Annotated in this window: 109 protein-coding genes (2 of these 109 only partly in view); 53 read left to right on the top strand and 56 right to left on the bottom strand. The window is 67.0% G+C overall.

Annotation, left to right across the window (positions count from 1 at the left end):
• A protein-coding gene (locus tag AT699_RS29370) for an AMP-dependent synthetase/ligase (protein ID WP_024070676.1) crosses the window boundary here: on the bottom strand, positions 1 to 347 show its 5' portion. It extends 1,630 nt beyond the left edge of the window; 347 of the gene's 1,977 nt are visible here — the first part of the coding sequence; its start codon is at positions 345 to 347; its stop codon lies beyond the left edge, outside the window.
• Positions 348 to 516: 169 nt separating this feature from the next.
• Here AT699_RS29370 and AT699_RS29365 point away from each other — a divergent pair, with 169 nt between their 5' ends.
• From AT699_RS29365 to AT699_RS29355, 3 genes are all read left to right on the top strand, one after another.
• Positions 517 to 1,224: a Crp/Fnr family transcriptional regulator gene (locus tag AT699_RS29365; protein ID WP_006389836.1), complete on the top strand. Its 708-nt coding sequence runs from the start codon at positions 517 to 519 to the stop codon at positions 1,222 to 1,224.
• A gap of 79 nt (positions 1,225 to 1,303) precedes the next feature.
• On the top strand, positions 1,304 to 1,765 hold the full coding sequence (locus tag AT699_RS29360) for a MarR family winged helix-turn-helix transcriptional regulator (RefSeq protein ID WP_006389837.1): 462 nt from the start codon (positions 1,304 to 1,306) through the stop codon (positions 1,763 to 1,765).
• A gap of 152 nt (positions 1,766 to 1,917) precedes the next feature.
• A complete protein-coding gene (locus AT699_RS29355; RefSeq protein WP_024070675.1) occupies positions 1,918 to 2,346 on the top strand; it encodes an organic hydroperoxide resistance protein in 429 nt (142 codons plus the stop codon).
• 477 nt (positions 2,347 to 2,823) lie between these two features.
• On the opposite strand, the gene AT699_RS29350 is transcribed toward AT699_RS29355, so the two are convergent.
• From AT699_RS29350 to AT699_RS29325, 6 genes are all read right to left on the bottom strand, one after another.
• On the bottom strand, positions 2,824 to 3,546 hold the full coding sequence (locus tag AT699_RS29350; protein ID WP_006389839.1) for an ABC transporter ATP-binding protein: 723 nt from the start codon (positions 3,544 to 3,546) through the stop codon (positions 2,824 to 2,826).
• 16 nt (positions 3,547 to 3,562) lie between these two features.
• A complete protein-coding gene (locus AT699_RS29345; protein ID WP_006389840.1) occupies positions 3,563 to 5,485 on the bottom strand; it encodes a branched-chain amino acid ABC transporter ATP-binding protein/permease in 1,923 nt (640 codons plus the stop codon).
• Positions 5,486 to 5,488: 3 nt separating this feature from the next.
• A complete protein-coding gene (locus AT699_RS29340) occupies positions 5,489 to 6,361 on the bottom strand; it encodes a branched-chain amino acid ABC transporter permease (protein WP_006389841.1) in 873 nt (290 codons plus the stop codon).
• A 142-nt stretch (positions 6,362 to 6,503) separates the two neighbouring features.
• The gene (locus AT699_RS29335) at positions 6,504 to 7,667 is read right to left on the bottom strand and encodes an ABC transporter substrate-binding protein (protein ID WP_006389842.1); all 1,164 of its coding nucleotides are present in this window, start codon (positions 7,665 to 7,667) and stop codon (positions 6,504 to 6,506) included.
• A 330-nt stretch (positions 7,668 to 7,997) separates the two neighbouring features.
• Entirely contained in the window at positions 7,998 to 8,939 is a 942-nt protein-coding gene (locus AT699_RS29330) for a LysR substrate-binding domain-containing protein (protein ID WP_035184243.1), read from the bottom strand.
• A 150-nt stretch (positions 8,940 to 9,089) separates the two neighbouring features.
• Positions 9,090 to 9,722 carry a LysE/ArgO family amino acid transporter gene (locus AT699_RS29325; protein WP_006389844.1) on the bottom strand — a complete coding sequence of 211 codons (633 nt, stop codon included), beginning with the start codon at positions 9,720 to 9,722 and terminating at the stop codon, positions 9,090 to 9,092.
• Between the two features lie 149 nt (positions 9,723 to 9,871).
• Between AT699_RS29325 and AT699_RS29320 the strand changes: the two genes are divergently transcribed.
• Together AT699_RS29320 and AT699_RS29315 are read left to right on the top strand one after the other, a co-directional pair.
• Entirely contained in the window at positions 9,872 to 10,771 is a 900-nt protein-coding gene (locus AT699_RS29320; RefSeq protein ID WP_006389845.1) for a LysR family transcriptional regulator ArgP, read from the top strand.
• 19 nt (positions 10,772 to 10,790) lie between these two features.
• Positions 10,791 to 11,282, top strand: coding sequence for a copper chaperone PCu(A)C (locus AT699_RS29315; RefSeq protein ID WP_006389846.1), 492 nt, complete (start codon positions 10,791 to 10,793; stop codon positions 11,280 to 11,282).
• A gap of 105 nt (positions 11,283 to 11,387) precedes the next feature.
• Here the strand turns inward: AT699_RS29315 and gdhA are convergent, their stop codons facing one another.
• The gene (gdhA, locus tag AT699_RS29310; protein WP_006389847.1) at positions 11,388 to 12,734 is read right to left on the bottom strand and encodes an NADP-specific glutamate dehydrogenase; all 1,347 of its coding nucleotides are present in this window, start codon (positions 12,732 to 12,734) and stop codon (positions 11,388 to 11,390) included.
• A gap of 451 nt (positions 12,735 to 13,185) precedes the next feature.
• Entirely contained in the window at positions 13,186 to 13,974 is a 789-nt protein-coding gene (locus tag AT699_RS29305) for an exodeoxyribonuclease III (protein ID WP_006389848.1), read from the bottom strand.
• A gap of 134 nt (positions 13,975 to 14,108) precedes the next feature.
• Between AT699_RS29305 and pyrE the strand changes: the two genes are divergently transcribed.
• On the top strand, positions 14,109 to 14,801 hold the full coding sequence (gene pyrE / locus AT699_RS29300; RefSeq protein WP_006389849.1) for an orotate phosphoribosyltransferase: 693 nt from the start codon (positions 14,109 to 14,111) through the stop codon (positions 14,799 to 14,801).
• Here pyrE and AT699_RS31340 read toward each other — a convergent pair.
• The 5 genes from AT699_RS31340 to gatC all read right to left on the bottom strand — a co-directional run bounded on the left by AT699_RS31340 (position 14,716) and on the right by gatC (position 18,982).
• On the bottom strand, positions 14,716 to 15,294 hold the full coding sequence (locus tag AT699_RS31340; RefSeq protein ID WP_006389850.1) for a type II toxin-antitoxin system VapC family toxin: 579 nt from the start codon (positions 15,292 to 15,294) through the stop codon (positions 14,716 to 14,718). The two genes, pyrE and AT699_RS31340, sit on opposite strands and share 86 nt — an antisense overlap.
• Positions 15,291 to 15,542, bottom strand: coding sequence for a hypothetical protein (locus AT699_RS29295; RefSeq protein WP_006389851.1), 252 nt, complete (start codon positions 15,540 to 15,542; stop codon positions 15,291 to 15,293). The genes AT699_RS31340 and AT699_RS29295 overlap by 4 nt, the downstream gene beginning before the upstream one ends.
• Positions 15,543 to 15,668: 126 nt before the next feature.
• Positions 15,669 to 17,126, bottom strand: a complete 1,458-nt coding sequence (gene gatB, locus AT699_RS29290; RefSeq protein ID WP_024070673.1) for an Asp-tRNA(Asn)/Glu-tRNA(Gln) amidotransferase subunit GatB — start codon at positions 17,124 to 17,126, stop codon at positions 15,669 to 15,671.
• 2 nt (positions 17,127 to 17,128) lie between these two features.
• Positions 17,129 to 18,670, bottom strand: coding sequence for an Asp-tRNA(Asn)/Glu-tRNA(Gln) amidotransferase subunit GatA (gatA, locus tag AT699_RS29285; protein ID WP_024070672.1), 1,542 nt, complete (start codon positions 18,668 to 18,670; stop codon positions 17,129 to 17,131).
• Positions 18,671 to 18,673: 3 nt separating this feature from the next.
• A complete protein-coding gene (gatC, locus tag AT699_RS29280) occupies positions 18,674 to 18,982 on the bottom strand; it encodes an Asp-tRNA(Asn)/Glu-tRNA(Gln) amidotransferase subunit GatC (protein WP_006389855.1) in 309 nt (102 codons plus the stop codon).
• Between the two features lie 228 nt (positions 18,983 to 19,210).
• Between gatC and AT699_RS29275 the strand changes: the two genes are divergently transcribed.
• From AT699_RS29275 to rodA, 5 genes are all read left to right on the top strand, one after another.
• Complete coding sequence (locus AT699_RS29275; RefSeq protein WP_006216320.1) at positions 19,211 to 20,254, top strand: rod shape-determining protein; 1,044 nt, start codon at positions 19,211 to 19,213, stop codon at positions 20,252 to 20,254.
• A gap of 84 nt (positions 20,255 to 20,338) precedes the next feature.
• A complete protein-coding gene (gene mreC / locus AT699_RS29270; RefSeq protein ID WP_006389856.1) occupies positions 20,339 to 21,223 on the top strand; it encodes a rod shape-determining protein MreC in 885 nt (294 codons plus the stop codon).
• Entirely contained in the window at positions 21,210 to 21,779 is a 570-nt protein-coding gene (gene mreD / locus AT699_RS29265; protein ID WP_020925967.1) for a rod shape-determining protein MreD, read from the top strand. The genes mreC and mreD overlap by 14 nt, the downstream gene beginning before the upstream one ends.
• 17 nt (positions 21,780 to 21,796) lie before the next feature.
• Positions 21,797 to 23,725, top strand: coding sequence for a penicillin-binding protein 2 (mrdA, locus tag AT699_RS29260; protein ID WP_006389858.1), 1,929 nt, complete (start codon positions 21,797 to 21,799; stop codon positions 23,723 to 23,725).
• Positions 23,722 to 24,858, top strand: a complete 1,137-nt coding sequence (rodA, locus tag AT699_RS29255; protein ID WP_006389859.1) for a rod shape-determining protein RodA — start codon at positions 23,722 to 23,724, stop codon at positions 24,856 to 24,858. Before mrdA ends, rodA begins: the two co-directional genes overlap by 4 nt.
• 176 nt (positions 24,859 to 25,034) lie before the next feature.
• Here rodA and AT699_RS29250 read toward each other — a convergent pair whose 3' ends face one another.
• The 5 genes from AT699_RS29250 to argB all read right to left on the bottom strand — a co-directional run bounded on the left by AT699_RS29250 (position 25,035) and on the right by argB (position 30,156).
• Positions 25,035 to 26,084 carry an Ldh family oxidoreductase gene (locus AT699_RS29250; protein ID WP_020925968.1) on the bottom strand — a complete coding sequence of 350 codons (1,050 nt, stop codon included), beginning with the start codon at positions 26,082 to 26,084 and terminating at the stop codon, positions 25,035 to 25,037.
• A gap of 12 nt (positions 26,085 to 26,096) precedes the next feature.
• Positions 26,097 to 27,590, bottom strand: a complete 1,494-nt coding sequence (locus AT699_RS29245) for a DASS family sodium-coupled anion symporter (RefSeq protein ID WP_006389861.1) — start codon at positions 27,588 to 27,590, stop codon at positions 26,097 to 26,099.
• Between the two features lie 286 nt (positions 27,591 to 27,876).
• A complete protein-coding gene (gene slmA / locus AT699_RS29240; protein WP_006389862.1) occupies positions 27,877 to 28,452 on the bottom strand; it encodes a nucleoid occlusion factor SlmA in 576 nt (191 codons plus the stop codon).
• Positions 28,453 to 28,507: 55 nt separating this feature from the next.
• Positions 28,508 to 29,254, bottom strand: a complete 747-nt coding sequence (locus AT699_RS29235) for a pyrimidine 5'-nucleotidase (RefSeq protein WP_006389863.1) — start codon at positions 29,252 to 29,254, stop codon at positions 28,508 to 28,510.
• Positions 29,254 to 30,156, bottom strand: coding sequence for an acetylglutamate kinase (argB, locus tag AT699_RS29230; RefSeq protein WP_026382124.1), 903 nt, complete (start codon positions 30,154 to 30,156; stop codon positions 29,254 to 29,256). The genes AT699_RS29235 and argB overlap by 1 nt, the downstream gene beginning before the upstream one ends.
• Before the next feature lie 335 nt (positions 30,157 to 30,491).
• On the opposite strand from argB, the gene AT699_RS29225 reads away from it, so the two are divergent.
• Positions 30,492 to 31,280, top strand: a complete 789-nt coding sequence (locus AT699_RS29225; RefSeq protein ID WP_006389865.1) for a MetQ/NlpA family ABC transporter substrate-binding protein — start codon at positions 30,492 to 30,494, stop codon at positions 31,278 to 31,280.
• A 201-nt stretch (positions 31,281 to 31,481) separates the two neighbouring features.
• Here the strand turns inward: AT699_RS29225 and AT699_RS29220 are convergent, their stop codons facing one another.
• Genes AT699_RS29220 through AT699_RS29205 form a run of 4 tightly spaced genes read right to left on the bottom strand, consistent with a single transcriptional unit; the run spans position 31,482 to position 33,819 of the window.
• A complete protein-coding gene (locus tag AT699_RS29220) occupies positions 31,482 to 31,976 on the bottom strand; it encodes a peroxiredoxin family protein (RefSeq protein WP_006389866.1) in 495 nt (164 codons plus the stop codon).
• Entirely contained in the window at positions 31,973 to 32,719 is a 747-nt protein-coding gene (locus AT699_RS29215) for a BON domain-containing protein (RefSeq protein ID WP_006389867.1), read from the bottom strand. Before AT699_RS29215 ends, AT699_RS29220 begins: the two co-directional genes overlap by 4 nt.
• Positions 32,716 to 33,309 carry a phosphoheptose isomerase gene (locus AT699_RS29210; protein ID WP_006389868.1) on the bottom strand — a complete coding sequence of 198 codons (594 nt, stop codon included), beginning with the start codon at positions 33,307 to 33,309 and terminating at the stop codon, positions 32,716 to 32,718. Before AT699_RS29210 ends, AT699_RS29215 begins: the two co-directional genes overlap by 4 nt.
• A 30-nt stretch (positions 33,310 to 33,339) precedes the next feature.
• On the bottom strand, positions 33,340 to 33,819 hold the full coding sequence (locus tag AT699_RS29205) for a YraN family protein (RefSeq protein ID WP_020925974.1): 480 nt from the start codon (positions 33,817 to 33,819) through the stop codon (positions 33,340 to 33,342).
• Positions 33,820 to 33,885: 66 nt separating this feature from the next.
• Here AT699_RS29205 and rsmI point away from each other — a divergent pair, with 66 nt between their 5' ends.
• Together rsmI and AT699_RS29195 are read left to right on the top strand one after the other, a co-directional pair.
• Positions 33,886 to 34,815 (top strand): 16S rRNA (cytidine(1402)-2'-O)-methyltransferase, encoded by a 930-nt coding sequence (rsmI, locus tag AT699_RS29200; protein ID WP_006389870.1) that lies wholly within the window; start codon positions 33,886 to 33,888, stop codon positions 34,813 to 34,815.
• A 3-nt stretch (positions 34,816 to 34,818) separates the two neighbouring features.
• Positions 34,819 to 35,436, top strand: coding sequence for a methylated-DNA--[protein]-cysteine S-methyltransferase (locus AT699_RS29195; RefSeq protein ID WP_006389871.1), 618 nt, complete (start codon positions 34,819 to 34,821; stop codon positions 35,434 to 35,436).
• 3 nt (positions 35,437 to 35,439) lie between these two features.
• Here the strand turns inward: AT699_RS29195 and AT699_RS29190 are convergent, their stop codons facing one another.
• Complete coding sequence (locus tag AT699_RS29190; RefSeq protein ID WP_024070668.1) at positions 35,440 to 36,396, bottom strand: septal ring lytic transglycosylase RlpA family protein; 957 nt, start codon at positions 36,394 to 36,396, stop codon at positions 35,440 to 35,442.
• Positions 36,393 to 37,265 carry an RNase adapter RapZ gene (gene rapZ, locus AT699_RS29185; protein WP_006389877.1) on the bottom strand — a complete coding sequence of 291 codons (873 nt, stop codon included), beginning with the start codon at positions 37,263 to 37,265 and terminating at the stop codon, positions 36,393 to 36,395. Before rapZ ends, AT699_RS29190 begins: the two co-directional genes overlap by 4 nt.
• Before the next feature lie 199 nt (positions 37,266 to 37,464).
• Between rapZ and AT699_RS29180 the strand changes: the two genes are divergently transcribed.
• Complete coding sequence (locus AT699_RS29180) at positions 37,465 to 38,220, top strand: c-type cytochrome (RefSeq protein ID WP_108914029.1); 756 nt, start codon at positions 37,465 to 37,467, stop codon at positions 38,218 to 38,220.
• 11 nt (positions 38,221 to 38,231) lie between these two features.
• Positions 38,232 to 39,515 carry a c-type cytochrome gene (locus AT699_RS29175; protein WP_024070666.1) on the top strand — a complete coding sequence of 428 codons (1,284 nt, stop codon included), beginning with the start codon at positions 38,232 to 38,234 and terminating at the stop codon, positions 39,513 to 39,515.
• Here AT699_RS29175 and AT699_RS29170 read toward each other — a convergent pair whose 3' ends face one another.
• From AT699_RS29170 to AT699_RS29130, 9 genes are all read right to left on the bottom strand, one after another.
• Entirely contained in the window at positions 39,516 to 40,949 is a 1,434-nt protein-coding gene (locus tag AT699_RS29170) for an aminotransferase-like domain-containing protein (protein ID WP_020925981.1), read from the bottom strand.
• 21 nt (positions 40,950 to 40,970) lie between these two features.
• A complete protein-coding gene (hprK, locus tag AT699_RS29165) occupies positions 40,971 to 41,897 on the bottom strand; it encodes an HPr(Ser) kinase/phosphatase (RefSeq protein WP_024070665.1) in 927 nt (308 codons plus the stop codon).
• A 19-nt stretch (positions 41,898 to 41,916) separates the two neighbouring features.
• Complete coding sequence (locus tag AT699_RS29160) at positions 41,917 to 42,372, bottom strand: PTS sugar transporter subunit IIA (protein WP_006389881.1); 456 nt, start codon at positions 42,370 to 42,372, stop codon at positions 41,917 to 41,919.
• A gap of 386 nt (positions 42,373 to 42,758) precedes the next feature.
• On the bottom strand, positions 42,759 to 43,094 hold the full coding sequence (gene hpf / locus AT699_RS29155; RefSeq protein ID WP_006389882.1) for a ribosome hibernation-promoting factor, HPF/YfiA family: 336 nt from the start codon (positions 43,092 to 43,094) through the stop codon (positions 42,759 to 42,761).
• A gap of 220 nt (positions 43,095 to 43,314) precedes the next feature.
• Positions 43,315 to 44,109, bottom strand: coding sequence for an LPS export ABC transporter ATP-binding protein (lptB, locus tag AT699_RS29150; RefSeq protein ID WP_035184247.1), 795 nt, complete (start codon positions 44,107 to 44,109; stop codon positions 43,315 to 43,317).
• 32 nt (positions 44,110 to 44,141) lie between these two features.
• A complete protein-coding gene (lptA, locus tag AT699_RS29145) occupies positions 44,142 to 44,783 on the bottom strand; it encodes a lipopolysaccharide transport periplasmic protein LptA (RefSeq protein ID WP_006389884.1) in 642 nt (213 codons plus the stop codon).
• Positions 44,780 to 45,412 carry an LPS export ABC transporter periplasmic protein LptC gene (gene lptC, locus AT699_RS29140; protein WP_006389885.1) on the bottom strand — a complete coding sequence of 211 codons (633 nt, stop codon included), beginning with the start codon at positions 45,410 to 45,412 and terminating at the stop codon, positions 44,780 to 44,782. Before lptC ends, lptA begins: the two co-directional genes overlap by 4 nt.
• A 30-nt stretch (positions 45,413 to 45,442) precedes the next feature.
• Complete coding sequence (locus AT699_RS29135) at positions 45,443 to 46,051, bottom strand: KdsC family phosphatase (protein WP_006389886.1); 609 nt, start codon at positions 46,049 to 46,051, stop codon at positions 45,443 to 45,445.
• Positions 46,048 to 47,037: a KpsF/GutQ family sugar-phosphate isomerase gene (locus AT699_RS29130; RefSeq protein ID WP_006389888.1), complete on the bottom strand. Its 990-nt coding sequence runs from the start codon at positions 47,035 to 47,037 to the stop codon at positions 46,048 to 46,050. Before AT699_RS29130 ends, AT699_RS29135 begins: the two co-directional genes overlap by 4 nt.
• Positions 47,038 to 47,142: 105 nt before the next feature.
• Between AT699_RS29130 and purT the strand changes: the two genes are divergently transcribed.
• The 8 genes from purT (at position 47,143) to AT699_RS29090 (ending at position 56,228) form a co-directional block, all read left to right on the top strand.
• Complete coding sequence (gene purT, locus AT699_RS29125; RefSeq protein ID WP_006389889.1) at positions 47,143 to 48,360, top strand: formate-dependent phosphoribosylglycinamide formyltransferase; 1,218 nt, start codon at positions 47,143 to 47,145, stop codon at positions 48,358 to 48,360.
• A 270-nt stretch (positions 48,361 to 48,630) separates the two neighbouring features.
• Complete coding sequence (locus AT699_RS29120; protein WP_020925982.1) at positions 48,631 to 49,176, top strand: GbsR/MarR family transcriptional regulator; 546 nt, start codon at positions 48,631 to 48,633, stop codon at positions 49,174 to 49,176.
• Positions 49,177 to 49,305: 129 nt separating this feature from the next.
• Entirely contained in the window at positions 49,306 to 50,880 is a 1,575-nt protein-coding gene (locus AT699_RS29115; RefSeq protein WP_006389891.1) for a cytochrome ubiquinol oxidase subunit I, read from the top strand.
• A gap of 13 nt (positions 50,881 to 50,893) precedes the next feature.
• Entirely contained in the window at positions 50,894 to 52,045 is a 1,152-nt protein-coding gene (gene cydB, locus AT699_RS29110) for a cytochrome d ubiquinol oxidase subunit II (RefSeq protein ID WP_006389892.1), read from the top strand.
• A 15-nt stretch (positions 52,046 to 52,060) separates the two neighbouring features.
• Positions 52,061 to 52,186: a cytochrome bd-I oxidase subunit CydX gene (cydX, locus tag AT699_RS29105; RefSeq protein WP_024070662.1), complete on the top strand. Its 126-nt coding sequence runs from the start codon at positions 52,061 to 52,063 to the stop codon at positions 52,184 to 52,186.
• Positions 52,183 to 53,928, top strand: a complete 1,746-nt coding sequence (cydD, locus tag AT699_RS29100; protein ID WP_024070661.1) for a thiol reductant ABC exporter subunit CydD — start codon at positions 52,183 to 52,185, stop codon at positions 53,926 to 53,928. Before cydX ends, cydD begins: the two co-directional genes overlap by 4 nt.
• Complete coding sequence (gene cydC, locus AT699_RS29095) at positions 53,925 to 55,622, top strand: thiol reductant ABC exporter subunit CydC (RefSeq protein WP_024070660.1); 1,698 nt, start codon at positions 53,925 to 53,927, stop codon at positions 55,620 to 55,622. The genes cydD and cydC overlap by 4 nt, the downstream gene beginning before the upstream one ends.
• Positions 55,623 to 55,676: 54 nt before the next feature.
• Entirely contained in the window at positions 55,677 to 56,228 is a 552-nt protein-coding gene (locus AT699_RS29090; protein ID WP_006389896.1) for an adenine phosphoribosyltransferase, read from the top strand.
• Positions 56,229 to 56,258: 30 nt separating this feature from the next.
• On the opposite strand, the gene AT699_RS29085 is transcribed toward AT699_RS29090, so the two are convergent.
• The gene (locus AT699_RS29085; protein WP_006389897.1) at positions 56,259 to 57,149 is read right to left on the bottom strand and encodes a LysR family transcriptional regulator; all 891 of its coding nucleotides are present in this window, start codon (positions 57,147 to 57,149) and stop codon (positions 56,259 to 56,261) included.
• A 376-nt stretch (positions 57,150 to 57,525) separates the two neighbouring features.
• On the opposite strand from AT699_RS29085, the gene AT699_RS29080 reads away from it, so the two are divergent.
• Together AT699_RS29080 and AT699_RS29075 are read left to right on the top strand one after the other, a co-directional pair.
• Positions 57,526 to 57,909 carry a DUF4148 domain-containing protein gene (locus AT699_RS29080; RefSeq protein ID WP_006389898.1) on the top strand — a complete coding sequence of 128 codons (384 nt, stop codon included), beginning with the start codon at positions 57,526 to 57,528 and terminating at the stop codon, positions 57,907 to 57,909.
• Positions 57,910 to 58,340: 431 nt separating this feature from the next.
• The gene (locus AT699_RS29075) at positions 58,341 to 59,465 is read left to right on the top strand and encodes a porin (protein WP_006389899.1); all 1,125 of its coding nucleotides are present in this window, start codon (positions 58,341 to 58,343) and stop codon (positions 59,463 to 59,465) included.
• A 160-nt stretch (positions 59,466 to 59,625) separates the two neighbouring features.
• Here the strand turns inward: AT699_RS29075 and ilvA are convergent, their stop codons facing one another.
• A complete protein-coding gene (gene ilvA, locus AT699_RS29070; RefSeq protein ID WP_006389900.1) occupies positions 59,626 to 61,134 on the bottom strand; it encodes a threonine ammonia-lyase, biosynthetic in 1,509 nt (502 codons plus the stop codon).
• A 165-nt stretch (positions 61,135 to 61,299) separates the two neighbouring features.
• Between ilvA and AT699_RS29065 the strand changes: the two genes are divergently transcribed.
• The 3 genes from AT699_RS29065 to AT699_RS29055 all read left to right on the top strand — a co-directional run bounded on the left by AT699_RS29065 (position 61,300) and on the right by AT699_RS29055 (position 67,954).
• The gene (locus AT699_RS29065; RefSeq protein WP_020925988.1) at positions 61,300 to 61,824 is read left to right on the top strand and encodes a YqaA family protein; all 525 of its coding nucleotides are present in this window, start codon (positions 61,300 to 61,302) and stop codon (positions 61,822 to 61,824) included.
• Between the two features lie 132 nt (positions 61,825 to 61,956).
• Complete coding sequence (locus AT699_RS29060) at positions 61,957 to 65,919, top strand: DUF3683 domain-containing protein (RefSeq protein ID WP_024070656.1); 3,963 nt, start codon at positions 61,957 to 61,959, stop codon at positions 65,917 to 65,919.
• 163 nt (positions 65,920 to 66,082) lie between these two features.
• Complete coding sequence (locus AT699_RS29055) at positions 66,083 to 67,954, top strand: DUF3857 domain-containing transglutaminase family protein (protein ID WP_024070655.1); 1,872 nt, start codon at positions 66,083 to 66,085, stop codon at positions 67,952 to 67,954.
• A gap of 83 nt (positions 67,955 to 68,037) precedes the next feature.
• Here the strand turns inward: AT699_RS29055 and AT699_RS29050 are convergent, their stop codons facing one another.
• Together AT699_RS29050 and AT699_RS29045 are read right to left on the bottom strand one after the other, a co-directional pair.
• Positions 68,038 to 69,006, bottom strand: a complete 969-nt coding sequence (locus AT699_RS29050) for a Bug family tripartite tricarboxylate transporter substrate binding protein (protein ID WP_024070654.1) — start codon at positions 69,004 to 69,006, stop codon at positions 68,038 to 68,040.
• An 85-nt stretch (positions 69,007 to 69,091) separates the two neighbouring features.
• Positions 69,092 to 69,811, bottom strand: coding sequence for a YggS family pyridoxal phosphate-dependent enzyme (locus AT699_RS29045; protein ID WP_006389905.1), 720 nt, complete (start codon positions 69,809 to 69,811; stop codon positions 69,092 to 69,094).
• A 213-nt stretch (positions 69,812 to 70,024) separates the two neighbouring features.
• Here AT699_RS29045 and AT699_RS29040 point away from each other — a divergent pair, with 213 nt between their 5' ends.
• Together AT699_RS29040 and AT699_RS29035 are read left to right on the top strand one after the other, a co-directional pair.
• The gene (locus tag AT699_RS29040) at positions 70,025 to 71,266 is read left to right on the top strand and encodes an aminotransferase-like domain-containing protein (RefSeq protein ID WP_006389906.1); all 1,242 of its coding nucleotides are present in this window, start codon (positions 70,025 to 70,027) and stop codon (positions 71,264 to 71,266) included.
• A gap of 101 nt (positions 71,267 to 71,367) precedes the next feature.
• On the top strand, positions 71,368 to 72,384 hold the full coding sequence (locus AT699_RS29035; protein ID WP_006389907.1) for an amino acid ABC transporter substrate-binding protein: 1,017 nt from the start codon (positions 71,368 to 71,370) through the stop codon (positions 72,382 to 72,384).
• Between the two features lie 120 nt (positions 72,385 to 72,504).
• Here the strand turns inward: AT699_RS29035 and AT699_RS29030 are convergent, their stop codons facing one another.
• The 3 genes from AT699_RS29030 to dprA all read right to left on the bottom strand — a co-directional run bounded on the left by AT699_RS29030 (position 72,505) and on the right by dprA (position 75,260).
• Entirely contained in the window at positions 72,505 to 72,978 is a 474-nt protein-coding gene (locus tag AT699_RS29030) for a hypothetical protein (RefSeq protein ID WP_006389908.1), read from the bottom strand.
• Between the two features lie 97 nt (positions 72,979 to 73,075).
• Positions 73,076 to 73,984, bottom strand: a complete 909-nt coding sequence (locus tag AT699_RS29025; protein WP_006389909.1) for a hydroxymethylglutaryl-CoA lyase — start codon at positions 73,982 to 73,984, stop codon at positions 73,076 to 73,078.
• Positions 73,985 to 74,132: 148 nt separating this feature from the next.
• Positions 74,133 to 75,260 carry a DNA-processing protein DprA gene (dprA, locus tag AT699_RS29020; protein ID WP_024070653.1) on the bottom strand — a complete coding sequence of 376 codons (1,128 nt, stop codon included), beginning with the start codon at positions 75,258 to 75,260 and terminating at the stop codon, positions 74,133 to 74,135.
• A gap of 252 nt (positions 75,261 to 75,512) precedes the next feature.
• Here dprA and def point away from each other — a divergent pair, with 252 nt between their 5' ends.
• Positions 75,513 to 76,025 carry a peptide deformylase gene (gene def, locus AT699_RS29015; protein WP_054515713.1) on the top strand — a complete coding sequence of 171 codons (513 nt, stop codon included), beginning with the start codon at positions 75,513 to 75,515 and terminating at the stop codon, positions 76,023 to 76,025.
• Between the two features lie 31 nt (positions 76,026 to 76,056).
• Complete coding sequence (fmt, locus tag AT699_RS29010; RefSeq protein WP_020925995.1) at positions 76,057 to 76,998, top strand: methionyl-tRNA formyltransferase; 942 nt, start codon at positions 76,057 to 76,059, stop codon at positions 76,996 to 76,998.
• A gap of 47 nt (positions 76,999 to 77,045) precedes the next feature.
• Here the strand turns inward: fmt and AT699_RS29005 are convergent, their stop codons facing one another.
• From AT699_RS29005 to AT699_RS28990, 4 genes are read right to left on the bottom strand one after another with little or no spacing between them, the layout of a single operon-like run.
• Positions 77,046 to 77,561 (bottom strand): class IV adenylate cyclase, encoded by a 516-nt coding sequence (locus tag AT699_RS29005; protein WP_024070651.1) that lies wholly within the window; start codon positions 77,559 to 77,561, stop codon positions 77,046 to 77,048.
• 25 nt (positions 77,562 to 77,586) lie between these two features.
• Positions 77,587 to 78,213: an HAD hydrolase-like protein gene (locus AT699_RS29000; protein ID WP_020925997.1), complete on the bottom strand. Its 627-nt coding sequence runs from the start codon at positions 78,211 to 78,213 to the stop codon at positions 77,587 to 77,589.
• Positions 78,214 to 78,233: 20 nt separating this feature from the next.
• On the bottom strand, positions 78,234 to 78,794 hold the full coding sequence (locus AT699_RS28995) for a hypothetical protein (protein ID WP_006389918.1): 561 nt from the start codon (positions 78,792 to 78,794) through the stop codon (positions 78,234 to 78,236).
• A 22-nt stretch (positions 78,795 to 78,816) separates the two neighbouring features.
• Positions 78,817 to 79,419, bottom strand: coding sequence for an LOG family protein (locus AT699_RS28990; RefSeq protein ID WP_024070650.1), 603 nt, complete (start codon positions 79,417 to 79,419; stop codon positions 78,817 to 78,819).
• A 227-nt stretch (positions 79,420 to 79,646) separates the two neighbouring features.
• Here AT699_RS28990 and AT699_RS28985 point away from each other — a divergent pair, with 227 nt between their 5' ends.
• Positions 79,647 to 80,207, top strand: a complete 561-nt coding sequence (locus AT699_RS28985) for a ferritin-like domain-containing protein (RefSeq protein WP_006389923.1) — start codon at positions 79,647 to 79,649, stop codon at positions 80,205 to 80,207.
• Between the two features lie 55 nt (positions 80,208 to 80,262).
• Here AT699_RS28985 and AT699_RS28980 read toward each other — a convergent pair whose 3' ends face one another.
• A complete protein-coding gene (locus tag AT699_RS28980) occupies positions 80,263 to 80,649 on the bottom strand; it encodes a winged helix-turn-helix transcriptional regulator (RefSeq protein ID WP_006389924.1) in 387 nt (128 codons plus the stop codon).
• A 95-nt stretch (positions 80,650 to 80,744) separates the two neighbouring features.
• Here AT699_RS28980 and AT699_RS28975 point away from each other — a divergent pair, with 95 nt between their 5' ends.
• On the top strand, positions 80,745 to 81,062 hold the full coding sequence (locus AT699_RS28975; RefSeq protein ID WP_006389925.1) for a DMT family transporter: 318 nt from the start codon (positions 80,745 to 80,747) through the stop codon (positions 81,060 to 81,062).
• A 55-nt stretch (positions 81,063 to 81,117) separates the two neighbouring features.
• On the opposite strand, the gene rimO is transcribed toward AT699_RS28975, so the two are convergent.
• On the bottom strand, positions 81,118 to 82,434 hold the full coding sequence (gene rimO / locus AT699_RS28970; protein ID WP_006389926.1) for a 30S ribosomal protein S12 methylthiotransferase RimO: 1,317 nt from the start codon (positions 82,432 to 82,434) through the stop codon (positions 81,118 to 81,120).
• Positions 82,435 to 82,585: 151 nt separating this feature from the next.
• Complete coding sequence (locus AT699_RS28965; protein ID WP_006389927.1) at positions 82,586 to 83,218, bottom strand: LysE family translocator; 633 nt, start codon at positions 83,216 to 83,218, stop codon at positions 82,586 to 82,588.
• A gap of 130 nt (positions 83,219 to 83,348) precedes the next feature.
• Between AT699_RS28965 and rsmB the strand changes: the two genes are divergently transcribed.
• The 7 genes from rsmB to AT699_RS28930 all read left to right on the top strand — a co-directional run bounded on the left by rsmB (position 83,349) and on the right by AT699_RS28930 (position 92,870).
• Positions 83,349 to 84,686 carry a 16S rRNA (cytosine(967)-C(5))-methyltransferase RsmB gene (gene rsmB, locus AT699_RS28960; protein WP_054443593.1) on the top strand — a complete coding sequence of 446 codons (1,338 nt, stop codon included), beginning with the start codon at positions 83,349 to 83,351 and terminating at the stop codon, positions 84,684 to 84,686.
• 41 nt (positions 84,687 to 84,727) lie between these two features.
• Entirely contained in the window at positions 84,728 to 85,318 is a 591-nt protein-coding gene (locus AT699_RS28955) for a DUF4390 domain-containing protein (RefSeq protein ID WP_006389929.1), read from the top strand.
• Complete coding sequence (locus AT699_RS28950; protein ID WP_024070648.1) at positions 85,315 to 87,636, top strand: sensor histidine kinase; 2,322 nt, start codon at positions 85,315 to 85,317, stop codon at positions 87,634 to 87,636. Before AT699_RS28955 ends, AT699_RS28950 begins: the two co-directional genes overlap by 4 nt.
• An 11-nt stretch (positions 87,637 to 87,647) precedes the next feature.
• Entirely contained in the window at positions 87,648 to 88,337 is a 690-nt protein-coding gene (locus AT699_RS28945) for a response regulator (protein WP_006389931.1), read from the top strand.
• A complete protein-coding gene (gene trkA / locus AT699_RS28940; RefSeq protein ID WP_020926002.1) occupies positions 88,334 to 89,713 on the top strand; it encodes a Trk system potassium transporter TrkA in 1,380 nt (459 codons plus the stop codon). The genes AT699_RS28945 and trkA overlap by 4 nt, the downstream gene beginning before the upstream one ends.
• Before the next feature lie 55 nt (positions 89,714 to 89,768).
• Positions 89,769 to 91,238, top strand: coding sequence for a TrkH family potassium uptake protein (locus AT699_RS28935; RefSeq protein WP_020926003.1), 1,470 nt, complete (start codon positions 89,769 to 89,771; stop codon positions 91,236 to 91,238).
• Positions 91,239 to 91,625: 387 nt separating this feature from the next.
• Entirely contained in the window at positions 91,626 to 92,870 is a 1,245-nt protein-coding gene (locus AT699_RS28930; RefSeq protein ID WP_006389935.1) for a YbdK family carboxylate-amine ligase, read from the top strand.
• A 69-nt stretch (positions 92,871 to 92,939) separates the two neighbouring features.
• Here the strand turns inward: AT699_RS28930 and AT699_RS28925 are convergent, their stop codons facing one another.
• On the bottom strand, positions 92,940 to 93,872 hold the full coding sequence (locus tag AT699_RS28925; protein ID WP_020926005.1) for a methyltransferase domain-containing protein: 933 nt from the start codon (positions 93,870 to 93,872) through the stop codon (positions 92,940 to 92,942).
• Between the two features lie 303 nt (positions 93,873 to 94,175).
• On the opposite strand from AT699_RS28925, the gene AT699_RS28920 reads away from it, so the two are divergent.
• A complete protein-coding gene (locus tag AT699_RS28920; RefSeq protein ID WP_373862784.1) occupies positions 94,176 to 94,673 on the top strand; it encodes a ComF family protein in 498 nt (165 codons plus the stop codon).
• Between the two features lie 131 nt (positions 94,674 to 94,804).
• Entirely contained in the window at positions 94,805 to 95,275 is a 471-nt protein-coding gene (locus AT699_RS28915) for a tRNA (cytidine(34)-2'-O)-methyltransferase (protein ID WP_006389938.1), read from the top strand.
• Between the two features lie 85 nt (positions 95,276 to 95,360).
• Here the strand turns inward: AT699_RS28915 and AT699_RS28910 are convergent, their stop codons facing one another.
• From AT699_RS28910 to AT699_RS28890, 5 genes are all read right to left on the bottom strand, one after another.
• Positions 95,361 to 96,356: a Bug family tripartite tricarboxylate transporter substrate binding protein gene (locus AT699_RS28910; RefSeq protein WP_024070646.1), complete on the bottom strand. Its 996-nt coding sequence runs from the start codon at positions 96,354 to 96,356 to the stop codon at positions 95,361 to 95,363.
• 72 nt (positions 96,357 to 96,428) lie between these two features.
• A complete protein-coding gene (locus AT699_RS28905) occupies positions 96,429 to 97,478 on the bottom strand; it encodes an NAD(P)H-dependent glycerol-3-phosphate dehydrogenase (protein ID WP_020926009.1) in 1,050 nt (349 codons plus the stop codon).
• A gap of 18 nt (positions 97,479 to 97,496) precedes the next feature.
• Complete coding sequence (gene secB, locus AT699_RS28900; protein ID WP_024070645.1) at positions 97,497 to 98,039, bottom strand: protein-export chaperone SecB; 543 nt, start codon at positions 98,037 to 98,039, stop codon at positions 97,497 to 97,499.
• Between the two features lie 49 nt (positions 98,040 to 98,088).
• Positions 98,089 to 98,358: a glutaredoxin 3 gene (grxC, locus tag AT699_RS28895; protein WP_006389942.1), complete on the bottom strand. Its 270-nt coding sequence runs from the start codon at positions 98,356 to 98,358 to the stop codon at positions 98,089 to 98,091.
• A gap of 50 nt (positions 98,359 to 98,408) precedes the next feature.
• On the bottom strand, positions 98,409 to 98,831 hold the full coding sequence (locus AT699_RS28890) for a rhodanese-like domain-containing protein (protein WP_006389943.1): 423 nt from the start codon (positions 98,829 to 98,831) through the stop codon (positions 98,409 to 98,411).
• Positions 98,832 to 98,992: 161 nt separating this feature from the next.
• Here AT699_RS28890 and gpmA point away from each other — a divergent pair, with 161 nt between their 5' ends.
• The 7 genes from gpmA (at position 98,993) to AT699_RS28855 (ending at position 107,145) form a co-directional block, all read left to right on the top strand.
• Complete coding sequence (gene gpmA / locus AT699_RS28885; RefSeq protein WP_058207536.1) at positions 98,993 to 99,745, top strand: 2,3-diphosphoglycerate-dependent phosphoglycerate mutase; 753 nt, start codon at positions 98,993 to 98,995, stop codon at positions 99,743 to 99,745.
• A 5-nt stretch (positions 99,746 to 99,750) separates the two neighbouring features.
• Complete coding sequence (locus AT699_RS28880; protein ID WP_024070642.1) at positions 99,751 to 101,340, top strand: murein hydrolase activator EnvC family protein; 1,590 nt, start codon at positions 99,751 to 99,753, stop codon at positions 101,338 to 101,340.
• Positions 101,341 to 101,401: 61 nt separating this feature from the next.
• On the top strand, positions 101,402 to 102,847 hold the full coding sequence (locus AT699_RS28875; RefSeq protein WP_024070641.1) for a S41 family peptidase: 1,446 nt from the start codon (positions 101,402 to 101,404) through the stop codon (positions 102,845 to 102,847).
• Complete coding sequence (locus AT699_RS28870) at positions 102,844 to 103,599, top strand: HesA/MoeB/ThiF family protein (protein WP_006389948.1); 756 nt, start codon at positions 102,844 to 102,846, stop codon at positions 103,597 to 103,599. Before AT699_RS28875 ends, AT699_RS28870 begins: the two co-directional genes overlap by 4 nt.
• A gap of 138 nt (positions 103,600 to 103,737) precedes the next feature.
• A complete protein-coding gene (locus AT699_RS28865; RefSeq protein WP_024070640.1) occupies positions 103,738 to 104,928 on the top strand; it encodes a GGDEF domain-containing protein in 1,191 nt (396 codons plus the stop codon).
• Positions 104,929 to 105,016: 88 nt separating this feature from the next.
• Complete coding sequence (locus tag AT699_RS28860) at positions 105,017 to 105,736, top strand: FadR/GntR family transcriptional regulator (protein ID WP_024070639.1); 720 nt, start codon at positions 105,017 to 105,019, stop codon at positions 105,734 to 105,736.
• Positions 105,733 to 107,145, top strand: a complete 1,413-nt coding sequence (locus AT699_RS28855) for an FAD-binding oxidoreductase (RefSeq protein WP_024070638.1) — start codon at positions 105,733 to 105,735, stop codon at positions 107,143 to 107,145. The genes AT699_RS28860 and AT699_RS28855 overlap by 4 nt, the downstream gene beginning before the upstream one ends.
• Before the next feature lie 198 nt (positions 107,146 to 107,343).
• On the opposite strand, the gene thiC is transcribed toward AT699_RS28855, so the two are convergent.
• The gene (thiC, locus tag AT699_RS28850; RefSeq protein WP_006389952.1) at positions 107,344 to 109,257 is read right to left on the bottom strand and encodes a phosphomethylpyrimidine synthase ThiC; all 1,914 of its coding nucleotides are present in this window, start codon (positions 109,255 to 109,257) and stop codon (positions 107,344 to 107,346) included.
• 359 nt (positions 109,258 to 109,616) lie between these two features.
• Here thiC and AT699_RS28845 point away from each other — a divergent pair, with 359 nt between their 5' ends.
• Complete coding sequence (locus AT699_RS28845; RefSeq protein WP_024070636.1) at positions 109,617 to 110,189, top strand: SecDF P1 head subdomain-containing protein; 573 nt, start codon at positions 109,617 to 109,619, stop codon at positions 110,187 to 110,189.
• 79 nt (positions 110,190 to 110,268) lie between these two features.
• On the opposite strand, the gene AT699_RS28840 is transcribed toward AT699_RS28845, so the two are convergent.
• Positions 110,269 to 110,718 carry a helix-turn-helix domain-containing protein gene (locus AT699_RS28840; protein ID WP_026382153.1) on the bottom strand — a complete coding sequence of 150 codons (450 nt, stop codon included), beginning with the start codon at positions 110,716 to 110,718 and terminating at the stop codon, positions 110,269 to 110,271.
• Positions 110,719 to 110,856: 138 nt separating this feature from the next.
• Here AT699_RS28840 and AT699_RS28835 point away from each other — a divergent pair, with 138 nt between their 5' ends.
• Positions 110,857 to 110,897, top strand: partial view of a response regulator transcription factor gene (locus AT699_RS28835; RefSeq protein WP_232254252.1) — the beginning only. 589 nt of this gene lie beyond the right edge of the window; only the first 41 of its 630 coding nucleotides appear in the window; it begins with the start codon at positions 110,857 to 110,859; the stop codon falls past the right edge of the window.

Raw genomic sequence — 110,897 nt, 5'->3', positions numbered from 1 at the left:
GCGTCCTGCAGCACGTAGACCATTTCCTGGGCCACGGCATCCTGGTAGAGCGGCACGGGGATGGCGCCGAGCGATTGCGCGGCCATCATGGCCATGTACAGGCGCGGGCGGTTCTCGCCGATCACGGCCACGTGCATGCCGGGCTGGATGCCCAGCGACGCGAGTCCGTGGGCGACCTGGCGCACGTGCTCCGCCACTTGCGACCAGGTAAGGGTTTGCCAGATACCCAGGTCTTTCTCACGTATGGCGGGCCGCGACCCGCGTACGTCGGCATGCGCGAACAGCAGCGCTGGAAAGGTGTCCAGCGCCGCCGGCATCTGTGCGGATGCGGGCGATGAATGTGCCACGTTGTCTCCTCCGGTTTGGGCGCATCGCGCCCGCTGCCGCGAGACGCGGCGCGCGAGAGGTTGCGCTTGACCAGTTGGTTTTAGATTTACGGCAGGAGTTAAGGTATAAGGTTGGGTTGCTACCAACTGTCACCATCGCGACATTCAAGGAACTTTTAGGGTATTCCCGATGCAGCTATCCGACTCCCTGCAACTGGCCGCGGCCTGGTTTCGCGTACTCGACGCCGAGCAGCAAGCGCGCGTCGAGCGAGACCTGTCCGTGCAGCAGGTTGCCGCCGGGTCGATCATAGAGCGCAAAGGCGAACTCGCCCAGGCTTGGATCGGCGTGCTGGCCGGCCTGGTGAAGGTGTCGGTGGGAAATGCCGAAGGCAAGGTTGCGTCGCTGACCGGCGTGCCCGCCGGCGGCTGGATCGGCGAAGGCTCGCTGCTCAAGCGTGAAGTCCGCAAGTACGACATCGTGGCGCTGCGCGATTCCGTCGTCGCCCGCCTGCCGGCCGCCACCTTCGACTGGCTGCTGGACACAAGCATCCCCTTCAACCGCTACCTGCTGCACCAGTTGAACGAGCGCGTCGCCCAGTTCATCGGCAAGGCCGAATACGATCGCCTGCTGGATCCGGACGCCCGGGTGGCGCGCTGCCTGGCGGAACTGTTCAATCCGCTGCTGTACCCGGGCATGGGCATGCGCCTGACCATCACGCAGGAAGAGGTCGGCTACCTGGCGCGGGTCTCGCGCCAGCGCGCCAACCAGGCGCTGCGCAAGCTGGAAGAGGCCGGGCTGCTGAACGTCGAGTATGGCGCCGTGCGGGTGCTGGACCTGGATGGCCTGAAGCTGTACGGCTCCGACCGCGGCGCGCTGGAAGGCGAACACGCCGCCTGAGTCGTGTGATTCGCTGCGGTTACAAAAGTCGGATGAAAAAGTGCTTGACGATAAATAGCGCGCTATTTAATATTGCGCAATGAAATCCAGATCCCAGCCCAAAAGCGCATTCAACCCGCTGCTGCTAGACAGCCAGCTGTGTTTCGCCCTGTACTCGACCTCGCTGGCGATGAACAAGGTGTACCGCAAGCTGCTGCGCGGCCTGGATCTGACGTACCCGCAGTACCTGGTCATGCTGGTGCTGTGGGAACGCGACGAAATCACGGTCACCGACATCGGCGAACGCCTGTTCCTGGACTCGGCCACCCTGACGCCGCTACTCAAGCGGCTGGAAGCGGCGGGCCTGGTTACCCGGACCCGCGCGCAGGACGATGAACGCCAGGTGATCGTCACCTTGACGAAACAAGGGCGCGACCTGCGCAACCAGGCCGAAGCGGTGCCTCACGCCGTCGCCGCCGCGGCCCAGTGCTCGCTGGAAGAGGCGCAGGGCACCATGCGCGCGTTGCACGAATTGCGGGAAAAGCTGGTCAGCAGTCTTTGATTGTTAGTGTTCGAGGCGGATGATGGCAGGTGCTGTCATCCCCGATTAAAAATAGTGCGCTATGAAATTGTGTGCTATTTAATTAGTAAAGGCCGAAGCGGGAAGGGTCCCGCCAGCCTGGCAGTCCAACCTTCATCCAAAAGGAACGCACCATGTCGATCGAAAAAGTCCTGTACCGCGCCCACGCCCACGTCACCGGCGGCCGTGAAGGCACCGGCGTCTCCAGCGACGGCAACCTGAACGTCAAGCTGACCACCCCGAAGGAACTGGGTGGCGCCGGCGCCGCGGGCACCAACCCCGAGCAACTGTTCGCCGTCGGCTATTCGGCCTGCTTCATGGGCGCCATGAAGTTCGTCGCCGGCCGCGACAAGATCGCCATGCCCGCCAACGCCACCATCGACGGCTCGGTCGGCATCGGCCCCATCCCCACCGGTTTCGGCATCGAAGCCGAGCTGAAGATCTCGCTGCCCGGCATGGACCGCGCCGAAGCCGAAAAACTCGTCGCCGCCGCCCACATCGTCTGCCCCTACTCGAACGCCACCCGCGGCAACATCGACGTCACCCTGACCATCACCGTCTAAGCCCAGCGCGCGTCCCGCGCGCCAAAAGCAAAGGCAGGATTGCACCAAGCGCAATCCTGCCTTTTTTCATCCACCCCACTCCAAGAGCAGGCGACCCGCCAAGCCGCTTCCCCCCAGCGCGCAGCGTCATCCGCCAACACACCAAGTCGCGTAAGCCCAAAAAGGCCGCCCGCGCGGCCGCCTTTGGGCGGGCCCTGCAAGATCTTCAGCGAGAACACCCACGGCAAAAGAACGCCAAGCACACGGCTCACCCCAGCAACGCCGGAACCAAAGCAATCGCGAGCACGGCGGGGCGGCGGGCGGTGGCGGGCGGGGCGTGTAGATGCGCCCGAGGGAAACCGTAGGGAGCCGAAGGCGTACGAGGTTGACAACGGGGCAGTCCGGAGCGAAGGCTCCGGACCGCAATCGTAGCCCCGCCCGCCACCGCCCGCCGCCCCGCCGTGCGGCTCAAGAACTCAACCCCATGTCAGCAAAAACTCAATGCGACCCCCCAAGATAAGCCGCCACCACAGCCGGATCATGCTTCAACTTCTCCGCACTCCCATGCACAGAAATCCGCCCGTTCTCCAACACATACCCATAATCCGCGACATTGAGCGCCGCCGCCGCAAACTGCTCGACCAGCAACATCGTCACCCCTTCATCCTTGAGCCGCGCAATGATCCGGAACACCTCCTCCACCAGGATCGGCGCCAACCCCATCGACGGCTCATCCAGCAGCACCAGCTCCGGATTCAGCATCACCGCCCGCGCCATCGCCAGCATCTGCTGTTCGCCGCCCGACAGCGTCCCCGCCAACTGCTCGCGCCGCTCCTTCAGGCGGGGGAACAGATCCATCGCCCGCCCCAGGTCCGCCTGCACGTCACCCTTGGGCCGGCTCCCCGTCAGGCGCGGAAACGCGCCCAGCAGCAGGTTGTCCGTGACGGACAGTGTCGGAAACACCCGCCGTCCTTCCGGCGAATGCGCCAGCCCCAGCCGCGCGATCCGATGCGATTCCAGTCCGTCGATGCGCTTGCCGCCCAGCGTGACCTCGCCCGCGGTCGGCCGGATCATCCCCGACAGCGCCCGCATCGTCGTCGTCTTGCCGGCCCCGTTCGAGCCGATCAACGTCACCACCTTGGCCTTCGGGACCTCCATGCTGATGCCGTGCAGCACCTTCACCTTCCCGTAGCCCGCTTCCAGATTCTTGATCGATAGCATGTTGTCGTCCTTGGCGTCAGGCGGGCGCGCCGCCCAGATACGCCTCGATAACCTTGGCGTTGCTCTGCACTTCATTGGGCAGCCCCTCGGCGATCTTCTGGCCGAAGTCCAGCACCGACACGGTGTCGCACACCCCCATCACCACATCCATGTGGTGCTCGATCAGGATCAGCGTAATGCCGTGGTCGCGCACCTTGCGGATGATCGTCAGCAGCTCGGCGATATCCGGCGCCGTCAGGCCGGCAGCCGGCTCGTCCAGCAGCAGCAATTGCGGGTCCAGCGCCAGCGCGCGGGCGATTTCCAGCAGGCGTTGCTTGCCATAGGGCAGGTTGCGGGCCTCTTCGCTGGCCAGGTCCTCCAACCCCACGAATTCCAGCAGCGCCAGGGCGCGGGCGCGCGCGCCTTGTTCCTCGCCCTTCCACTTCGGCGTGCGCAGCGCGATGCCCGCCAGTCCCGTCGTGAAGGTGTGGTGCAGGCCCACCAGCACGTTCTCCAGCGCCGTCATCTCGCCGAACAGCTGCACGTTCTGGAAGGTGCGGGCGATGCCCGTGGCGGCGATGTCGGCCGGCGCCAGGCCCACCAGTGACTTGCCGCCGAATTCCACCGCGCCCGCCGTGGGCACATAGATGCCCGTCAGCACATTCATCATGGTGCTCTTGCCCGAACCGTTCGGTCCGATCAGCCCATGGATGGTGCCGCGCTTGACCGTCAGGTCGACCTGGTTCAGCGCCTTCAGGCCGCCGAACTGCATCAGCACCTGCTTGGCCGCCAACAGCGTTTCGCCATGGCCCCGCGCCGCGTCGGGCACCGCTTCCTGTTCCTTGACCAGGTCCTTCTTGACCGACAGCGCCGCGCGGCGGGTCGAGAAGAACAGGTTGCGCACGAAGCCGACGATGCCGTCGGGCAGGTAGTACACGACGAACAGGATCATGGCGCCGAAGATCGTCAGGCGCCAGTCGGTCACCGCCTCCAGCCAATACGAGAACACCGCCAGCAGGATGGTGCCGACCACCGGCACCGCCACCCGGCGGGCCTCGGTGCGGCCCTTGGAGATGGCGATCGCGCTGCCCACCGTCACCAGGATCGCCACGCCCAGCGCGATCAGGCGGAAGGTGGCGATGTCGTCCAGCATCTTGGGCAGCAGCACGATGATCGATGCGCCCAGCAGCGCCCCGGTGCGGCTCTTGCGCCCGCCCATGATGATGGCCAGCAGGAACAGGATGGTGAGTTCGAAGTTGTAGGTGTTGGGCGAGATGTACTGCTCGGAGTACGAATACAGCGCGCCCGCCAGGCCGGCGAAGCCGGCGCTGATGACGAAGGCGAACACCTTGTGGCGATAGACCGACACGCCCATGCAGTCCGAGGCGATCGGGCTGTCGCGCAGGGCCTCGAACGAGCGGCCCAGGTGCGATTTGAGGATCCGGTGCACCACGATCAGCGACAGCACCAGCAACGCCGCCACCAGCCAGAAGTACTCGCTCTTGGTCAGGATGTGGCCGCCGATCGACGGCTTGGGGATCTTGATGCCGAGCGGGCCTTCGGTCAGGAAGGTCATCTCGTTGATCAGGATCTGGATGATGGTGCCGAAGGCCAGCGTCACCATCGCCAGGTAGGGTCCGGTGACCCGCAGCGCCGGCAACGCCAGCACCGCGCCGAAAGCCGCCGCGATCAGGATGGCGGCCGGCAGGATCACCCATATCGGCATCTGCAGATGGAAGAACAGCACGCCGGCGACATACGAGCCGATGCCGAACAGGCCGGCATGGCCCAGCGACACCTGGCCGGTGTAGCCCACCACGATATCGAGCCCGAACAGCAGGATCGAATAGATCATGATGGTTTCGATCAGGTGCAGGTAGTACGTGTTGGTCACGCCCAGGGGCACGGCGGCCAGGCAGGCCACCGCCACGATGGAAAGCAGCAGGTGCAGGGGTTTCATCGCTTACACCTTCTTGATCGCGGTCTTGCCGAACAGGCCGGCGGGTTTGAAGGTCAGTACGAGCAGCAGCAGGACCAGTCCCGGCACGTCTTTGTACCCCGTCGAAAGATAGAAACCGGTGGTGGTCTCGGCGATCCCCAGGATCAGGCCGCCCACCACCACGCCCATGCCGCTGGACAGGCCGCCGATGATGGCGACCGCGAAGGCCTTCAGGCCCAGCACCGCGCCCATGGTGGCGCCGGTCAGCGTCAGCGGCGCCACCAGCACGCCCGCGAAGGCGGCCGTCAGCGACGACAGGGCATACGAAAACGTGATTACCATGCCGGTGTTGATGCCCATCAGCCCGGCGGCGTCGCGGTCGTTGGACGTGGCGACGAAAGCCTTGCCGTAGATGGACTTGCGGTTGAACAGTTCCACCAGCAGCATCATGGCCAGCGCGCCGAACACCACCAGCAGTTCCATCGGCAGCACGTTCGCGCCCAGCACCTCGATCGGCGCCTCGGGCAGCGGCGAGGGGAATCGCAGGTCGTCGCGGCCCCAGATGTTCTCGGCCACGTTCTTGAAGATGATGCCCAGGGCGATGGTGGCCATGATCCAGCCGAATTCGGATCGCGTCTTGATGGCCGGCCGCACGCCGACCCGCTCGACCAGCGCGCCTTGCGCGAAGCCGAAGATGCAGACGATGGGGATCATGACCCAATAGTTCACGCCCAGGCCGACCAGCGTGAGCCCGACCAGCGCGCCCAGCATCAGGGCTTCGCCCTGGCCGAAGTTCAGGGTGCCGGATGTGGCGAAAGTGAGCTGGTACCCGAACGCGATGACGGCATAGATCATGCCCAGCGCGATACCGCTATAGATAAGCTGTAGAAGAATCATGGTGTGTGTCGTGAGGCGCTGTGTTCCGTCCCAACCCCCTTGGGCAGAACGCTGTTGTCAGGCGACTGCATGCCGGCGCCCCGCGCGCGGGAACGCCGGCGGCGGCGGCTGGGCAGCCGCCGCCGCACTGCTTCGGACGAACTTAGTTGGCCTTGACCACGCGGCCGCCCTTGACCTCGCCGATGACCACTTCCTTGGCGCCGATGGCGTCGTGGTTGTCGTGGGTGAAGGGCTTGTTGTAGGTCATCACCACGCCCTCGACCGGCGTCTGCAGGTTCTCGAGCGCTTCACGGATCTTCGGGCCTTCGGTGGAGTTGGCCTGCTTGATGGCGGCAGCCAGCAGGAAGATCGAGTCATAGCCCTGGGCCGCCGACACCGGCGAGTCGATGCGATTGTTCTTGGGCTTGAACTTGGCCAGGTAGGCATCGATGAAGGCCTTGCGCTTGGGCGTATCCGGATCCTGGATGAAGGTCTGCGGCATGCGCGCGCCTTCGCCGTTGGCGCCGGAGTTGTCGATGTAGTTGGCCATCGACAGCGTCCAGCTGCCGATGATCGGCACCTTCCAGCCCAGCTTGGCCATGCCGTTGGCGATCTGCGCCAGCTCGGGGCCGATGCCGTAGGTCAGCACGGCTTCGGCGCCCGCGGCCTTGGCCTTGAGCAGCTGGGCCGTCATGTCGACGTCCTTGATGTTGAACTTCTCGACGGCCACAGGCTTGATGCCCTTGGCGTCCAGGGCCTTTTCCAGGTCCTCGCGGCCGAGCTGGCCGTAGTTGGTGGAGTCGGCCAGGATCGCGACCTTCTTGAAGCCGCGGCGGGTGATGGCCTCTTCGACGATCATCGGCGCCTGGATGCTGTCGTGCGCCGCGTTGCGGAATACGTAGTTGTCCGGGTATTCGGGCGCCTTGAACTGGTGCGTGATGACGCTGCCGGTGGCCACGTTGTTGAACACCGGGATCTTGGCGTCCTGGTAGAAGCGTTGCGAGGCCAGCGCCACGCCGGTGTTGATGTAGCCGACCGTGGCGGTGACCTGTTCCTTGTTGATCAGTTCCTGGGCGATCTGCACGCCGCGCTCGTTCTTGGCTTCGTCGTCGCGTTCCACCGCGACCAGTTGCCGGCCGAGCACGCCGCCATTCTTGTTGATTTCCTCGATGGCCAGGCGCACGCCGTCGCGCATGCTCACCCCCATGGAGGAAGAGCCGCCCGTATAGGGGCCGGCCACGCCGATCTTGATGGGGTCGGCGGCGTAGCCCGCGGCCGATACGGCAAAAGCAAGGGTTCCTGCAAGCAGCTTCAAACGAAAATCCATGGATGTCTCCGTTGTAATTGGTAGAACTGCGTGGAAAACCGTGTGCCGGCGCCAGGCGGCGTGAAGAAGGTGGGTGGCGCACTCCTGTTGCGTGTTGTGACTGTCTGCTTAATCGCTTACGCGAATCTGACCCGGCGGGGTTTTTCCGCGTAAATACCTAGTACCGTCGCACCCGCCGACGGCCCGGCATTGCGATGCAGCATGGGACGGCCAAAGATCGGGGCAGGCCCGGCGCGCGGAGCCGGTTTGCGCGCGCAGGCCATGTTGGGCGCATGCTAGCCAGCGACGCGCGGCGGTGCGCGGAATTTCCTTCCGCCCGGGGCTGGAAATTTATTCCGGCTTGGCCGAAGAAGCCCGTGGCCATTGGGCCGCGCGTTCACAGACGGCGGCCAGCCATAGGGAAAACGCTTGGGCCGCGCCGCCCGGAGGGCGCGAGATTTCAGTACACAGGTAGTACTGGGATTCACCCGCCGTCTCGATGTCGAGCACCCGCAGCAATTTGCCCTCGTCCAGCCACTCGGCCGCCAGCGTGCGGCGGGTCAGCGCGATGCCCTGGCCGGCTCGGGCCGCCGCCAGCATCATGCCCAGGTCGACCAGCCAGACGCCGCGCGCGGGTTCGGGCCAGTCGAGCCCGGCCGCCGCCAGCCAGGGACGCCATGGCTCCATCGGGCAGCGCAGCAGGGCGGCGCGCGACAGGTCCTGCGGGCGTTCGAACGGCCCGTGCGCATCGCGGTAGGCGGGCGAGCAGACCGCAAACACCGGATCTGTGGTCAGCGGCCGCGCGTGCAGGCCGGGATATTTGCCGCTGCCGAAGCGGATCCAGACGTCCGCGTTCGGCGGCATGATGTCCAGGTAGGGAATGGACAGCATGATTTCCAGCTCGACGTCCGGGTGCGCGGCGGTGAAGCCAGGCAGGGCGGGGATCAGCACCTGGCGGGCAAAGGTCGGGGTGGACACCACCCGCAGGGGTTCGAGCTTGGGCTCGCCGCGCTTGTGCAGCGAGGCATCGGACAGCAGGTCCAGCGCGGTGCGCACTTGTTCCAGGTATTCGCGCCCGGCGGCGCTCAGGGTGGCGCCGCGGCTGCTACGGATGAACAGGGTGACGTCCAGCTGCGCCTCGAGCGCGGCGATGCGCTTGCCGATGGCGCTGGCGGTGACGAACAGTTCTTCGCTGGCGCGCTCGAACGAGCCGAGCCGGGCGGCGGCCTCGAAGGCCTGGATGGCGGCCAGCGGCGGCAGGCGCACGTCTTTGGAAGGGGAGGGTCCGCGCATGATCGTCTGGCGGGCCGGCCATGCGCCCGACGAAAGAGTGGCAACGCGGCGATTATAAAAGTGCCTGGCTGGCTAGCCCGTCCCCGTATTTCCGCCGCCTGCGCAACGACCCGTCCCGTAGCCGTCCAGCCAGCGCGACTGCGCCAACCCTCAGACGCCCTTGACCGCCAGGCTGATCGCCAGGCCCGCCATGACCACGGCGATGACGCCGTCGAGCACGCGCCAGGCCGAGGCGCTGGCGAAGAAGCGCGCGAACAGGCGCGAGCCGATGCCCAGCACGGCCAGCCACAGCAGGCTGGCGGTGAAGGCGCCGGCGGCGAACGCCATGCGGGCATCCTCGAAACCGTGGGCCAGCGAGCCCACCACCACCATGTCGAGCCAGAAATGCGGGTTCAGCAACGAAAAGCCCAGCGCGCCCAGCATCGCGGCGCGGCGCGAGGGCACCACGTCGCGCGCGGCGGCCAGCCCGCCGGTGGCGTTCCAGGCGCGGCGCGCCGATTGCAGCGCGTACCAGGACAGGAAGGCCACGCCGAACCACAGCACCGCCGTGGTCAGCCAGGGGAACCAGGCCGTCAAGGCCTGCAGGCCCGACACGCTGGCGAAGATGAAGACGGCGTCGATCAACGCGCAGATGGCAACCACCGACAGCAGGTGCGCGCGCATCAATCCCTGGCGCAGGATGAATGCGCTTTGCGCGCCGACGACGGCGAACAGGCCCAGCCCCGTGGCCGTGCCGCTGGCCCAGGCGGTGAGAAAGAGGGGAGATGACAACGTGGCGAACATGACGCGAACCTTTTGACTGCAACGCCTTGTGGCGGCGCTTGGAATACCGGGCCGGCAGCGTTGCGCATGCCGACAATGCATCATTTTCGCTTGTCACTGGTATGAAATACAGCTAATTTTCCTTCATTATCTTAAGCAAAACTAATTCTATGAAAATCGATCACGGCAACCTGCGCGCCCTGGCGGCGGTGGTGCGCGAAGGCAGTTTCGAACGCGCCGCGTTGGCGTTGAGCGTGACGCCGTCGGCGGTGTCGCAGCGGATCAAGGCGCTCGAAGACCGCATGGGAAGGCTGCTGGTCCAGCGCACCGTGCCCGCCGCGGCCACCGGCGATGGCCAGGTGCTGGTGCAGCTGGCCGAGCAGACCGCGCTGCTGGAACACGACGCGCTGAACCGGCTGGGCGTGGCGGACGACGACGTGCCGCACGCCAGCATCCCCATCGCGGTCAACCACGACAGCCTTGAGACCTGGTTCGTCGAGGCGGCGCTGCAGTTCTCCAGCCGTACCCGCGCCACGCTCGACATGCAGTCCGAGGACCAGGACCACACCGCCGCGCTGCTGCGCAACGGGTCGGTGCTGGGCGCGGTGACGACGCTGGCCGATCCGGTGCAAGGCTGCCGCATCCATGCGCTGGGCAGCATGCGCTATGTGGCGACGTGTACCCCGGCCTTCCACAAGCGCTATTTCGCGCAGGGCGTGAATGCGCAGACACTGGCGCAGGCGCCGGTGCTGGTGTTCAACCGCAAGGATGCGTTGCAGGCCCGTTTCGCCCACAAGATCTCGGACCCGGCGCCATGGCAACCGCCGGTCTGGTGGGTGCCGTCGACCCGCGCCTTCGTGCAGGCCACCCTGGGGGGCCTGGGCTGGACCATGAATCCGCTGCCACTGGTGCAGGAACACCTTGATGCAGGTCATCTGATGCTGCTGCGGGGCCGCGCCTGGGAGGACGTGCCGCTGTACTGGCAGCATTGGCGGGTAAACTCCGAAGCGATGGAAGCTTTGACCGACTCGGTTCTGTCAGCCGCCCGCAGCCTGGTCCGGCGGCGTTAACCCATAGGAGAACACCCCCATGAACATCCGCAAGTTCGCCGCTATTGCCGTCCTGGGCCTGTGCGCGGCCGGTTCGGCCTGGGCCAAGGACTACAAGGTCGGCCAGGTCGAGATCGACGATCTCTGGGTGCGCGCGTCCGCCCCGGGCCAGTCCAACGGCGCCGGCTACATGGACATCGACAACGATGCAAAGACCCCCGATCGCCTGCTGTCGATCTCGTCCGACGCCGCCGAGCGGGTCGAGCTGCACACGGTCGAGACCACCAACGGCGTGGCCAAGATGCGCCAGGTCGAGGGCGGCATCGCGCTGCCGGCCGACGGCGAGGTCAAGCTGGCCCCCGGGGGTTACCACGTCATGTTCATCAAGCTGAAGGCGCCGTTCGCCGAAGGCGCCACGGTGCCCGCCACGTTGAAGTTCGAGAAGGCGGGCGAGGTGGCGGTGCAGTTCAAGGTCAAACCGGCCTCGCACAACCCCGGCATGAGCCACGATCACGGCGCGATGAAGCACTGATCCCGCCGCGCGCGGCCCAGAACAAAAAAAGGCGGCAGGCTCGAACAGCCTGCCGCCTTTTTTGTCGCTGGCCGGTACCCCCACAATGGGGCGCCGGCCTGTCGATCAGTACAGCCCTTGCTGGCGCATCGCGTCGGCGACCTTGACGAAGCCGGCGATGTTGGCGCCGTCCAGGTAGTTCACGTATTCGCGCTCGCTGTGGCCGTGGCGCACGCAATTCTCGTGGATATCGCGCATGATGGCGTGCAGGCGCGCGTCCACTTCCTCGCGGGTCCATGCCAGGCGGGCCGAGTTCTGGGCCATTTCCAGGCCCGACACGGCCACGCCGCCGGCGTTGCTGGCCTTGCCCGGCGCGTACAGCACGCGGGCGGCGATGAAGGCCTTGGCGGCGTCCAGAGTGGCGGGCATGTTGGCGCCTTCGGCCACGCATTGCACGCCGTTCTTGATCAGCGTTTCGGCATCGGCCAGCTCCAGCTCGTTCTGGGTGGCGCAGGGCAGGGCCACGTCCACCGGCACGTGCCAGGGACGCTTGCCGGGCTCATAGACCAGACCGAACTGGCGGGCATAGGTGTCCAGGCGGCCGCGCAGGTCGTTCTTGACGTGCATCAGCGCCACCAGCTTTTCGTGGTTGAAGCCGGCTTCGTCGACCACCGTGCCGTTCGAGTCGGACACCGTCACCACCTTGGCCCCCAGCGCCATGGCCTTTTCGATGGCGTACTGGGCCACGTTGCCCGAACCCGAGACCGACACGCGCAGGCCGTCGAACGACTTGCCGACGCGCTTGAGCATTTCCTCGGCGAAGTAGACGGTGCCGTAGCCGGTGGCTTCGGGGCGGATCAGGCTGCCGCCGAAGGTCAGGCCCTTGCCGGTGAAGACGCTGGCGGTGGAGTTCGACAGTTTTTTCATCATGCCGGCCATGAAGCCGACTTCACGCGCGCCCACGCCGATATCGCCGGCCGGCACGTCGGTGTCCGGGCCCAGGTGGCGGTACAGCTCGATCATCAGGGCCTGGCAGAAGCGCATGACTTCGGCGTCGGACTTGCCCTTGGGGTCGAAGTCGGAGCCGCCCTTGCCGCCGCCCATGGGCAGCGTGGTCAGCGAGTTCTTCAGGGTCTGCTCGAACGCCAGGAACTTCAGGATCGACAGGTTCACCGAGGGGTGGAAACGCATGCCGCCCTTGAATGGTCCGATGGCCGAACTGTGCTGGATGCGGAAAGCGCGGTTGACCTGCGCCTGGCCCTTGTCGTCGGTCCAGCACACGCGGAACTGGATCACGCGTTCCGGTTCCACCAGGCGCTCGAGCAAAGCGTGCTCGGCGTAGTGGGGGTGCTTTTCGATGAAAGGCCACAGACTCAGCATCACCTCCTGGACGGCTTGCATGAATTCCGGTTGCTGCGGATCGCGCACGGCGACGCTACGCAGGAAGTCGTCCAGACGCTGCACTTTCAACATGATCTCCTTGGGGGGCGCTTCGAATGAGTGCGGAGATGCGCTGTTTCGGGGCGTCGAATCTCCGTTTTGGTGCGGATTGCACCGGCTTGGTGCGAGATTGTAGGGCTAATTTGTTGCCCTGCGCAAAACGGCGGGCTGCTCCATCACCTTGATATCAAAGCGCTTTTTTCTTTAATTATTGGGGTCGCATTGCGGTTTGGAGGGCGGGGAGATCACCCCGGGTTCCATAGAGAGAAGGGTGGGACATTGAATTCACAGGGAAAATTAATGCGTCCCCAATATAATGCCAAGTTCACGGCAGGAAAGGCATGGGCGCTTCATAGGGGAATGCACCCGGCAGCGGGGGCAGAGTCCTATATTTGCCGGGCGGATTTCTTATGATGTGTCCCTAATTATACTTTGCGCCAGATCATGCGCCAGGCGGTGGAACGGACGTCCCACCGCCTGGTTGCTACAGCGTGGCGTCGTAGTCGATCGTCAGCGGCGCGTGGTCGGAAAAGCGTTCGTCTTTATAGATCGCGACGCTGCGGGCGCGGGCGGCGATGCCGGGCGTGGCGATCTGGTAATCGATACGCCACCCGACGTTCTTGGCCCAGGCCTGGCCGCGGTTGCTCCACCAGGTGTACTGGTCCGGCCGCTCGTCGATGGTGCGGAACACGTCGACGAAGCCGCGCTTGTCGAACACGTCGGTCAGCCAGGCGCGTTCCTCGGGCAGGAAACCGGAATTCTTCAGGTTGCCCTTCCAGTTCTTCAGGTCGATTTCCTTGTGGGCGATGTTCCAGTCGCCGCAGATGACGAATTCGCGGCCGGTCTTCTTGTGCTCGTGCATCAGTTCGTCGATCCACGGACCGAAGCGGTCCAGGAAGCGGTACTTGGCCTGCTGGCGTTCGTCGCCGCTGGAGCCCGAGGGCAGGTAGGCGCTGATGACCGACAGGTTCTTCCAGTCGGCGCGGATGATGCGGCCCTCGGGATCGAATTCTTCGCAGCCCAGGCCGATGCTGACGCGCTCGGCCGCATCACGCAGATAGATGCCGACGCCGCTGTAGCCTTTCTTGACGGCATGGTGGAAGTGGCCGGTGTAGCCGGGCGGGTGGCGCAGATCCTCGGTCAGATCCTCGTCCGACACCTTGATTTCCTGCAGGCACAGCACGTCGGCGGCGTGCTTTTCCATCCAGGGTTGCAGGCCCTTGCGGAAGGCGGACCGGATGCCATTGAGGTTGATCGACGTGATGCGCAGCAAAGCGGGACTCCTGTAGAGCGGCCGGGAACGGCCGGAACAATGCCAGGAATTTAACCGACTGGGCGACGTTGCCCGGCAATAGCCCCGACAACGGATAAAATGCCGGGGTTTGCCACCTCTCGGACCCCGCTCGCATGTCTGCCGCCCATTCTGCCAACTCCGCCACCTCGCTTGATTTTGTCCGCTTCGCCCTGAACGAAGGCGTGCTGCGCTTCGGCAGCTTCAAGGTCAAGTCCGGCCGTATCAGTCCCTATTTCTTCAATGCGGGCCTGTTCAACAGTGGTGGTTCGGTCGGCAAGCTGGCAGGCTTCTATGCGCAGGCGCTGCTGGATTCGGGCGTGGCCTTCGATATGCTGTTCGGCCCGGCCTACAAGGGCATCCCGCTGGCCACGGCCACCGCCGTCGCGCTGGCCAACCACCCGGCGATGCAGGGCCGCGGCGACGTGCCGTTCGCCTACAACCGCAAGGAAGCCAAGGACCACGGCGAAGGCGGCACCCTGGTGGGCGCGCCGCTCAAGGGCAAGGTCGTCATCATCGACGACGTGATCACCGCGGGCACCTCGGTGCGCGAGTCGGTGGAGATCATCCGCAACGCCGGCGCCGAGCCGGCTGCCGTGCTGATCGCCATGGACCGCATGGAGCGGGCGGGTGCCGACGATGCGCTGTCGGCGCACTCGGCGGTGCAGGACGTGGCCAAGACCTATGGCATCCCGGTGGTGGCGATTGCATCGCTGGCGGACATCATGGCGCTGCTGCAGGACGACGCCGCGTTTGCCGAGCACCGCGATGCGGTGCAGGCGTACCGGACGAAGTACGGGGTGAAGTAAATCCGGGCCGGTGGGACTTGGCCTGCCGGCTGCCGTATCGGGTCGCCGGGGACTCCAGCCTGCTGGCCGGCGCTTCAGGGCCGATGACGACGACATCGCAGGCACATGCCGCTTGCGCCAGGCGCTTGTCGAAGGTGGCCAGTGCGGCATCGTGCCAAAGCGCAAGTTCCAGGTACGACGCGTCGTACACCGTGAGGGCGTGTTCCCGGGCAAGCGCGACACAGCGCGGCAGCCAGGTGGTGGCAGGGCGGTTCTCGTTGACCACCGGCGCCATCTTCAACCGCGTCGAAAATTTTTTCAGCATGTCTGGCGTGGCTTGCCGCAACCGTTCGATGCGTAACGCTCCCTGGGCGACTTCCAGCTTCCAGATCAATGGGACAAGCGCGGGCTTGTCAATCAGGCCTTCCAGTATCGTGAGCGCTTGCCCACTGTGGGTCTGGCTGGGCAATTGCAGCCAGCTCAGGGCAACCGACGCATCGAGCACGAGCTTCATTCGCGTATCCCCTTCACGGCGTACCACCAGGTGGCGTCGTCCACATACGGGATGCCCTTGAGTTGCTTGAGTTCCTCGATCGCGCGGTGCGCCTCTTCGGTCAGCAGCGGGTTGACCCGCCAGAACTGAGCATACGCCATGCCGTCCCGGGTGATGACGACGCGGGTCCCGGTATGGGCCGCTTCAATGAGTTCATTCAGTCGCTCGGCGACCTGTTCTTGCGGAACGGATAGATAGGGGGTGGTCATGGCCAAGTCTCCGGCGCGAAATCGACCGAACCATTCTTGGCCAAACAAAAAGCCGCGGCAAGATGCCGCGGCCTTAGGTTCGGTCTGATACTGCGCCGGCCCCCATGAAAGCGGGCCGGCCGGGGATCAGTTGTCCAGCTTCTGCTTGAGCAGGTCGTTGACCTGTTGCGGGTTGGCCTTGCCGCGCGCGGCCTTCATGATCTGGCCGACCAGCGAGTTGAACGCCTTCTGCTTGCCGGCGCGGTATTCCTCGACGATGGCCGGATTGGCCGCCAGCACCTCGTCGATCATGGCGCCGATGGCGCCGCTGTCGCTGATCTGCTTGAGGCCGCGGGCTTCGATGATGGCGTCGGGCTGGCCGCCGTTCTCGCCGGCCCACATGGCGCCGAACACTTCACGCGCGATCTTGTTGGAGATGGTGCCGTCGATGATGCGGTTGATCAGCGCGGCCAGGGCCGGCGCCTGCACCGGCGCGTCGGCGATGGCCTTTTCTTCCTTGTTCAGGGTGGCGGCCACTTCGCCCATGATCCAGTTGGCGGCCAGCTTGGCCTGGCCGGCCGGCAGCGCGTGCGCCACGGCCTCGAAGTAGGCGGCCAGGTCGCGGCTGACGGTCAGCTGCGCGGCGTCGTAGGCCGACAGGCCGTACTCGGATTCGAAGCGGGCGCGCTGGGCGGCCGGCAGCTCCGGCATGGCGGCGCGGACCTCGTCCACCCACTCGCGCGAGATCACGAGCGTGGGCAGGTCGGGATCGGGGAAGTAGCGGTAGTCGTGCGCGTCTTCCTTGCTGCGCATGCTGCGGGTTTCGTCGCGGTCGGCGTCGTACAGGCGGGTTTCCTGGACCACCGTGCCGCCGTCCTCGATCAGCTCGATCTGGCGCCGCGCTTCGTAGGTGATGGCGCGTTCCAGGAAGCGGAACGAGTTGACGTTCTTGATCTCGGTGCGGGTGCCGAATTCCTTCTGGCCCACCGGGCGCACGGACACGTTGGCATCGCAGCGGAACGAACCTTCCTGCATGTTGCCGTCGCAGATGCCCAACCAGACCACCAGGCTGTGCAGCGCGCGGGCGTAGGCCACGGCCTCGGCGGCCGAGCGCATTTCGGGTTCGGTCACGATTTCAAGCAGCGGCGTGCCGGCGCGGTTCAGGTCGATGCCGCTGGCCGGCGAGCCGTTTGCCAGCGTGAAGTTCTCGTGCGAGGACTTGCCCGCGTCTTCTTCGAGGTGGGCGCGCGTCAGGTTGACGGTTTTTTCTTCCTCGCCCACGAAGAACGACAGCGAACCGCCCACTACCACCGGCAGCTCATACTGGCTGATCTGGTAGCCCTTGGGCAGATCGGGGTAGAAGTAGTTCTTGCGCGCAAATACCGAGCGCGGCGCGATCTCGGCGCCCACGGCCAGGCCGAAGCGGATGGCGCGTTCGGCGGCGCCGCGGTTCATGACCGGCAGGCTGCCCGGCAAGGCCAGGTCGACTTCGTTGGCGTGGGTGTTGGGCGCGGCGCCGAATTCGGTGCTGCTGCCCGAAAAGATCTTGGAGTCGGTGGAAAGCTGGGTATGCGTTTCCAGGCCGATGACGATTTCCCAGTTCATGCTTAGGCGTCCTGCTGGGCCGGCGTGGCCTTGTGCCACGTCGTGACTTGTTGGTAGCGGTCGGCGATGGCCAGGAGGCGGCCTTCGTCGAAGTAGTTGCCGATGATCTGCAGGCCGACGGGGCGCTTGGCGCCGGCGCCGGTGCCGAAACCGCAAGGGATCGACATGGCCGGCAGGCCCGCCAGGCTGACGCCCAGCGTGTAGACGTCGGCCAGCCAGTCGGCGGTGGGGTCGTCGCGGTTGTCGCCGATGTTCTTGGCGACCGTGGGGGTCACCGGGCCCATGATGACGTCGCACTGGCCGGCGAAGGCGCGCTGGAAGTCCTGGGCGATCATGCGGCGCAGGCGCTGGGCCTGCAGGTAGTAGGCGTCGTAATAGCCGTGCGACAGCACGTAGGTGCCGATCAGGATGCGGCGCTTGACCTCGTCGCCGAAGCCTTCGGCGCGCGAGCGGCTGATCATCTCGTTCAGGTCGCCGTACTGTGCGGCGCGATGGCCGTAGCGCACGCCGTCGTAGCGCGCCAGGTTGCTCGACGCTTCGGCGGGGGCGATGACGTAGTAGGCGGGGATGGCCAGCTCGGTGCGCGGTAGCGACACCGGCACGCGCACCGCGCCCAGCGTTTCGAACTGGGCCAGCGCGGCCTGCACCGCGGCGGCCACGTCCGGCGCCAGGCCGGCGCCGAAGTATTCCTCGGGCACGCCGATGCGCAAGCCCTTCAGGGGCTGGCTGCCGGCCGCGTCGAACTTGCCTTGCGCGGCATCGAAATCGCGCCGCACGCGGCCCGGTTCGTTGGCGGCGGCATCGCATTTTTCCAGGCTGGTGGCGTCGCGCGGGTCGAAGCCGCTGATGACGTCCAGCAGTTCGAGCAGGTCGCGGCTGCTGGGGGCCAGCGGGCCGGCCTGGTCCAGGCTGGAGCCGAAGGCCACCATCCCGTAGCGCGAGACGGTGCCGTAGGTCGGCTTGATGCCGCTGACGCCGCACAGCGCGGCGGGCTGGCGCACCGAACCGCCGGTGTCGGTGCCGGTGGTGGCGGCCACCAGGCGGGCGGCGACGGCCGCGGCCGAACCGCCCGACGAACCGCCGGGCACGGCGGCCGGGTCCCACGGATTGCGGACCACGCCGTAGGCCGAATTCTCGTTGCCCGAGCCCATGGCGAACTCGTCGCAGTTGAGCTTGCCCAGCGACACGGCGCCGGCGGCCTGCAGGCGCTCGACCACGGTGGCGTCGAACGGACTGACGTAGCCGTCCAGCATCTTGCTGCCGGCGGTGGTGCGCCAGCCGCGGGTGACGAAGGCGTCCTTGTGGGCGATGGGCACGCCGGCCAGGGGGCCGGCGTTGCCGGCGGCCAGCGCGGCGTCGGCGGCGCGGGCCTGGGCCAGCGTCAATTCGGCGTCAATATGTAAGAAGGCGTTCAGGCCGCTGGCCGCGTCGGCGGCCGCCAGCGAGCTTTGCGCCAGCTCGACGGCGCTGACCTGGCGTTGGGCGAGGGCCGCGCGCAGGGCGGCGATCCCCTCGAATTGGGTGTGCAGGGCGGGTTGGGTCATGGCTTAGTCGAGAACCTTGGGGACCAGGAAAAGGCCGTCCTGGGCATCGGGGGCGTTGGCCAGCAGTTCGGCGCGGCGGGCCTCCGAGGCGGTTTCGGTGACCGCGTCCTGGCGCAGGCGCAGCACGATGTCCTCGTGGGCGGACAGCGGGTGGGCCAGGGGTTCGACGCCTTGGGTGTCGACGGCCTGCAGCCGTTCGATCAGGTGGAGGATGCCATTGAGCTCGGCTTGCGCGTGGCCGCGCTGGTCCGGGGTCAGTTCGATTCTGGCCAGCCTGGCAATGCGGGCCACATCTGTGTCATTGAGCGCCATGGGGATTGCGAATATCGAGAAGCGAAGGCCGAGGGGCGGGACTGGGCAGTATGCACATGCCAAACCCGTTACAAAGCTTGAATAGCCTGCATTTATGCGCTATTTCCGGGGAAATTATAAGTTATGATTCACGGTTTAATCGCCGTGATGACAGGCGCACCCAGGCTTTCCCGGGTGGTACGCCCCGCGGCATGACCCCAATTCCCCCCAGAATTTAGCTGAGCTCCCATGTTCGGATTCCTGCGCAGTTATTTTTCCAGCGATATGGCGATCGACCTCGGTACCGCCAATACGCTGATCTACGTCCGCGGCAAGGGCATCGTGCTCGACGAGCCCTCCGTGGTCGCGATCCGTCATGAAGGCGGGCCTCACGGCAAGAAGATCATCCAGGCCGTCGGCCACGAAGCCAAGCAGATGCTCGGCCGCGTGCCCGGCAACATCGAGGCCATCCGGCCCATGAAGGACGGCGTCATCGCCGACTTCACGGTCACCGAGCAGATGCTCAAGCAGTTCATCCGCATGGTGCACCCCCGCAACATGCTGGCGCCCAGCCCGCGCATCATCGTCTGCGTGCCCTGCGGCTCCACCCAGGTTGAACGCCGCGCCATCCGCGAATCGGCCCTCGGCGCCGGCGCCTCGCACGTGTTCCTGATCGAAGAACCCATGGCCGCGGCCATCGGCGCCGGCCTGGCCGTCTCCGACGCCAGCGGCTCCATGGTCGTCGACATCGGCGGCGGCACCACCGAAGTGGCGGTCATCTCGCTGGGCGGCATGGTCTACAAGGGTTCGGTGCGCGTCGGTGGCGACAAGTTCGACGAGGCCATCGTCAACTACATCCGCCGCAACTACGGCATGCTGATCGGCGAACCCACCGCCGAACTCATCAAGAAGGAAATCGGCTCGGCGTTCCCGGGTTCCGAAGTCCGCGAAATCGAAGTCAAGGGCCGCAACCTGGCCGAAGGCGTGCCGCGCAGCTTCACGGTCTCGTCCAACGAGATCCTGGAATCGCTGACCGATCCGCTCAACCAGATCGTATCGGCCGTCAAGATCGCCCTGGAACAGACCCCGCCCGAACTCGGCGCCGACATCACCGACAAGGGCATCGCCCTGACCGGCGGTGGCGCGCTGCTGCGCGACCTCGACCGCCTGCTGCAGGAAGAGACCGGCCTGCCGGTGGTGGTTGCCGATGATCCCCTGACCTGCGTCGTGCGCGGCTGCGGCGAGGCGCTGGAACATCTTGAGAAACTGGGCGCGATCTTCATCAACGACTAATACCGCCCGCCAGCCCGGAGCCCCGCTTTTCCACGGCTCCGGCCGCTGCGGGGGCTGCGGGCGCGGGCGCCCGGGCTGAGATTCATGCAACGACAAGGGACTCCCCCCCTATTCAGGCGCGGCCCTCCCGCGGAGGTGCGGCTGGTCATCCTGGTCGTCCTGGCACTGGCTCTGATCATCATGGATTCGCAGTGGCGCATGCTGGAACCGGCGCGCCGGGCGATGTCCGTGGCGCTGTATCCCTTCCAGCGCGCCGTCATGGCGCCGCGCGACCTGGTCCAGCAGGTCAATGAATGGGTCAACGCGGCCAACCTCATCCGCAGCGAAAACGAAGCCCTGCAGCGCCAGCGCATCGAACTGGCCCAGGTGGCCACGCACGCGGCGCAGCTGGCCGCCGAAAACGCCCAATTGCGCCGCCTGCTCGGCGTGACCGACACCGTGGCCCAGTCGGCCGTGGTGGTCGAAGTGCTGTACGAACCCACCAACGCCTTCAACCAGCGGCTGGTGTTCAACAAGGGCAGCAAGGCCGGCCTGGCGCCGGGCATGCCGGTGATCGATGAAGGCGGCGTGGTCGGCCAGATCGTGCGCGTCACGCCCATGACGGCCGAGGCTGCCCTGGTCACCGACGAACAGGTATCGATCCCGGTGCAATTGCTGCGCAACGGCCTGCGCCTGATCGCCTTTGGCGGGAACTCTCCCGGCAAGATGGAGGTCCGCTACCTCGCGGCCAATGCCGACATCAAGGAAGGCGATACCATCGTCACCAGCGGCGTCGGCGGCTTGTTTCCCGCCGGCCTGCCGGTGGCCAAGGTGACCTCGGTCGAGCGCGACACCGCTTCCGGCTTCGCCCGCGCCGTCTGCGAGCCGCTGGCCCACCCTGAGCGCTATCGCCACTTCCTGGTCCTGCAGGTGGATGTGGAACGTGCCGAGTCCAACCGTCAGGAGGTCGATTCCGGTGGATCGGACTAACCAACCATCATCCGGCCAGCCCCGGCGCCGCCTGGGCACGCCCAGCAACGTGCAGCCTGACCGCCTGTCGGGGCCGGCGCACGGCCTCTTCGTGTGGGGCACCATCCTGCTGGTGTGGCTGGTGTCGCTGCTGCCGTGGCGGTTGTGGCAGGGCGCGCCCGACGTGCTGATCCTGATCATCGCTTTCTGGTGCGTCCATGAGCCGCGCCGCGTCGGCCTGTTCACCGCCTTCTGCTTCGGCCTGCTGATGGACGTGCATGACGCGGGCCTGCTCGGCGAGCACGCGCTGTCCTACACCCTGGTCGCCTACGGCGCCGTGGTGCTGCACCGCCGCCTGCAACGGTTCGACCTCTGGAGCCAGGCGATGCACATGTTGCCGGTGTTCCTGATCGCGCGCTTCATCACCCAGATCATCCATGCCTGGCTGGCCGGCAAGTGGCCGGGCTGGGACTGGAGCATCAGCGTGGCCATCACCGCCGCGTTGTGGCCGCTGGCGGGCTGGGTGCTGCACTTGCCGCAGCGCGGTGCCGACGACGCCGAATCCTCCTCCGCCTGACGGCGGCGCCGCGTCTCATGTTTGAATTCAAGAAAACCGGCCAGCAGCAGAAGCAGCGCTTCCGCCTGCGCGCCTGGGTCGGCGGCATCTTTGCGCTGGTCTGCTTCGGCGTGCTGATAGGCCGGTTCTGGTACTTGCAGGTCGACCGTTACGAAGGCCTGTCCGAACGCGCCGACCGCAACCGCATCGCGGTCGTGCCGATCCCGCCGCGCCGCGGCGAGATCCTCGACCGCAATGGCGAAGTGCTGGCGCGCAACTACCGCACCTACACCCTCGAAGTGGTGCCGGCCCAGGCCGGCAACATGAATGCGCTGTTCGAGCGTCTGACCGAGGTGGTCTACATCAGCCCGGCCGATCAACGCCGCTTCAAGCGCCGCGCCGCCGAATCCAGCCGCTACGCCAGCCTGCAGCTGCGCAACAACCTCAACGAGACCGAAGCGGCCTGGTTCGCGGCCCACGCCTTCCAGTTCCCCGGCGTCGAGCTGCGCGCCCGCTGGGTGCGCGAGTATCCGCAGGGGCAGTCCGCCGCCCACGTGGTGGGCTACATCGGCCGCATCGCCGAAAACGACAACGAGGAACTCGAACGCGCCGGCCTGCTGGGCAACTATCGCGGCACCGACGTGATCGGCAAGAAGGGCATCGAGAAGACCTGGGAAGAAGCCCTGCATGGCCGCACCGGCCTGGAAGAGGTCGAAGTGACCGCGGGCGGCCGCCCCATGCGCACGTTGCGCCGCATCGACCCGGTGCCGGGCTCGGACATCATGCTGTCGATCGACCTGGGCCTGCAGAAGGTGGCCGAGGAAGCCTTCGAGGGCCAGCGCGGCGCGCTGGTGGCGATCGATCCCGACACCGGCGAGGTGCTGGCCTTCGTCTCGCAGCCCTCGTTCGACCCGAACCTGTTCGTCGACGGCATCGACGTGGACAACTGGCGCATGCTGAACGAGTCGCCGGACCACCCGCTGATCAACCGCCCGCTGTACGGCACCTACCCGATCGGTTCCACCTACAAGCCTTTCGTCGGCCTGGCGGCGCTGGAACTGGGCAAGCGCCGCGCCACCGACCGCATCTCGGACCCCGGCTACTACGAGTTCGGCGGCCAGAAATTCCGCAATGCCGGCGGCGCCGCCTATGGCATGACCGACATGCACAAGGCCATCGTGGTGTCGTCGGACACGTACTTCTATTCGCTCGGCCCCGAGATCGGCGTGAACGCGCTGCACGATTTCACCAAGCAGTTCGGCTTTGGCCAGATCACCGGCATCGATCTCGAAGGCGAGAAGCGCGGCGTGCTGCCCTCGACCGAGTGGAAGCGTTCGGCCTACAAGGACAAGGACCGCCAGCGCTGGTACGCCGGCGAGACGATTTCGGTGGCGGTGGGGCAGGGCTACAACGCCTTCACCCTGCTGCAACTGGCGCAGGGCACCTCGACCCTGGCCAATAACGGGCTGTACCGCCGTCCGCACCTGGTGCACGCGGTGCGCGACCCGCGTTCGGGCGTGGCCAAGCCTACGGAATCCGCGCCCGACTACCGCATCCCTCTCAAGCAGGCCAACGTCGACGTCATCAAGAACGCCATGGCCGACGTGGTCCGCGCCGGCACCGCGCGCCGCGCCTTCGCCAACGCGCCCTATCAGGCCGCCGGCAAGACCGGCACGGCCCAGGTGTTCAGCCTGCGCGGCGGCCACTACCGCGCCAGCGCCATCGACGAACGCCTGCGCGACCACGCGCTGTTCATGGGCTTCGCGCCGCTGGAACACCCGCGCATCGCCGTCGCGCTGATCGTCGAAAACGCCGGCTGGGGCGCCAGCGTCGCCGCGCCGGTGGCGCGCAAGGTGTTCGACTACTGGCTGGCCAAGGATCGCCAGGACAAGATCCAGCGCCCCGAGCGCAACGCGTCGACGGCCTCGGTCGAAAACATCACCTCCGATCTGGTGCGCCAACAATGAAGCGTCTCGGCCTGATCCTGCTGCGCGTCTTCACGGCCTTCGACTGGCCGCTGCTGGCGATCCTGCTCATGTTCGCGGCGCTCGGCCTGACGGTCATGCATTCGGCGGTGGGCGGCACCGACTGGCGCTTCGCCGAACAGTCGCGCAATTTCATCATCGCTTTTTTCGCCATGTGGACCATGGCGCTGATCCCGCCCAAATGGCTGATGAAGCTGGCGCTGCCGTTCTATGTGATCGGCGTGGTGCTGCTGCTGGGGGTGGAGTTCTTCGGCGAGACCAGCAAGGGCGCGACGCGCTGGCTCAACCTGGGCGTGACCCGTATCCAGCCGTCCGAAATGATGAAGATCGCCGTGCCCATGATGCTGGCCTGGTATTTCCAGCGCCACGAGGGCGCGGTGCGCATCCGCGACTTCCTGGCCGCCGCCGCGATGCTGGCCGCGCCCTTCGGGCTGATCGTGCTGCAACCCGACCTGGGCACCGCGCTGCTGGTGTTCGGCGCCGGCTTCTTCGTCATCTACTTCGCCGGACTGTCGTTCAAGCTGCTGGTGCCGGTCATGCTGGCGGGCATCATCGCCATCGGCACGCTGGTGTACTACGAAGACCAGTTGTGCGAACCGGACGTCAACTGGGTGGTGCTGCACGATTACCAGAAGCACCGCGTCTGCACGCTGCTCAACCCCAGTTCCGATCCGCTCGGCAAGGGTTTCCACACCATCCAGTCGATGATCGCGGTGGGCTCGGGCGGGGTCTACGGCAAGGGCTACATGAAGGGCACGCAGACGCACCTGGACTTCATCCCCGAACGCACCACCGACTTCATCTTCGCCGTCTACGCCGAGGAATTCGGCCTGTACGGCGGTATCGCCATCCTGGTTCTGTATGGCCTGATGATGGCCCGCGGCCTGACCATCGCTTCGCGCGCGTCATCGCAGTTCGGGCGGTTGCTGTCCGGGGCGTTGACGATGATGCTGTTCATCTATGTATTTGTGAACGTGGGCATGGTGACGGGGATTCTGCCTGTGGTCGGGGTGCCATTGCCGTTCATGAGCTATGGCGGTACCGCGTTGTTCACCATGGGGATTGCGTTTGGGATCATGATGAGCATTAGTCGGCATCGGTCGGTCAAGAGCTGAGCTTTTTTCTTCGTAGGCCGCCCGGGGCGGTGGGCGCACGGGTGGGCGCGCCTACGATTGCGGTCCGGAGCCTTCGCTCCGGACCGCAATCGTAGCCCCGCCGCCCCCGCCCGCCAACGCAACGGGCGGCTCAAGAACCCTTGAGCCGCCCGCAAAACACAACCATCCTGCAACCATCAAGGCAACGCGTCAGCCACCCCAACGTCCGCGGCCAGCTTCTTCAACCCCTCCCAGATGGGCGGCGAAAATTCCAGCGAATCCGCGTTCAGCTCCCGATTGCGGGCTTCATACTCGCCCGGGTACTGAACCCCATCCACGCCCGGCTGGGGCGGGCAGGCATGCAGGTAGTCGATGAACGCGCCCACTTCCATCGAGCGCCAGTCCGTATTGAAGTCCACCTGCGGATCCAGCAGCAGCGCGAACATATTGTTCGTGGCCACCCCGTTGCGCGGGTGTTCCGGCTGGATCGTGCCGCCGCCGGACAGCACGCCCGCCAGCAGCTCGGCCACCAGGCCCATCGCGTAACCCTTGTGGCCGCCGAACGGCAGCAGCGCGCCCGGCGGATCGGTGAACAGGGCGCCCGGGTCCGTGGTCGGATTGCCTTGCGCGTCGATCAGCGAGCCCGGCGGCGCCTGCTCGCCCTTGGCCGCCAGCACGCGGGCCTTGTTCACCGCGATCGAACTGGTCGCCATGTCGACGATGAACGGCGGGCGGCCGCCCGGCAATGGGCCGGCAAAGCACAGCGGATTGGTCGTCAGGCAGGCGCGCGCGCCGCCGAACGGCGCCACGGTGGGGGCGCGGTTGATCACGTTGGTGAAGGCCAGCAGGATCAGACCCTTGGCCGCCACCATCTCGCCGTAGTGGCCCATGCGGCCCAGGTGGTGGCTGCGGCGCAGTGTCAGGATGCACTGGCCGTGCGCCTGCGTGCGCTCGATGGCCTGCTCGATCACGACCTTGCCCACGTACTGGCCCAGGCCGTTGTGGCCGTCGTAGGCCAGCATGGCGCCACGGTCGTTGAGCAGTTCGGGGCGGCCGTCGGCCTGCGCCAGGCCTTCGGCCAGCACACGCCGATAGTTGGTCAGGATGGACAGGCCGTGGCTGGTGTAGCCCACGCGGTCGGACTCCACCAGGTGCTCGGCCACGTCGCGCGCGATATCTTCCGGCACGCCTTGCGCCATCAGCACGCGACGGCCGTATTCATTGGCTTGGGCAATGGAGATCTTCATGATGCGGTCTCCTTACAGCCAGCCCAGCCAGCGCCAGTAGGTCATGCCCATCAGCATCATCAGCGCGTAGCCGATGATGGTGACCAGGATGCCGACCTTGGCGAACTGCTTGGCGTTGAAGGTTTCCGTGCCCAGGCACACCATGTTCTGCGGCGCGTTGATCGGCAGGATGAAGCCATAGCTCACCACGAAGCCCAGCAGCATGGTCATGCCCAGGCGGCTGAAGTCGCCCGGCAGCGTGGCCAGCACCGAGATCAGGATCGGCAGCATCGCCGAGGTCAGCGCGGTGGCGCTGGCGAACCCCAGGTGGATGATGATCAGGAAGGCCGACAGGATCGCGAAGATGGCCAGCGGGCCGAGATGGTCCAGGCCGGTGTGCGCCACCACCTGGTTGCCCAGCCATTGGCCGGCCTGCGTGGTCAGCAGCGCGGTGCCCAGGCTGATGCCGACGCCGAAGACGATCACGGTGCCCCATGGAATGCGCGATTGCACGTCTTTCCACGTCATCACGCCAAAGCGCGGCAACAGCAGCAGCACCAGGCCGAAGTAGGTGGTGGAGGTGGTGTCGAACTTGTGCAGCTTGCCTTCGGTCGACCAGAACAGCAGCAGCATGACCGACACGGCCATCAGGCGCTTTTGCGCGCCCGTCATGGGGCCCAGTTCAAGCAGCGATTTCTCCACGGCTTCCTTGCCCCCCGCGATGCTGTCGCTTTCCGGCGGCAGCAGCTTGAGCACAATGATGATCAACACCGCCGACATGATCAGCGACCAGGGCGCGCCGGCGATCAGCCAGTCCGACCAGGCCACGCGCTGGCCCAGCATCTTTTCCATGAAGCCGACCGTCAGCAGGTTCTGCGCGGCCGCGGTCTGGATGCCCACGTTCCAGATGCTGGTGGCCTGCGCCACGATGATCATGATGCCGGCGGCGATGTTCGAGCGCTTGTCCACGCCGAAGGCCGCGATCACGCCCATCATGATGGGCACCACGGCCGCGCTGCGGGCGGTCGCGCTGGGCACTACCAGGCTCAGCACGATGGTCACGGCGATACATCCGATCAGGATGCGCCGCGTGCTGGTTCCGACCTTGGACAGCGTCACCAGCGCGATGCGCCGATCCAGTCCGGTGAAGGTCATGGCCGCGGCGATGAACAGGGCGCCGGTGACCAGCGCCAGCGCCGAGTTGGCGAAGCCGGTCAGCGCCATGCTGATGGCGGCCGACGTGCCGTAGACCACCTGCGGATCCTTGATGGTGGGCGCGGTGCCCAGCAGGAAGGCCATCAGCGTCGTGATCATGATCGCGCTGGCTTCGTAGGACACGGCTTCCGTGATCCACACCACCACCGCGAACGCCAGGATCGCCAGCATGCGATGGCCGGCAACGGGCAGGTCGGCCGGCAAGGGCAGCATCAGCACGCCGATCATGACGATGAAGCCGGCGACCAGGCCGATCGGGATTTTGGTTTTCTTGGGGGCTTGCGAGGCAGGGACAGCGGTTTCCGCAGTCATATCCATCTCCGGTTGAGGTCAAACTGACGACACCCCGTTGCCAAGCCTTGGGCTGGATCAAAGCGAAGTGTCGACGCTACAGAATGATCGTGACGGCATTAAGGAAAACCCGTATTGATACGTGTCAATTCGGCGGACAATCATGCTTGTCGGAAACCCGCTCCGGAGATTATGCTCGTCGGCCGGCAAAAATCGCAACCCTGCGAATGTTGCATAAAAACAAACAAATACTGCAACACCACCCGTGCGAGGCAGTTAATTCGTTCGTGTTATGGCGCGAATGAGATCAGCCCAACGCCAGGCGCAATTGCTCGTCCAGGTGCAGCGTGGGCGCCACGCGCCAGCCGCTCTGCGCATAGCGCAGCCAGCGGCCCAGCACCAGGTGCGTCAGCAGGCTGGCGTGCGCGGCCACGTTGGCCTCGGGCGGCAGGCCGCCGTCGGTCACGGCGATACGCAGCGATTGCTTCAACGACGCCTCGATGCGGTCGTTGATGTGGTTGATCCGTTCCTGCAGGCGATTGTCCTCGGTGACCAGGGCGTCACCCGTCAGCACCCGCGTCATGCCTCGATTACGTTCCGAGAACGTCAGCAGCATCGACACCGTCTGGTGCGCCTGCGACAGGCCATAGGGCTCGGCGATGGCGATCTGGTTCACCAGCGTGAAGATGCTGGTTTCGATGAATTCGATCAGCCCTTCGAACATCTGCGCCTTGCTGGCGAAATGCCGATAAAGCGCGGCTTCCGATACCGCCAGGCGCGCGGCCAGCGCCGCCGTGGTGATGCGCGAGGCGTGCGGCTGCTCCAGCATCTCGGCCAGGGTCTGCAGAATCTGGGTCTTGCGCTCGCCGGGTTTGCTCGCCATGGACGGGTCTGGTGTTACGCAGGCTGACGGTGGAGGAGGGAAGGCGCGTCGGCGATCAACCCCGCAAGGGGCGCCGGCGCAGCAGCAAATCACTGACGGAGTTTACCCGCAAGTCGACGTAGGCCGGCCGTTGCGCGCGGCCGCGCGCAAACGGGGTGCCGGGATGGAACACATGCACCGTGCGCAGCCCGGCGCGGCGCGCGCCGCGCAGATTGGCAAGGGTGTCTTCCACCAGCACCGCCTGGCGCGCCGGCACGCCTTCGCGCGCCAGCACGTAGCGCAGCAGCGCCGGCGATGGCTTGGGGCGGAATTCGCCATGCAGGCGCATGTGCTCGATGGCCCACAGGCTGTCGAACTGGCGCAGGATGCCCAGCCGCCGCAGCACCGCGCGCGCGTAATGCAGCGGCGCGTTGGTCAGCAGTACCTTGCGCCCGGGCAGTTGCTTCAGCTTGTACGCCAGCGCCTTTTCGGCGCGCACGAGCGGATTGACGTCGAAATCATGGCTGCGATGCAGGAAGACATGCGGGTCCACGCCATGGTGCCGGACCATGCCGATCATCGTGGCGCCATAGCGCTGCCAGTACTGCTTGCGCACGGCATTGGCGGTGTCGACGTCGACCTCCAGCGCCTCGGCCACCGCCATGGTCATGCCATGGTCGATTCGAGGGAAGATCGCATGCGACGTATCGTGCAGCGTGTTGTCCAGGTCGAACAACCACAGGCGCCCGGGGGCGTCCGTGGTCGTGCGGCGCGAGCGGCGCTGGCGCACCGCCGGCCGCAGCAGGGTGCGCAGCGCTCGCATCAGTGCGAGCTGATCATCGTGCCAACGCCTTGGTCGGTCAGGATTTCCAGCAACAGGCAGTGCGGCACGCGGCCGTCGACGATGTGCACCGAATTGACGCCATTCTTGGCGGCATCCAGCGCCGACGAGATCTTGGGCAGCATGCCGCCCGAGATGGTGCCGTCGGCGAACAGCTCGTCGATGGTCTGGGCCGACAGGCTGCGCAGCAGCTTGCCGCCCTTGTCCAGCACGCCCGGGGTGTTGGTCAGCATCAGCAGCTTTTCGGCGCCCAGCACTTCGGCCATCTTGCCGGCGACGACGTCGGCGTTGATGTTGTAGGCGGTGCCGTCTTCACCGTAGCCGATGGGCGAGATGACCGGAATGAACTGGTCGTCCTGCAGGGCCTTGACCACCGCCGGCTCGACCAGGGTGATGTCGCCGACGAAACCGATGTCGATCGGTTCGGCCGGGTTTTCCTTGTTGGCCATCAGCTTCTTCTGGGCCTGGATCAGTCCGCCGTCCTTGCCGGTCAGGCCCACGGCCTTGCCGCCGACCTCGTTGATCATCATGACGATGTCTTGCTGGACCTGGCCGCCCAGCACCCATTCGACCACTTCCATGGTCTCGGCATCGGTGACGCGCATGCCCTGGATGAAGGTGCCCTGCTTGCCGATGCGGCGCAGCGCGTCGTCGATCTGCGGGCCGCCGCCGTGCACCACCACCGGATTCAGACCCACCAGCTTGAGCAACACCACGTCATGCGCGAAGCTGCGCTGCAGGCGCTCTTCCGTCATGGCGTTGCCGCCGTACTTGACCACGATGGTTTTGCCGTGGAATCGTCGGATATAAGGCAGCGCTTCGGAGAGCACCGCGGCTTTGACAGCGGGAGACGAGACGGCAGCAGGGTCGGGGGTGTCGGTCATGGCAGCTAAGTCGGCAATAAGTAGGGTATGAAAGTTAGAGGTTGAAAGCCCGCGCCAGCGATGGCGGACAGGCATTGCCCCCCGTGGGGGCGTGGGGTCCGGCAGTAAAAAAATGCCTGCACAGGAACGCGTTGGCAACGCGGTAGCGCAAGCATACGACGGATTGTAGTACCCGCAGGTTGCTTATGCTTTAAACCCATGTTGTTATGCCCGACAAATAACCGGCATTCGGGTAAATTGGGGGCGTTTTCGCAACGGAGCACCCCTCACAAGGGGGAATCTCCACACCGGCCGGGCATATGCCCCCAAATTTCTACCTATAAAAGAGGCAACTCATGCGTTTGAATTTCGTCCGTTCCGCCCTGGTGGCGTCGGCCCTGCTGGTGGCAGCCACCGCCGCCCATGCCGAAAAGATCGTGGTGGGCGCCACCCAGGTGCCGCATGCCGAGATCCTGGAAGTGGTCAAGCCGCAGCTGGCCAAGGAAGGCGTGGAACTCGACATCAAGGTGTTCAACGACTACGTGCAGCCCAACCTGCAACTGGCCGACAAGCAGCTCGATGCCAACTTCTTCCAGCACAAGCCGTACCTGGATACCTTCAACAAGGACCGCAAGGCCACGCTGGTGCCGGTCGCCCTGGTGCACGTGGAGCCGTTCGGCGGTTACTCCAAGAAGATCAAGAGCCTGGCCGAACTGAAGGACGGCGCCACCGTCGCCATCCCGAACGATCCGTCCAATGGCGGGCGCGCGCTGGTGCTGCTGCAGAAGCAGGGCGTCATCAAGCTGAAGGATCCCTCCAACATCCTGGCGACCGCCGCGGACGTGACCGATAACCCCAAGAAGCTGAAGTTCCGCGAACTCGAGGCCGCCATGCTGCCGCGCTCGCTGGACGACGTCGACCTGGCCCTGATCAACACCAACTACGCGCTCGAAGCCGGCCTGGTGCCGACCAAGGACGCGCTGTTCATCGAGGGCTCGGATTCGCCGTACGCCAACATCCTGGTGACCCGCTCGGACAACAAGGACGCGCCGGGAATCAAGAAGCTGGTCAATGCGCTGCATTCGCCCGAGGTGAAGAAGTTCATCGTCGAGAAATACAAGGGCGCCGTGGTGCCGGCGTTCTGATCGCGACGCTTCCCCTGCCGAAACCGCCCGCATCATGCGGGCGGTTTCTTTTTTTTGGGCCAGGCGCTGGCTTCGGACGTGGGGCCAGGGGGGCGGCGGGGATCGGCCCGGGGTGTGGCCGAGGCCGGCGGGCCGCCCGCGGCCAAATGAAAACCGCCCGGCAGGCGGGCGGTTCATGGCGGCGGCCAAGCGGACCGGGGTTCAGCCCGCGGCCAGTGCCTTCTCGACGGTGGCATGGAATTCGGCCACGTCGTATTCGCCCAGGTAGCGCTTGATAATGCGTCCCTGTTTGTCGATCAGGAAGGCCGTGGGCGTCAGGCGGATGTCGCCAAAGGCGCGGGCGATGTTGCCCTTGGTGTCCAGCGCCACCGGGAACGGCAGCTTGCGGCTTTCGCTGAAGTTCAGCACGTAGTTGGGCGGGTCGTAGTCCATGGCGACCGCGATGGCCTCGTAGCCCTTGCCCGCGTACTCGTTGTAGGCCGAGATGGTTTCCGGCATCTGCTTGACACAGGTGACACAGCTGGTGGCCCAGAACTTCACCAGGACCACCTTGCCGCGCAGGTCCTGCATGGAGAAGGTCTTGCCCTCCAGCGTGGTGAAGGTCACGTCGGGCGCGGTTTGCGTGGGGCGCAGGGTGAACCAGGCGCCGACGCCGACCGCCACCAGGACGGCCAGGGCTACGATGGCTTTTTTCATTTGATGGGCATCGCCTCTACGGCACTGCCACCGCTGCTGGGCGCGCTGCTGCCGCTGTCGGCAGCGCCCGCGCCGCTTTCGATGGGGGCCTTGGTTTCCGTGGTGGTCGACTTGCTGCCGCTGCTGGACAGGCGGATCGCTTCCTCGCGGCTGATGGTCTCGAACAGTTTTACCACTTTTGCCACGCCGCCGAGGTCGGCCACCGCGTTGGCGGCGTAGTCGCCCTCGGCCTGCGTCACCTTGCCCATGAGGTAGACGACGCTGTGGTCGGTGGTGACGGCGATGGTGCCGGAGGGCACGTACTTGGTGTTGATCAGCGCGGTCTTGGCCTTGGACGTCAGCCAGGTGTCGTTCGAGCGCACGCCGAACGACGCGATCGGACCGACGGTGAGCTGGTTGACCACCTGCTTGACGTTCTCGACGCCCTGGGCGATGGCGGTGGCCTGCGACTTGGCTTCCTCGGTGGGCACGTCTCCGGTCAGCAGCAGGTGGCCGCCGTACGCCATGGCGTTGACGCGCGCCGCGTCGCCGAGCTTGTCGGAGATCTGCTTCTGGGCCTTGAAGGCCATGTTCTGGTCTTCGAGCTGGATCCCCGAGGTGCGCCGGTCGGTGACGACGACGGCGGTGGTGGCGGCCGCGCCGCCCACGATCAGGGGCGCGCAGGCCGACAGCGACAGCGCGGCGCCGGACAGGGCCGCGGCGAGCAGCAGGGGGCGGGCGGCGGTTCTGGCGTCTGAAATCATTCGGTGTCTCCAAGCAGAAGAGCGTCAATGCCGTCGCAAAGCGCATGCAACAGCAGTATATGGACTTCCTGGATGCGCATGGTGCGATCGCTGGGAACACATAGATGGACGTCCATTGGCGTGATGAGTTCCCCCATGACGCCGCCGCCCTTGCCGGTCAGGGCCAGGACGTGCATTTCGCGGCTGGCGGCCGCCTCCATGGCGCGCACCACATTGGGCGAATTGCCGCTGGTGGAAATGGCCACCAGCACGTCGCCGGCCTGGCCAAAGGCGTTGACCTGGCGTTCGAACACTTCGTCGAAACCGTAGTCATTGCCGACGGCGGTCAGGATCGAGGTGTCGGTGTTCAGGGCGATGCCGGCCAGGGGCAGGCGTTCGCGTTCGAAGCGGCCGACCAGTTCGGCGATGAAATGTTGCGCGTCGGCGGCCGAGCCGCCGTTGCCGCAGGCCAGAATCTTGCCGTTGTTGGCCAGGGCGCCAAACAGCACGTCCACCGCGATCGCCAGCGGCTCGGCCAGCACGTTCATGCTTTGTTCGTACGTGGCCATGGCGTCGCGAAAGTGCGACGTCATTCGAGAGGTCATATCCATGGCCGCGATTATCTCACGGGCGGCGCCCGATCAAGGCAGCTCGAACGCCGCGCGTAGCCACCGGACCTGGCCGCCGTCGAAGAGCACGGCGTCGAAGCGGACCGCGGGCGGCCTGCCGCGCCAATGGCGTCGGGCCAGCTCGGGCAGCCAGTGGGCCGCCGCGCGCGCCAGCCGCGCCTGTTTGTCACGGCCGATGCTGGCGGCCGCGCCGCCATAGGCGTCTGCCTGGCGTGAACGCACTTCGACCAGCACCAGGATGTCGCCTTCACGCATGGCCAGGTCGATCTCGCCGGCGCGGCAGTGCAGGTTGCGCGCCAGCAGCACCAGGCCGGCGGCCTGCAGCAGGCGCAGCGCGGCGTCTTCATGGGCGTCGCCGGTGCGTTGGCGGGGCGAGCGCCGGGGAGGCGGGCGGTCCGCGGGGCCGGCGCGTCGCGCCGCGCGGCGGCGGCGTTTTTCGGCGCGGCGGCGTGCCGCCAGGGCGAGCTCGAAAGCGAATGTGTCAACCGTCATGCCAGTTCCGAAACGGGGGGGCGATGGCGGCTACACTGGCATGGTTTTCCGTGTAAGTAGGCTGCAATGAACCAAAATGTCTCACCCCCGGTGGCCGGCGATGCCTGGGCCCGCGTGGCTGAACGCGTGGCCGGGCAGCATTGGCCGGCCTCGACGCTGTATGTGGTGGCCACGCCGATCGGCAATCTGGGCGACCTGGGGTTGCGGGCCTGGCACGCGCTGCAGCGCGCCGACGTGATCGCGGCCGAAGACACCCGCGCCAGCCGCACCCTGCTGGATGCCTGGGGCGTCGGCACGCCCCTGATGGCGGCTCACCGACACAATGAAGCGGCGGCGGCGCAGGCCATCTGCGAACGCCTGGCCCAGGGCCAGCGCGTGGCGCTGGTGTCGGACGCCGGTGCGCCGGCGGTCAGCGACCCCGGGGCGCGCGTGGTGCGCGCGGTGCGTGAAGCCGGTTTCGCCGTGGTGCCGGTGCCCGGCCCCAGCGCGGTGATCGCCGCCTTGATGGGCAGCGGCGTCACCACCGACGAAAATCCCGCATACGCGTTCGCCGGCTTTGCGCCATCCAAGGCCGCGGCCCGCCAGCGCTGGCTGCGCACCTGGTGCGCGTTGCCCGCGCCGGTGGTGATGTTCGAATCGCCGCATCGGCTCGCGGCGACCCTGGCGGATCTGCTGGAGGTCTGTGGCCCCGCCCGCCTGGTGACGGTGGCCCGTGAACTGACCAAGCGTTTCGAGGAGATCGCCACGTTCCCGCTGTCCGAGGCCGCCGCCTGGCTGGCAGCCGACCCGCATCGCGAGCAGGGGGAATTCGTGCTGATCGCGCATGCCCAGGCGGGTGGCGAGGTCGACGAAGACGCCGACCCGCGCGCCGACGCGTTGCTGGACGCGCTGCTGGAAACCCTGTCGCTGCGCGATGCCTCGAAGGTTGCGGCCAAGGTCACCGGCCTGTCGCGCGACGTCCTGTACAACCGGGCCCTGGCCCGCAAGAATTCGTAAGCCATGATCTACATCGCACAGGCACGCAAGCGTCCCGGCGAAGCGGCCGAACGCGTGGTCTATCGGGACATGCCCACGCCTTTGGGTGAAATGCGGCTGGTGGCCAGCGCCAGGGGCCTGCGCGGCGCCTGGTTCACCGACCAGATGTCGCTGCCCCCGGCCGACGGCTGGGTGCTCGACGAATCGGATCCCATCCTGGAACAGGCGCGGCGCGAACTGGACCAGTGGTATGCCGGCGAGCGCCGCGATTTCGACGTGGCGCTCGATCCGGTCGGCACGCCGTTCCAGCACGAGGTCTGGCGCGCCCTGTGCACGCTGGATTTCGGCCAGCTTGCCAGTTATGGCGAACTGGCGCGCGTCGTGGGGCGTCCCAAGGGGGCCCAGGCGATCGGCGGCGCGGTCGGGCGCAATCCAGTCAGTATCATCATCCCCTGCCATCGCGTGATCGGCGCGGACACCTCACTGACCGGGTTTGGCGGCGGCCTGCCGCGCAAGCAGGCGCTGCTCAAGCACGAAGGCAGCCAGTACCTGAGCCGCAATCCGCGCGCGCGGCGGGTTTGCGACGGGCAGGCGCAACTGCCGTTCGAGTTGCCGACGTTCGACTGGCCGCCGGCAAGGTAGGCGTTATTGCGCGGCGATGCTGGGGGTGATGCCGAGGCGGTCGGACACCAGCTGTACCGCGTTCAAGGCGCTCTGGCGATCCGGATAGGGCCCGATCTTGACGCGGTACAGATTGTTGGCCTGCTCCACCGCGGCCGCGGGCGCGCCCTCGGCGCCCAGTTGCGTATTGATGCGGCTGACCAGTGATTGCGCGTTGGCCGGCTGGCTGAACGCGCCCACCTGCAGGTAGACGCTGCCGGCCGCGCCCATCGGGCGCACCGGCGCGCTGCCCGGCGCGGGCGCGGGCTGCTGTGCCAGCGGCTGGGGTTCCAGCGCCACCGGCGCGGCGGCAACCGGCGTGGCCACCGGCGTGGAACCGGTCGCCGAGGCGGGCATCGGCGCCGGCGTGCCCTGCGAGGCCAGGCGGCGGATCTCGTCCTGTCCGATGCTCTCGACCACCACCTGGCCGCTGCCCGGCCCGATGATGCCCAGCTTGTAGGCCGCCACGTACGACAGGTCCATGATGCGGTCGCTGTGGAATGGCCCGCGGTCATTGACCCGCACGACGATGGTCTTGCCGTTGACCAGGCTGGTGACGCGCGCGTAGCTCGGGATCGGCAGCGTGGTGTGGGCCGCCGTCATGGCGTACATGTCGTACGGCTCGCCGATGGAAGTGGAGTTGCCATGGAACTTCTTGCCGTACCACGAGGCGATGCCCTGGCGCTTGTAGGGCTGGCCGCTGGTATCCGGCACGTAGCGCTGGCCGAACACCACATACGGCCGGTTGGCGCCGCTGGCGTAGGGCTCGATGCGCGGCACCGCGTCCGGAACCTGGTCCAGGTTGGACGGCGGATTGGCGTCCGGGCCATCGTCCTTGTAGTACCCGCCGCCTTTCTTGCGTCCCCCGGTGGAAGAGCAGCCGGCCACGGCAATGGCCAGCAACAGCATCATCAGGATATGGAGCGGGCGGGACAGGATCATGCGGATTCGTCGGGCAGTTGGGTGCGATGGCGCACCAGCAGCGGGTCGTGGTCGGCAAAGCGCTTGGCCAGCTCTTCGACCACGTAGACCGAACGATGCTGGCCGCCGGTGCAACCGATGGCGACCGTCAGGTAGTTGCGGGTGTCTTGCGTGTATTGCGGCAGCCAGCGGTTCAGGAAGCCGGTGATGTCGTCGATCATCTGGCCCACCTGTTCATAACCGGCCAGCCAGGTGGCGACGGGCTCGTCGCGGCCGGTCAGCGGACGCAGGTTGCGGTCGTAATAGGGGTTCGGCAGGCAGCGCACGTCGAACACCAGGTCGGCATCGCGCGGCACGCCGCGCTTGTAGGCGAACGATTCGAAGGTCAGCACCAGCGGCGCGCGGTCGGCCTGGATCAGGTCGCGGATCCACGCGCGCAGCTGGCCCGGGGTGAGTTCCGAGGTGTCGATGACGTGTTCCTGCTCGCGCAGCGGCGCCAGCAGTTCACGTTCGAGCGCGATGCAGTCGGTCAGCGACGGGGCGGTGCCGCCGCGTTGCAGCCGGTCGGTCAGCGGATGGCGGCGGCGCGATTCGGAGTAGCGTTGCACCAGGGTGTCGGTGCTGGCATCCAGGAACACCACGCGCAGGCTGGTTCCCATGGCGCGCAGCGCGGTGACCACGTCCGGCAGTTCGGCCAGTTCGCCCGGCGAACGCACGTCGATGGCGACCGCCACGCGTTCCAGGCCGTCGTCACGGGCATTGGCGATGAATTCAGTCAGGAACCGCACCGGCAGGTTGTCGACGCAGGTGTAGCTGGCGTCCTCGAGCATGCGCAGGGCGACGGACTTGCCTGAGCCTGAGATGCCGGTGACGAGGACGACTTTCAACATGGACATGATTGTGGCACGCTTTTCCGGGAGGATGCCGGCGGGTCGGCATCTGATATGGCCGTAAACTGCGGATCTGCGCCTGTACCGTTTTACCGCCCCTGGCGTAAGCTTGGGCACCGGCACACGACCGAGATTCATCTACGCGCCCCGCCGCCATGCGCTTCCGGGGTTGGTTCGACTTAGTGTTAACTGGCCCTAGATGTTAGCCTTCATTTCCTTTCGTAGTGTTTCACTGCCACGGTTTTGGGCAAAATCCCGGCTTCTGGCCGCCGCCGTTGTGGCCTTTTCCGCAGCCCCCGTGCTGGCCCAGGACACGCCCCAGGTATTGCAGCCCGGCACCATGGCGGCCCGGGTGGCGGCCTGTACGGCCTGTCACGGCGAGCAGGGCCGCGCCGGCGCCGACGGTTATTACCCGCGCCTGGCCGGCAAGCCGCAGGAATACCTCTACCACCAACTGCTCAATTTCCGCGACGACCGGCGCCAGTACCGGCCCATGGCGCACCTGCTGGCGGGCCTGCCGGATGCCTATCTGCACGAAATGGCCGGCTACTTCGCGGCGCAGCACGTGCCGTATCCGCCGCCGGTGCGCGCCGAGGTGTCCGCCGCCACGCTGGAAGCCGGCCGCAGGCTGGCGCTCGGCGGCGATGCCGCCCGCAGCCTGCCGGCCTGTGCGTCCTGTCACGGCGCCTCGTTGGGCGGCCTGTTGCCGGCCGTTCCCGGATTGCTGGGCTTGCCGCGCGACTACATCAGCTCGCAGATCGGCAGCTGGAAGAACGGCCTGCGCCGCGCCGCCGCGCCCGATTGCATGGCCGACGTTGCCCACAAACTCACGCCCGCAGACATCGGCGCCCTGGCGGCCTGGCTGTCGTCGCAGCCGGTGGCTGACGACTATGCGCCCGAACCGGCCGGTTCCCTGCGCCTGCCAGCCGAGTGCGGCAGCCAGGCGCAGCGTTGAGGGGGCACGCCATGAAACTGATGAAGCGACTCCTCGGCATCCTGTTGGCGCTGGCCGTGTTGGCGGTCGGCATTCTCTATTGGCAAGGCACGCGCGACGATGCCAGCACCGGCCCGACCGAGGCGCCGGCCGATCCGCAGCAGCGCATCGAGCGCGGCCGCTACCTCGCCCTGGCCGGCAATTGCATGGCCTGCCATACCGCGCGCGGGGGCCAGGCGTATGCCGGAGGCACCGCCATTCCGACGCCGTTCGGCACGATCTACGGCCCCAACATCACGCCCGACGAGAAGACCGGCATCGGCGCCTGGAGCGCGGATGATTTCTGGCAGGCGCTGCACAACGGCAAGTCGCGCGACGGCACGCTGTTGTATCCGGCCTTCCCGTACACCGAATACACCCGCGTCACGCGTGCCGACTCGGATGCCCTGTTCGCCTATCTGCGTACGGTCACGCCGGTCGAACGGCCGAGCCGCGCGCCGGAACTCGATTTCCCGTACGACCAGCGCATCCTGCTGGCGGCGTGGCGCGCCCTGTACTTCCGCCCTGGCGTGCAGGAGGCCGATCCGGGCCAGTCGACCCAGTGGAACCGCGGACGCTACCTGGTCGAGGGCCTGGGCCACTGCGCCGCTTGCCATGCGCCGCGCAACAGCCTGGGCGCGACGCGCGCGACCGACGGCCTGGCTGGCGGCATCATTCCCATGCTGGACTGGTATGCGCCGCCCTTGACCAACGATCCGCAGACGGGCCTGGGGCGCTGGTCGGCCGAAGATATCGCGGCGCTGCTGCGCACCGGCATCGCGGCCCACTCCAGCGCCAGCGGCCCCATGGCCGAGGTGGTGCTGGGCAGCACGCAGCACCTGAGCGATGCCGACGCACTGGCGATGGGCGTGTATCTCAAATCGTTGCCGTCGACTCCGGCGCCGGCAGCGGTCGCGAGCGCCGCGGTCGCGCCCGCGGCGATGGAGCTTGGCGGCAAGATCTACCGCCAGCAATGCGCGCAGTGCCACCAGCCGGCGGGCGAGGGCAGTGCGGGCGCCTGGCCCGCGCTGGCCGGCAACCCGACCGTGACGGCGCCGTCTCCGCTCAATGCCATACGCATGGTGCTGGATGGCGGCTTCGCGCCGGCCACCGCGGCCAATCCGCGGCCCCACGGCATGCCGCCGTTCGGCCAACTGCTCAATGACAATGATGTCGCCATGCTGGTGTCCTACATCCGCAACAGCTGGGGCAACCAGGCGGGGGGCGTGACGCCGCTGGAGGTCAAGCGCGCCCGCGCCGCCTCGACCCGCAACTGATCAGGAGGGCCGCGTCGCCTGGCTGCAGGCCGCGCGCGCCATCTCGCCCAGGACGCGGATGGCGTCGGCCTTGCCGTCGTCCCATGGATGGCCGTAGTTCAGCCGCAGGGCGTTGCCGAACTGCCCGCTGGCCGAGAAGATCGGTCCCGGCGCCACGCTGATGCCGCGCGCCAGCGCCTGCCGGTGCAGCGCCAACGCGTCCACCGCCGCGGGCATTTCCAGCCACAGGAAGAAACCGCCCTGCGGACGCGTCACGCGGGTCCCGGCGGGAAACTCGCGCGCGATCGCATTGGCCATCAGGTCCTGCTGGGCCTGCAGCGTTTCGCGCAGCCGGCGCAGGTGGCGGTCGTAGCCGCCTTGCTCCAGGTATTCGGCGAGCGCGCCCTGGGCCGGACCGGACGCCGACAGGGTGGACGACAGTTTCAGGCGCTGCACGCGCTGCGTATAACGGCCGGCGCTGGCCCAGCCGATGCGGTAGCCCGGCGCCAGGCACTTGGAGAACGACGAACAGTGCAGCACCAGCCCGTGCTTGTCGAAGGCCTTGGCAGGCACCGGCCGGGCCGCGCCGAAGTACAGCTCGCCGTAGACGTCGTCCTCGATCAACGCGATTTCGTGGCGCGCCAGCAGCTCGACCAGCTGCCGCTTCTTTTCCTCGGGCATCAGGCTGCCCAGCGGATTCTGGAACTGCGTCATCAGCCAGCAGGCCTTGGGCCGGTGGCGCTTGATCGCCGTTTCCATGGCCTCCAGGTCCACGCCGGTGCGCGGATGCGTGGGCACTTCCAGCGCCTTCAAGCCGTGGCGCTCCAGCGCCTGCAGGGCGCCGTAGAAGGTCGGCGCTTCGACGATGACCGTGTCGCCGGGTTCGGCCACGGCCTGCAGGCACAGGTTGAGCGCTTCCAGCGCGCCATTGGTGACCACGATGTCGTTGGCCGGCACGTTGATGCCGGCGATCAGGTAGCGCAGCGCGATCTGCCGGCGCAGGCCGGGGTTGCCGGGCGACAGGTCTTCTATCGTGTCCAGCGGGTCCTGGCGCTTGAGATGAGCCGACATGGCCTGGGCCAGCCGCGGCAGCGGGAACAGCAGCGGCGACGGAAAGGCCGAGCCCAGCGGCGTGACGTCGCGGTTGCGCACGGAATCGAGGATGTCGAAGATGCGCTCGCTGATCGCCAGCTCGGTCGATTCGCCGTCGGGACAGGACGTGTCCGGTTCGGGCGGCAGACTGTCGTCGCGCGCATTGACGTAGTAGCCGGAACGGGGGCGGGCGCGGACCAGGCCGCGCGCTTCCAGCAGGTAATAGGCCTGGAATACCGTCGACGGACTGACGCCGCGGCTGGAACAGGCATCGCGCACCGAGGGCAGCTTGTCGCCCACGCGCAGCACGCCGTCGCGGATCGACTTGGCGATCTCGTTGGCGAGTTTCTCGTACAGGCTCACGGTGCCGCGGGGCGACGCGCGTTATTTGCTGCTTTGCAGGATCGCCATGGCCTGGCGTTCCATGAATTCGCCCAGGGTGTCGATGCCGCGCAGCTTCAGGATGGTGTTGCGCACGGCGGCTTCGACCAGCACCGCCAGGTTGCGGCCGGCGGCAACCTGCAGCATGACCTTGCGCACGGGCAGGCCCAGCATGTCCTGGGTGATGTCCCGCAGCGGCAGGCGTTCGAACTTGTCCTGCGCGGTGGCGCGCACCAGGTGCACGATCAGCTTCAGGCGCATCTTGCGTCGCACCGAGGTCTCGCCGAAGATGGTGCGGATATCCAGCAGGCCCAGGCCGCGCACTTCCAGCAGGTTCTGCAGCAGCTGCGGGCAGTGGCCTTCGATCATGTTGGGCGCGGTGCGCGAGAATTCGACCGCGTCGTCGGCCACCAGGCCGTGGCCGCGCGAAATCAGCTCCAGCGCCAGTTCGCTCTTGCCCAGGCCGGATTCGCCGGTGATGAGCACGCCCAGGCCCAGCACGTCCAGGAACACGCCATGCACGGTGGTGGTGGGCGCGAGCTTCTTGCCCAGGTAGATGCGCAGCAGGTCGATCAGCTGCGCGGCCGCCACGGGAGTGGACAGCAGCGGCACCTGGTGCTGGTCGCATTGGTCCACCAGATCCTGCGGCGGCGTCAGGCCGTCGGCCAGCAGGATGGCCGGCACGCCGCCGATCAGCAACTCGTCCATGTGGTGCATGCGGCGGCGCAGGTCGAAGCGCGTGTAGTACGCCAGTTCCTCCTGGCCGAACACCTGGATGCGCGACGGGTGGATCAGGTTCAGGTGGCCCACCAGGTCGGCGGCCGCCATGCCGTCATCGGGAATCGCGCGGTCCGCGGCCCCCTGGCCGGAAATCCAGTTGAAGGGGATTTTGTCGGCGTTGTCGTCGACGAGTTCCTGCACCGTGAGCATGGCAGCGTTTCCGCGAGGGTCAGAGTTGGCCGGTGGTGAGCATCTTGTGCACGACGGCCGGATCCGGCTCGGTGGCCAGGGCCTCGCGCAGGGCCTTGTTGGACATCAGTTGCGCCAGTTCGGCCAGGATGTCCAGGTGTTGTTGCGTGGCGGTTTCCGGCACCAGCAGACAGAGCAGCATCGAGACGGGCTGGCCGTCCGGTGCGTCGAACGTGATGGGCTGCGCCAGGCGGATGAAGGCGGCCAGCGCCTGCTCCAGGCCCTTGACCCGGCCGTGCGGCACGGCAACGCCCTGGCCCAGTGCCGTCGAGCCCAGGCGTTCCCGTGCAAACAGGCTGTCGAACACGAGCGCGCGTGCCAAGCCGTGGTTGTTTTCAAAGAGGAGGCCAGCCTGTTCGAACGCGCGTTTCTTGCTCGTAGCGAGCATATCGAGGACGACGTTGCCGGCGGGAAGGATGCGCGACAAATGATTCATCGGGTCATTATAGGGTTATATGACGCACTGCAAAAAAACTCCGGTGGGGGCACTTTCCTGGCGGTCCGCACCCTCCTGGATCAGGCCGCCGCTCCCGGCACGAGAGCGACAGCATAGACCGATAGCGCCGCGTTGTGGGCATTCTTCGTGCGCAGGTAGGTATACCAGCACGGTATGGCGTGCTCGCTGCGAGCGGATATTCGGGGAGTACACGGCGCTCCGCGGCCATGTGCCGGGGAATCGGGGGACAAAGAGAAGGGGACTGAGGGAAGGAGTTTGCCGATGCCCCGGCTGGACGATGCGTCTAGCGGGACACCGGGACTTAGGCAGGATTCAACGATTGCTGTTTCCTGGCTCGCACGGCGAGCGGATCATGAAGCGCGTTGTTACTGGGTTGGCGAGAGGCTCGCCGCTTGCCGCTTCACGGACTCTGCCGAGTGGCTTCGTACCTTGTCCTTGTGCTTGATGACCTGACGGTCGACTTTGTCAGCAAGAAGGTCGATCGCGGCGTAGAGGTTTTCATCGGTTGCTTCACAATGAATGTCCTTGCCACTAAGACGCATGGTGATTTCGGCTCTGTGCCGCAGGGGCTCTACTGAGAGCATGACCTGGGTATCGATGACGTGATCGAAATGCCGCAGCACTCGCGCCAGTTTGTTCATGACATATTCCCGGATGGCCGGGGTGACGTCGAGGTGACGACCGCAGATGCTCAGGTTCATAGTGTGCTCTCCTTCTAAAAGAGGAAAAAATGGTGCGCGGAAGGCGCGGTGGGGTCGTTAGGCGTTCTCCTTGTTCGAGGGGTTCGTTTGATACTAGTGTATAGACTCGGGCCGATAAAACAAGCTGACCTAGCGCAAGTTCATGGCATTTTCATGGCGGCCGCCCAGGGGCGTGCCCCAGGGGCCGTCGCGGACCCTGGGACTTTCCCCAATCGGGGTGTTACATGCGGAAGTGTTCGCCCAGGTAGACGCGCCGAACGGCCGGATCGCCGACGATTTCGTCGGGGTGACCGTCGGTCAGCACCTTGCCTTCGCTGATGATGTAGGCGCGGTCGCAGATGCCCAGCGTTTCGCGCACGTTGTGGTCGGTGATCAGCACGCCGATGCCGCGGCCCTTCAGGAAACGCACGATGCGCTGGATCTCGATCACGGCGATCGGGTCCACGCCCGCGAAGGGCTCGTCCAGAAGGATGAAGCGCGGGCTGGTGGCCAGCGCGCGCGCGATTTCGACCCGGCGGCGCTCGCCGCCCGACAGCGAGATGGCGGCGTTGCTGCGGATATGGCCGATCTGCAGCTCTTCGAGCAGCAGTTCCATCTGTTCATTGATCTTGGGCGTGGACAGCGTGCGGCCGTCCGGCCCCAATTGCAATTCGAGCACGGCGCGGATGTTCTGCTCGACCGTCAGGCGCCGGAACACCGAGGCGTCCTGGGGCAGGTACGACAGCCCCATGCGGGCGCGCTTGTGGATCGGCATCGCGGTGATCACCGAGCCGTCGATCTCGATGCGGCCGGCGTCGGCCGGCACCAGCCCGACGATCATGTAGAAGCTGGTGGTCTTGCCCGCGCCGTTGGGGCCGAGCAGGCCGACCACTTCGCCGCTGGAGACGGACAGGGACACGTCCTGCACCACGGTGCGGCCGTTGTAGGTCTTGCGCAAGCCGGTTGCGCGCAGGCTGCCCTGCTTGACGCCCGAAGGGGCGGAGGTCACGGGAGTCTGCACAGAGGGTTGGTTCATCGTGGCTGCGTGTGGATAACGTGGGAGGCGCTTCAGCGCCCCTTCTTCGATTCTTGCTGCTTGCGGCACTCGGCGATCGCGGCATCGGACTTGGCGCGCGGCTCGGCCACCGAGCGCACCCGACCGCCGGCGGCCGACGAGTTCGGGCCGCCCTGGGCCTCGTAGGTGCCGCTTTTCTCGTTGTAACGCACCCGGTCGCCGCGAATCGTGTCAAACGGCTTGCCACAGACATAGCGCACCACCACGGCCTGGCCGATCAGGTCGAAGGTGCTCTTGGTGCCGTCGTATTCGGCGCGCAGGCCCTTGCCTTCGATCAGTTCGAAGTTCTCGGGACGTTCCTGGCGGATGGTCACGACCTTGCCCTTGTTGGCGGTCGCCGTGCCGTACTGGTTGCCCGCGGCGTCTTCGCGCATTTCCAGATTGTCGGAGGTGAGCGTCATCAGGCCGCGCGTCATGTTGACGTTGCCCGTGAAGACGCTCTGCTTTTTCACGTCGTCGTAGTGCAGCGTATCCGACAGGATCGTGGTGGTGGGTTCCTCGGCGGGCGCGGTCTTGCTTGCGCCGGCGGCCGGCTTGGGGTCGGCGGCGAGCGCCGGCGCAACCGCCGATGCCATCAACAGCACCGCGCCCAGCAGGCGCGTGGTGGGGGCAATGCGAATCCGGAAGTCGGTCATGGTTTCTTCTGGTCAGAGGTGTTGGCAGGGCTGTCGGCCTGGCGGCGCGGCTTGTTCTCCGAGCCGGCGATCTCCACGTCCGTGGAGGCCGATACCTGCAGTTGGCGTGTCTTGTTGTTGTAGTGCATACCCTTGCCGTTCATGCGCGAGCGTCCCTTGATGACCTCGGCCGGCAGGTCGGTGTACACCACGTCTTCGTCGGGCAGCAGGATCAGCTGTTGGCTGCGCACGTCCAGCACGTCGTTGTTGGCGTCGGGCTGGCGGTGCACGTGGGCGTCGCCATTCATGACGATGCGCTTGCCGCCCTGCTCCATGACGGCGGTCTTGGACACGCCCACGGTGATGGGACTGGCTTCGCGCTGGCCGACGGCCCGCGGTTGGGTGATGTGGTACGAATCGTCGTCGGGGAAATGCTCGGCGTAATCGCCTTCCAGCCGGTTGATGGGGCGACCGGTCGGGTCGGTGCGCAGCATCACGAAATTGCGCGACCAGGCGTCCATTTCGTGCGTGACGCGGCGCGGCGGATCCGTCTGGATGGCCCGTTGCGCGTAGTCGGCGGCCCAATACGTGCTGGCGACCAGCACCAGCAGCAGGAACAGCGCGATCAGGGAAGGGAAACGATCTTTCATCAGGTGTGCGAAGCGAGGTTGGGGGCGCGCTTACTGGATGGCGCCCGGGCCGAGCAGCCCCGGCGCGGCCAGGAATCCGCCCAGCCGGCCCTGGGAAGCCAGCAGCAGGTCGCAGCACTCGCGGACCGCGCCACCGCCGCCAGGTTGCGTGGCGATCCAGTGGGCCGCCTGGCTGACATAGCCCGGCGCATTCGGCACGCTGGCGGCGAAGCCCGCGCGTTGCATTGCCGGCAGGTCGATGATGTCGTCGCCCATGTAGCCGGTCTGGTTCAGTTGGACCGCGCTGCGCTGCGCAAGTTCGGCCAATGCGGCACCCTTGTCGCGCACGCCCTGCATGATCTCGGAAATGCCCAGTTCGGCGGCGCGGCGCGCCACGATCGGGCCGGAGCGGCCGGTCATCAGAGCGACCTTCAGGCCGCCTTCCATCAGCAGGCGCAGCCCGTGGCCGTCCAGCGCATGGAAGCGTTTCTGCACTTCGCCGCTTTCCCCGTAATACAGGCTGCCGTCGGTGAGCACGCCGTCCACGTCGAAGACCATCAGGCGCACGGCGGCGGCGCGTTCGCGCACGCCCGGCGGGATGCGGGCCAGGACCAGCGCTTCGGCGGGGTGGGTGATCGAGGGAGGAAGAGTCATAGTCATACCACTTTGGCGGCCATCAGGTCGTGCATGTGCAGGGCGCCGAGCAGGCTGCCATCGGCATCCAGCACCAGCATGTGATTGAGCCGCAGTTCGTCCATCTGGCGCGCGGCCTCGACGGCCAGCGCGTCCGGGTTGATGCTGCGCGGCGAGCGTGTCATGCCGGCCTCGACGTTCAGGCTGCGGATGTCGCCGTAGCGTGCGATCAGGCGACGCAGGTCGCCGTCGGTGAAGATGCCCACGGGGCGGCGCTGCGGGTCGCATACGACCGTCATGCCCATGCCTTTGGCGGACATGACCTCGAGTGCCTGCGCCACCGGCGTGCCCAGGGCCACCACGGGCAGGGCGTCGCCCTGGCGCATGACGTTGCGCACGTGGGTCAGCAGGCGGCGGCCGAGGGCGCCGCCAGGATGCGAGCGGGCGAAATCCTGCGGGCCGAAGCCGCGCGCTTCGAGGCAGGCCACCGCCAGGGCGTCGCCCAGCGCCAGGGCGGCCGTGGTGCTGGCAGTGGGCGCCAGGTTCAGGGGGCACGCTTCCTGGGCCACGCTGGCGTCCAGGTGGACATCGGCCAGCAGGGCCAGTTCGGACTGCGGATTGCCCGTGATGGCGACCAGGCCCGCGCCCATGCGGCGGGCGACAGGCAGGATGGTCAGCAATTCCTGGCCGGAGCCGGAGTACGAAATGGCGATCAGGACGTCGTCGCGGGTGATCATGCCCAGGTCGCCGTGCACCGCCTCGGCGGCGTGCACGAAGAAGGCGGGCGTGCCGGTGGAGGCCAGCGTCGCCGCGATCTTGCGGGCCACATGGCCGGTCTTGCCGATGCCGCTGACCACGACGCGGCCGCGGCAGGCCAGCAGCATGGCGACGACCTGCGCGAAGCTGTCGTCGAGCCGGGCGGACAGGTCCAGGATGCCCTGGCTTTCGATTTGCAACGTCCTGCGCGCAGATGCCAGCGCGGTCTCGGACGATGTGGTGGGATGGTCGGTCATCAGGGGATTTTAATATCAGGTTGCGGGTTTGCCCCGGGCTGGGGGGTATGGCATCCTGGCGGCTCTTTCATCCGGCTATCACTCTTTCCTTTCCAGGCCCGCTCCATGTCCAGCATTCCCAGTCCCGTCCTCGGCACGCCCCTGTCCCCCCTGGCCACCCGCGTCATGCTGCTCGGGTCGGGCGAACTGGGCAAAGAGGTCATCATCGCCCTGCAGCGGCTGGGCGTGGAAGTCATTGCGGTGGACCGGTATGCGGACGCACCCGGACACCAGGTGGCGCATCGCGCGCACGTGGTGTCGATGACGGATCCCGAAGCCCTGGAAAAGGTCATCCGGCAGGAGCAGCCGCACGTTATTGTCCCCGAAATCGAGGCCATTGCCACCAATTTGCTGGTGCAGCTCGAATCGGCCGGCGTGGCGCGGGTCACGCCGACCGCCCGGGCGGCGCAACTGACCATGAACCGCGAGGGCATCCGCCGCCTGGCGGCCGAGACCCTGGGCCTGCCCACGTCGCCCTATGCCTTCGTCGACACGGAAGACGAGTTGCGCCAGGCCATCGATGGCGGCATCGGCTATCCCTGCGTCATCAAGCCGGTCATGTCCTCGTCCGGCAAGGGCCAGTCCCTCATCAAGGCGCCCGAAGAGGTCGCGTCCGCCTGGCGCTACGCCCAGGAAGGCGGCCGGGTCGGGGGCGGCCGCGCCATCGTCGAGGGATTCATTCGCTTCGACTACGAGATCACCCTGTTGACCGTCCGGGCGCGCGGCGCCGACGGCCAGGTCGAGACCCGCTATTGCGAGCCGATCGGCCACAAGCAGGTCGACGGCGACTATGTCGAAAGCTGGCAGCCGCATCCCATGTCGCCGGCCGCGCTGGCGCGGGCCCGCGAGATCGCGTCGGCGGTCACGGCGGAATTGGGCGGGCTGGGCATCTTCGGTGTCGAACTTTTCGTGGCCGGTGACCAGGTCTGGTTTTCGGAAGTGAGCCCGCGGCCGCACGATACGGGCATGGTCACCATGATCACCCAGGCTCAGAACGAATTCGAGCTGCACGCCCGGGCCCTGCTGGGGCTGCCGGTGGACACCTCGCTGCGCCAGCCCGGCGCCAGCAGCGTCATCTATGGCGGTGTCGACGCCCAGGCCGTGTCGTTCCACAACGTGGCGCAGGCCCTGGCCGAGCCCGGCACCGACATCCGCCTGTTCGGCAAACCCGAATCCTTCGTCAAGCGCCGCATGGGCGTGGGCCTGGCCGTGGCGGGCGACGTCGCGGCGGCCCGTGCCAAGGCCAAGCGCGTTTCCGCCGCCGTGACCGTCAAGGCCGGCTGACCTTCCCGCTTTCCCGGGCGCTTGGCGCCCGGCTTCCCGTTGTTTCCCGCCACCGCCCCCACCGGCCGGTGGCTTTTTTTCGTCGTTCGGCCGCAACAAACGCCGATTGAATCCACGGCGAAAGCGGTTGAATACGCTGCGCTTGCGATCTTGCCCCCACCGGGAGTGTGGTTTGTGTTTTCGCACAGTTTGTTCGATAATTTCAGGAATTTCTGAAAACGGCGTAACTATTTATGTTTGCGCCGTTGCATTTGTCGGCCTGGATTCCTCATGGTGCTTACCCCCCAAAACGAACGTTTCGTCCTGCACTTCGGCGAAATGGGTAGCCGTTGGGGCGTGAACCGCACCGTCGGCCAGATCTACGCCTTGCTGTTCCTGGCGCCCCAGCCCCTGCATGCCGACGACATCGCCGAAACGCTCGGCTTTTCCCGCTCGAACGTCAGCCTGGGCCTGAAGGAGCTGCAATCCTGGCGCCTGGTGAAGCTGGTGCACCAGGTCGGCGACCGCCGCGACTACTTCGAGACCCCCAAGGATGTGTGGGAGATCTTCCGCATCCTCATGGAAGAAAAGCGCAAGCGCGAGATCGATCCCACCCTGACCCTGCTGCGCGACACGCTGCTCGAGCCCCCGAGCGGGCCCGATGGCGCCTACGCCCAGCAGCGCATGACCGAAATGCTGGAGCTCATCGAACTGTCCACCGGATGGTTCGATGAGGTTCAACGTCTGCCGCCGGAGACACTGCAGAACCTGATGAAACTGGGTTCGAAGGTGCAGAAAGTGCTGGGCTTCGCCGGCAAGTTGCGGGGCAAGGGTTGATTTTTGATCTGCCCCGTTTTTTTCAGGAAACCTCTATGAAGCTGTATACAACGCCCTTATCATGGCGCCAGAGTCGGCCTGGGAACCATGCCGGTTGCTGTGGCTACTCACCTGCAAGGGAGCGCCTCAATGATTGATCTCGACGTCGTCAACCTGTCGCGATTCCAGTTTGCCGCGACCGCGCTGTACCACTTCCTCTTCGTCCCCCTCACGCTCGGCCTGTCGTTCATCCTGGCCATCATGGAGAGCGTGTACGTCATGACTGGCCGCCCCATCTGGAAGCGGATGACAATGTTCTGGGGCACCCTGTTCGGCATCAACTTCGCGCTGGGCGTGGCCACGGGCGTGGTCATGGAGTTCCAGTTCGGCATGAACTGGTCGTACTACAGCCACTACGTGGGCGACATCTTCGGCGCGCCGCTGGCGCTCGAAGGGCTGATGGCCTTCTTCCTGGAAGCCACCTTCGTCGGCCTGTTCTTCTTCGGCTGGAACCGCATGTCCAAGGTCAGCCACCTGGTGGTGACCTGGCTGGTGGCGTTCGGCACCAACTTCTCGGCGCTGTGGATCCTGATCGCCAACGGCTGGATGCAGAACCCGGTGGGCGCGGTGTTCAACCCCGACACCATGCGCATGGAAATGACCGACTTCGCCGCGGTGATCTTCAACCCGGTGGCGCAGGCCAAGTTCGTGCACACCGTCAGCGCGGGCTACGTCGCGGGCGCCATGTTCGTCATGGCGATCAGCGCCTGGTACCTGCTCAAGGGCCGCCACACCGACCTGGCCAAGCGCTCGATGGCGGTGGCCGCCAGCTTCGGCCTGGCTTCTGCGCTGTCGGTGGTGGTGCTGGGTGACGAAAGCGGTTATCTCACCACCGAGCACCAGAAGATGAAGATCGCGGCCATGGAATCCATGTGGCACACCGAGCCGGCGCCCGCGTCCTTCAACCTGATCGCGCTGCCCAACCAGGCCGAACGCAAGAACGACTTCGCCATCGAGATCCCCTACGTCATGGGCATCATCGGCACGCGTTCGCTGACGACGCCGCTGCTGGGCATCAACGACCTGATCCTGCGTGCCGAGAACCGCATCCGCGACGGCATGGTGGCGTACGATGCGCTGCAGAAGATACGCGCCAATCCCAAGGACGTCGACGCGCGCATGGTGTTCGACCGCACCTGGCCCGATCTCGGCTACGCGCTGCTGGTCAAGCGCTACCAGCCAGACATGAGCAAGGTCACCGAGGAAGACATCAAGAAGGCCGCGGTGGATACCGTGCCGAACGTGGCGCCGCTGTTCTGGGCGTTCCGCATCATGGTGGCCGTGGGCATGTACCTGATCCTGTTCTTCGGCGTGGCGTTCTGGCTGGCCTCGCGCGGCCGCCTGGACAGCCGTCGCGGCCTGCTGAAGGTGGCGCTGTGGAGCCTGCCCCTGCCCTGGGTCGCCATCGAGAGCGGCTGGTTCGTGGCCGAGTATGGCCGCCAGCCGTGGGTGATCGAAGGCGTGCTGCCGACGTACTACGCGGCATCGGGCCTGACCATCGCCGACCTGGCCATCAGTCTCACGATCTTCCTGGTGCTGTACACCGCGCTGCTGATCATTGGCGTGAAGGTCATGCTGCACGCCGTGCGCAAGGGCCCGAAGTCCGACGCGCCGGCCCCGGCCAGCGCCGCCGCCGATCCCGTCCACGCCGCCGTGCGCGCTTAAGGGGAGAGAAACAATGGATACCCTTATTCCTTTCGACTACGCCACCTTGCGGGTGGTCTGGTGGGTGCTGCTGGGCGCGCTGCTGATCGGCTTTGCCGTCATGGACGGCTTCGACCTGGGCGTGGCCGCGCTGTTGCCGGTGGTCGCCAAGACCGATGCCGAACGCCGCGTGGTGATCAACGTGGTCGGCCCCGTGTGGGAAGGCAACCAGGTGTGGCTGATCACCGCGGGCGGCGCCATTTTCGCCGCCTGGCCGCTGTTGTATGCCGCTTCGTTCTCGGGCTTCTACCTGGCGATGATGCTGGCGCTGATCGCGCTGATCCTGCGTCCGGTCGGTTTCAAGTACCGCAGCAAGATGGAAGGCACGCGCTGGCGCAACAGTTGGGACGGCGTGCTGTGCTTCTCGGGCGTGGTGGCCTCGCTGGTGTTTGGCGTGGCCGTGGGCAACATCATCCTCGGCGTGCCCTTCACGTTCGACGACAACGCGCTGCGCATGGTGTACCAGGGCCATTTCTACCAGTTGTTCACGCCCTTCGCGCTGCTGTGCGGCGTGTTGAGCGTGTTGATGCTGGCCATGCACGGCGCCGTGCTGCTGGCGTGGCGCACCGAGGACCCGGTGTCGTCGCGGGCCCGTAACTGGGGCCGCCTGTGCGCGCTGCTGACGCTGGCGCTGTTCGTCGCGGGCGGCTTCTGGGTGGCCAAGCTGGGCGGCCATGCGATCACCAGCACTGTCGACCTGCAAGGGCCGTCGGACCCCATGCTCAAGACGGTCGCCGTGGCGCCGGGCGCCTGGATGGCCAACTACGCCAAGTGGCCGCTGATGTGGATCGCGCCGGCGTTGGGCGTGGCCGGCGCCGTGCTGGTGCTGCTGCTGTTGACGCTGCGCGCCAATGTGCTGTCGTTCCTGGCCTCGGCGGTATCGATCGCCGGGATCATCCTGACAGTCGGCTTTTCGCTGTTCCCGTTCCTGATGCCCTCGTCCAGCAACCCGAAGGCGGGCCTGACGGTCTGGGACGCCTCCTCCAGCCACATGACGTTGTGGATCATGGTGATCGCCGTCGTCATCTTCCTGCCCATCGTGACGCTCTACACCGCCTGGGTGTACCGCGTGATGCGGGGCAAGGTGACCCACGCATCCGTGGGCGACACGCCCAACTCATACTGACAAGGAGTTTGCACCATGTGGTATTTCTCATGGGTACTCGGCCTGGGATTGGCGTGTGCGTTCGCCATCCTCAATGCAATGTGGTTCGAGCTGCGCGAAGGTCACTCGCATGACCCGCGCGCCAACCGCAACGACGAGTGAACGGCCGCGCGAGCAGCCTGGAGCACGATCCCTCGGCCAGCCTGCGCAAGCCGCCGCGCGAGCAATCGCGCTGGTTGATGGCGCTGGCCGGGGTGGCGCGGCTCCCGCTGATGCTGGCCGGCGCCGCGCCCCTGGTGTCGGGCGCGCTGCTGGTGGCGCAGGCCTGGCTGCTGGCCAGCGTGCTGGATGCCGCCATCGTCCGGCACGTCGCGCGCCAGGAGTTGCTGGGGCAGATCCTGGCCATCGTGGCCCTGATCCTGGTGCGTGCATGCATTACCTGGGCGGGTGAGCGCGCCGGGGCGGACGCCGCCGAACGCATCAAGCGCCATGTGCGCCAGGCCCTGTTTGCGCGCCTGCTGCAAAAAGGACCTGACTGGAGCCGCAGACAGGCCTCGGGTGAAATCGCCAGCGCGCTGGTGGATCAGGTCGAGGCGCTCGACGGCTTTTTCGCCAAGTACCTGCCGGCCATGGCCGCGGCGGCGCTGCTGCCGGTGGCGTTTTCGGTATTGCTGCTGCCGGTCGACGTGATCGCCGGGTTGGTGTTGTTGATCACGGCGCCGCTGATTCCCTTGTTCATGGCGTTGGTGGGCTGGGGTGCGCAAGGCGCCAGCCGCCGCCACTTGCGCGCTTTCGCCCGCCTGTCGGGGTTTTTCGCTGACCGCATGCGCGGCCTGTCGACACTCAAGCTGTACGGTCGCGCCGAGGCCGAGGCGGCGTCCGTGGCCGCGGCCAGCGATGCGCTGCGCCAGCGCACCATGTCCGTGCTGCGCATCGCCTTTCTTTCCTCGGCGGTGCTGGAGTTCTTTGCCGCGCTCGGCGTGGCGGGCGTGGCCGTCTACATCGGCCTGAGCTACCTGGGTTTCCTGGACCTGCGCTGGTCGCCTTTCACGCTGCAGGCCGGGTTGTTCTGCCTGCTGATGGCGCCCGAAGTCTATGCGCCGCTGCGCCAGTTCGCGGCGCACTATCATGACCGCGCCACGGCGTTGGCGGCGGTGTCGCAGATCGCCACGTTGTTCGATGGCCTGCCGCGGGAGGAGGGCGTCGCGCCCGCGTCCGATGCGCCGCTGGCGCGCCCGCCGGGCGGCGCTGCGGCAACGGTGGCCGGCCTGACGGTGACGGCACCTGGCCGGCCGTCGCCGGTGTTGGCTGATGTGGCCCTGACGCTGGCGCCGGGTGAACATGTGGCGCTGATGGGCCCCAGCGGCATCGGCAAGTCGACCCTTATCGAAGCGATCGCGCGACTGCGCCCCGCCCAGGGCGACATCCGTCTGGACGGGGTGCCCCTGGATCAGTGGGGCGAGGCCGATTTGCGCGCGCGCGTGGCCTTGATCGGGCAGAAGCCGCAACTGCTGGCCGGCTCGATTGCCGACAACATCCGCCTGGGCCGTCCGCAGGCCGACGACGCGGCGCTGCGGGAAGCCGCCCGCCGTGCCTGTGTGCTGGAGTTTGCCGCCGGACTGCCGCAGGGGCTGGACACGCTGTTGGGCAGTCGCGGACATGGCCTGTCGGGCGGCCAGGCGCAGCGCGTCGCGCTGGCACGGCTGTTCCTGCGCGATCCGGGCCTGATCCTGCTGGACGAACCCACCGCGCATCTGGACGAGGCGACACAGGCGCGCGTACTGGACGAGATCCTGGCATTCGCCGCCGGACGGACGCTGTTGCTGGCCACGCATTCGCCCGCGGTCGCCGCGCGTTTTCCGCGGGTGCTGCGCATCGCCGATGCCCAAGTGAAAGACGCATGAAGAATCTATTGCTGCTCCTGCCGCTCTACGCACGCCGCAAGGGCGGGCTGCTGCTGGCGTTGTTCTGCGCCCTGGCGACTGTCGCCGCGGGCGTGGGGCTGCTCGGCGTGTCGGGCTGGTTCCTGACCGGCGCGGCGCTGGCCGGCGCCGGGGGCGCCTTCAACCTGTTCGCGCCGTCCGCGCTGGTGCGCGGCCTGTCGTTCCTGCGGATCGTTTCGCGCTACGCCGACCGCGTGGTCGGGCATGCGGCCACGCTGCGCCTGTTGGCGGATTTGCGCGCGGCGGTGTTCGCCGCGCTGATCCGGTTGACGCCACGACAGCTGGCGCGCTATCGCAGCGGCGACCTGGTGGCCCGCATGACCGGCGATGTCGATGCGCTGGACACCGTCTTCCTGTTCGTGCTGGCGCCGCTCGCTACCGCCATCCTGGCCGGCGCGGCGCTGACGGCGGTGCTGGGCTATTGGGTGCCCGCGGCCGCGCTGGTGTTCGCGCTGGCCTTGCTGACGGTTTGCGTGCTGGTGCCGCTGTGGCTGCTGCGGGCGGCGCGCGCGCCCGGCGCGGCGGCGCAGGAAAGCGCCGCCGGATTGCGCGCCGCGACGCTGGACGCGGTCGATGGCCATGCCGACATGGTGGCGCTGCACGCGCAGGCGCAGACCCATGCGCATTTCGAACGGCTGTGCCAGACCAGCGCCAGGGCGCGCGCCAGCCAGGCGCGGGTGGCCGCCAGGGGACAGTGGTTCCTGCAGGCGGCGGCGGGGCTGTCGCTGGTGGCCTTGCTGTGGTTCGGCCTGGCACAGCATGAAGCCGGCGCGCTGGAGGGGCCGCTGCTGGCGGGCCTGCTGCTGGCCGTGATCGGCATTTTCGAAGTGGCGGGTCCCATCATGCGCGGGGCCTCGCGCATGGGGTCGGCCCTGTCGGCCGCGCAGCGCATCCGCGATGTGGCGCAGCGCGAACCCGACATGCGCGATCCGGCCGCGCCCAGTCCGCTGCCGCGACGCGGTGCATTGGAAGTGGTGGACCTGACGTTCGCCTATCCGGCCAGGTCGGCGGAGCCGCCCGCGCCATTGCTGCGCGATCTGCGCCTGCGGGTGGAGCCTGGCGAACGGGTGGCGATCCTGGGTGAAAGCGGCGTGGGCAAGTCCACCTTGCTGCACCTGCTGTTGCGCCTGGAGGATCCGCTGGCGGGCCAGGTGCGCTACGCCGATGTGGACGCCCGCGCCTGCGCCCAGGCCGACTGGCATCGACGCATCGCCTTGCTGTCGCAGGATGCGCCGGTGTTCCTGGGAACGCTGCGCACCAACCTGCTGATTGGCGATCCGCAGGCCGACGATGCCACGCTGTGGCGCGCCCTCGACGCGGCCCGGCTGGGGGAGTTCGTGAGGGGCCTGCCCGACGGCCTGGATACCTGGACCGGCGAGACCGGCTCGCAATTGTCCGCCGGCCAGGCGCGGCGTCTGTGTCTGGCGCGCGCCTTGCTGTCGCCGGCAGAGGTCATCGTGCTGGACGAGCCGACGGCCGGCCTGGACGGCGCGGCCGAAGCCGCGTTCTTCGCCGACCTGGGGCAGGCGGTGCTGGGGCGCACGGTCGTGTTGGCGACGCACGCCGCATTGCCCGCCGGCGCCGTCGACCGCTGTTGCATATTGCGCGGCGGACAGTTGCATGACGTGTCATCGGCGATGGCAATCCTGGCTTAAGCGCGGTTGCGCGGTTATAGTTCGCGTTGCTTCAATTCTTCAGGGCCGTCTTCCATGCAGACCGACAACGCCGAGTACATCCGGCGCACCATCCGCAGCGTTCCAGACTGGCCCCAACCCGGCATCATTTTCCGGGACATCACGCCGGTGCTGCAGGATCCTCGTGCGTTCCGGGTGCTGATCGATCTCTTCGTCTACCGCTACATGCGCCAGCGCCTGGACCTGGTGGCCGGCGTGGACGCGCGCGGTTTCATCATCGGCAGCGTGCTGGCCTATGAACTCAACCTGGGTTTCGTGCCGGTGCGCAAGAAGGGCAAGCTGCCTTATCGCACGGTGGCCGAGGAATACTCGCTGGAGTACGGCAATGCCGCCGTCGAAATGCACACGGACTCCGTGCGCACGGGGCAGCGCGTCCTGCTGGTGGATGACCTGATCGCCACCGGCGGCACCATGCTGGCGGCGATCAAGCTGTTGCAGCGCCTGGGTGCGAACGTGGTCGAGGCCGCCGCCATCATCGACCTGCCCGAGCTGGGCGGTTCGGCCAAGATCGCGGCCACCGGCACGCCCTTGTACACCGTCTGTCAGTACGACAGCGCGTCCGTCTGAAACGCGGCGGCGAGCCCGAAGGAAAAGGGCTCAGGCGTCCGACAGCCGCGGCTGGATGAAGTCCAGGAAAGCCTTGGTCTTGGCGGGCAGCATGCGGGACGGCAGCAAGGCGAACAGGGGCAGCGGCGTCAGGCTCCAGTCGGGCAGCACCCGCACCAGTCCGGCCTGCTTGATCGCGCGCTCCATTGCATCGAACACCAGCAGTGGCGTGATACCCAGCCCCTGGCCGGCCAGGCGTCCCAGCATGCCGACGTTGTTGGCGGACAGCCGCCCGGAGACCTGCACGCGCTCGACCTTGTCGCCTGAATGAAGCATCCAGAAGGATGACTCGTCGCGCATCGTCGGCCGCAGGCATTCGTGATGCGTCAGGTCGGCCGGCACCCGCGGTTCGCCGTGGCGTGCCAGGTAATCCGGCGAGGCATACAGCTGGTGGGCCATCAGCACGATCTTGCGTGAAATCAGGCTGGAATCGGGTTGCTGCCCGAATCGAAGGATCAGGTCGAATGGATTGCTGATGGGATCGATCGGCCGCATGCTCAGATCGAAATCGCACTCGATATCCGGATGCTGTTCGCGGAATTCGCGGATCACGGCGGGCAGGAACAACTGCGCCAGGCTGGTCGGCAGCGAGATGCGCAGGCGGCCCTTGGGCTGCACCGCCATATCGAGCAACTGATCGTGGGCGATGCGGGCTTCTTCGACGATGTGCCGGCACCGCTCGAAATAGATGGCGCCGGCTTCGGTCAGGTCGATCTTGCGGGTGCTGCGGTTGAGCAGCCGCATGCCTACGCTGCGCTCGAGTTCGCTGACACGGCGTGACAGCGTGGACGTCGGAATATTCAAGGCTTCCGCGGCATGGCTGAAGTTCTTGCGCTTGGCGACCTCGACGAAAAGCGCGATGTCGTTAAGCTGGATGTCCATGGAGCCCTCGATTTCAATTCCATTTCTGGCAGGGTCATATGATAAATGGAATTATTGTCCCGGCAGTGGAAATGTCTATTTAGTTAGGACAAAGAAACTTCGGGGCGCGGCTGCGCCCATTTTTCGTTACACGGCTGGCGCGTAGCTGAATGGACGGCGGCGGATCACATCGGAGCAAGGTCGGCATTGCGCAATTGATGCGCAGGTTCCGCGTATGTGCTCGGCAATTGTCCCGCATATGCAAATATGTTCACCAAAATAAGGGTTTTTACTAAGGCCTGATCGCCAGATACTTCACCCCAGCAATCGAATTGACACATTGCCGCCGTCGCCCTGGCGGCGGACGGTGTGCCAGGTTTAGGATGGAGTCAATGCAATGAAAGCCCTAGCTACCGCAATCATGGTTACCGCAACGCTCGCGGGCATGTCCGCCGCCCACGCCGAAGGCAAGACCCGCGAACAGGTCCAGCAGGAACTGCAGGCCGCCAAGGCCGCCGGCCAGGTCACGTTCGGCGAACAGGATTACCCCCCCGCCATTCCCCAGCAGACCAACCTGACGCGCGAACAGGTCCAGCAGGAGCTGCAAAGCGCCAAGGCCGCCGGCCAGGTCACCACCGGCGAGCTGGATTACCCGCCGCGTGCCGCCGCCCCGCAGGCCATGGGCAAGACGCGCGAGCAGGTGCGCGAAGAACTGGCCCAGGCCAAGGCCCGCGGCGAATACACCTTCGGTGAACTCGACTACCCGCCCAAGGGGCGCTGAGTCGTCACGGCCGCGCCGCATGGAGGCATAAGCCCCTGCAAGGGGTTTTGCCTTTGATGCGGGAGGCTGCGTGTGGCCTCGCATGTGGTGTTTATGCCGCAAAAATTGTGCGGCTCGCGCAACAGGTGATGTCGATCGCCCGGCCCGCCGGGCCACGTCGCGGAGGCCGTCGCGGCGCGATTGCGAGCAACAATTCGCATTTGATATCAAGACGTTAAAGCGCGTTCCTCGACGTGTGGAAGCGGCTGCCGCCGCGCATTATCCCACCCATGGAAAGTAGTTCTTCGAAATTCGGATTACTTCAAATTGTTCCAGGTCCGACACTAGATTCAGTGCAGACGCCGCTCGCTTTTTCGTAGCGGCACGCAGCCCGAAGCGGAACCCGCCGTACGGATGCGGATTGCCTTTATCTTGCCATTTCGAGGACTCTCATGAAAAAGACGCTATTGGCTGTCGCGTTGCTGACCGGCTTTGCCGGTGCCGCGCAGGCTGCCGACTCCGTGACGCTGTACGGCTTGATCGACGCCGGTATCGGCTACGAAAAAGTCAAATTCAACGGCAATTCGCAAAGCCGCGTCGCCGGCGTGCAGGGCGTGAGCAGCGGTTCGCGCTTCGGCCTGCGCGGCTCGGAAGACCTGGGCGATGGCTTGCGCGCCGTGTTCAACCTGGAAGGCGGCTTCGGCCCGATGAACGGCCAGTCGCTGCAAAGCGGCCGTCTCTGGGGCCGCCAGGCCACCGTGGGCCTGGACAGCGACTCGTGGGGCCGCCTGGAATTCGGCCGCCAGACCAACCTGGCCTCGAAGTACTTCGGCTCGATCGACCCGTTCTCGATCAGCTACAACAACGCCAACCTGGGCACCACGTTCAGCAGCGCCAACACGATGCGCCTGGACAACATGGTGCTGTACCAGACCCCCAGCATGGACGGCTTCAAGATCGGCGTGGGCTATTCGTTCAGCGCCGATGACAGCGTTGAAGACGGCGTCAAGGAAAAGCACCAGACCGGCTTTGCCACGGGCAACAACAACCGTGTGCTGACCGCGGGTGTGCAATACCTGAACGGCCCGCTGAACCTGGCGGCAGCCTATGACCGCTTCAATCCGTCCAATGACAACATCGGCGGCAAGTCCAGCGCGCGTATCCAGTCGTACCTGATTGGCGGCACCTACGACTTCGAGGTGGTCAAGTTGGCGGCGGCTTTCGGCCAGACTCGCGACGGCTGGTTCGTAGGCCAGAACATGGGCACCACGCCGGACGGCATGCAGAAGTTCGGCACGTTCAAGCTGGCCGACGGCTTCCGCGCCAATTCCTACATGATCGGCGCCACCGTGCCGCTGGGCCGCCACGCTGTCTTCGGCTCGTGGCAGCGCGCCACGCCGAGCAACGACAAGCTGACCGGCGACGACGCGACCTTCAACGTCTACAGCCTGGGCTACACGTACGACTTCACCAAGCGCACCAACCTGTATGCGTATGCGTCCTACGCCGACAACTACGCGTTCCAGCGCGATGCCAGCGACACCGCCTTCGCGGTGGGTCTGCGTCACCGGTTCTAAGCGCAGGCGCCGGCCTGGCTGCACCTTGCTGAATGCGCGGCACATCTCCGTGAGCCGCCGAGTGACAGCGAACCCCCCCTCCAGGTTGCAGCCGGGCGGGTCTTGAGCAAAGAAGGGCAGGGCCTCCGTTTGGAGGCCCTCTCGCTTTCCGGACCGGGAATTACAGGAACAGCTTGTAGGCCGGGTTGTCGGTCTCGTTCCAGTGCGGATAGCCGAGCTCGGCCACGAAGTTGCGGAATTGCTTCTTGTCGGCCGGCGGCACCTGGATGCCGATCAGGATGCGGCCGTAGTCGGCGCCCTGGTTGCGGTAGTGGAACAGGCTGATGTTCCATTCCGGGTTCATCGCGTTCAGAAAGCGCATCAGCGCGCCCGGCCGCTCGGGAAATTCGAAGCGGTACAGCAACTCGTCGCGCGCCTGCGCCGAGCGGCCGCCGACCATGTGGCGCAAGTGGGTCTTGGCCATTTCGTCGTGCGTCAGGTCCAGCGTATCGAAGCCATGGCGGCGGAAGTGGCCGGCAATCCTGTCGGGTTCGGTCGGCGCTGAAACCTGCAGGCCGACGAAGACATGGGCGCGGTCGGAATCGGAGATGCGGTAATTGAATTCGGTCACGCTGCGCTCGCCGACCAGTTCGCAGAAGCGGCGGAAGCTGCCGCGCTGTTCCGGCATGGTGACGGCGAAGACGGCCTCGCGCATCTCGCCGACCTCGGCGCGTTCGGCCACGAAACGCAGGCGGTCGAAGTTCATGTTGGCGCCGCAGGCGATGGCCACCAGCGTCTTGTCCTTGAGCTTGTGTTCGGCGGCGTACTGCTTGGCGCCCGCCACGGCCATGGCGCCGGCCGGCTCCAGCACGCTGCGGGTGTCCTGGAACACGTCCTTGATGGCGGCGCAGATGGAATCGGTGTCCACCACGACGAAATCATCGACGTATTTGCGGGTGAGCTTGAAGGTCTCGGCGCCGACCAGCTTGACCGCGGTGCCATCGGAGAACAGCCCTACGTCGTTCAACTGCACGCGGCGGCCGGCGCGCACGCTGCGCAGCATGGCGTCGGAGTCTTCGGTCTGCACGCCGATGATCTTGATCTCGGGGCGCAGCTGTTTGATGTAGGCGGCCACGCCGGCGATCAGGCCGCCTCCGCCGATGGCCACGAAGATGGCGTCGATCGGGCCGGGATGCTGGCGCAGGATCTCCATGCCGACCGTGCCCTGGCCCGCGATCACGTCGGGATCGTCGAAGGGGTGCACGAAGGTCAGTTTTTCCTTTTTCTCCAGCGTCTGCGCGTGGGCGTAGGCATCGGAGAAGCTTTCGCCGGCCAGCACCACTTCGCCGCCCAGCCGGCGCACCGCGTCGATCTTGACCTGCGGGCTGGTGGTGGGCATGACGATGACCGCGCGGCAGCCGAGCCGGGACGCGGCCAGCGCCACGCCCTGGGCGTGGTTGCCGGCCGAGGCCGCGATCACGCCGCGGTTGCGCGCCGCCGGCGCCAGGTTGGCCATCTTGTTGTACGCCCCGCGCAGCTTGAAGCTGAAGACGGCCTGGGTGTCCTCGCGCTTGAGCAGGATCGTGTTCGCCATGCGCTGCGACAACAGCGGCGCGGCTTCGAGCGGCGATTCGACCGCGACGTCGTAGACCTTGGAGGTCAGGATGCGTTTCAGATAATCGGTGGACATGGACTGCGCGAGGGTTGGGGCGGAAAGAGGGCGGGGCGCGGGCAGGCCCGCGCGCCGCGGCGTGAGCGCGATTATTGCAGGGAAAGCCGCGTCTCCGAGGGTTTTCAGGCGCTTTCGCCACGCACCGGACGGCCGCGGCCGCGCGCGGCTACACTCGCTGGCATCATGGAAGAAAGCCTCCTCTCCGCCGTCCACTGGTTGCTTGGCCTGCTGGCCTTGCCCTCGGTCGGCCTGCCCGCGATCTTCGCGGTGTCGTTGATTTCCGCCACGCTGCTGCCGCTGGGGTCCGAGCCGGCGGTGTTCGGTTATCTGAAACTGTCGCCGGACATGTTCTGGCCCGCCATCCTGGTGGCGACCGCCGGCAACACCATTGGCGGGGCCATCAGCTATGCCATGGGCCTGGGCGCGGAGAAGGCGGTCGAGCGCTGGAAAGAGCGCCACCCGCACGCGCCGGCCGAACGACGCATGCGCGGCCGTTGGCACGAGCGCGCCCATGACTGGATCCACCGCATGGGACCGCCGGCGCTGCTGCTGTCCTGGCTGCCGGCGGTAGGCGATCCGCTGTGCGCCGTGGCCGGATGGCTGCGGCTGCCGTTCTGGCCTTGCGTGGCCTATATGGCCATCGGCAAATTCCTGCGCTATCTGGCCATGACGGCCAGCCTGCTATGGCTGTTTCCCGGGCAGGTCTAGCGCTGACGTCCCGCTTAATTGGGGACATATAAACATGCAATTGCCCCGGTTTTGGACGCTTCCCAGGGGGTATTCGGGGGCAGTTCCGGCCAATGGCATAAAATAATTTTTTAAGGGCCCCCTCTTGCCGCCATGAACGCCCCACTCGCCAGCCACATCTTGAACGGGGCGACGCCGCCCGCAGCACCCGCGCGACTGCGCGAAATCCCCTACAACTACACGTCGTTTTCCGATCGCGAGATCGTCGGCCGTCTGCTGGGCGATGATGCCTGGAGCCTGCTGACCGACCTGCGCGGCGAACGCCGCACGGGGCGGTCCGCCCGCATGTTGTACGAGGTGCTGGGCGACATCTGGGTGGTGCGCCGCAACCCGTACCTGCAGGACGACCTGCTGGACAATCCCAAGCGCCGCAAGCAGCTGATCGACGCGCTGCACCATCGGCTGGGCGAGATCGACCGCCGCCGCGAACCCGGCGCGCCGGCCGAAGCCGGCCACGATCCGCATCGCGACGAGAAAGTGCTGGGCCTGCTGGGTCGGGCGCGTTCGGCCATTGCCGCCTTCGAGGGCGAGTTCGACCAGACCGCCATGCTGCGCAAGCAGGCGCAGAAGGTGCTGGGCCGCATCACCGCGCGCGACAACATCAAGTTCGACGGCCTGTCGCGCGTATCGCACGTGACCGACGCCACCGACTGGCGCGTGGAGTACCCCTTCGTGGTGCTGACGCCGGATACGGAAGACGAGATCGCCGCGCTGGTCACCGCCTGTATCGAGCTGGGCCTGACCATCGTGCCGCGCGGCGGCGGCACCGGCTACACCGGCGGCGCGATTCCGCTGACCTGGAAGTCGGCCGTCATCAACACCGAGAAATTCGACAAGCTGGGCAAGGTCGAGTCCTGTATCCTGCCCGGGCTCACCGAGCCCGTGGCCGTCATCCATGCCGGCGCCGGCGTGGTGACCAAGCGGGTGTCGGAGGCGGCCGAGGCGGCCGGTTTCGTGTTCGCCGTGGACCCGACCTCGGCCGAGGCCTCGTGCGTGGGCGGCAACATCGCCATGAACGCCGGCGGCAAGAAGGCCGTGCTGTGGGGCACCGCGCTCGACAACCTGGCCTGGTGGCGCATGGTCGACCCGGACGGCAACTGGCTCGAAGTGACGCGCCTGGCGCACAACATGGGCAAGATCCATGACGTCGACGTGGCCCGTTTCGAACTCAAGTGGTTCGACGGCCGCGGCAAGCCGGGCGAGCGCCTGCTCAAGACCGAGACCCTGGAAATCGCCGGCCGCGTGTTCCGCAAGGAAGGCCTGGGCAAGGACGTCACCGACAAGTTCCTGGCCGGCCTGCCGGGCATCCAGAAGGAAGGCTGCGACGGCCTGATCACGTCGGCGCGCTGGGTGCTGCACCGCATGCCCAAGCATACGCGCACGGTCTGCATGGAATTCTTCGGCCAGGCGCGCGACGCGATTCCTTCGATCGTCGAGGTCAAGGGCTACCTGGACGGCGAGGGCCGCGCCCGCGGCGCCATCCTGGCCGGCCTGGAGCACCTGGACGAACGCTACCTGCGCGCGGTGGGCTATGCCACCAAGAGCAAGCGCGGTTCGCTGCCCAAGATGGTGCTGATCGGCGATATCGTCGGCGACGACGAGGACGCCGTGGCCGCGGCCGCCAGCGAAGTGGTGCGCCTGGCCAACACCCGCCACGGCGAAGGCTTCGTCGCGGTGAGCGCAGAGGCCCGCAAGAAGTTCTGGCTCGACCGCTCGCGCACCGCCGCGATCGCGCGCCACACCAACGCCTTCAAGATCAACGAAGACGTGGTGATCCCGCTGCCGCGCATGGGCGAGTACACCGACCATATCGAGCGCATCAACATCGAGCTGTCGACCCGCAACAAGCTGCGCCTGCTGGGCGCGCTGGACGACTACCTCTGTACGCCCTTGCCGGTCGGCAAGGCCGAGGACGCCGCCGACGACGATGAAACCCGCGCCGAGGTGCTGGCCGAGCGCACGCGCCAGGCCATCGAGCTGCTGGCCGCCGCGCGCCAGCGTTGGCAGTGGCTGTTGGACAACCTGGACCTGCCGCTGGCCGACGCCATGCCGCAGCTGGAAACGCTGGGTATGGGCCACCTGCGCGCCACGCTGGCCGAGCGCCTGGCGGCGCAGCCGCAGGCGCGCGTGTTCGATGTGGTGCAGGACCGCACCATCCGCGTGTCATGGAAGACCGAGGTGCTGGCCGGCCTGCAGGCCGCGTTCTCGGGCGCGGCGCGCAAGCCGATCCTGGACGAGCTGGTGGCGATCCATGGCCGCGTGCTCAAGAGCCGCGTATTCGTGGCGCTGCACATGCACGCCGGCGACGGCAACGTGCACACCAACATTCCGGTCAACTCGGACGACTACGGCATGCTGCAGGAGGCCCACCAGGCCGTCGAGCGCATCATGCAGATCGCGCGCGACCTGGACGGCGTGATCTCGGGCGAGCACGGCATCGGCCTGACCAAGTACGAGTTCCTGACGGAGGCTGAACTGGCGCCGTTCCAGGAATACAAGCGTCGCGTCGATCCCAACGGCCACTTCAACGCCGGCAAGCTGATGCCCGGCGCCGACCTGCGCCACGCCTGGACGCCCAGCTTCAACCTGATGGGCCACGAATCGCTCATCATGCAGCAGAGCGACATCGGCGCCATCTCCGATTCGATCAAGGACTGCCTGCGCTGCGGCAAGTGCAAGCCGGTCTGCGCCACCCACGTGCCGCGCGCCAACCTGTTGTACTCGCCGCGCAACAAGATCCTGGCGACCTCGCTGCTGGTCGAGGCCTTCCTGTACGAAGAGCAGACCCGCCGCGGCGTCAGCCTGAAGCACTGGGAAGAATTCGAGGACGTGGCCGACCACTGCACCGTTTGCCACAAGTGCTACAACCCCTGTCCGGTCGACATCGACTTCGGCGACGTATCGATGAGCATGCGCGCCGTGCTGCGCCGCATGGGCCGCAAGTCGTTCAATCCGGGCACGGCCAGCGCCATGTTCTTCCTGAACGCCAAGGACCCGGCCACCATCAACGCCACCCGCAAGGCGATGGTGGGGGTGGGCTACAAGGTGCAGCGCGCCGCGCATGACCTGCTGTCGGGCCTGGTGAAGAAGCAGACCTCGGCGCCGCCAGCCACGGTTGGCAAGCCGCCGCTGCGCGAGCAGGTGGTGCACTTCGTCAACAAGAAGATGCCTGGCGGGCTGCCCAAGCAGGCCGCGCGCAAGCTGCTGGACATCGAGGACGCGAACTACGTGCCGATCATCCGCGACCCCAAGGCCACCACGGCCGACACGGAAGCGGTGTTCTACTTCCCGGGCTGCGGTTCGGAACGCCTGTTCTCGCAGGTCGGCCTGGCCACGCAGGCCATGTTGTGGCATGCGGGCGTGCAGACCGTGCTGCCGCCGGGCTATCTGTGCTGCGGCTATCCGCAGCGCGGCAACGGCATGACCGACAAGGCCGAGCAGATCATCACCGACAACCGGGTGCTGTTCCACCGCGTTGCCAACACGCTGAACTACCTGGACATCAAGACCGTGGTGGTCAGCTGCGGCACCTGCTACGACCAACTGGCCGGCTACGAGTTCGAGAAGATCTTCCCGGGCTGCCGCCTGATCGACATCCACGAATACCTGCTGGAAAAGGGCATCAAGCTGGAAGGCGCCAAGGGCGTGCGCTACATGTATCACGACCCCTGCCACACGCCGATGAAGCTGCAGGATCCGATGAAGACGGTGCGTTCTCTGGTGGGCGACGGCGCCGTCAAGAGCGACCGCTGCTGCGGCGAGTCGGGCACGCTCGCCGTCAGCCGGCCGGACATCTCGACCCAGGTGCGCTTTCGCAAGCAGGAAGAGTTGCTCAAGGGCGATGCGGCCTTGCGCAGCGATGGCTTCACGGGCGACGTCAAAGTGCTGACTTCGTGCCCGTCGTGCCTGCAGGGCCTGTCGCGCTACCAGGGTGATACCGGCATGGACGCCGACTACATCGTGGTCGAGATGGCGCGCCACATCCTGGGCGAAGGCTGGATGGAAGACTACGTGCGCCGCGCCAATGCCGGCGGCATCGAGCGCGTGCTGGTGTAGCGACCGGCGCGGCTGGTATGGCGCGAGGAACGCCCGGCGGTAACGCCGGGCGTTTCGCTTTTTGGCGGACCGGCGCACCGGTTGGGCCAACAGAAAGCTTGAGTTGAAATTTTATTGCAAATAACATTGCGTCTCAGTTGTAATGTGAGGCGTCGCTTTCCCCATGCCTGTTTCTTCCCGCTCCCCCCTCCTGGCCGTCGTCCTGGCGGCCGCGGCCAGCCTGCCGGCCCATGCCGCGCGCCAGCCGGTCGCCGAAGCGCCACTGTCCGGCGAAACCGAGTTCCACTGCCGATTTGGCAAGGACAACAGCACCGAGTGCGTCAGCACCTATCGCTACACCATCCTGACCCTGGCCGGGCGCGACCTGGTATCGCGCATCGACCGCAGCTACGCCGAGAACGACAGCCTCAAGGTCGAGCGCGCCGAACTGATCCAGCCGGGCGAAAAGCCGGTGCCGCTGGCCGCCGCCCAGATCGACACCCGCATGGCGCCCAATCCGGACCAGGGCTTCCTGCGCCAGAAGCAGACTTCGCTGGCCTTTCCCAATCTGCGCGTGGGCAGCACCATCGTCTACACCTTGCGTGAACACTTTGCCGGCATCCCTTCGGCCACGCAGTTTCATTACGTGCTGGATCTGCAACCACGCGCCGTGCGCCAGGAGCGCTTCCGCGCCGAGTTCAGCGCCGATCGCCCGATGATCTGGCGTGGGCAGGCCATGGAGGCCTACCGCGTCGAGGCGGCGCCCGATGCCAGGCACATCACCGTGGAGTTGAAGGCCACGCCTTACTACTACGCCTACGTCAATGAGTCGGACCAGGGTTATCTGCGGCAGTCGCCGCGCCTGGAGATCGGCAGTGCCGACGCGCTGCAGGATTATTTTGGCCCGTTCGCCAAGCGCTACAACGAGATCCTGGCGGCCCCGCTGCCGCCGAACGCCGCCGCGGTGGTCGCGGCGCAGCGCGACAAGCCCGCGCCCCAGGCCGTGGCCGGCCTGATGCGTCATCTGCACGAACACTATCGCTACCTGGGCGACTGGCGCAGCAGCGAGCGTGGCCAGATTCCGTTTGCGCTCGACGAGATCGAGCGCCGCGGCTATGGCGACTGCAAGGACCTGGCGGTGCTGCTGGTGGCCATGCTGCGCGCGGCCGGCATCGAGGCCGAACCCGCCCTGGTGGCGCGCGGCACCATGGCGCCCGAGGTATTGCTGCCCGGCCTGGCCGCGCCCAACCATGCCATCGTGCGCGCCCGCGTGCAGGGCGCGACCTGGTGGCTGGATCCCACCAACCCGGTGTTCGTGCCGGGCTTCACCATGCCCGATATCCAGCAGCGCTGGGCGTTCGTCATGGACAGCCAGGGCAATATGCGGCGCGAGGACATTGCGCTGGAGGCGCCGGGCGTCGGCGTCGTGGTGACGCGCAACGAGCGCTTTGGCGAGGACGGGCAGGCGCAGGTGCGCGCATCGGTCGAGGTGGGGCGCATGGTGGCGGCCGAAGTCAGCGTGGGTGATCTGCAGAACGGCGCGACGGCGATGGACCAGGCGCTGTGCCGCAGTTTCGCCGCCGAGAACCGCGATTGCCGGCTGCAGCGCGCCGCCAGCGATTTCGTGGTGCCCGCCACCTATCGCATCGACGCCACGCTGGTGGACCTGCGGGCGCTGGAACGCGTCGGCCGGCAGTATGTGCACACGCAATCGCACCTGGGCGATGACTGGGAGGCCTTCGCCCGCTACCGCCAGACCGGCCAGCTGGCGGATATCTATCTGGGCACGCCGGAGACCGCGTCGTACGACGTGACGCTGACGGGCGGCCAGGTCGACGCGCCGGCGCTGCATTGCCAGGTGCGCTCACCCTGGATCGATGTGGACCTGGACGGCAAGCCCGCCGCCTCGGGCTACCAGTACCGCTATCGCAGCGTCCGCAAGGTCAGCTGGTTCAGCCATGCGGACATCGTGTCGGATGGCTTCGGCCAGGCCATCGACAAGGGCCGGCAGTGCGTGGAATCCCTGCGCCTGGCGGTGACGCTGCCGGGAAAGTGACCGGCCGCCTGTCCTTCGCCGGTGGCGCGGTCACCAATGAAAAACGCGGCCCCGGGGCCGCGTTTTTCATTGGCAATGCGCGCTCATTCGAGCTTGATGTTGGCCTTCTTGATCACGTCGGCCCAGGTGGCGCGCTCCTTGTCGGCATAGGCCTTGAAGTCCTGCGCCGACATGGGCATCGGGATGACGCCCATATCCAGCATCTTCTGCGACACGGCAGGCGACTTCAGCGCGGCGTCGAGTTCGGCGGACAGCTTCTTGACCACGGCTTCCGGCAGGCCGCCGGGGGCCACCAGGCCTTGCCAGGCGTAGGCGGTGAAGTCGGGCACGCCTTGTTCGGCCATGGTGGGCGCGTCCGGCAGCACGGCAACGCGCTCGGGCGTGGCCGCGCCCAGCACGCGCAGCTTGCCGGCCTTGACGTTGGGCAGGCCGGCGGCCAGGTCGATGAACATCACGTCCACCTGTCCACCCAGCAGGTCCTGGATGGCGGGCGCCGCGCCCTTGTAGGGCACGTGCAGCAGGTTGGCGCCCGTGCGCTGCTTGAACAGCTCCAGCGCCAGGTGGTGCGGCGAGCCGGCGCCGGCCGAGGCGGCGGTCAGCTTGCCGGGTTCCTTCTTGGCGGCCTGGATCACGTCGGCGACCGTCTTGTAGGGTGAATTGACGTTCACCGCCAGCAGCAGCGGGAACTTGGCGATGCCGCCGATGTAGGTGAACTTGGACGGATCGTAGGCCAGCTTGGCGTACAGCGTGGGGTTGTAGGCCAGGGTGCCGGAGTCGGCGGTGCCGACGACGTAGCCGGTGGGTTCGGCCTGCGAGATCGCGGTGGCGCCGATGATGGTGGCGGCGCCGGGGCGGTTCTCGACCACGATGGTCTGGCCCAGCGGTTTCTCGATGCCGCTGGCGACGGTGCGCGCGACCACGTCGGCGCCGCCGCCGGCCGGGTAGGGCACGATCCAGCGGATGGGTTGGGTGGGCCAGGATTGGGCGGCGGCCGCGGTGGCGGCCAGCGACAGGGCGGCAAGCGCCAACAGGCGCCGGGCGTGCTTGTGCATGGGGAGTCTCCTCATTTTTTTGCGACGCTATTATGCCCCGGCAACGCGGCAATATGCGCCTGTTTCCAGGCCCGGATTCAGCGGCTTATTGCGGATCCGGGTAGCTGCGGGCGCCGAAGATGGCGGTGCCGATGCGCACTTCGGTCGAGCCCTCCTCGATCGCCAGTTCGAAATCTCCGCTCATGCCCATCGACAGGCGGTCCAGCGACACCCCTTCGATCGCTTCGTGGCGCAGCTGGTCGCGCAGTTCGCGCAAACTGCGGAAGCAGGCGCGCACTTCGCCCGGATCGGGCGAGTTGACCGCCATCGTCATCAGGCCGCGCACGCGCAAGGTCGGGAACTCGGCCACGATGCGCCGCAGGAAGGCCGACACGTCACTCGGCGCCATGCCGTATTTGCTGGGTTCGCTGGAGGTCTTGACCTGCACCAGCACGTCCAGCGTCCGGCCCTCGAGAACGAGGCGGCGGTGCAGGGCCTCGGCCAGGTCGATCCGGTCCAGCGATTGCAACTCGGTGGCGTCACGCGCCGCGTCCTTGGCCTTGTTGGTCTGCAGGTGGCCGATCAACACCCATTGCAGTCCCTGTCCCGCCAGCGCCGCGGCTTTCTGCCGCAATTCCTGGGTCTTGTTCTCGCCGAACCGGGCCAGGCCCAGCGCCATGGCCTCGCGGATGGCGTCGACCTCGAACGTTTTGCTGACGGGCAGCAGCGTCACGCTGTCCGGTGCCCGGCCGGCGCGTTCGCAAGCCTGGGCGATGCGTTGCCGGATCGCGGCCAGGCGGATGGCCATGGTGTCTACTTCGGTCATGCGGGGTCTCTTCGGTACGGAATGTCCCATAGTGTAGGACGCGCGCGCACCGTTTCGCCACACCGGTCCGCGCCGCGCCGCATCTTCGTTGACCCTGCCGGAGCGGCAGGCTTAGAATTTGGCGATATTTGTTTAGATTTCAATGTTCTAAGCCTCCGGCGCCGTCCGCACGACGACGCGGGTCCTCCCTTTCTCCTCGCCGTCCCCTCCGCCATGTCCAGCGCCGCGCCCGAGTACGCTTTTGCCACGCCTTTCCTGAATCCCCCCGCCTCCCCGATCCGTTCGCTGATGCCCTACGCGATGCGGCCGGGCACCATTTCGCTGGCGGGCGGCTATCCGGCGCAGGAACTGTTCGACGTGGACGGCCTGACGATCGCCTCCACCCAGGTGCTGGCGCGGCTTGGCGCCTGCCTGCAATACTCGAACATCGACGGACAGGCCAGTCTGCGCAACGAATTGGCGCGGTTGTCGGCGGCGCGCGGCCTGCACTGCAACGCGGACACGGAACTGGCCGTCACCGGTGGGTCGCAGCAAGCCATGGCGCTGCTGACCCGTGTGATGCTCCAGCCCGGTGACCATGCCGTCATCGAATCGCCGGCCTTCCCGAATTCCGTGCAGGCGTTGCGCTACACCGGCGCCACGGTGCATACCGTGCCGTCCGGCCCGGACGGCGTCGACATCGACGCGCTCGATGAGCTTGCCGCGCGCGTCAAGCCCAAGGTCGTGTGCGTGGTGGCGTCGTTCTCCAATCCCTGTGGCGCCACCATTTCGCGCCAGCGCCGCCTGCGCCTGCTGGAGCTGGCGGTCAAGCATCGCTTCCTCATCGTCGAGGACGATCCGTACAGCGAATTGCGCTTCGCCGGCGAGGCGGTGCCACCCATCATGGCGCTGGCCGAGGGCGAGGCCCGCAACTGGGCCGTGTACCTGGCAAGCATGTCCAAGACCATGGCGCCCGCCTTGCGCATCGGCTGGCTGGTGGCGCCGGCCGAAATCCGCCGCCGCTGCGTCGGCGCCAAGGCGGCCGACGACATGGCTTCGTCCACGTGGATCCAGGAAGTCGTGGCGCAATACCTGGCCAATGGCCGCTACGAAGAGCACGTGCCGCGCATCCGCGCGGCCTATGGCCTGCGCTGCGACGCCATGGCCGAATCGTTGACGCGCGAGCTGAACGGACGCATTGCGTTCAGCAAGCCCGAGGGCGGCATGTTCTTCTGGGCGCGCCTGACGGGCGAGGTCGACGCCACCCGCCTGCTGCCCTACGCCATCGAGCACGAAGTGGTCTACGTGCCGGGCAAGGCGTTCTACGCCGACCCGGCGCAGGCCGACCTGCATGCCATGCGCATGTCGTTCGCCACCATGAACGAAGCCCAGATCGCCCAGGGCATGCAGCGGCTCAGCCGCGCCCTGGACGCGTGCGAGGCCAACCAGCCGGTGTCGATCTCGCTGGCGGCGTGATATACCCAAATAAGCGCTGGTTATTTTGCGCGGGCGCTTCATGTCTATAAGCTTCTCGCCGTGGCGCGCTCGCGCGTCCCGGTACAACAGGAAAAACAGTCATGAACATTGCAAAAGGGTTGGTGGGCGCGGCGTTGTTGCTGGCCGTGGCACAAGGCGCGCAGGCGGCGACGTTGGACGTCGTGCGCCAGCGTGGGGCGGTGGCTTGTGGCACCACCACGGGTTTCGCGGGCTTTTCCGCGCCGGACGCGCAGGGCAAGTGGCAGGGGCTGGACGTGGACCTGTGCCGCGCGATCGCCGCGGCCGTGTTCGGCGATGCCAACAAGATCAAGGTGGTGCCGCTCAATTCGCAGCAGCGCTTCACCGCGCTGCAATCGGGCGAAGTCGACGTGCTGACCCGCAACACCACCGTGACGCAGCAGCGCGACACGGCGCTGGGCATCATCCACGCCGGCATCAATTTCTATGACGGCCAGGGTTTCCTGGTGCCCAAGTCGCTGGGCGTCAAGAGCGCCAAGGAAATCAACGGCGCCACGATCTGCCTGCAGACCGGCACCTCCAACGAGAACACGCTGGCCGACTGGGCGCGCGCCAACAACGTCACCTACAAGCCGGTGGTGATCGAGACCTTCAACGAAGTGGTCAATGCGTTTGCCGCGGGCCGCTGCGACGTGTTCTCCACCGACGCCTCGGGCCTGGCATCGATCCGCATCTCCAAGCTGCAGAACCCCGACGACTACGTGGTGCTGCCCGAGATCATCTCGAAGGAACCGCTGGGTCCGTTCGTGCGCCAGGGCGACGACGCCTGGCTGAACATCGTGCGCTGGTCGCTGTCGGCCATGATCGAGGCCGAGGAATATGGCGTCACCTCCAGGAACGTCGACGAACAGGCCAAGAGCAGCAATCCCAACATCAAGCGCATCCTGGGCGTGACGCCCGGCGGCGGCGCCAACCTGGGGCTGGACGAAAAGTGGGCCTACAACATCGTCAAGCAGGTCGGCAATTACGGCGAGAGCTTCGAGCGCAACGTCGGCCAGGGCAGTCCGCTGAAGATCAAGCGCGGCCTGAATGCGCAGTGGACGCAGGGCGGCCTGATGTACGCGCTGCCGATCCGCTGAGCGCGGCCGGGGTCCGGGCGGCGCAGTTCGGGCCCGCCAATGAAAAACCGATGCCGCGGCATCGGTTTTTTTTGGGCCGTTGGTGGCGGCGGTGGCGGCGGTGGCGCCTGGTCCGGATCGTCAGCGGCGCCGGTACACCTCGGCAATCCGGGTGAACGCCGCGCGCAGTTCGCGCGTGCCGCCCTGGAAGATCACGGGCCGCCCGCGATGCGTGAACACCACCAGCCGCTTGGAAAAGATCATCGGCACGAAGCGGACTTCGCGCACGTCCTCCCAGGCGACTTCGCGCCGCGAGAACCAGGTCTGGCGCAGGCCGTGTTCGTCGATGGTGGTGATGGAGGTCTGCATGTGCCATGACACGAACAGCAGGCCGATGAAGCACAGGCCCACCACGACGGCCATCATGCCGTCCAGCGACTGGCCCGGGGCGCGGATGGCGGTGGTGACGACCTGGACGCCCAGCACGGCCAGGATGACCCAGGTCAGGATGCGCACCCAATCGGGCCAGGCCTGCCCCGACAGGGGCAGCGGGCCGATGGCGCGCAGCAGGGCGGCGTGATCCTCGGGCGAGGGGGAGGGGGCGGGGGACGTCATGCGGCTGCGGAGTTCCGGTAGCGTTGCGAGAAGACGTGCGCCGGGTGGCCCCGGCGCTCACGCGAAACGCGCGCAGCCATTCTACGAGTTTTTCGCGTCAGGCGGCCCGCTTGGCGGCAATGGCGTTGCCGGCGCGGCTGGAACCCTTGCGATTCAGGTTGGCCGACATCCATTGGCCGATGTCGACCACCGCGTCGAAGTCCACGCCGGTGTCGATGTCCAGGCCGCGCAGCATGTACAGCACGTCTTCGGTGGCGACGTTGCCGGTCGCGCCCTTGGCGTAGGGGCAGCCGCCCAGGCCGGCCACCGAGGCGTGGAAGATCGAGATGCCGGTTTCCAGCGACGCCAGGATGTTGGCCAGCGCCTGGCCGTAGGTGTCGTGGAAGTGGCCGGAGACGCGCGCCGGGTCCACCACGCGTGTGACCGCGGCCATCACGTCGCGCACGCGCTGCGGCGTGCCCACGCCGATGGTGTCGGCCACGTCGATCTCGTCGACCTGCATGGCCAGGTAGCGCTGCGCGACGTCGACCACGGATTCGATGGGCACCTCGCCCTGGTAGGGACAGCCCAGCGCGCAGCTGATGCTGCCGCGCACGCGGATGCCGGCTTCGCGGGCGGCCTGCACCACGGGCTCGAAGCGCGCGATGGACTCGGCGATGGAGCAGTTGATGTTCTTTTGCGAAAAGGCCTCGCTGGCCGCGCCGAAGATGACGATCTCGTCCGCGCCGGCGGCCAGCGCGCCCTCGAAGCCCTTCATGTTGGGCGTAAGGACGGAATAGATGGTGCCGGGGCGGCGCTGGATCCGCGCCATCACGTCGGCGCCGTCGGCCATTTGCGGCACCCACTTGGGCGACACGAACGAGGCCGCCTCGACGTTGGGGAAGCCGGCGGCCGCAAGGCGGTCGATCAGTTCCACCTTGATGTCGGTGGGCACGAATTCCTTTTCATTCTGCAGGCCGTCGCGGGGCGAAACCTCGACGATCTTGACGCGTGTGGGCAATGCCATGTCTCTTCCTGTATCGGTATCGGGGGCGGCCGCGATGGCGGCCCGGTGCCAGGGACAATATTAGCGCCATCGCATCCGGCCCCGTCCGTGGCCGGCGCCAGCCCTGTCCATGCCCTGGCCGGCGCGTCGGACGGCAGGGGGCCGCAGCCTATTTCAGGCGCTGGAAGCGGCCATCGTCCAGGCGCGCGACACGCGCGGCCAGTTCGAGTTCGAGCAATTGCGCTTGCAGCGTGGCGGTGTCCAGCCCGCAGCGTGCCTGCAGCGCATCCAGGTGCAAGGGGTCGAAGCCCAGGGCTTCGAGCACCGGATGGGCCGGGTTGTCGGCGTCGCCCGGATCGTCGGCCGGCTCGGGCGGTCGGCGCGTGCCCGGTTGGGGGCCGCCGCCCAGTTCGTCGGTAATGTCGGCCGCGGTCTCCACCAGCTTGGCGCCCTGGCGGATCAGCGCATGGCAGCCGCGCGACAGTGGCGAATGGATCGAGCCGGGGATGGCGAACACTTCGCGTCCGCTCTCACCCGCCAGGCGCGCGGTGATCAGCGAGCCGCTCTGCCGGGCCGCTTCCACCACCAGCACGCCCCGTGCCAGGCCCGCCACGATGCGGTTGCGCTTGGGGAAATGCTGCGGCAAGGCGCCGGTGCCCAGCGGCAGCTCGGATACCAGCGCGCCGTGCGCGGCGATGCGGTGCGCCAGGTCGCGGTGGCGCGCCGGGTAGATGCGGTCGATGCCGGTACCCATCACGGCGACCGTGCCGGCGCCGCCCGGGCCGGCGTCCAGCGCGCCTTCGTGGGCCGCGGCGTCGATGCCCAGCGCCAGGCCGCTGACCACGCGCCAGCCGCTGCCGGCCAGGTGGCGGGCGAAGGCGCGGGCGTTTTCCTGGCCGCCGGGCGTGGCGTTGCGCGCGCCCACCACCGCCAGCGCGGGGCCTTGCAGATAGGCCGGATCGCCATTCACGTAGAGCAGGATGGGCGGATCGGCGATGGTGAGCAGGCTTTGTGGATAACCCGGATCTGACAGCGTCAGGATGTGATGGCCGGGCGCGTCGACCCACTGCAGGGCGCTGTCGACCTGGGCCGCCATGTCGGCGGGCATGGGCGCGGCCAGCTGGCGGGCCAGCGCGTCGGGCAGTTGGCGCGCCAGGGCGGTGGCGCGCTGGGCGTAGATCTGTTCCGGCAGCCCCAGGGCGCCCAGCAGCGTGCAGGCGGTGGCGGAACCTATGCCCGGTTCCAGGGACAGGCGCAGCCAGGCGGACAATTCAGCGGCGGTATGGGTGAGCGGCATGGGCGAAGAGCGCGGGATGGGCCGGCGCGGGAAAGGCGCAGGGGGCGCGCTTGGCGCGCCGGACGTCTGAGAGTGTCTCATGACGGTGGGGCCGGGGCGGGCGGGGCGGACCGAATCGTCCCGCCCGCCATCGGGCAAAACGGTGCCGGACAGTGCTCCGACAATCCCGGATTTAGCCGAAAACTATTAGAAATCAAGACTCTAATGAATTAAACTGTTGGTCAGACACCAATTACCAACGATCCCTATTCAATGGCTTTACTTCCCATTCTTCGCTACCCGGATCCGCGCTTGCACAAGAAGGCCAAGCCGGTCGCCGAGGTCGATGACCGCATCCGCCAACTGGTGCGCGACATGGCCGAGACCATGTACGACGCGCCGGGGGTGGGCCTGGCCGCGACCCAGGTGGACGTACACGAGCGCGTGGTCGTCATCGACGTCTCCGAAGAAAGCAACCAGCTGCTGGTGCTGATCAACCCCGAGATCACCTGGCGCAGCGACGATTACAAGATCTACGAGGAAGGCTGCCTGTCGGTTCCGGGCATCTACGACGAAGTCGAGCGCGCCTCGCGCATCCGTTGCAAGGCGCTGGGCATCGACGGCAAGCCGTTCGAGTTCGACGCCGATGGCCTGCTGGCCGTTTGCGTGCAGCATGAACTCGACCACCTGGAAGGCAAGGTGTTCGTCGAATACCTGTCCAACCTGAAGCAGAATCGCATCAAGACCAAGCTGAAAAAGGCCGAGCGCGAAGCGCTGCGCGCCTGACGCCCGTCCCATCCTTCCCGGTCCGACCCTCATGCGCCTCGTTTTTGCCGGCACGCCGGAATTCGCCCGTATCGCCTTCGACGCCCTGCGGGCGGCAGGGCACGACATTCCCCTGGTCATGACCCAGCCCGACCGTCCGGCCGGGCGCGGACTCAAGCTGACGCCCAGTCCCGTCAAGCAGGCCGCGCTCGACGCCGGTATCGAGGTGGCCCAGCCGCGCAGCCTGCGGCTGGATGGCCGCTATCCCGATGAAGCCGCCGAGGCGCGTGCCCTGCTCGAACGCGTGGCGCCCGACGTCATGGTGGTCGCGGCCTACGGCCTGATCCTGCCGCAGTGGGTGCTGGACCTGCCGCGCCTGGGCTGCCTGAACATCCACGCCAGCCTGCTGCCGCGCTGGCGCGGCGCGGCGCCGATCCAGCGCGCCATCGAGGCCGGCGATGACCGCACCGGCGTTACCATCATGCAGATGGACGCGGGCCTGGACACCGGCGACATGCTGCTCGAACGTATCGTGCCAATCGGCGCCGACACCAATGCTGCGCAGTTGCACGACGCGTTGGCGCTGGCCGGTGGCGAGGCGATCGTGGCGGCCCTGGCCGCGCTGGCGCAGGGCGGCCTGGCGCCGCGCAAGCAGCCCGAGGAAGGCGTGACCTACGCCGCCAAGCTCGACAAGGCCGAGGCGGCGCTCGACTGCAGCCAGCCCGCCGCGCTGCTGGCGCGCCGCGTGCGCGCATTCAATCCGGTGCCCGGCGCCAGCATCCGCCTGCCCGGCCTGGCCGATCCCGTGAAGGTGTGGCGCGCCGAGGCCGTGGCGCAGGCCGTGACGGCCGCGCCCGCAAGCGTGTTGCGCACCGCTGCCGACGGCATCGACATCGCCACCGGCGATGGCGTGCTGCGCTTGCTGGAACTGCAGAAGGCGGGCGGCAAGCGCCAGCCGGTGGACGTGTTCGTGCGAGGCTGGCAGCCGGACTGACGCCGGCCGATGCTGCCCAGGCCGTGCCACCGCCCTTGGCGCCCGGTTCAGCCCCGTTGGGCCAGCAGATCCAGATAGGCGCCGGACACCAGCTGCTCCGGGGTGATCCGCAGGCTGGCCAGCAGTTCCCGCGCTTCGGCCATGCCGGCCGCGGCGCTTTCCCCGTCGCGCAGCACCACTTCGAGTTCCAGGAATTCCCCCAGTCCCTCGACCCGGTCCAGATGGATGCGGGTGCGGCCGGCCATGAACAGCAGGCGCTGCTTGCGCACGCGGCCGATGACGCCGTAGGCCAGCCCCAGCGCATCGCGCAGCGTGTCCGGCGACGACGTCGGCGAGATGACGTAGAAGCTTTCCTTGGGCCCGGTGTCGTCGGCGCGGCGGTAGAAGATCAGTTCACCCGTGCCGTCGCTGAAAGCGCGCAGCTTGAGACGGCCATCGGGACAGGCGAAGAAGGTGTCGTCCTGCGCGATGGCGACCGGCTCCTTGCCGGACAGCGCCGCCGCCAGGGATTCGACGGCGGCCAGGCTGGCCACCCGCGCCTTGATCTCGATGTTGCGTGCCATGGGTGCCTCCGGGGCGAAAGCCGCGTCAAGCGAGCACGGCGGGCAGATCGGCGACCTGCATGATCAATTCGTCGGGGCCGCGCTCGCGCAACGCGTCCACGTGGTTGTAGCCCCAGGCCACGGAACCGACCCTGACCCCCGCCTTGCGCGCGGCGTCGATGTCGCGCATTTCGTCTCCGACCAGCAAGAAACGTTCCGGCGCGGTGTCGTGGCGCTTGAGCAGCCGGTCGATCTTGGCCGCCTTGCCGAACAGGTCGGTGCCACATTCGTAGTCGTCGAACAGGGCCGCGGTGTCGGGCCCCAGCACGCGCCGCACGTTTTCCAGCGAATTGGAGCTGACCACCGCCAGCCGCACCCCGGCGGCCTTCAGGCGGGCCAGCGCGTCGGGAATGCCGTCGAACATGTGCACGCTGGGATCGATCTCCTGCATCAGGGTGCGCACGTGCGCCATGATGGCGGGCAGCTTCCACAGCGGGATGCCGAGGAATTTGAGGATCTCGGCGGCGTCGCGGTGACGCAGCTGGTCGCGTTCGGCGGCGTCGATCTTGCGAAAACCGTACTTGTCCGCGACCGTGTTCAGGATGGAATTGAACCAGGGCATGGTATCGGCCAGGGTTCCGTCGAAGTCGAAGGCTGCGATGTCGTATTTCAAGTAAACAATCCGATGCCGAGCTACATGGGGTGAAGCAGATACTGCACCACTGGCGCCAGGTCTTCAAGCGGCGGGGCGCCGGCGACCACGCGCTGCGCGTTGGTCCAGGGGTAGTCCAGCGCCAGCAGCCAGCCGAAGACGGCGTCGGCGTCGCCGGGCGGCAGGGTCACCATGGTCTCGATAGTGATGGTCAGGCGCGAGGCGCGGTAGGGCTCGGGCTGGAACGTCCAGTCGTAGCGACCGCAACCCACGCGCACGTTGCCCGTGGCTTTTTCGGTCATGCCGACGATCCAGTCACAGGAATAGTCGGACAGACGCGCATCGGCGTCGGGCCGCGCCAGGTAGAAGGTGTAGACGTTGTCGTAGGTCTGGCCAAACTTGCGCACCAGTGTGTCGGTGATCGCGGCCAGGCCGTGGGATTCGGGCGGAAACGCAATGGCCTGCGTGCGCAGCGCCATCTTCAGCACGGCCTGCGGCGCGAAGGCGCGGGCCATGTAGTGCGGACGGTTTTCGTCCTTGGCGTGGAAGTAATCGCGCAATACGGACTCGGTGCTGGCGGGGAACGACGAACCGTTGGACATTGCGGGCTTTCCTTGGGGCGGGTTAGGGGGCGCGATGCTCGGGCTTGACCGGCTCGAACCACTTGGAGACGTTGGGCGGCTCGTAGATGGCGTAGCGGTCCAGCAGCGTGGCGGGATCGCTTTCCACCACCAGCATGTCGCGGTGCTGGGGGCGCATGAAGGCTTCGTCGACGGCGTGGTCGATGAACTGCATCAGCGCGTCGTAGTAGCCGGCGATGTTGAGCAGGCCGCAGGGCTTCTGGTGCATGCTGAGCTGGGCCCAGGTCCAGACCTCGAAGAATTCCTCCAGCGTGCCGGCGCCGCCGGGCAGCGCGATGAAGCCATCGGCCTTCTCCATCATCATGGCCTTGCGCTCGTGCATGCTTTGCACCAGGTGCAATTCGGTCAGGCCGCGATGGGCCTGTTCCTTCTTTTGCAGCAGTTCAGGGATCACGCCGATCACCCGGCCGCCGCCCGCCAGCACCTCGTTGGCGATCACGCCCATGATGCCGACGATCGAGCCGCCGTAGACCAGGCCCAGGTCGCGCTTGACCAGTTCTCGGGCCAGCACGCGGGCCTGTTCCAGATAGTCGGGGCGCGCGCCGGGATTGGAGCCGCAATACACGCAGATGTTCTTCAGGGTCATATGAAGCTACTTATTGCCGGGCCCGTTACAGATTGCGTCACGGGCCGTCCGGGAAGCCGATAGTTTACGAGAAGCGCCGGACGCGCTTTTGCGCGGCGCGTGAAAGGCCGATCCGGGGCCATGGGCAATGTTTGGACACAGCATCTTTTTGCGTGGCCGGTAGACTGGGTTGTTCGGAACGACTGGAAATCCAGCGTCGTCTTGCTAACCCAAAAGGAGCTAACGATATGGAAAACACGACCCGTAACCGCGAACAGGCAAGCCGCCCCTTCGACATGGATGTGAAGGCGATCCGCGCCAAGGCGCGCCAGGACATCGAGTCCGGCGCCGTCACCGACACCTATCGCGCCGACCGCAAGACCGTGCTCAAGCTGCTGAACGAAGCGCTGGCCACGGAAATCGTCTGTGTGCTGCGCTACAAGCGCCACTTCTTCATGGCCCGCGGCCTGAACGCCGAGCCGGTGGCGGCGGAATTCGCCGAGCACGCCACCCAGGAACAGGAGCACGCCGACAAGCTGGCCGAACGCATCGTGCAGCTGGGCGGCGAGCCCAACCTGTCGCCCAAGGGCCTGCTCGAACGCAGCCATTCCGAGTACGTCGAGGGCAGCACGCTCGAAGAAATGATCAAGGAAAACCTGATCGCCGAGCGTATTGCCATTGACAGCTACCGCCAGATGATCGAGTACATCGGCGAGCAGGATTCGACCACGCGTCGCCTGCTGGAGGAAATCCTGGCGGTCGAGGAAGAGCACGCCGACGACATGTCTGATTTTCTGGCCAAGCATTAAGGCCGACGCCGGCCGAGGGCGGGCCGTCCGCCCGGGACGCGCCGGCTGGCTGTGATCAGCCGGCGCGCGCGGCCGCCGCGTCATGGCGGCGCGCCGCCGCGTCCAGTTGCGCATGGTGCCTTTCGGCCCAGCGATCCAGCGCCACCAGCGCCACATTCAGCGATTTCCCCAGCTCGGTCAGGTGATAGCGCACGTGCGGCGGCACGGTGCGCATGTCCTCGCGCCGCACCAGCCCGTGGCGTTCCAGGTCGCGCAGCGTCTGCGTCATCATCTTCTGCGAGATGCCGCCCAGCTTGCGCAGCAGTTCGTTGTTGCGCAGCGGGCCGCGCGCCAGGGCGGGAAGCACCAGCGGCACCCACTTGCCGGAAATCAGTTCGAGCGCGCGGCGCGACGGACAGGCGGCGTCGAAGACGTCCGCCGATGAAGAGGAAGAGACAGCCATGGCGAGCCTTTCATGGTTACCAAAAGGTGCGTACTTGTGTATGGGTAACTATAGGCCCTAAGCTTGCCGCATTCCAATATCGAAGGGAGGCCGCGATGGCCTGGTGGATCCTGTTGGCCGCGAGCGCGGTGGAAATCGTGATGGCGCTGGCGTTGAAGTACGCAGACGGCTGGACGCGGTTCTGGCCCAGCGCCATCGGCATCGCCGCGGCCTTGGGCAGCATCTTCCTGTTGACCCTGGCGATGCGGCACCTGCCCGCCGGCACCGCCTATGCGGTGTGGACCGGCATCGGTTCCGTGGGCATCACGGTGCTGGGGATCGTGTTGTTCGGCGATTCGCCGTCCGTCGCGCGCCTGGCGTGCATCGCCCTGATCGTGGGCGGCGTGGCGGGCCTGAAGCTACTGGAGGCCTGAGCCGCAGGGGGCTGGGGCTTCCTGCCGGCGGCGGGCGCCGCCGGCAACATGGCGCTCAGACCGTGTCGGCCCAGAGGTCGTATTCGTCGGAGTCGGTGACGCGGGCGCGCACCAGGTCGCCGGCCTTGAGCTTGCGGTCGGAACTGACGTAGACGCAGCCGTCGATTTCCGGCGCGTCGCCAGCGCTGCGGCCCACGGCGCCGTCGTCGTCCACTTCGTCGATCAGCACCTCGATCTCGCGGCCGACCTTGCGCGCCAGACGGGCGGTGGAAATCGACTGCTGCATTTCCATGAAGCGTTCCCAGCGTTCCTGCTTGACCTCGTCAGGCACCGGATTGTCGAGCAGGTTGGCGGGCGCGCCTTCGACCGGCGAATACTGGAAACAGCCGACGCGGTCGAGCTGGGCTTCCTGCATCCAGTCCAGCAGGTACTGGAAGTCTTCCTCGGTTTCGCCGGGGAAGCCGACGATGAAGGTCGAACGGATGGTCAGGTCGGGGCAGGTCTCGCGCCACTGCTTGATGCGTGCCAGCGTCTTGTCCTCGAACGCCGGGCGTTTCATGGCCTTGAGGATGCGCGGGCTGGCGTGCTGGAACGGGATGTCCAGATAGGGCAGGATCTTGCCCTCGGCCATCAGCGGAATCACTTCGTCCACGTGCGGGTAGGGGTAGACGTAGTGCAGGCGCGTCCAGACGCCCATTTCGGACAAGGCCGTACAGAGCTCGGTCATGCGGGTGCGCACCGGGCGGCCGTTCCAGAAGCCGCTGCGGTACTTGACGTCGACGCCATAGGCGCTGGTGTCCTGCGAGATCACCAGCAGTTCCTTGACGCCGGCCTTGACCAGGCGCTCGGCTTCGCTGAGCACGTCGCCCACCGGGCGGCTGACCAGGTCGCCGCGCATCGACGGGATGATGCAGAAGCTGCAGCGGTGATTGCAGCCTTCCGAAATCTTCAGGTAGGCGTAGTGGCGCGGGGTCAGCTTGACGCCCTGCGGCGGCACCAGGTCCAGGTAGGGGTTGTGGTCCTTCTTGGGCGGCGCGGCGTCGTGCACGGCGCGCACCACTTCCTCGTACTGCTGCGGGCCGGTCACGGCCAGCACGCTGGGGTGCACATTGCGGATCACCGATTCCTCGACGCCCATGCAGCCGGTGACGATGACCTTGCCGTTCTCGGCCAGCGCTTCGCCGATGGCTTCCAGCGACTCGGCCTTGGCGCTGTCGATGAAACCACAGGTGTTGACCACCACGACGTCGGCGTCGTTGTATTCGGGCGTGACTTGATACCCTTCGGTGCGCAGTTGGGTCAGGATGCGTTCGGAGTCGACCAGGGCTTTGGGACAGCCCAGGCTGACGAAGCCGACTTTGGGGGAAGACATGGAATACCTCGGTGGGCGCGAGCCGGCGCCAGTGATCAAATACTGCGCAATTCTAGCGCGGCAGGGCGGGGGGCCGTTATTTTAGCGGGTCGCCGAGGGCGATTCCCGGCTGGTGTGCGTCCCTAATATCGGAGCAGGGCGACGCCGGGCGTCAGGCGCCGCTGCGGCGGTACAGCGCCAGGGTGCCGGCCAGCCCGATCATCAGCGAGCCGCAGACCCGGTTCAGCCAGCGCAGGCCCGAGCCGCGAAAGGCTCGCACCAGCTGCGCGCCCAGGGTGGCGTAGGCCAGCATGGTCAGGATGTTCATCAGCGCCAGCACGGCGGCCACGGTGGCGTATTGCGGCAGCAGGGGCGCCTGGGTATTGATGAACTGCGGCAGGAAGGCCGACATGAACAGCAGCGCCTTCGGGTTGGTCAGCGCCACCACGAAGCTGCGCAGGCCCAGCTTCAGGCCCACCGGCCGCGCGGCGCCGGGTTCGGCGGCCGGCAGCACCAGCGCGGCGTCCGAGCGCAGCATCTTCCAGCCGAGATAGGCCAGGTAGGCAGCGCCCGCCCACTTGATGACATGGAAGGCCACTTCGGAGGCGGCCAGCACCACGCCCAGGCCGGAAGCGACCGCGCCCACCAGAATGAAATCCGCCAGTACCGCGCCGCCCATGCCCCAGCAGGCGGTGCGCACGCCGTGGCGCGAGCCGTTGCTCATGGCGAGCAGGACGGTCGGGCCGGGCGTCACGATGGCGACGGCCGAGGCCAGGATGAACAGCAGCAGCGTGGCGGTGGACATGGCGGGCTCCGAGGCAAGCGGCCAGTGTGACGCGCCCGGCCGGGTTCGTCCAGCGCTCCGGGGCCGGCCGTCGCGGCGAGGAAAGGCCGCGCCGGGCTACCATAGCGGTCTTGTCCTTTGATTTCCTGCCATGTCCACGCGTTCCGCCCCCCCTCATCTGGCCCCCCCGCTGTCCACCGTCCTGCTTGCCAGCGCGGGCGTCGTGGAGCAAGTCCTGGACGGGCGGTCGCTGACCGAGGCGCTGGCCGACGTCGACGGACCGCTGCGACCGGCCGTGCAGGCGGTGTCGTTCCACGCCATGCGCTATCTGGGCTGGGCCGACGCGGTCGGCCGCGAGTTGGTGCAGCGCTATCCCAACGTGTTGTTCGAGTCGCTGCTGCTGGTCTCCCTGACCCTGCTGCGGGCCGAGGGAGAGGCCGCGGCCGCGCTGCCGGGCATGCCCGTGTACGCGCCGCACACCGTCGTGGACCAGGCCGTCACGGCCGCCTCCAGGAACCGCAGCCTGGCCTCGTTCAAGGGCCTGCTCAATGGCTGCCTGCGCCGCTTCCTGCGGGAACGCGAGGCGCTGGCGGCCGCGGTGGCCGACAGCCCCGAGGCCGAATGGAACCATCCGGGCTGGTGGGTCAAGCAACTGCGCGTGGCCTATCCCCAGCAATGGCAGGACATCCTGCGTGCCGCCAACCTGCCGGCGCCGCTGACCCTGCGCGTCAACCGCCGCCGCGCCAGCCGCGAGCAGGTGCTGGCCGCGTTCCGGGACGCCGGCCTGGCGGCCGAGCCCGTCGGCGTGGCGGGCCTGGTGCTGGCCACGCCCCGGCCCGTGGCGCAACTGCCCGGCTTCGCCGAGGGCTGGTGGTCGGTGCAGGACGCCGGCGCCCAGCTGGCGGCCGAGCTGCTGGCGCCGGTCGACGGCATGCGCGTGCTGGACGCCTGCGCGGCGCCCGGCGGCAAGACGGCGCACCTGCTGGAGCTGGCGGACATCGACCTGCTGGCGCTGGACGCCGATGCCGGGCGCTTGGCGCGGGTCGGCCAGAACCTGGACCGGCTGGGCCTAGCCGGCGAGCGGGCGCGGTTGCAGGCGGCCGACGCCGCCGATCTGGACGCCTGGTGGGACGGCCGGCCGTTCGATGCGGTGCTGGCGGACGTGCCCTGCACCGCATCGGGCATCGTGCGGCGCCACCCCGACATCCGCTGGCTGCGTCGCGAAAACGACCTGCGCCGCACCGCCACGCTGCAGACCCGCATCCTGGACGCGCTCTGGCAGACCGTGGCGCCTGGCGGCCGGCTGCTGTACGTGACCTGCTCGGTATTCCCGATCGAAGGCACGCGCCAGGCGCTGGAATTCCTGCAGCGCCATCCCGATGCCCGGCGCCTGGAGGCGCCGGGGCAATTGCTGCCAGTTGCTGTCGACGCAACACCCGCGGCGCAGCACGATGGGTTTTTCTACGCCTTGTTTGCCAAGCAGTCGTGAATCGCCAAGAATAGGGGGCATGACGGGGGTTCTGGTGTCGTATGTCCATCATTTCACGCTTATTTCTCGGGTTGTTGTTCGCATCTGCCGCGCTGTCATTGGTGCCGGCCGGCCAGGCGCATGGATCCGAGCCGAAAGTGGCGCGGGTCGAACCGGTGGTGCGTGGCGACAAACTTGAAATCGATGCCGACATCGAATTCGAACTGAACCCGCAATTGCGAGACGCCGCCCAGCGCGGCGTGCCCCTGTATTTCACCGCCGACCTGACCATCACGCGCGAGCGCTGGTGGTGGTTCGACAAATCCCTGGTGGATACTTCGCGCACCTGGCGCGTGATCTACAACGCGCTGACGCGCCAGTGGCGCGCCGGGGTGGGCGAGCTTTCCTTCCCCGTGGCATCGCTGGACGATGCCATGAGCGTCATCCGCCACGTCCGCAACTGGCAGGTGGCCGACGCCGACGAGTTCGACGAAGGCGTGGTCTATGGCGGCCAGCTGCGGTTGCGGCTGGACACGTCGCTGCTGCCGCGGCCCTTCCAGGTCAATGCCCTGAACAGCAGTTCCTGGATCCAGGCGACGCCGTGGACCGATTTTTCGTTCACGCTGGGTGACAAGGAGAAAGACCCCTCATGAGGCTGCTGCTTCGGCTGGCCTTGATGGTCGGCGCCGTGAGCGGCCTGGCGTTGCTGGGCCTGCTGGCGTGGTCCACCGGCAATGCCTCGCGCTTTGCCCGCTATTACGACACGCTGTTGATTCTGAACGGCATTTTCGCCCTGGCGCTGTTCGTCTGGGTGGTGGCGCTGACGGTGCGGCTGGCGCGGCAGATCCGCCGCCGGCAGTTCGGCGCCCGGCTTACCGCGCGGTTTTCGCTGGCCTTTGCCCTGATCGGCGTGGTGCCCGGCGCGCTGATCTACACGGTCTCGGTGCAGTTCATGTCGCGCTCGATCGAGTCGTGGTTCAACGTGCGGGTCGATAGCGCGCTCGAGGCCGGCCTGAACCTCGGCCGCGCCGCGCTCGACTCGCTGCTGGCCGACCTGGACGCGCGGGCGCGCTCCATGGCCGCGGAACTGAACCGCAATTCCGACACCGGCGTGACGCTGGCCCTGACCCGCCTGCGCGAAGCCAACGGCGTGCAGGAAGCCATGGTCTTCACCGGCAGCGGCCGCATGGTGGCATTCTCCACCAGCCAGTATGGCCAACTGCTGCCGGCCATGCCGCCGCCCACCGTCATGAACCAGTTGCGCCTGTCGCGGGGTTACTCGGCCGCCGAGGCCGACGATCCGGTCAAGCCGGGCGTGGACGGCGGCCTGCATCTGCGCGTGGTGATCCCGCTGACCGGGCCCGACCGCTACGACAACCTGCTGGGCGCCGCCTCCGAGCCGCGCTGGCTGCAGCTGCTGCAGCCGGTGCCCGAGCAGATCGCGCACAACGCCAACCTGGTGCAGCAGGGCTTTCGCGACTACCAGGAATTGGCCCTGTCGCGGCTGGGCCTGCGCAAGCTCTATGGCATCACGCTCACCCTGGCGCTGCTGCTGGCCGCATTCGGCGCCATCGCCGTGGCGCTGTCGCTGTCCAAGCGGCTGGTGCGGCCGCTGCTCAGCCTGGCCGGCGGCACCCAGGCCGTGGGCGTGGGCGATTACCGGCCGCTGCCGGAGCCGCCCGAACGCGACGAGGTCGGCCAGCTCACCCGTTCGTTCAACGCCATGACGCGTCAGCTCGACGAGGCCCGCCGCATGGTCGAAAGCAACCGCCAGCAGCTCGAGCGCTCCAACGTCTACCTGGAAAGCGTGCTGTCGAACCTGTCTTCCGGGGTGCTGGTGTTCGACGAGTCCTTCCGCGTCACCACCGTCAACCAGGGCGCCCAGACCATCCTGCAGGCCGACCTGCGCTCGGTGATCGGGCGGCCGCTGGAAACCGTGGACGGCATGCTCGAATTCGCGAATGTCGTGCGGCAGGCGTTTTCCACCCACGCGGCGGTGGGTTCGGAACGCCAGCACTGGCAGCAGCAGTTCGAGATCGCTCCCAAGCAGGGCGACACGCCCAACGGGCCGCAGGCGCTGACGCTGCTGGCGCGCGGCACTCACCTGCGGGTCGATGGCCGTGGCAACGGCTACCTGGTGGTGTTCGACGACATCACCGAGGTCATTTCGGCCAACCGCACGGTGGCCTGGGGCGAGGTGGCGCGCCGCCTGGCCCACGAAATCAAGAATCCGCTGACGCCGATCCAGCTCTCCGCCGAGCGCCTGGCGATGAAGCTGGAGGGCAAGCTGCAACCGGCCGAGGCCCAGATCGTCGAGCGGTCCACCAACACCATCGTCAACCAGGTGGCGTCGCTCAAGCAGATGGTGGACGATTTCCGCGAATACGCCCGCACGCCGCCGGCGGTGATGCAGCGCATCGATTTCAACGCCCTGGTGGCGGACGTGCTGTCCTTGTACGGCTGGGAGCCCGACGGCGCCCCCTCGGTGCGTTCGGCGTCGGGCAAGGCGCTGAACCTGGACGTCAGCCTGGGCGCCGACCTGCCGGCCATCGAGGGCGATCCGACCCAGCTGCGCCAGGTGATCCACAACCTGCTGTCCAACGCCCGCGACGCCATCGCCGAGAAGGGCGGCGAGGGCCGGGTCAGCGTCACCACCCAGCTGATGCGCAGCGAGCAGCCCGACCGCGCCGACCAGCAGGCCCTGCGTTTCACGGTCGCCGACACCGGCCCGGGCTTCCCGCCGCAGGTCATGCAGCGCGCCTTCGAGCCCTACGTAACCACCAAGTCCCACGGGACTGGGTTAGGATTGGCAATCGTACGCAAGATCGTGGAAGAGCATGGCGGTCGGATCGACCTTGCCAATCGCAAGGAAGGCGGCGCGCGGATCTCCATCTTGTTGACCCGGCTTGCGCCCGGGGCCGATACTATGGACGCGACCGCGCAAGAAAAGGATAATGCGGCTACGCAATAGGTGGATGCTTTATGGCCAGAATTCTGGTGGTTGACGACGAAGTCGGTATTCGCGAGCTTTTGTCGGAAATCCTTTACGACGAAGGGCATACGGTCGAACTGGCCGAAAACGCGGCGCAAGCGCGCGCCGCGCGCCTTCGCATGCGTCCCGATCTGGTGCTGCTGGACATCTGGATGCCGGACACCGATGGCGTCAGCCTGCTCAAGGAATGGGGCTCGCAAGGCCTGCTGGACATGCCGGTCATCATGATGAGCGGCCACGCCACCATCGACACGGCGGTCGAGGCCACGCGCATCGGCGCCATGGACTTCCTTGAAAAGCCCATCACGCTGCAACGCCTGCTCAAGACCGTGGCGGCCGGCCTGGCCCGCGGCCGGGTACCGCATCCGGCGCCCGTGGCGGCGCCGGCGACGGCCAGCGCCACCGTGGCCCTCGAAGACGAACTCGATCCGCCGGCGTTGTCGGCTGCCCCCGCCAACGAGGTTCCGGTCACCGCCAACGGCCAGCTGGGCAGCATCTCGCTGGACCAACCGCTGCGCGAGGCGCGCGATGAATTCGAGCGTATCTACTTCGAATACCACCTGGTCCGCGAAAGCCACAGCATGACGCGCGTTTCCGAACGCACCGGCCTCGAGCGCACCCACCTGTATCGCAAGCTCAAGCAATTGGGCATTGAATCGGCGCGCAAACGGGGCGCATGAAGATCCTGATCATCGGCGCTGGTCGCGTAGGCACCAGCGTGGCTGAAAACCTGGTGTCCGAGCAGAACGACATCACGGTGATCGATTCGGATCCGGCCCAACTGCAATACCTGCAAGAACATTTCGACCTGCGCGTCGTCCACGGCGACGGCTCGCAGGTATCGGTGCTGGAGGGCGCGGGCGCCGCCGATACCGACCTGCTGATCGCCTGCGCCGCCTCCGACGCGGCCAACATGGTGGCTTGCAAGATCGCCCGCCAGTTGTTCAACATCCCACGCCGCATCGCCCGCATCCGATCGGGCGAAATCGCCGAATATCCCGAACTGATGAGCGAAGAGGGCTTCTGCATCGACGCCATCATCAGCCCCGAGCGCAGCGTCACCACCTACCTGCACAGCCTGATCGAGTTTCCCGAGGCGCTGCAGGTGGTCGAATTCGCCGAGGGCCGCGTCAGCGTCGTGACCGTCCGCGTCGGGCATGGCAGCCCGATGGCGCATCATCCCGTCGACAAGCTGCGCGAGGTCTGGCCCGACGTCACCGCCCGCGTGATCGACGTGCTGCGCGGCGGCCGGCCGCTGCGGGCCGGCTCCGGCACCGTGATCGCGCCCGGCGACGAAGTGGTGCTGGTGGTGGACACGCGCCATGCCCGCCGCGCCGTGCGCCAGCTGCGCGAGGCCGAGAAGGCCGTGCGCCGCGTGATGATCGCCGGCGGCGGCAATATCGGCCTGCGGCTGGCGCGCGCGCTGGCCGAAGAGAATTACAGCGTGCGCATCATCGAGCGCGACCTCAAGCGCTGCGAATACCTGGCCACGCAGTTGCCCGACAGCGTGCTGGTGCTGCATGGCAGCGGCACCGACGAGGCGCTGCTGGAACGCGAGAACATCGAGGACATGGACACCTGGCTGGCGCTGACCAGCGACGACGAGGACAACATCATGTCGTCGCTGCTGGCCAAGCGGCTGGGCGCGCGCAAGGTGATCGCGCTGATCAACCGCCAGGCCTATGGCGAACTGATGCAGGGCAGCCATATCGACATCGCCGTGTCGCCGTCGCAAGCCACCATGAGCGAACTGCTGCGCCACGTGCGCCGCGGCGACGTGGCGGCGGTGCACCGCCTGCGCCAGGGCGTGGCCGAGGCGCTGGAGGCGATCGCCCACGGCGACCGCTCCAATTCCAAGGTGGTGGGCCGGCCGGTGGGCGAGATCAGCCTGCCCAAGGGCGCCAGCATCGGCGCCCTGGTGCGCGAGGACGAAATCATCCTGCCCGACGCCGATACCGTGATCGAGACCGACGACCACGTCATCGTCTTCGTGCCCTCGCGCAAGCAGATGCCGCGCGTGGAAAAGCTGTTCCAAGTGTCGGCGTCGTTCTTCTGATGGATCCGCGCGCCCAGCTTCCCGGCGGGCCGGCGGCGGCCGGAGGGCTTCCCGCATGAAGCGCGTCCTGGCCACCCTGCATATCCTCGGCCTGACCATGGTGATGTTTGCCCTCACCATGCTGATCCCGCTGGGCGTGGCCTACGTGGGCGGCGACGCGGCGCGCGACGCCTTCCTGCATGGCTTCCTGATTTCCGTCGGCATCGGCGTGGCGCTCGCGGCACTGACCCGGCGTTCGCGCAGCGAGCTGCGCGCGCGCGACGGATTCGTGCTGGTGTCGGCGGTTTGGGCCGGGCTGCCGCTGCTGGCGGCGATTCCGTTGCTGATCTATTTCCACCGCGCCGGCCTGCCGCTGTCGTTCACCGGCGCGTATTTCGAGGCCATGTCGGGGCTGACGACCACTGGCGCCACCGTCCTGACCAATCTGGATGCGCTGCCCGCCTCGATCAACCTGTGGCGCGCCACCCTGATCTGGATCGGCGGCATGGGGATCCTGGTGCTGGCGGTGGCCATCCTGCCGCTGCTGGGCGTGGGCGGCCACCAGGTGGTACGGGCCGAAACGCCCGGCCCCATGAAGGACGAGCGGCTGACGCCCCGCATCGCCAGCACCGCCAAGGCGCTGTACGCGGTGTACTTCGCGTTTTCGATCCTGTGCTTCCTGGCGTACCGGGCCGTCGGCCTGTCCTGGTTCGAGGCCTGGTGCCACATGGCCACGACCATGGGGCTGGGCGGCTTTTCCACCTGGGATGACGGCTTCGCCCATTTCGATTCCGTGGCCGTGGAAATGGTGGCCATGGTGTTCATGCTGATCGCCGGCATCAACTTCGCCACGCATTTCAACGCCTTCCGCCAGCGCAGCCCGCGCGCCTACCTGCGTTGCCCGGAAGCCATTCCCTACCTGGTGGTGGTGCTGGGCGTGGGCCTGGTGATCTCGGTGTTCCTGTACGTCAAGGGCGTCTACCAGGAGCCGCTGCAGGCGCTGCGCTATGGCATGTTCAACACCATCTCCATGGCCACCACCACCGGCTACGCCAACACCGATTTCGCCCAGTGGCCGTTGTTTGCGCCGCTTACGATGCTGCTGCTGTCGGGGTTTGCCACCTCGGCCGGGTCGACGGGCGGTGGCATCAAGATGATCCGGGCGATCCTGCTGGTCAAGCAGGCTCGCAATGAGTTGGTAACAATGTTGCACCCGCATGCGGTCAGCCCGGTGCGCATCAATGGCCGCGCGGTGGAAGCGCGGACCATGTCGTCGGTGCTGGCGTTCATGCTGTTCTACGGCCTGTCCATCGCCGTTTTCACCAGCCTGCTGCTGTTGTCCGGGCTGGACCCGATCACGGCCTTCTCGGCCGTGTTCGCCAGCGTCAACAACACCGGTCCCGGCCTGGGCCCGGTCGGGCCCATGGGCAATTTCGCCGTGCTGTCCGACTTCCAGATCTGGGTGTGCACCTTCGCCATGCTGATCGGCCGCCTGGAATTGCTGACGGTGCTGGTGCTGTTCACGCCCATTTTCTGGCGCAAATAGCGGCGCATTCCGGATCCGGCCCGGCAGCGGCGTGCCGTCGGGCGCGAGTGACCTGACGCCCGGCCGAAGCGAGCGAATTTGCTTGGGGATAACCCTTGTAAGGGTTATCCCACCCCAAACGAAAAGCCCCGTCCAGCCTGCGCCTGCGACCTTCGCAGGCCGGCGAACCCCGCCATCCCTACGTTGTGAGTGCTCGCTCACTTTGTCGTATAGGGCAAAACCGAATGCATCGCGATGTTGCACACAAATGTCACGATTTACATTCGTTTTGCCACAAACCTGCGGCTATTATGCAGTCACAAGCCGCCGTCTAGCGCCCCCCGGGAAGTTACCGGGCTTCAAGGTCGAACGGCGCATCCCCTCATCACATATCCGAAGGAGTCCGAGATGGAACAGATCCCGTTCATTTCGTCGGCCCCCAACACCCTGGGCATCGAACTCGAGCTGCAACTGATCGACCCCCGCAGTTTTGACCTGACCGCAGCTTCTGACGAACTGCTGGCCCAAATGGCCAACCATCCCATTGCCGACCGCGTCAAACCGGAAATCACGCGGTCCATGATTGAATTGAATTCCTCGGTGCACGAGCACCCCATGGGCCTGCTGGCCGAAATGCGCGAAATGCGCGATGCCCTGGTCGAAGCGGCCGATGCCGTCGGCGTTTCGGTGGCGGGCGGCGGCGCCCACCCCTTCATGCGCTGGCAGGAACGCTCCATTTCGGATACGCCCCGCTTCCAGTACCTGGCCGAAATGTATGGTTACCTGGCGCGTCAATTTACGGTTTTCGGCCAGCACATCCACCTGGGCGTGAAAAGCGGCGACGAAGCTATCAAACTGTTGCGCCGGCTTTCGCCCTATGTGCCTCACTTCATCGCCTTGTCCGCCTCGTCGCCCTATTGCGAAGGCGTGGATACCCTGTTCTCGTGCTCACGCCTGAACGCGGTCAACAGTTTCCCGCTGGCTGGCCACATGCCGGCCGAGGTCAAGGACTGGTACCAGTTCGAGGCGCACCTGGCGCAGCTGCGCGCCTACGGCCTGGCCGAGAGCATCAAGGACCTGTACTGGGACATCCGTCCCAAACCGGAATTCGGCACCGTGGAAATCCGGGTCTGCGACACGCCGTTGACCGTCGAGCGCGCCTGCCAGATCGCGGCGTTCGCCCAGGCGCTCGCGGTGCTGCTGATGCGCGAGGACGATCCCAGCGACAAGGCCTGGCTGTCCTACCGCAGCAATCATTTCCAGGCCTGCCGTTTCGGCCTGCAAGGCAGCTACGTGACGCCGGATGGCCAGCGCCTGCGCCTGATGGACCACCTGCGCGCCTTGTTCCAGCGGCTGATGCCGGTGGCCGAAGAACTGGGAACCGGGGACATGATCGCGGCGTTGCGCGATGAGGCCATGCGCAGCGGCAACGATGCGCGCTGGTTGCGCAGCCAGTTCCATCGCCTGCGCGATCTGCCGCTGGTGGTGGAGTCGATGTCGCAAGCCTGGCGCGGCGAGTCAACCCAGGCGGCGGCGCCGGCCGAGCCGACCGCGGTGTTGCGGCGGCGCATCCGCGCCAACTCCGAGCCCATGCAACCCTTGTCGGCGGCGGAACCGGGCGTGACGGTGACGCTGCCCGAACGGCTGCACTAAAGGGGTAGTTCTGGCTTTACCGGCCCCGGCAGGCGCCCCTTCCCGGGGTTGCCGCCGGGGCGGTGTCTTTCAAGGCGTGCCGCGCTGCCGGCCGCCGATGGCGCTGACCGACAGGCGGGTCTCTCCCGCCACGCCGCGATGGGTGGCGGCCCGCCACGCATGGCCATAGGCCACTTCGATGCTCAGGGCGATGACCCCGTCCGGCCGCCGCTGCGCTTCGAGCGCCGCGCACAGGCGATCGCGCCAGTCCCGTCCCACCAGGCCGCCGCGGCGGCCGGCAGCGGGGTTGCCGCCCAGCGCGCGCACGTCCTGCAGCAGTTTTTCCGGCGTGCGGTAGGTCAGCGTCAGGATTTCCTGGTCCATGACCGGATCGGCGAAGCCATTCTCCACCAGCAGGTCACCGAAGTCGTGCATGTCGACGAAGGCCGGCGTGGCCGTGCGCAGGCCGGCGTCGTCCAGCGCCTGGCGCAGTTCGCGCAGGGTGGCGGGCCCAAGACAGGAGAACATCGCCAGTCCCCCCACCTTGAGGATGCGGCGCCATTCGGCCAGGACGGCGTGCGGCTCGCGGTGCCAGTGCAGGGCAAGGTTCGACCACACCAATTCCAGCGATTCGGGCGCCAGGCCGCTCGCGGCCAGGTCGGCGTTGACGAAGGCGTTGGCCGGGCCGCGCCGCGCCAGCTTGCCGATCCAGGCGGACAGTCCGCCGGGCGCATGGCGCTTGCGGGCGACTTCCAGCAAGGCTTCGCAATTGTCCAGCCCGGTGTACGCGGCCTCGGCATAGCGTTCGCGCAACAGCGGCAGGTTGTCACCGGCGCCACAGCCGGCGTCGAGCATGGCCTGGGGCTGGACGCGGATGTACTGCAGCCGTCCCAGCATGCGACGGGCGACCTCGCCGTACAGGAACTGGGCCTCCGACAGGTCGCCGCGGCGGGCGAACTGCCGCGGCACGTCGGCGGCGACCAGGGGGAGCGAAGGCGGGGTGGCGGGTGCTGGCAGGGACATTTCGGTCGCGCCCGGGTCGGCGCCGCGGGCGGATCATGATTTCATGGGGGGATGGCTCACATTATTGCCCATCCCGGCCGCGGCGGCCGATTGTCCCTACAGGCCATGGGGCGGCGCCTGCTGGCCCGGGTGCCTTGCGACTGCCCGCTATGCGGAGCGCGTGTCGCGGGCGCCAGGCTGTGCGAGGGCTGCGAAACCGACCTCGCCGATGCGTCGTTCGCGCCGCGCTGCCCGCGCTGCGCCTTGCGGTTGGAGCCGGATGCCTTGCATTGCGCCGCTTGCCTAGCGCGGCCGCCGGCTTTCGTGCGCACGATCGTCGCGTTCGATTACGAGGCGCCGGCCGATACGCTGATCGGCCAGCTCAAGACCCAGTTGCGACTCAGCGCTGCGCCGGTGCTGGCGCGCCTGCTGGCACACGCGGTGTGGTGCGAGCCGCCGGCGCAAGCGCTGCTGTTGGTGGCGGTGCCGTCCAGCCGTGCCTCGCTGCGCCGGCGCGGGATGAACCCGGCGGCCGAGATCGCCCGTAGTCTCGCGGCGCAACTGGGTTGGCCATGGTTGCGGGCGGCGCTGCGGCGGCGGCGCGAAACGCCCCGGCAGACGGCCCTGGGGCGCCAGGCGCGCCTGGCCGGCGCGCGCGGGGTGTTCCATTGTCCGCATGATCTGCGCGGCCGCCATGTCGGCCTGGTGGATGACGTCATGACCACGGCCAGCACCGCGGATGCCGCCGCCCGCGCCTTGCTGGCGGCGGGGGCGGCCAGCGTGACGGTGCTGGTGGCGGCGCGCACGCCGCGCGGCCGCTGACCCGCCGCGTGGTTGCGCCGGCCTACGCGCGCGGCCAAGCGCCGGGGAAAGCGGGCCGCCAAATCGGCGACAATCGCTCCAACGCGGCTCCGGCCGCCAGCCCGTCTTCAACGTCTTTCCGCTCGTTCACCATGTTCCACGTCATCCTCGTTTGTCCCGAGATCCCGCCCAACACGGGCAATGCGATCCGCCTGTGCGCCAATACCGGTGCGCAGTTGCACCTGGTGCGGCCGCTGGGATTCGAGCTCGACGATGCCCGCATGCGGCGGGCGGGGCTGGATTACCACGAATGGCAGCCGGTGCGAGTGCACGACACCTTGCAGGAGGCGCTGGACGACACCGGCGCGTCCGCCTCGCATATCTACGCGTTGACGACCCAGGCGCAGCGCAGTGTGGGCGACGTCCGCTTCGAACCGGGCGATGTGTTCGTGTTCGGGCGGGAAAGCGCCGGGTTGTCGGCCGAGCACCACGCGCTGTTTGCGCCGCAGCAGCGGCTGCGATTGCCGATGCGGACCGGCCAGCGGAGCCTGAACCTGTCGAACGCGGTGGCGGTGACGGTATTCGAGGCCTGGCGGCAGCAGGGGTATGAAGGCGGCGTTTAGGCCTGGATGAGCCTGGCAGCCCCGCCATCGGGCGGGGGCAGGTTATCGAGCCGCGCCTTGGCATGCGCGCGGGATGGCGGCGGGGTCAGTCCAGCGACAGGTTGAGTTTCTGGATGACCTGGTCCCAGCGGGCCTTTTCGTCGCGGATGCGGACGGTGAGGGCTTCGGGGGTGGAGGCGGCGGGGGTGAAGTACTGCAGCGCCATCTGCTTGCGGACCGTGTCGCTGTTGATAATGCGGGTCAGTTCGCTGTTCAGGCGCTCGATGATGGGCGTCGGGGTATCGGCGGGGACCAGAATGGCATTCCAGGAGATGGCCTCGAAGTCCGGGTAGCCCTGCGCGGCCATGGTCGGGATGCCCGGCAGGGTGTCGCTGGGCTGCAGGCTGGTGACGGCCAGGACCTTGACCTTGCCGTCGCGGGTCTGCGGCACGGCGATGGCGGGGACCATGAAACCGGCCTGGATGTCGCCGCCGATGATGGCGCTGATCACCTGCGGGAAGCCTGCGTAGGGGATGTGCGCCATGTCGATGCCGGCGCGTTCCTTGAACATTTCCATGGCGAGATGGGCCGAGCTGCCGGGGCCGACGGAACCGTAATTCAGCGAGCTGCCGTGCTCTTTCACCATGCGAACGAAGTCCTGCACCGAGTCCACGTTCCTGAGGTTGCCGGGCACGGTCAGCACATTGGGGCTGGTGCCGACCAGCGTCACGGGCGCCAGGTCGTGCAGCGGGTCATAGCCCAGCGTCTTCTTGTAGAGCGTGGGGGCGGTGACCAGCGGGCCGTTGATCGTATAGAGCAGGGTGTAGCCGTCGGGCTTGGCCTGGGACACGATGCGGGTGCCGATGTTGCCCCCGGCGCCAGGCTTGTTGTCGATGACGATGGGTTGTCCCAGGGCCTGGGCCAGGGGTTCGGAAATGGTGCGCGCCAGGATGTCCGGCGACGACCCGGGCGGGAAGGGCACCACCATGTGGATGGGGCGATCTGGCCAGTCGGCGTGAGCGGCGGCCGGCAGGACGGCCGCCAGGCTCAGGCAGAGGCCGCGCAACAGGCGGCCGACCCGGAACTTGCGGGTGTGCGTCATGGGGTGTCTCCAGGGTGTCGTGCGTGGTGTTGTTATGGAAGACTGGGAATAGGGCCCGGCGGCTCGGGCGATTCAGCCGCCGTCGCCGTGCTCGTCGCGGGCATTGCGCGCCAGCAGCGCGGAGACGGCCGTCATGGGCGCCACGCCTTCGAACAGCACGGCGCAGACGGCCTCGGTGATGGGCAGCTCCACGCCGATGGCGCGGGCGCGTTCGAGCGCGGCGCGCGCGCAGCGTACGCCCTCGGCCGTGACGCCGCTGGCCAGGATGTCGGCCAGCTTGCGGCCGGCGCCGATTTCCAGGCCCACGCGGCGGTTGCGCGACAGTTCGCCGGTCGCGGTCAATACCAGGTCGCCCAGGCCGGTCAGGCCGGCGAAGGTTTCGGCCTGCGCGCCCAGGGCGACGCCGAAACGGGTCATTTCGGCCAGGCCGCGCGTGATCAGCGCGGCGCGGGCGTTGGTGCCCAGCGCCAGGCCGTCGCCGATGCCGCAGGCCACGGCGATGACGTTCTTGAGCGCGCCCCCGACTTCCACGCCGACCAGGTCGGCGCTGGCGTAGACGCGCAGCGCGGCGCCGTGCAGGGCCTGGGTGGTGGCGGCGCGCAGGGCAGCGTTGCCGCTGGCGACGGTCAGCGCCACGGGCAGGCCCTGCGCGACTTCGCGGGCAAAGGACGGGCCCGATAGCGCGCCGCCGATGGCGTCCGGCAGGGCTTCGCGCACGATTTCATGCGGCAGCCGGGCCGTGTCGGCCTCGAAGCCCTTGCAGGTCCAGACGATGGGTGTGTCCTGCAGGCCCAGGGCGGGCAGGCGGTGCGCCAGTTCGGCGCAGGTGGCGGCAAGGCCTGCCACCGGTACGCCCAGGATGATCAATCCCGCCGCGCCGTCCTGCTTGAGGCTGCGCAGGGTCGCGTCGAGATCGGAGGAGAGGGTCAGAGTCTGCGGCAGCGCAATGCCGGGCAGATAGCGCGCGTTTTCATGGCGGGCGGCCATGTCGGCGGCCTGCGCCGGATCGCGCGCCCAGAGTACGGTGGGCTGGCGGCGGCTCGCGGCCGCCGCCAGCGCGGTGCCCCAGCTGCCCGCGCCCAGGACGGCGACGCGCAGGCCGGGCGGAGTGGGTTGGTTCATGGGGCGCCGCGGATCGCCTTACTGGCGGGTGGCGCTGGCGGGCAGGATGATGCCCGAGTCGCTGCCATTGCCATTGCCGTTGGCATTGCTTTGCTGTTGTTGCTGCAGTTCCGCCAGGCGTTGCTCGTACAGGGCCTGGAAGTTCACTTCGGTCAGGTGCAGCGGCGGCATCGAGGTGCGGGTGATCGCATCGGCGATGTTGGCGCGCAGGTACGGGTACAGCATCGTCGGGCAGACGATGCCCAGCAGCGGATCGAGCTGTTCTTCAGGGATGTTGGCGGCTTCGAAGATGCCGGCCTGGGTGCCTTCGACCAGGTACACGACCTTGTCGTTGACGCGGGTGGTGACGGTGACGGTGACCGTGGTTTCGAACACGGTTTCGGCCAGACGCTGGCCGCCCACGGTGATGCTCACCTCGACCTGGGGCGCTTCCTGCTCCAGGAAGACGTGGGGCGCGTTCGGCATTTCCAGCGAAAGGTCTTTCAGGTAGACGCGCTGCAGATTGAACGAGGGCGCGTCGTTGCCGCCTTCTTGCTGGGTGTTTTGGTCTTGATCAGCCATGAGTGTTTCCGTTGGTGGGAGGGGCAAAAAGGGGCGAATGGCCAGGCGGTCAGCCGGGGCCTGAGCCGTTGAGCATGGGCACCAGGCCGCCCGAGCGGTCCAGCGCCATCAGGTCGTCGCAACCGCCGACGTGGGTATCGCCGATGAAGATCTGCGGCACCGTGCGACGGCCGGTGCGTTCGATCATGCGATCGCGCTGGCCGGGTTCACGGTCGATCTGGATGATTTCCAGGTCGGTCACGCCGCGCTGCTCCAGCAGCGCCTTGGCGCGGGCGCAATAGGGACAATAGTCCTTGCTGTACATGACAACTTTGTTCATAGGCGCTCCAGGCGGATTCTGTCAGTAATATGGGGGCGCGCCGCGCCGGTTCAACCCTTCTGGGTGACCGGCAGGCTGGCGGCCAGCCAGGCGCGCATGCCGCCTTCGAGCGGCACGACGTCGGCAAAGCCCTGCGCGCGCAGCTTGGCGGCGGCGCGGGCGGAATCGCGGCCATTGTCGCAAACCACGACCAGCGGCTTGTTCTTGGGCAGCGAGGCGGCTTTCTGTTCCAGGTCGGCAACCGGCAAGCTGCGTGCCTGGGCAATGTGGCCGGCCTGGAACTGCTCGGCGGGACGCACGTCGACCCACACGGCCTGGCGCTGGTTGACCATCTGGATGGCTTCCGTGGTGCTGACGGCCGAGCCGGTGCGGCCCTTGCGCAGGGCGGGAATGGCCAGCATGACGCCGGAAACGAGGGTTACGGCGACAATGAAGATGTTGTTTTTATCGAGCAAGAATTGCAGAAGGTCCACGGGGCATCCTGAAGTGCGGCGTCTAGCCTGGTAAGGGCGAACCCTGACGCGCCGCGCCGCGAAATCGACGGGTGCGCCGGGGCAAAATCAAGGGCAAAATCGCTCAATTATAAAATGAGCGCATTCCGCAACTTTAACCCGCGTTACACGCCTGCCAAACCATGCACAAACTCGTTCTGATGCGCCACGGCGAAAGCCAGTGGAATCTGGAAAACCGCTTCACCGGCTGGACCGACGTCGACCTGACCGAAACCGGCCGCGAACAGGCCCGCAAGGCGGGCGAACTGCTCAAGAAGGAAGGCTACACCTTCGACCTGGCCTACTCGTCGGTGCTCAAGCGCGCCATCCGCACCCTGTGGATCGCCCTGGACGCCATGGACGCCATGTACACGCCGGTGGGCGTGAACTGGCGCCTGAACGAGCGCCACTACGGCGCCCTGCAGGGCCTGAACAAGGCCGAGACCGCCGCCAAGTACGGCGACGAGCAGGTGCTGATCTGGCGCCGCGCCTACGCCATCGCGCCGGAACCCCTGTCGCTGGACGACGAGCGCCATCCGCGCTTCGACAGCCGCTACGCCCGGATCCCGGCCGAGCAGCTGCCGGCCACCGAGTGCCTCAAGGACACCGTGGCGCGCGTGCTGCCGTTCTGGAACGAATCCATCGCCCCGGCCATCCGTGCCGGCCGCAAGGTGCTCATCGCCGCCCACGGCAACAGCCTGCGCGCCCTGATCAAGCACCTGGACAACGTCTCGGACGACGATATCGTCAACCTCAACATCCCCACCGGCCAGCCGCTGGTGTATGAACTGGATGATGACCTGCGCCCCATCCGCCACTATTATCTGGGCGATGCCGCCGAGATCGAGGCGGCCATGGCCGCCGTCGCGGCCCAGGGCAAGGCTAAGAAGGACTGATATCCATGGTGCGCATGGCGGGGTGGTTGTTGGCGGTCATGCTGGCCGGTGGAGTGCTGCCGGCGGGCGCCGTGTCCAACGATCTCGCCGGCCGCCAGTCCGATGCCGAGAAGCAGCAGGCGCAGCTGCGCGACCGTATCGAAAACCTGCAGAAGGACATCGATACGCGCGAAGCCGCCCGCAAGGAAGCCGCCGATGCCTTGAAACAGTCGGAATCGGCGATTTCCAGGATCAACCTGCGCCTGAAGGAACTGGCCGAAGCCAACCGCCAGGCGGCGGCCGACCTGTCCGGCCTGGAAAAACAGATCACGGCCCAGCAGGCCGTGCTGGCCAAGCGCCGGGTCGAGCTGGCCGACCAGCTGCGCACCCAATACACCAGTGGCCTGTCGCCCTGGACCGCGCTGCTGTCCGGCGATGATCCCCAGGTGCTGGGGCGCAACCTGGGCTACCTGGATTATGTCTCCCAGGCCCGGGCCCGCGCGGTCGAGGCGCTGCGCGCCGATATCGACCGCCTGGCGGCCCTGCAGGGCCGCGCCGATGCCCGCCGCGCCGAGATCGAAAAGCTGGTCGCCGAAACCTCCGAACAAAAGACCGCGTTGGTGGCCCAGCAGAAAGAACGCGCCACGCTGCTGGCGCAGCTGGAAGGCCAGATCGCCGCCCAGCGCGCCGAAGCGAACAAGCTGGGGCGTGACGACCAGCGCCTGTCGCGCCTGATCACCGACCTGGACGCGGCCATCATCAAGCAGGCCGAAGAGGCCCGCAAGGCCGAAGAGGCGCGGCGTCGCGCCGAGGAAGCCCGCAAGGCCGAGGAAGCCCGGCGCGCCGAAGAGGCCCGCAAGAAGGCCGAGGCCGACCGTCGTGCCGAGGAAGCCCGCCGGAAGGCGGAAGCCGACCGCAAGGCGGCCGCCGACAAGGCCGCGGCCGACAGCGCCCGGCGTGACCGCGACGCGCGCGAGGCCGCCGCCGCCCGCGAACAGGTCGAGGCCGCGTCGCGCCAGGGCCGTGGCCCGGTCGCCGTGGCCGATCCCGACGCCGCCGGCCTGCGCCCGGCCGATTCGCGCCATCCCCGCCTGACCGGCCCGGCCGAGACGCCGCCGGCAAAACCCGCGGAGCCCCCCAAAAAGGCGGAACCCGTGGAAGAGCCCGCCACTCAAACCCGCAGCGCGCCCAGCCAACAGGCGACGCGCCCCGCGCCGGTCGGCGGCGGCAATGGCCTGCGCCATGGCCTGGCGGCACCCGTGCGCGGCCAGGTGCAGGGCCGTTTCGGGGTCGACCGTCCGGATGGCGGCGTCTGGCGCGGTATCGTGCTGCGCGCGCCCGAAGGAACGCCGGTGAAGGTGGTGGCGCCCGGCACGGTGGTCTACGCCGATTGGCTGCGGGGTTTCGGCAATCTCATCATTGTGGATCATGGCCAGCAATATCTGACCGTCTATGCTTACAACCAAAGTCTGCTCAAACGGGTGGGCGATTCCGTCGCGGCGGGGGATACTATTGCTTCGGTAGGCGCAACCGGCGGCCAAGTGGAATCCGGCCTATACTTTGAAATTCGCCATCGCGGCGCTCCTGTGGATCCAGCCCAGTGGCTGGCCCAGTAAAGCCAGACGGCCAAACGCTCCGGGGCCAACCCAAGGGCGAAAACCAATTCGGGAAGTGTGCATGGGCACTCGCAAGTTTCGTGGTTTCGGTCTGATTGCCATCGGTGCGGTGGCAGGTGTCTTGCTCAGCGTGGGTGTGACGGCTGTCGCCCAGCGCGGCAGTCCCTTGCCGCTGGATGAGCTCAGGCAGCTGAGCAACGTCTTTGCGGCCATCAAGAACAACTACGTCGAATCGGTCGACGACAAGACCCTGATCGACAATGCCATTTCCGGCATGGTGTCGAACCTGGACCCCCACTCTGCATACCTGGATGCCGACGCCTTCCGCGAAATGCAGACGGCCACCCAAGGTGAGTTCGGCGGCCTCGGTATCGAAGTCGGCGCCGAGGACGGCTTCGTCAAGGTCATCTCCCCCATCGAAGACACCCCCGCCGCGCGCGCGGGCGTCATGGCCGGCGACCTCATCATCAAGATCGACGACACGCCCACCAAGGGCATGTCGCTGAACGACGCCGTCAAGCTCATGCGCGGCGCCCCCAAGTCGCCCATCACGCTGATCATCATGCGCGCCGACCGGCCGCAGCCGATCGTGCTCAAGATCGTGCGCGACATCATCAAGGTGCGCAGCGTGCGCAGCAAGATGCTGGACAACGGCGTGGCCTATGTGCGCATCGCCCAGTTCCAGGAAAAAACCGGTGCCGACCTGGCCAAGCAGCTCAAGGACCTGGGCGCCAAGGAAGCCCCCAAGGGCCTGGTGCTCGACCTGCGCAATGACCCGGGCGGCCTGCTGACCAGCGCCATCGGCGTGTCCGGCGCGTTCCTGCCGGCCGACGCCCTGGTGGTCTCGACCGACGGCCGTACCCCCGACGCCCGCCACAAGTACCTGGCGACCCCGTCGGAATACGCCCGCGGCGAAAGCAATTACCTGTCGGGCCTGCCGGCCTGGACCAAGACCGTGCCGATGGTGGTGCTGGTCAACGTCGGTTCGGCCTCGGCCTCCGAGATCGTGGCCGGCGCGCTGCAGGACCACAAGCGCGCCAAGGTGCTGGGCAACCGCACCTTCGGCAAGGGTTCGGTGCAGGTGATCCTGCCGCTGTCGGAAACCACCGCGGTCAAGCTCACCACCTCGCGCTACTTCACGCCCAGCGGCCGTTCAATCCAGGCCACCGGCATCGAGCCCGACTACGTCGTGGCCGATACCGCCGACGGCGACCTGTTCCGCCTGCCGCGCGAAGCCGACCTGCAGCGCCACCTGTCGAACCCGGGCACGGCCAACGAAGTGAAGTCCAACTCCGAGCAGGACAACGTCGACGTGCCGACCAAGGTGTTCGAGTTCGGCGGCAAGGATGACTTCCAGCTGCAGCAGGCGATCAACCTGCTGGCCGGCAAGCCGGTGCAGAAGGGCTCGGCCCGCGCCCAGGCCAAGGCCGACGCCAAGCCCGGCGCCGGCAACGCCCAGCGCATGAAGATCACGCCGACCGGAGTCGAGCCCAGCAAGGACAAATGAACGACGAGCAACTGCTGCGCTACGCCCGCCACATCCTGCTCGACGAGCTGGGTATCGAAGGGCAGGAAAGACTGCTGGCGGCGCGTGTGCTTGTCGTAGGGGCGGGTGGGCTGGGTTCGCCCGCCGCGCTCTACCTGGCCACCGCTGGCGTCGGCGAGATCACGCTGGCCGACGACGACGTCGTCGAGCTCAGCAACCTGCAGCGCCAGATCCTCCACACCACTGCGAGCGTGGGCCGGCCCAAGGCCGAGTCCGGGCGCGACATGCTGGCGGCTTTCAATCCCCAGACCCGCGTGCATGCCCGCGTCGAGCGGCTGCAGGGCCAGGCCCTGTCCGACGCCGTGGCGCAGGCCGACCTGGTGCTGGACTGCACCGACAACTTCACCACCCGCCACGCCATCAACCGCGCCTGTGTGCAGCACCGCAAGCCGCTGGTGTCTGGCGCCGCCATCCGTTTCGACGGCCAGGTCAGCGTCTACGACCTGCGCGATCCGGACGCGCCGTGCTACCACTGCCTGTTTCCCGAGGCGGACGACGTCGAAGAGGCCAACTGCGCCACCATGGGCGTGTTTGCGCCGGTGGTTGGCATCATCGGCAGCATGCAGGCGGCCGAGGCCCTCAAGCTGCTGTCCGGCGTGGGCGAGAGCCTGTCGGGGCGCCTGCTATGGCTGGACGTGCGCACCATGCAGTGGCGCAGCGTCAATGTCCAGCGTGATCCCGAGTGCGCGGTCTGTGGCGCGCGCGGGCACTGATCCGGCCGTCATCGGCACATCCCGACCCCTTTAAAGAGGCCCGCCATTGCCCTCGCGGACAATATTAAAGGCTTGAAATACCTGCTATAACGCCAGCCAGCCTGCCGCTCCGTGGCAGCCAGCTTTGGACGTAACGGTGTGGACACAGGATTGAGCTTCAGCCTGCCCAAGTGGCGGCTGACCCGTTGGTTGACGCATTCCGGGCAGGACACGCCCGCGGACATCCGCGCCGCCTTGATCGCCAGTCTGTTCGGCACGTTGCCGATCTTTGCCGGCGGCGTCATCAATACCCTGATGATCTCCGGCGTGGTCGCCTGGCGCCGGCCCGAGCCGCTCTATATTTCCTGGCTGATCCTGGAGATCCTGCTGGCCGTGGTGCGCGTCACCGTCCTGCGCTCGGCGTTGCGCAATGCCGCCCGCGGCGGCAGCACCCATACCGACATCTACATCGTGCTGGCGCTGCTGTGGGCGTTCAGCGTCGGCTATGGGGTCTTCGTCACGTTCCTCAACCATGACTGGCTGGCCGCCACGCTGGCCGGCGTGTCCTGCGGCGCCATGGCGGGCGGCATCTGTTTTCGCAACTACGGCGCGCCGCGGCTGGTGGCGGCGATGATATTCCTGAGCCTGGGGCCGATGTGCCTGGGCGCGCTGTTCGCCGGCGAATACGTCACCGCCATCGTCTTCATCCAGATCCCGTTCTACCTGGTCAGCATGAGCATCGCCTCGCAACGGCTGCGGCGCATCCTGGTGTCCACCATGCTGGCCGAGCGCGAGAACGAGCGCCGCGCCAGCCAGGACGCGCTGACCGGCCTTGCCAACCGCGCCGGCCTGGAAGCGGCGCTCGAGCGCATCTGCACCAGCGCGCGCGAGCATGACAGCGCCGCCGCGCTGTTCTACATGGACATGGACGACTTCAAGATCATCAACGACACCCACGGCCATGCCGCCGGCGACCAAGTGCTCAAGACCATCGCACAGCGCATGCGCGCCATGTTGCGGGTGGACGACGTGGCCGCCCGCATCGGCGGCGACGAATTCATCGTGCTGGCCACCGGCATCGACGCCACCGCCGCGCTGCGGCTGGGCAACCACTTGCTGCATGATGCCAGCCAGCCCATCGTGCTGGCCGACGGCACGCGCGTCAGCGTCGGGCTGTCGATCGGCATTTCGATCATCTCCGGCGCCAACCGCAAGGCGCAGGCGGTGCTGGATTCCGCCGATGCCGCGCTGTACCGCGCCAAGGCCCGCGGCGGCCGCCGCTGTTCCGTCGCCGGCCTGCCGGATGCCGAGGACGCGCTGCGGCCCGGCGACGCCGCCGCGGCCGCCTGAAGCGCGGCGGGTCCGCACCGACCGGACACGGAAGGGACTGCCAAAAGTTATCAGATAACCTGAAAAGTACGGGTTATACTTCGCCCCTATGCTGACCAAGAGCCTGACCCTCACCGAACAGGTCGCCCGCCAGATCGCGGACGACATCGCCCATGGCGTCTATCCCGTGGGCGCCAAGCTGCCGTCCGGCCGCATCCTGGCCGAGCAGTACGGCGTCAGCGCCGCCGTCATCCGCGAAGTCACCGAGCGCCTGCGCGCCCAGGGCCTGATCCAGAGCCGCCAGGGGTCGGGTTGCGTGGTGTTGGCGCGCACCGGTGCGCAGGGCTTCCAGGTGCCGGTCGACATCGCCGTCAGCCGCGAACAACTTGCCAGCGTCTACGAACTGCGCATGGAACTCGAAGGCGGCGCCGCCGCGCTGGCGGCCGAGCGCCGCAACGCCGCCGACCTGGACGCCCTGGCTGGCGCCCTGGCCGACCTGGAACGGCACCAGCACCATCCTGAACATGGAGTCGAACACGACATCGCCTTCCACCTGGCGATCGCGGCCGCGACCCACAATCCGTTCTACCAGGACCTGCTGCAGTACCTGAATCTGCAATTGCGCCTGGCTGTCAGCACCGCGCGCGCCAACAGCCGCCAACTGGCCGGCATGACGGATGCCGTGCACCACGAACACGTCGCCGTGTTCGAGGCCATCCGCGACCGCGATGCGGCGCGCGCGCGGCTGACGGCCGAACGCCACCTGCGCCAGGCTGCCAGCCGCCTGCGCCTCGACTCCCTCTTTCCCGCCTCCAGGCAGACATCATGACCACAACCGACATCGCCCAGCGCCTGGTCCAGGCTTTGGGCCCCGACACCGTCTTCACCGCCAGCGACGACATCGCGCCCTGGCTGTCCGACTGGCGCGGCTTGTACAACGGCCACGCCCAGGCGGTGGTCCGCCCGCGCACCACCGCCGAGGTCGCCACCTGCCTGGCGCTCTGCAACGAGGCCGGCGTGCCGGTGGTGCCGCGCGGCGGCAACACCGGCCTGTGTGGCGGCGCCACGCCCGATGCCGCGCCCATCAACGTGGTCCTCAGCCTGGACCGCATGAACGCCGTGCGCGCCATCGACACCGTCGCCAACACGATGGTCGCCGAAGCCGGCTGCATCCTCGGCAACCTGCGCCGCGCGGCGCAGGACGCCGGCCGGCTGCTGCCCTTGAGCCTGGCCGCCGAGGACTCCAGCCAGATCGGCGGCAACGTCGCCACCAATGCCGGCGGCGTCAACGTGGTGCGCTACGGCATGGCGCGCGAACTGGTGCTGGGCCTGGAAGCGGTGCTGCCCAACGGCGAGATCTTCAACGGCCTGCGCACCCTGCGCAAGGACAACACCGGCTACGACCTCAAGCAGCTGCTGATCGGCTCCGAGGGCACGCTCGGCGTCATCACCGCCGTGGCGCTGCGCCTGTTCCCGCGCACCGACGTGCGTTCCGTGGTGCTGGCCGCTGTCGAATCCCCGGCCCAGGCCCTGCAATTGTTCGAAATCCTGTTCGAACAATGCGGCGCCCGCTTGCAGGCCTTCGAGTATTTTTCCGGCGACTGCCTCGACCTGGTCCTGGCCCATGCCGCGGGCGTGCAAGAGCCGTTCGGCCAACGTTATCCGGCCTACGTGCTGGTCGAACTGGCCGACACGGCCGACGAAGCCGCCCTGACCGCGCTGCTGGAGAACGTGATCGGCACCGCGCTCGACCGCGGCCTGTGCCTGGATGCCGCCGTCTCGGCCTCGCTGGCCCAGTTGCAGGCGCTGTGGAAACTGCGCGAGGAAATCTCCGAAGCGCAGCGCGCCGACGGTCCGCATCTCAAGCATGACGTGTCGCTGCCGATCGAACGCATCCCCGACTTCATGGTTTCCGCCGAAGCGCGCGTACGCGCGCTGTACCCGGACATCCGCCCCTTCATCTTCGGCCACTTCGGCGACGGCAACCTGCATTACAACCTCTCGCGTCCCGCCGGCGCCGACCGCGGCTGGGTGGCCGAACACGGTGCCGCGATCACCGACGCGGTGCTCGACGAGGTCAACCGGTACGGGGGCAGCATCAGCGCGGAACACGGCATCGGGCAGCTCAAGCGCGACCACTTCCTGCATAGCAAGGATGCGGTGGAGTTGCGGTTGATGCGGGAGATCAAGCGGGTGCTGGATCCCAAGGGGATCATGAATCCCGGAAAGCTGCTGTAGTTTTTCTTGCGCTTGTCGGCGGGCGTTTCAAGGACCTCACCGCGCGCAATCAAAGATCGGACCAACTCCGCAAAAAAGCACCGCGGATAACAAAAAAGGCCTGGAGCAGCGCTTCCAGGCCTTTTTCATCTCCCCCCACGGCTGCCGGACCACCGCCATCAGCGGCCAGTCCGGCAAAGGGGGTATCCGTTCAGAACATCACTGCCGGTGGTAAACCTCGGCGCCTTTCTTCACGAACTCGATCGACTTCTCCTGCATGCCTTTCTGCAGGGCGTCTTTTTCGCTCACGCCCTGCGACGCCGCGTAATCGCGCACATCCTGCGTGATCTTCATGCTGCAGAAGTGCGGCCCGCACATCGAGCAGAAGTGCGCCACTTTCATCGAGTCTTTCGGCAGCGTCTCGTCGTGGAACTCCTTGGCCGTATCCGGATCCAGGCCCAGGTTGAACTGGTCGTCCCAGCGGAACTCGAAGCGCGCCTTGGACAGCGCGTTGTCGCGGATCGCCGCGCCCGGATGGCCCTTGGCCAGGTCCGCCGCATGCGCCGCGATCTTGTACGTGATGATGCCGTCCTTCACGTCCTTCTTGTTCGGCAGCCCCAGGTGTTCCTTGGGCGTCACGTAACAGAGCATCGCCGTGCCGTACCAGCCGATCAGCGCCGCGCCGATGCCCGAGGTGATGTGGTCGTAGCCCGGCGCGATGTCGGTCGTCAGGGGGCCCAGCGTGTAGAACGGCGCCTCGTGGCAGTGTTCCAGCTGCAGCTCCATGTTTTCCTTGATCATCTGCATCGGCACGTGGCCGGGGCCTTCGATCATCACCTGCACGTCGTGCTTCCAGGCGACCTGCGTCAGCTCGCCCAGCGTCTTCAGTTCCGCGAACTGGGCTTCGTCGTTGGCGTCGTAGCCCGAGCCCGGGCGCAGGCCGTCGCCCAGCGAGAAGCTGACGTCGTAGGCCTTCATGATTTCGCAGATTTCCTCGAAGCGCTCGTACAGGAAGCTTTCCTTGTGGTGCGCCAGACACCACTTGGCCATGATCGAGCCGCCGCGCGAAACGATGCCCGTCATGCGGTCCGCCGTCATTGGAATGAACGGCAGGCGCACGCCGGCGTGGATGGTGAAGTAGTCCACGCCCTGTTCGGCCTGCTCGATCAGCGTGTCGCGGAAGATCTCCCAGGTCAGTTCCTCGGCCTTGCCGTCCACCTTCTCCAGCGCCTGGTAGATCGGCACCGTGCCGATCGGCACCGGCGAATTGCGGATGATCCATTCACGCGTTTCGTGGATGTGCTTGCCCGTCGACAGGTCCATGACCGTGTCGCCGCCCCAGCGGATCGCCCAGGTCATCTTCTCGACTTCCTCGCCGATGCCCGAACTGACGGCCGAGTTGCCGATGTTGGCGTTGATCTTGACCAGGAAATTGCGGCCGATCGCCATCGGCTCGACTTCCGGGTGGTTGATGTTGGCGGGGATGATGGCGCGGCCGCGCGCGATCTCGTCGCGCACGAATTCCGGCGTGATGGCGGCCGGGATGGCGGCGCCGAACGACTGGCCCGGGTGCTGGCGCAGCAGGCGCTTGACCATCTTCTCGCCGTCCGGACCGCTGTCGCGCAGCGTCTGCAGGTAGTGCTCGCGGCGCAGGCTTTCGCGGATCGCCACGTATTCCATCTCGGGCGTGATGATGCCGCGGCGCGCGTAGTGCATCTGCGAGACGTTGGCGCCGGCCACCGCGCGGCGCGGCGGGCGTTGCAGGTCGAAGCGCATGGCCGTCAGCTTGGGATCGGTCAGGCGCTGCTTGCCGTACTCGCTGGTCGGACCCGACAGCACTTCGGTGTCGCCGCGCTCGTCGATCCAGGCGCGGCGCACTTCCGGCAGGCCGCGGCGGATGTCGATCTTGACGTCGGGATCGGTGTAGGGGCCGCTGCAATCGTAGACGGTGAGCGGCGGGTTCTTTTCGCCACCGAACATGGTGGGCGTGTCGTCCTGCTCGATCTCGCGGAACGGGACGCGGATGTCGGGACGGGAACCGACCTCGTAGACCCGGCGGGATTTGGGCAACGGGGCGACCGCGGCCGCGTCGACTTCGGCGGTGGCGGCCAGGAATTTGGGATTGGCGTTCATGGAAAGCTCCAAGCGAATGGTTTGGAGCCGATCGGGAATGGACTCCCGCCATGCGGGCATGGCGGGAATACGGCTCCCAGCATCGGCATTATCCGTACTGGTACGAAGGGACTCTCTCAACACGTCGGGCCGTTCTGGCGCGACGAGTACCCCTGCGCGAAAGCGAAGTATAGAGCCTGCCCGGCCGGCAGGCGAATAGCGGCCATGCTGCGCCGCCGCAGTGGGGCGGCGCACGCTGGTAGTACCGGTTTACATTTGGAATCAGTCTGCGGAGACAGTGCCATACAGGTTCTGTACACTTTTTCACGTCAGCCGGCGGTCCGCCCACCGGCCCCAGTCCACTCAAGAAGGAAACGAGCATGCAACTGACCCTACGCAAACTGGCGCCCGCCCTGGTTGTCATGACCCTTGCGCTTGCGGGTTGCAAGACCGCCCCGACCAAATCCGGCGCCGCCGCCACGCCCGACGCGGCCGGACAGCAGCAATCGTCCACGCAACCGGCCACCGCCGCGGTGGTCGAGTTCTACGTCGCCCAGACCCAATCGGGCCCCGGCCTGGTCGAGGTGAACCTGCCCGACGGCAAGATCTACATGCAGCAGCAGCCGGTGCTGACCCGCGCCGACCTGACCGAGGCGGCCGCCCTGGTCGATCGCCAGGGCGCCAACTTCGTCGGCCTGCGCTTCTCCGACGCCGGCGCGCGCAAGCTCAATGACGTCAGCAGCAAGAACGTCGGCAACATGCTGGCGCTGGTGATCGACCGTGAACTGATCGCGGCGCCGCGCATCGGCGAACCCCTGAACCGCGGCGTGCTGGCTTTCGGCGTGCCGTCGGCCCAGGCTGCTTCCGATATCGCCGCCAAGATCCGTGGCGAAAGCGCCCCGGCCGCGGGCGGCGCCGCCCCCGCCACCGCACCGGCTCCCACCAAGCCCTGAGCGGCGATTCACGGCCATGAAAAAAGCCCGGCAGCGCCGGGCTTTTTTCATCCTGCCATCGCAATCGCGGCGGCCATCCTCAACCCTTGCGGCCGCGCGGTTTGATGCCGCGGCGCGCCTGGGAGGCTTCGATAAAGGTCTGGTTCAGCGCTTCGAGCACCAACCGGTCGTCCGCCGTCAGCGTATCGAACTGCGCCGGCGCAATATTGGGGAAGGGCCACGGCGCCAGGGGACGCCCGCGGCGGGCAATGGCGCGCGGCAACGGCTCGGACACGCCGGTCGCCGGCAATGTGTCGCTCAGGTCATAGCCTTCCATGGGCAATTCCATGGGGCCCTTGCCCGTCTCCAGCCATTCGAGTTCCACCTTCAATACCTGCGCCAGTTTGCGCAGTGAACGGCTCGAATGCCTCAGCCCGCTCTCATAACTGCCGATCGCGCTTTGCGACAGTCGGGCCATGCGAGCGAGCGCTTTCTGCGTGTGGCCACGCAAAAGACGGGCGTGCTTCAGTCGGTCTGAAAAAGTTTTCACGCGTCGATTGAAGCTTGCACTGTAGGCACTTTGGTAGATATAAATATTACTTAGGTGATAAGTTCGGAGAGGCAGCACATGCAGGAAAGAGGTTACGTCCTCGTCGTGCAACTTGGTGGAATGGCGTGCAACAAGTTTGTGCACACCTTGCGTCAACTTCAGTGGGAGGTCGGCCTGTG

Source organism: Achromobacter xylosoxidans (assembly GCF_001457475.1).
GTDB classification, from domain to species: Bacteria; Pseudomonadota; Gammaproteobacteria; order Burkholderiales; family Burkholderiaceae_B; genus Achromobacter; species Achromobacter xylosoxidans.
This window is presented reverse-complemented; position numbering and strand designations above follow the sequence as displayed.

Excerpts from the sequence above, each read along its gene's own strand:
- AT699_RS29365 (WP_006389836.1), top strand. The coding sequence starts at position 517 with ATGCAGCTATCCGACTCCCTGCAACTGGCCGCGGCCTGGTTTCGCGTA.
- AT699_RS29360 (WP_006389837.1), top strand. The coding sequence starts at position 1,304 with ATGAAATCCAGATCCCAGCCCAAAAGCGCATTCAACCCGCTGCTGCTA.
- AT699_RS29355 (WP_024070675.1), top strand. The coding sequence starts at position 1,918 with ATGTCGATCGAAAAAGTCCTGTACCGCGCCCACGCCCACGTCACCGGC.
- AT699_RS29350 (WP_006389839.1), bottom strand. The coding sequence starts at position 3,546 with ATGCTATCGATCAAGAATCTGGAAGCGGGCTACGGGAAGGTGAAGGTG.
- AT699_RS29345 (WP_006389840.1), bottom strand. The coding sequence starts at position 5,485 with ATGAAACCCCTGCACCTGCTGCTTTCCATCGTGGCGGTGGCCTGCCTG.
- AT699_RS29340 (WP_006389841.1), bottom strand. The coding sequence starts at position 6,361 with ATGATTCTTCTACAGCTTATCTATAGCGGTATCGCGCTGGGCATGATC.
- AT699_RS29335 (WP_006389842.1), bottom strand. The coding sequence starts at position 7,667 with ATGGATTTTCGTTTGAAGCTGCTTGCAGGAACCCTTGCTTTTGCCGTA.
- AT699_RS29330 (WP_035184243.1), bottom strand. The coding sequence starts at position 8,939 with ATGCGCGGACCCTCCCCTTCCAAAGACGTGCGCCTGCCGCCGCTGGCC.
- AT699_RS29325 (WP_006389844.1), bottom strand. The coding sequence starts at position 9,722 with ATGTTCGCCACGTTGTCATCTCCCCTCTTTCTCACCGCCTGGGCCAGC.
- AT699_RS29320 (WP_006389845.1), top strand. The coding sequence starts at position 9,872 with ATGAAAATCGATCACGGCAACCTGCGCGCCCTGGCGGCGGTGGTGCGC.
- AT699_RS29315 (WP_006389846.1), top strand. The coding sequence starts at position 10,791 with ATGAACATCCGCAAGTTCGCCGCTATTGCCGTCCTGGGCCTGTGCGCG.
- gdhA (WP_006389847.1), bottom strand. The coding sequence starts at position 12,734 with ATGTTGAAAGTGCAGCGTCTGGACGACTTCCTGCGTAGCGTCGCCGTG.
- pyrE (WP_006389849.1), top strand. The coding sequence starts at position 14,109 with ATGTCTGCCGCCCATTCTGCCAACTCCGCCACCTCGCTTGATTTTGTC.
- AT699_RS31340 (WP_006389850.1), bottom strand. The coding sequence starts at position 15,294 with ATGAAGCTCGTGCTCGATGCGTCGGTTGCCCTGAGCTGGCTGCAATTG.
- AT699_RS29295 (WP_006389851.1), bottom strand. The coding sequence starts at position 15,542 with ATGACCACCCCCTATCTATCCGTTCCGCAAGAACAGGTCGCCGAGCGA.
- gatB (WP_024070673.1), bottom strand. The coding sequence starts at position 17,126 with ATGAACTGGGAAATCGTCATCGGCCTGGAAACGCATACCCAGCTTTCC.
- gatA (WP_024070672.1), bottom strand. The coding sequence starts at position 18,670 with ATGACCCAACCCGCCCTGCACACCCAATTCGAGGGGATCGCCGCCCTG.
- gatC (WP_006389855.1), bottom strand. The coding sequence starts at position 18,982 with ATGGCGCTCAATGACACAGATGTGGCCCGCATTGCCAGGCTGGCCAGA.
- AT699_RS29275 (WP_006216320.1), top strand. The coding sequence starts at position 19,211 with ATGTTCGGATTCCTGCGCAGTTATTTTTCCAGCGATATGGCGATCGAC.
- mreC (WP_006389856.1), top strand. The coding sequence starts at position 20,339 with ATGCAACGACAAGGGACTCCCCCCCTATTCAGGCGCGGCCCTCCCGCG.
- mrdA (WP_006389858.1), top strand. The coding sequence starts at position 21,797 with ATGTTTGAATTCAAGAAAACCGGCCAGCAGCAGAAGCAGCGCTTCCGC.
- rodA (WP_006389859.1), top strand. The coding sequence starts at position 23,722 with ATGAAGCGTCTCGGCCTGATCCTGCTGCGCGTCTTCACGGCCTTCGAC.
- AT699_RS29250 (WP_020925968.1), bottom strand. The coding sequence starts at position 26,084 with ATGAAGATCTCCATTGCCCAAGCCAATGAATACGGCCGTCGCGTGCTG.
- AT699_RS29245 (WP_006389861.1), bottom strand. The coding sequence starts at position 27,590 with ATGACTGCGGAAACCGCTGTCCCTGCCTCGCAAGCCCCCAAGAAAACC.
- slmA (WP_006389862.1), bottom strand. The coding sequence starts at position 28,452 with ATGGCGAGCAAACCCGGCGAGCGCAAGACCCAGATTCTGCAGACCCTG.
- AT699_RS29235 (WP_006389863.1), bottom strand. The coding sequence starts at position 29,254 with ATGCGAGCGCTGCGCACCCTGCTGCGGCCGGCGGTGCGCCAGCGCCGC.
- argB (WP_026382124.1), bottom strand. The coding sequence starts at position 30,156 with ATGACCGACACCCCCGACCCTGCTGCCGTCTCGTCTCCCGCTGTCAAA.
- AT699_RS29225 (WP_006389865.1), top strand. The coding sequence starts at position 30,492 with ATGCGTTTGAATTTCGTCCGTTCCGCCCTGGTGGCGTCGGCCCTGCTG.
- AT699_RS29220 (WP_006389866.1), bottom strand. The coding sequence starts at position 31,976 with ATGAAAAAAGCCATCGTAGCCCTGGCCGTCCTGGTGGCGGTCGGCGTC.
- AT699_RS29215 (WP_006389867.1), bottom strand. The coding sequence starts at position 32,719 with ATGATTTCAGACGCCAGAACCGCCGCCCGCCCCCTGCTGCTCGCCGCG.
- AT699_RS29210 (WP_006389868.1), bottom strand. The coding sequence starts at position 33,309 with ATGGATATGACCTCTCGAATGACGTCGCACTTTCGCGACGCCATGGCC.
- AT699_RS29205 (WP_020925974.1), bottom strand. The coding sequence starts at position 33,819 with ATGACGGTTGACACATTCGCTTTCGAGCTCGCCCTGGCGGCACGCCGC.
- rsmI (WP_006389870.1), top strand. The coding sequence starts at position 33,886 with ATGAACCAAAATGTCTCACCCCCGGTGGCCGGCGATGCCTGGGCCCGC.
- AT699_RS29195 (WP_006389871.1), top strand. The coding sequence starts at position 34,819 with ATGATCTACATCGCACAGGCACGCAAGCGTCCCGGCGAAGCGGCCGAA.
- AT699_RS29190 (WP_024070668.1), bottom strand. The coding sequence starts at position 36,396 with ATGATCCTGTCCCGCCCGCTCCATATCCTGATGATGCTGTTGCTGGCC.
- rapZ (WP_006389877.1), bottom strand. The coding sequence starts at position 37,265 with ATGTTGAAAGTCGTCCTCGTCACCGGCATCTCAGGCTCAGGCAAGTCC.
- AT699_RS29180 (WP_108914029.1), top strand. The coding sequence starts at position 37,465 with ATGTTAGCCTTCATTTCCTTTCGTAGTGTTTCACTGCCACGGTTTTGG.
- AT699_RS29175 (WP_024070666.1), top strand. The coding sequence starts at position 38,232 with ATGAAACTGATGAAGCGACTCCTCGGCATCCTGTTGGCGCTGGCCGTG.
- hprK (WP_024070665.1), bottom strand. The coding sequence starts at position 41,897 with ATGCTCACGGTGCAGGAACTCGTCGACGACAACGCCGACAAAATCCCC.
- AT699_RS29160 (WP_006389881.1), bottom strand. The coding sequence starts at position 42,372 with ATGAATCATTTGTCGCGCATCCTTCCCGCCGGCAACGTCGTCCTCGAT.
- hpf (WP_006389882.1), bottom strand. The coding sequence starts at position 43,094 with ATGAACCTGAGCATCTGCGGTCGTCACCTCGACGTCACCCCGGCCATC.
- lptB (WP_035184247.1), bottom strand. The coding sequence starts at position 44,109 with ATGAACCAACCCTCTGTGCAGACTCCCGTGACCTCCGCCCCTTCGGGC.
- lptA (WP_006389884.1), bottom strand. The coding sequence starts at position 44,783 with ATGACCGACTTCCGGATTCGCATTGCCCCCACCACGCGCCTGCTGGGC.
- lptC (WP_006389885.1), bottom strand. The coding sequence starts at position 45,412 with ATGAAAGATCGTTTCCCTTCCCTGATCGCGCTGTTCCTGCTGCTGGTG.
- AT699_RS29135 (WP_006389886.1), bottom strand. The coding sequence starts at position 46,051 with ATGACTATGACTCTTCCTCCCTCGATCACCCACCCCGCCGAAGCGCTG.
- AT699_RS29130 (WP_006389888.1), bottom strand. The coding sequence starts at position 47,037 with ATGACCGACCATCCCACCACATCGTCCGAGACCGCGCTGGCATCTGCG.
- purT (WP_006389889.1), top strand. The coding sequence starts at position 47,143 with ATGTCCAGCATTCCCAGTCCCGTCCTCGGCACGCCCCTGTCCCCCCTG.
- AT699_RS29120 (WP_020925982.1), top strand. The coding sequence starts at position 48,631 with ATGGTGCTTACCCCCCAAAACGAACGTTTCGTCCTGCACTTCGGCGAA.
- AT699_RS29115 (WP_006389891.1), top strand. The coding sequence starts at position 49,306 with ATGATTGATCTCGACGTCGTCAACCTGTCGCGATTCCAGTTTGCCGCG.
- cydB (WP_006389892.1), top strand. The coding sequence starts at position 50,894 with ATGGATACCCTTATTCCTTTCGACTACGCCACCTTGCGGGTGGTCTGG.
- cydX (WP_024070662.1), top strand. The coding sequence starts at position 52,061 with ATGTGGTATTTCTCATGGGTACTCGGCCTGGGATTGGCGTGTGCGTTC.
- cydC (WP_024070660.1), top strand. The coding sequence starts at position 53,925 with ATGAAGAATCTATTGCTGCTCCTGCCGCTCTACGCACGCCGCAAGGGC.
- AT699_RS29090 (WP_006389896.1), top strand. The coding sequence starts at position 55,677 with ATGCAGACCGACAACGCCGAGTACATCCGGCGCACCATCCGCAGCGTT.
- AT699_RS29085 (WP_006389897.1), bottom strand. The coding sequence starts at position 57,149 with ATGGACATCCAGCTTAACGACATCGCGCTTTTCGTCGAGGTCGCCAAG.
- AT699_RS29080 (WP_006389898.1), top strand. The coding sequence starts at position 57,526 with ATGAAAGCCCTAGCTACCGCAATCATGGTTACCGCAACGCTCGCGGGC.
- AT699_RS29075 (WP_006389899.1), top strand. The coding sequence starts at position 58,341 with ATGAAAAAGACGCTATTGGCTGTCGCGTTGCTGACCGGCTTTGCCGGT.
- ilvA (WP_006389900.1), bottom strand. The coding sequence starts at position 61,134 with ATGTCCACCGATTATCTGAAACGCATCCTGACCTCCAAGGTCTACGAC.
- AT699_RS29065 (WP_020925988.1), top strand. The coding sequence starts at position 61,300 with ATGGAAGAAAGCCTCCTCTCCGCCGTCCACTGGTTGCTTGGCCTGCTG.
- AT699_RS29060 (WP_024070656.1), top strand. The coding sequence starts at position 61,957 with ATGAACGCCCCACTCGCCAGCCACATCTTGAACGGGGCGACGCCGCCC.
- AT699_RS29055 (WP_024070655.1), top strand. The coding sequence starts at position 66,083 with ATGCCTGTTTCTTCCCGCTCCCCCCTCCTGGCCGTCGTCCTGGCGGCC.
- AT699_RS29050 (WP_024070654.1), bottom strand. The coding sequence starts at position 69,006 with ATGCACAAGCACGCCCGGCGCCTGTTGGCGCTTGCCGCCCTGTCGCTG.
- AT699_RS29045 (WP_006389905.1), bottom strand. The coding sequence starts at position 69,811 with ATGACCGAAGTAGACACCATGGCCATCCGCCTGGCCGCGATCCGGCAA.
- AT699_RS29040 (WP_006389906.1), top strand. The coding sequence starts at position 70,025 with ATGTCCAGCGCCGCGCCCGAGTACGCTTTTGCCACGCCTTTCCTGAAT.
- AT699_RS29035 (WP_006389907.1), top strand. The coding sequence starts at position 71,368 with ATGAACATTGCAAAAGGGTTGGTGGGCGCGGCGTTGTTGCTGGCCGTG.
- AT699_RS29030 (WP_006389908.1), bottom strand. The coding sequence starts at position 72,978 with ATGACGTCCCCCGCCCCCTCCCCCTCGCCCGAGGATCACGCCGCCCTG.
- AT699_RS29025 (WP_006389909.1), bottom strand. The coding sequence starts at position 73,984 with ATGGCATTGCCCACACGCGTCAAGATCGTCGAGGTTTCGCCCCGCGAC.
- dprA (WP_024070653.1), bottom strand. The coding sequence starts at position 75,260 with ATGCCGCTCACCCATACCGCCGCTGAATTGTCCGCCTGGCTGCGCCTG.
- def (WP_054515713.1), top strand. The coding sequence starts at position 75,513 with ATGGCTTTACTTCCCATTCTTCGCTACCCGGATCCGCGCTTGCACAAG.
- fmt (WP_020925995.1), top strand. The coding sequence starts at position 76,057 with ATGCGCCTCGTTTTTGCCGGCACGCCGGAATTCGCCCGTATCGCCTTC.
- AT699_RS29005 (WP_024070651.1), bottom strand. The coding sequence starts at position 77,561 with ATGGCACGCAACATCGAGATCAAGGCGCGGGTGGCCAGCCTGGCCGCC.
- AT699_RS28995 (WP_006389918.1), bottom strand. The coding sequence starts at position 78,794 with ATGTCCAACGGTTCGTCGTTCCCCGCCAGCACCGAGTCCGTATTGCGC.
- AT699_RS28990 (WP_024070650.1), bottom strand. The coding sequence starts at position 79,419 with ATGACCCTGAAGAACATCTGCGTGTATTGCGGCTCCAATCCCGGCGCG.
- AT699_RS28985 (WP_006389923.1), top strand. The coding sequence starts at position 79,647 with ATGGAAAACACGACCCGTAACCGCGAACAGGCAAGCCGCCCCTTCGAC.
- AT699_RS28980 (WP_006389924.1), bottom strand. The coding sequence starts at position 80,649 with ATGGCTGTCTCTTCCTCTTCATCGGCGGACGTCTTCGACGCCGCCTGT.
- AT699_RS28975 (WP_006389925.1), top strand. The coding sequence starts at position 80,745 with ATGGCCTGGTGGATCCTGTTGGCCGCGAGCGCGGTGGAAATCGTGATG.
- rimO (WP_006389926.1), bottom strand. The coding sequence starts at position 82,434 with ATGTCTTCCCCCAAAGTCGGCTTCGTCAGCCTGGGCTGTCCCAAAGCC.
- AT699_RS28965 (WP_006389927.1), bottom strand. The coding sequence starts at position 83,218 with ATGTCCACCGCCACGCTGCTGCTGTTCATCCTGGCCTCGGCCGTCGCC.
- rsmB (WP_054443593.1), top strand. The coding sequence starts at position 83,349 with ATGTCCACGCGTTCCGCCCCCCCTCATCTGGCCCCCCCGCTGTCCACC.
- AT699_RS28955 (WP_006389929.1), top strand. The coding sequence starts at position 84,728 with ATGTCCATCATTTCACGCTTATTTCTCGGGTTGTTGTTCGCATCTGCC.
- AT699_RS28950 (WP_024070648.1), top strand. The coding sequence starts at position 85,315 with ATGAGGCTGCTGCTTCGGCTGGCCTTGATGGTCGGCGCCGTGAGCGGC.
- AT699_RS28945 (WP_006389931.1), top strand. The coding sequence starts at position 87,648 with ATGGCCAGAATTCTGGTGGTTGACGACGAAGTCGGTATTCGCGAGCTT.
- trkA (WP_020926002.1), top strand. The coding sequence starts at position 88,334 with ATGAAGATCCTGATCATCGGCGCTGGTCGCGTAGGCACCAGCGTGGCT.
- AT699_RS28935 (WP_020926003.1), top strand. The coding sequence starts at position 89,769 with ATGAAGCGCGTCCTGGCCACCCTGCATATCCTCGGCCTGACCATGGTG.
- AT699_RS28930 (WP_006389935.1), top strand. The coding sequence starts at position 91,626 with ATGGAACAGATCCCGTTCATTTCGTCGGCCCCCAACACCCTGGGCATC.
- AT699_RS28925 (WP_020926005.1), bottom strand. The coding sequence starts at position 93,872 with ATGTCCCTGCCAGCACCCGCCACCCCGCCTTCGCTCCCCCTGGTCGCC.
- AT699_RS28915 (WP_006389938.1), top strand. The coding sequence starts at position 94,805 with ATGTTCCACGTCATCCTCGTTTGTCCCGAGATCCCGCCCAACACGGGC.
- AT699_RS28910 (WP_024070646.1), bottom strand. The coding sequence starts at position 96,356 with ATGACGCACACCCGCAAGTTCCGGGTCGGCCGCCTGTTGCGCGGCCTC.
- AT699_RS28905 (WP_020926009.1), bottom strand. The coding sequence starts at position 97,478 with ATGAACCAACCCACTCCGCCCGGCCTGCGCGTCGCCGTCCTGGGCGCG.
- secB (WP_024070645.1), bottom strand. The coding sequence starts at position 98,039 with ATGGCTGATCAAGACCAAAACACCCAGCAAGAAGGCGGCAACGACGCG.
- grxC (WP_006389942.1), bottom strand. The coding sequence starts at position 98,358 with ATGAACAAAGTTGTCATGTACAGCAAGGACTATTGTCCCTATTGCGCC.
- gpmA (WP_058207536.1), top strand. The coding sequence starts at position 98,993 with ATGCACAAACTCGTTCTGATGCGCCACGGCGAAAGCCAGTGGAATCTG.
- AT699_RS28880 (WP_024070642.1), top strand. The coding sequence starts at position 99,751 with ATGGTGCGCATGGCGGGGTGGTTGTTGGCGGTCATGCTGGCCGGTGGA.
- AT699_RS28875 (WP_024070641.1), top strand. The coding sequence starts at position 101,402 with ATGGGCACTCGCAAGTTTCGTGGTTTCGGTCTGATTGCCATCGGTGCG.
- AT699_RS28870 (WP_006389948.1), top strand. The coding sequence starts at position 102,844 with ATGAACGACGAGCAACTGCTGCGCTACGCCCGCCACATCCTGCTCGAC.
- AT699_RS28860 (WP_024070639.1), top strand. The coding sequence starts at position 105,017 with ATGCTGACCAAGAGCCTGACCCTCACCGAACAGGTCGCCCGCCAGATC.
- AT699_RS28855 (WP_024070638.1), top strand. The coding sequence starts at position 105,733 with ATGACCACAACCGACATCGCCCAGCGCCTGGTCCAGGCTTTGGGCCCC.
- thiC (WP_006389952.1), bottom strand. The coding sequence starts at position 109,257 with ATGAACGCCAATCCCAAATTCCTGGCCGCCACCGCCGAAGTCGACGCG.
- AT699_RS28845 (WP_024070636.1), top strand. The coding sequence starts at position 109,617 with ATGCAACTGACCCTACGCAAACTGGCGCCCGCCCTGGTTGTCATGACC.